The following is a 111,437-nucleotide window of genomic DNA, read 5'->3' as shown; positions in this document are numbered from 1 at the left end:
CGTCCCGCGTAGCGTCCACTGCGTCTTCGACGACGCCTTGCTCGTCGTTGATCGGCCCTGCTCCCCCAGCGATACCTTCTTGACCCGGATCTGCCTGTGGCTCCAGGTCGGGGTCCGGCGAGATTGGATCGCCCTGAACCGTCGTAACTGACTCTTCAGCGTCGGGGTCGTCCGGCGTTTCGGCCGCGCCGTCCTCGTGAGTCGTCTCGTCGGCACCGGTTGCATGGGCTGTCCCGCCTGTGCGCTGGGGTTCGCCGTTGGTTCGATCGTCCCAGGCAGTCGGCGCCGTTCTGGGTGCCGCAGCGACTGGTGGGGCCCGAGTTCCGTCCTGCCACTCGTCGAGGACTCTGAGGAGCGCGCTGGTCAGTCGCCGGGGTTGCTCGGCACCGTACTGCTCGAGATCCGTCTCTTCGATCGCGGTCCGAAGCGCCTCGTCAACCTCGTCCTCGCTCGGACTTCCGAGAACGAGTTCCGTCGAGGACTGGAGCATCGAGACGATGTCCTCTGCTCGCGCTTCGTCGACGCCGCCGTCGACGAGTTCGCTCTTCCATCCGTCTTCGACTGATTCTTTGCTACTCCGCGCGTTTTTGATTGGTTCTGTCCCGCTACCGTCGGTGTGCCTGTTGTCGTTCATTGTTGGTCGTGTGTCTGTCTCGCGGTGTGGTCAGGGGCGTCGTCGCGTGTACGAACCGAACAGTACCTGCCCGTCGGCGACCTGCACGTCGAACCCGGTTCGTTTCAGTGAGGCGTTCTGTCCGTCCTTGCCGAGAAGCTCCCGCACCGTGTCACCGCCTGTCACGACCCGTCCGTGCTCTGACCCGTCGTCGGCGGCAGCGTTGAGCTTCCACGCGCCAGCGTGGATCAGCCCCAGGTAGGACCGTATCTGTCGTGAGAGTCGCCGCTCGTCGTCGCAGCCGACGAGACCGGTGATGACGCCTGCGACGGCGAAATCGTGAACGCCGTCGGCAGTCTGCCACCCCCCGTCGGCGGCCGGTAGATCGGTGCCGAGCTCCAACGACGCTAGCAGGTCCTCGTAGCTTGTGCCGCGGAGCGAACTCAGGTTGCCGATCCCGATCTCGACGTTCGGATCCCGAAACATGCCTGCCTGCTGGGCGACAGTGGACATCGACGCCTCGGTGGGAACCACCGAGATCTTCTCTTCGGGATACCCTTCCACGCGCTCCGCGGTGTGTTCGCCGGCGTCGAGTCTACTGAGCACGCCGCCGACGTAGTCGACCATGCAGGCGGCTTTACCGCTGGGGAGACTCTGGGGTGAGCCCGCATCGAGATCCTGTTGCTGAAGCCAGTCACAGACCGCGCCGATCCGATACGTCGCGTAGTCGGAGTCCTTCTCGACTTTTGGGATCCGCTGAATCACGCCGATATCCTCGAGATACGGCAGGATGTCCGTCAGCGTCGCGTTCGACCACTCGTTGTCAGCGTCGTCGAGTTCGTTCGCTTCGAGATACTCGTTGACTGCCTCCTTCAGCCCGGTAAACGTATAGACGTCCGAATCGGCCTGCAGGACCGTTTCGAGCACCGGCCTCCGGTAGGTTGAGTGCTGGACGGCGAACACTTGGCTGATTCGAGACCAGTACGCTGCGAGCGACATCGGACCTGTCTGTGGCTGGCTCATGGGATGTGTCGGGAGAGCACGGTTCGGTTCTCGGGTGGTTCGCGTCTGTCGGGAAACGTTGCACCGCTCGACATCCGACCCCTACGCGCCAGGGGTGGCTTGCCCTGATGGTGACGCATCGATTGGGGTAATCTTTTTATATCGTTTTGGCGAGACAAGATACTCGCAGGATCGGTAGCAGCCCTCATATATCTAATGGGGAAGCCGATCGACCACATGACCAAGCCGACGTCGCGCCGGGGAGCGTCGAGGCCCCTCGTAGACTGTCGCGGACGCAGCGTCGACGTGCGGGACTTGAGCGACTCGGTCACTCCGACTGCAGTTTCGTCACGACCGCGCGTGCTTTGTACTCCTGTTCGTACAGAGCGTTCCAAGCGGCCTCGTCGAAGCCCGCCAACTGCACCGGTTCGAACTGCGTCAACTTCAGTTGGCGCTTGCACTCACTACACTGGGCGATGCCGTGGACTTTCACCACCTCGACACCGACCTCCGGGTGGTTCTCTACCAGGGAAACCTGGCCGTCCTGCGCTCGGAACTCATTCTTGGTGCCACACTCCGGACAGCGGAACTCCGTTCGAGTCAGAATGTCCCCTGAGCTGGGGTCCATCGCGTCCCGAAAATACTCGAGTGCCAGCACCAGTTGATCTATCTCGTCCTCGGTTATCCTGATCTCACCCGGCGTGTTACCCCGTTGTTCCAGCACCTTGTTCATCAGCCGGCAAACGGTCACGAACCGTTCTGCTCGATCCATACCTGGCCGAACGATGCGTTGCTCCGTTTGTACTATCCACTGTGAACAGGGGAAGATCAGCGTGAGCCACCGTTCTAGTCCCGACGTTCTGAGGCAGATTCGAGCAGGCATGGTGTCGATCACACCGACTCCTGACGGGTCCTATCGATTTGTGAGATTCACCACCCTCGGTTCATCACTCATAAAGCTAATCCAGAACACCGGTCAGGGGACTTGCCGAGTACCCCCGGCGTATCGCTGTAGATATGGCACGCAAGAGCGTCCGTGTCCGGAAGGTTCGCTACAAAGGCCACACGGTCCGGGTCAAGGTCTACCGGCGCAACGGTCGTATCGTCCGACTCAAAGTGATCAAGTCGCCCGTCAAGGTCAAGCGGAAAGTCCTGATCCGGCGGATCCGTCGCCGATAACGTAGTTGGGAGTACGATTTCGGTACGCGATGCCGGATCAGATGGCTGCTCCGAAAAGCGACCACGGACAGTGAATTACCGAATACTCCTGAGCGTTCGAGTTACGAAGTCACACGTATGATGTCAGACGACACGACCGTTCTGCTGGATGGGCAACCGCTCGAGTTGGTCGAGGAAACTGGGCACGGAGCGGTGATCTTTGGTGACGGGGAGACCGGCGTCATTTTCCTCCCGGATTCGGGGAACTGTCTCGTCAAGGAGGGCGAGATGGTCACGCAACTGAGCGAAGACCGGTTCGAGAAGGACCGTCGCGTCTTCACGGGGTTCGGCAGGCACACCGTCGAGGTGGTCTGGGACGTTGCGAGCTCCGAGTCCACTGGGGGAGACACGTCGAAGTGAGCGGAGCCAGCTGGGTCCAGCACGTCCCCATCCCGATCGGGCTGGCGCGCCCGTCTGCACACCTTCGGGGAGCGCGATCGACGTTGACGACGACATACGTGGTCGACATCCAACTGAATCTCCGTTCCGGAGGAATCGGTGGTCCCACGGTACCTCGAAACAGGCCCCTCCGGCCGCCGCAAATCACTTATAAAGACTTCGCAGATTCCCGTTCTCAGTCAGGTCCACCGTGGTACCGCTCTGACGAGGAACTACGCCATGACGAAGAAGATCACCACGATGAAGCGGCGGGCGAAGGGGTTCGTGGACGAGATCCACTGTGACGGTCGCCACTACGGGGTGGTCAACAGCTTCGACTCGTCGTGCTCGCTCGGCACGCTCCGGCCGTCTTCGAGCAGCCTGAAGTCCGACATCCGCAAGCTGTCGGCCGGGGGGCAGACGGCCCTGTACGACTCGGTGTACCACTCCATCGGCTCGCTGGCGAAGGCCCACTACGACGCCGACCGTCACGGTATCCCGATGGCCGTCCTGACGTTCACCGACGGGAAGGAGAACAACAGCACCCGCGGGGTCGGCGACGTCCGGAAGCTGATCCGGGACCTCGAGTTCTTCCCGTCGAACAACTGCTACTTCATCATCGCCGGCGTCGGCGAGGCGTCGGAAACGCAGATGCAGGAGCTGTGTCGGGACGACTACGGCCTGTACATCTCGGCGTCGGACATCGACGAGGTGTTCAGCACGTTCAAACGGCTGCTGTTGAAACTCGTCCTGAAAGACGAGCGCGCCGCGGTCAAATCGCGCAAGAACGGCAAGGTGGTGAAAGTCGAGGGGCACAAACGCTCCGTCGGCGCGTCGATCAAGGAGGTCGACTACGCGCTCAACCTCGACTGCTCCGGATCGATGGGGTGAGTTTCGCCACCCCGGGCAGTTTCCGGCCGCTCGGTAGCAATCCGGGTGGTCACTCCGGCCGCAACTCGATATCCACTGTCGACGGGATCCGTGTCAGCAGGTCCACGAGCATGACCTCCCCCGATAGGTCGAGCGATCCCTCCGCGAACAGGTCCACGAAGGTGTCCCGGTAGGCCCTGAGGTCGACCGGTTCGCTGTCGGCGATGGTGGCGATGGCCGTGACGAGGTTCGCTTCGGTCTGTGTCCCGGGACGCGCTTCGAGTGCCGTCGTGAGTTCGGGGACGCTCTCGACGAGCTGGTCGGGATTGGACTCGGCCAGGATGCAGTATATCTCCGCGACATCCTCGCGAGCCTCGGGGGCGCTGTCGAACAGTGCTGCCAGCTCCTCGTTCCCCTCGCCGAATATTTGGGGACGCCCGGGCTCACTTCCTTGAGTACCCCAAGAGGTGCTCCTGGACGTCTTCGTGGGCGCGCTCGTACAGATCCACGAGTGACTCCTCCTCGTCGTCGACGAGTTCGGCTGCGACACGATCGGGGGCTGCCTGTGCGACCCGGCCCAGCGCTTTCGCCCCGTGTGTCGTGTAGACCGTGTAGCCGAGACAGTCACTCGCCGGGGACTCGTCGAACGACTGCCGGTCTAGCGTGGCTCCGAGCCAGACCAGGTGGCCGACGAGCCCCGTCTCGTCGGTGACGAGCGCTTCGGCGTCGTGGCCGGCGAGGTGGTACAGCGCCTCCGCGGCGGGGAACATCGCCTGCCCCTTCGCCTCCGACTCCAGATCGAGTAACGAATCGATCTCTTCGACCGTCGGAAGGACCGTCGCAGGCCGGGTCCGCGAGAGCCCGCAGACGGCCCACATCGCGTGTTTGCGAACGTCTTCGTCGTCCGCGTCGAAGGCGTCAGTGAGCGCCGGAAGCAGCTCCTCGGTCCCCGCGGGCGGAGATTCGTGGACGACGTTGTCGCTCAACATCGAGTTCTTCGCGGACTGCCCCGTCAGCACCCTGGCGATTGCCGCCGCGTTCTTCTGCCGATCGGTCGACCCATCCCGGAGTGCCTGTAGCAGCTCCGTCCGCACCGCCTGATCCAACTCCTCTAGCGACGCCGAGAGTTCGCCGATGGCCTCGACGGCGTTCGACGTGGAGAGGCTCCCGCTGTACGCCAGATCGAACTCGACCAACTCGACGAACAGGCCCTCGGGCACGGCGTCAATCTCCCCGGCGACTTCGCTCAGCACGCGACAGATCGAGTCCTTGGTGTAGTCCGACGAGTCCCGGAAGGCGACGACGAGGTCGTCGACGACGCCGGCAACCGGTTCGGGATGGTCGGTCGCGACGTGCCACAGTGCGCTCGCGGCCTCCTTCCGGATGTCTGCGGTCCCCTCCCGGAGCGTCTCCCCCAGCGTCGGAACGGCGTCGACCACGGAGTCCGGCCTGTTGTCGGCGAACTGGCTCATACACTCCGCCGCACTCTCAGTGAGGCGGTCGTCGTCCGCCGCCAGCGCTTCCTCGATGCGGGGGCGGAGTTCGTAGAACGGCTCCGCGTCGCGAAGCACGGCGGACGAAGTGAACTGTATCGCCCGAACCCGTGTCTCCAGATCGTCGCTGTCGAGCGCCGCCCGGATCTCCGGGCGGAGGTCCTCGGCCACGTCCGGCCGTTCTTCGAGCACGGTCATACAGGCGCTGCGTGCGTTCGTCGAGTCGATGCTTTCGGAAGCGGTGAACGACATCTCGAGGAGGCTGTCGGCGCCGTCCGCAACGGCGTCCGGTTCCACCTCGGCGACGTTTTCGAGCGCCGTCGCGGCCATGTACCGTCCGCTCGCGTTCTCCTCGTCGACGACATCGAGGAGGGCGGGTGCGTGCTCCACGACGGCCTCGGGGTGTTGCCTGCTTATCTCGCCCAACGCGGTACAGGCGTAGTTCGAAGCGTCGTCGCCCTGATCGAGCGCCGTCTCCAGGACGTCCGTGTGAGCGACCAGCCTGTCGGGAGACTGATCCGCAACGTTGCTGAGCAGTTCGGCGACCGACCCTTTGGTCGACTGATTGGTCCAATCGGCTTCGAGCAGCCGTCGGCACTCCGGGATGACCGTCTCGAAGGTCGCCGGGTCGTGCGCCAACAGGCGTTCCAAGGTCCGCCGCGTGTAGAGTTGTGCCCGTTCGGTCGAGAGCCCGGCGACGATATCGGCCGCCGACGGGACGAGTACGTCCGGGTCCGTCGCTGCCACCGCCGCGAGCAGTTCGGACGCCTCCGAGGCCACGTCGCCGGAACCGCCGTCCAGCGACTCGATCACGTCCGGAAGTACCTCGTTGACGAGTGCGGACGCCCCGTCCCCGTCAAGCCCGGTTTCGACCACCGCAGCGAGGACGAGTAAACTGTGCTCCTGCGCCGTCGGCGCACCGTCGGGGAACGGCGACACGATCGACTCCGGCAGGTCCTCGGCAGCCCCCGGTTCCGCGTCGATGACACGTTCGATGGTGGTCGCAGCTGAGTAGGAGACCTGCTCGTGACCGATGAACCCGGCCAGCTGTTCGACCTCGTCGCGAAGCCGTTCGGGCGCGTACTCAGAGATCTCGAACACTGCTTCGACGGCCGCCTCCGCCACCTCGCTCTCCTCGGCGTCGAGCAACGGCCGCACGTCGGCAGTCGCGTCGAGCGCCGCCTCGGAGGGCGTTTCGTCGCTCAAGAACCCCACGTTGACCAGGTTCCTGACGAACTTGACGGCCTCCGTACGCACCGGGGCCGGGCTCTCTCGCAGGAGTTCTCGAACCTCGGGGAGCCCCCGTTCGGCGATCGTCTCGTGATCACTGGCGAGACACCGCACGTAGTAGCCGGCGACCGGCCGGCGATCCCCTGCCTCGGTGTCGGTGAACGTCGAGAGCAGGGAGTCGAACAGCTGAGTCCCGACCTCGTCATCGTGCGCGGCGAGGTTCGTGAACAGGTGTTGGTTGTTCCACCGCTGGGACTGGTTGTCCGCCCGGAGCCCGATTTCGACCAGCCGGCGACGATGTTCGACGAGCTCCCCCGGCACCTTGTAGCTGAGCTGCTGGAGCAGCGCCGTGAGGTTGTCCCGGATTTCGACGGATAGCTGCTCCTTGCCTGTCGTCTCTTCCACACGAGCGGGTTCTCGATGGGCTTCGCGGTAGGCCGCCGCGACGATGTCGTCGGCGATCTCGACAAACGGCGTCGGGTCGTCTTGGATGTACTCGGTGGCTGCGTCGGTCGTGAGACGCCACTCTTCGAGCTGGCCGATACTCCTCGCGGGGCCGACCCCGCCCCGGAGCGACTCCACCACCGTTTCCACGTCCGGATCGGCGTCGTTCACCATCTGTGCCGCCACCTCGGGTGTCGTGTGTCGACAGAACGTTGCTGAGTCATCATCGGTCGAGTTCCGGTATCAGCGAATCCGCGATTTCGGCGACCGGGTCAACTACCGCCCGGCTTCCGCACGTCTCCCCACCACACCGGTTTTCGGAGACGCGACAGAGCGGGCACTCGATCGTCGTGGCCGGCGCCGACAGTTCGAAGAGGCGCTCGATCAACTCCCGTCCGAGATACGCCCGCGCCCAGTACGACTCGTAGCGTTCCCCGTCCACGGTGGTCCCGCCGAGGAAGGGATTCGCTAAGTGATCGGTCGCTCCCGATCGAGTGTAGACGACGCCCCCGAACCCTCCTTGTCGGAAGGCTCGCGATATCGTCTGGTCGGTCGCCGCCGCGGCGAGGGGGACCTGATCGACATCCGGCGTCGGGAACCGTACCGGGTCAGTCGCGCCGACCGGTTCGGTCAACAGCGGCGGTTCCGGCCGCTGGGGCGACGCGGAGTCGCCGAGATCACGCCGCAATCGCTCGGCGAGTTCTCGCGACGCCTGTCCCGGAACGTCGTCGACCCGGGACAGCGAGTCCGCCGCCGAGTCGAGCCGTTCCGCGGGGTCGTACGACGCCACGGCCGTCCGGTCCGGCTCAGGGGGAGCGGTGCGTCGAGGGCCACGTCGGCGACGACCTCGGCCGGGACCCGACCGTACGTCTCTCGGAGCGCGGTGAGCCGGTCGAGCACGTCGTCCCGGGGCACCGAGAGCGTCACCGACCCGGCGAGTTCGGTTAGCTGGTCGCTGGCCGTCGCTTCGTCGACGTCCGGATGCATCGCGCCGAACACCGCGGCCATCTGGTCGAGGTAGCCGTCCTCTTCGACCATGGTCCAGACGAAGAACCGATCGACCGTCGTCGCGACCGGGTGCCACCGCTCGTGGAGCGTGCGCGCGGCCCCGACAGCCTCGTCGATTCGTCCGGCCGCGTCCGCGACGGGGGTATCGCCGGCCGCGGCCTCGAACAACGCGTTCGTCGCCCTTCGGTAGAGCGTCCGTCCCGTTCTGGCCGGGGTGAACTGCTGGCGGTAGCCGGCCATCAGCAGCGCCGGGAGTCTGAACGTCTGGAACGCCCGCATCGCCGCCTGGTCGCCGCTTGGCGGGTCGAGTCGGAGCAGGCTTCGCCATGGGTCCACCTCCCCGTACGACCGCTCGTCGCCGAACGCAGTTGATACCTGCATCACCCTGTCCGGTCTGAGTATCCGGTACGGAGTTCAGCTAATAAACGTTCGCCCGGCAGCCGGTCGCCGGGGCGGTGACCGGACCGGGACGGCCCCCTGCTACGGGTCTCAGTTCGACTCATCGGATTCGGGGGATCAGGGGTTTTGCCCACGATGTCCTCACGGATCGCCGCGACCCGCTCGGACAGTTCGTCGGCTCGCTTCTTCTGTGCTGTCGCCACCTCCTGGGCCTGTTCACGGCGCTCTTCCCGAACGCGCTCGTTGTGCCCGATGACCGTCGACGCCCGTGCGAGATGGACGTAGAGCGTCTCGATGTGGTCACGGAGTCGCTCCGGATCGTCCGGGAGCTCCTGAACTGGCGTGTAGAACGATTCGTCTTCTAAGATCGGTCCGGCTTCCCCGATCGTCTCCGGGAGATCTGGTCGCTCCGGGTCGCCCATAGTTGCTGACAGGACGGCGACCCAGTTAGTCCTGTCCCGGCGACGGCGTGTCCCGATAGACGAGACCGACTCCCGTCGGTCTCCGGACAGTACGACTTGCGCGCTCACGGAGGCCCCGGTACCCCGCCAGACCGTCGAGAAGGCTACTGGGTGGTCGACACCCACGGTACGGCCACGATGAACTGCGCGCAGGACGTCCCAACCCTCCCGTCCCGGGTGGAGCTACGGCCGGCGAAATCGATCGACCGCCGCGAGATGGAGCGCCTCTGGCGCCGGCGCGTCGGCTTCGAGATCACGAACACGCTCGACGCCGTCTTCGACGACGAGACGGCGGCTCACGGGTTCGTCGCGACCAACGTCGAAACGATCGTCGGGTTCGGGGTCGTCCTCGTGCTCACTGCCGAGGGTGCCCGCGACGCCTTCTCGGCCCCGCTGGCGGATTACCCGTTAGGCGAGGAAGTCGCAGTGTTCCACGCCGGCGTCGTCGACGAACAGTGGGAGGGGCGCGGCATCGGCTCCGCGCTGATGTGGACACGACTCGCGTTGGCCCGGGAGCAGTACGAGGTCGACGCTGCGGTCGGGAACGCGTGGCTCCGCCCTCACCGTGTCGACTCGTCAGTCCTGTTCGAGAAGTTCGGGTTCGACCGGGTCGAGACCGTGCCGAAGTTCGCACAGCGAACCGACGGTGATCGAGACTGCCCCGACTGTGACGGCGAGTGTACGTGTTCGGGCGCGCTGTATCTCTGGACGCCGACGGCGGCGTAGACCCCCGCGTATCCCCCGAGTACTTACACCCCGAAGAGTCGCCCCGCCGCGGCGAAGTCCCGGTCGAGCTCCGGGCGGAGGGGGCCTGACGATCTCCGGGATGAGTTCCGGCGCTCGTGTGTGGTTGGCGTTGAGGTCCTCCATCCGGTCCACGGCCTGCAGGAGGTCGTCGTGGTCGAGGGAGTCGCTCCCTACGTCACCGTCTGCGCCCGCCATCTAACACCACCGTACGGACACCACCACGTAGGCGTTGCTCCCGGGAGAACGGTGTAGAAAAATCCTTCGCTGATTCGCCGCTTGCGGTCAAGCGGTCCTCGTCCGACGACAACAGTGAGGTGTGCTGGAAAGCATGTTCGGAACGGCCGTTGCACAGGCGGGCGGGTTCGGCGGCAACATGGGGATGCTCATGTTCATCGGCGTGCTGATCGCCGTCGTGTGGTTCACCGCCCAGTCGTCGGGCGACAGCAACAGCGACGAGGACGACGAGGACGGGCGCCGCGTGGTCCGAGTCCGTCGGGTCCGGGTCCGCCGGCGGCGACGGAAGCGCTGAGCGGCGTCGTTGGTTTTCTACAGTACGTGTCGGAGTGAGACTGGCAGTAGCCCCGGTCGCAGCGGAAGCCTGTTTCAGCCGGTCGCGGAAGTAGACACCACCTCAGGTAGGGCAATCGAGCTGTCGGCAGTGGGTTCGACGGCGAGTACTCACTCCTCCTCGGTCTGCGTGGCGGAGCCGTCTGTGTCGCCTTCGAGCAGGTTCTCGGCCACCTCGTCGCGGTCGCCGTCGAGATCGGACGCGACGGGGTCGATGACCGACTGGAAGTTCGTTGCCAGGTCGTCGTCGTCCCGTTCGCGGTTGGCCAGCAGGAGGAGCCCCCCGACGACGTGGAGTTGGGCGGGCGTCTCTGTTCCCTCCGCGAGCGTGACGAGCCGATCCGCCGTGGAGAGTGCCCTGTCCACGTCGAACTCACCCATGCGGGTGACGAACCGATTGACCGCCGGCCGGATCGCCCTGTCGGGGTCGGAGAGGCTGTCGAGGGGGTATCCTGCTCCCCCTGAGAGATGCCGTCGTCGAGGTACTGCAGGAACTCCGCGCCGACGGCGTCAGGATCGACTGCCGCGAAACACCCGCCCAGGTCGGCCACGAACCGTTGGACGTCCTCGTCGTCCCGATTCAGCAGTTCGTCGAACACCCCGTCGCCGGCGGCGTCGACGAGCGCCGGGAACCGGGGGCGAGTGCATCGAGGGTGGTAGAGAGAATAACCCGGGCGACCACTCCCGACTCGTCGGCGGCCGCGTGGCCGTACCGCGCCCTGAACCGGTCGTCGCTCCGAACGGCCGCGGTGAACGCGTCACCGACCCGTTCCGGGACCATCTCGGGGTCGTGGTCAGCGACCTGATACAGGAACCTGACTGCGAACAGTGGAAACATCGGTCCGTCGTTCTCGAAGGGGCCGTCCAACGTGCGGACGCCGGGCTGGAGCGACCCCCAACCGACCTCCCCACTGAGTGCTGCGAACGCGCGTGCAGCGTCCCGCCTGACGGGGAAGGCCTCCGTCCGGAGGTGTGTCGCCAACTCGACGGTGTACGGTTCGAGGCGCGCGGGATCGTCGTTGGCGAGACGTGCAGCGAACCGGAGGAACCCCTCACGGAGGTTCGACTCGGTTCTGAGAAGGTACTGGTGGAGGTCGATGGATTCGGCCACGAGCGTTCGGGCGTGATCGCCCCCGCTCGCCCGCCCGAGCACGCCGTAGCCCGCCGCAGCGAGGTTCGCTTCCTGGGTTCCGTCGGCCTTCTTCGAGAGGGTGATGAGGTGTTCGGCGATTCGCTTTGCGATCTCGTCGGGAGGGTCGTAGTCGGCGGCGTCGATCGCCGCCGAGAGCAGGAGCGTGCCCGCAGCCGTCAGCCACGGGTCGCCGTCGCCACTCGTTCCGTCACGGACCAGCGATTCACCCAACTCCGTCCGGACCGGGGGTCGATCGACGTTTCCGTGTTCGTCTGTGCGACGACGCGGGCAGCCGTACACGCGGCCCGCGGGAGGTTCTCGTCGAGCGCCCCGGCGGCGGCCTGTTCGAGGAGGTCGAACAGGTGCTCGTGAGTCGCCCCCCAGACTTCCTCGGTCATCTTCCCCCGCGAGAGGATCCCGGCGGCGTGTTTGGCCTCCTTGTACCCTCCCTCTTCGAACCCCTGAATCGCCGTCTCGAGCTCGTCGTCAGTGAGTAGTTGTCCGTTGTCGACGGACGTTTTGGTCGAGATCAGTTCGAGGCCGAGCCGTGGCGTCGAATCTGGCATACCCGAACGAATGGTGTGCGTGTCCATAACCGTAATCTCCCCCCGAACCAGGGACCACGGAGGCCGGGGACGCCCGGCGACCATCTCGACAACACATCGGCGGAGGTGTCCTGCGACAGCCACCCCGACTGGAGTCGGGGTCACCCGGCACCTCAGCGACACTGTCGCCACCGACGCCGATCCCGCGTCGAGTGGCGCTCGTTGGGCACTAGAAAACTGTTTCGCTGACTGACCGTGTGCGGTCAACTCGGTAGCGATGGCGCCCCTAGGAAGAGATGCGATGGCAACGAGCGAATCCGAGTCGGCCGAGGCCGGTGCACAGTCCCCCTCGATGAACGAGCTCGCGGTGCGAGCGATCCGCCAGGGCATCGCGGAGCAGGCAAGCCGCCAGGAGAAGTTCCAGCTGTCGGTGCGGGTGCAGGACTCCACGGACGAGGCGGCCACGAAGGCGTTCCAGCAGGACCTGATCGAGTTCATCAAGCGCAAGGTCGAAGCCGGAGACGTCAGGGTCCCCGAGGTCGCGATCGCGCTCTGGGACGAGGTCAACCGCATGGAGGAGATGGTCCGGGAGGCGAGCGAGGAGTTGGACGACGACGCCGCGGACGACGAGAACGACGACCCGAGCGAGGCCAGCGACGACGACAGTCCCATCGCGGACCTGGCGGGTCAGCCCTCGACGGACGATGCCGAGGACGCCGACGCCGATGCGGACTCGGGGCTCCCCGAGGACCCGGCGTTCCACTGAACCCGTCCGGCCACCCTTTTCGAGCAGCGTGACCCATGCCGAACCAGCAGCCGTGATTATCGGCCACTAATCGGCTGCTTCGACGCCGAAGCAGGCGCCTCCGCTTCTCGGCTCGGTCACTCCCCGGGCGTCCAGCGGCGTGCAGCAACGAGGCCGAGGACCACCGGGGCAGCGAGACCGGGTGCTACTGTCGCCGGCGCCAGCAGCGCCGCACTCGTGACGATCGCGGTCCCCAACACGAGACACAGCCGTCGCCATCGCGTCGTTGCGCCTGCCGTCGACTCGGCACCGACGACGGCCGCCCCGGTCGTCACCACGACGATACTGCTCCCGAGCGCGTACGCGAGAACCCATGACTGCGGGCCGATCGCAGCCGACGGCCCGACCACCACAGTCGCCCTGAACAGCATCCCGCCGAGGGCGACTATCGTCACGCCGCTCCCGCCGAGGACCCACTGCTGCCACATCCCGGCCGGGGGGTCGGGACTGTCCCCGGCGGAAGGCGTCTGATCAGCGGCTGACTGGCGAGCAGGAGCTGCACACCGAGCACGCTCACGATCCACGCCAGCGCGACGCCGTCGGCCTGGTGGGCCGCCACGAGGAGGGCCCAGACCGGCCCGAGCGTTTCGCCGAGCGAAATCCCCGGAAGCGACACCGCGAGAACCGTCGCGCCGACAGCGACGAACAGCGCGACGGCGAGCGCGTCGACCACGCGGGCAACCCACGGCCCGAGCGGGCCGGGGAGCGACTCGAAGGTCGCCCCGACGACCGTCGGCCCGGCACCGGCACGAACACAGCCCTCGTCGTCGACACCATGCAGTTCGGCGTGACAGTCCGCACAGAGGGTGAGGAGGTTTTCGAGATCGTGGGCCCCGCCCATCCGCCGCGGCACGATGTGGTGGCACTCCAGATCTGCAGCACCGAGATGGCCGCCGACCGCGCCGCAGTGCTGACACCGGAACTCGTCACGGAGGAAGGCCGCGCGCCGCCGTGACGACCAGTCGCCCGGTAGCCCAGTCACTGTTCTGTAGCGGCGGGGATCACGCTACAGCTCCGGCCCCGAGTCGTCGTCCGACGAGGGTCCACCGAGCGTCGGTCCCGGCCCTCCGGGGGTCGAATCCGAGCCCAGGAGCTCACTGAGCCGGGAGCGGATCCCGCCGTCTCGCTCCCCACCCTCGTCCGTTGTCTCGTCGTCGAGGCCAACGCTGCTCCGTACTTCGGTGACGGCTCGCTCGGCGCGACGTTCGACGGTCGCGTCGCCGGCCCGCTTCACCGAATCCATCTGCTTGCTGAGCGTGTCCATGATCCGGTCGCGCTCGGTCGCGACTTTCCGTCGGTAGTACACACCGGCGATGCCACCCGTGACGACCGCCCCGAGAACCCCGGTGCCGGCGAGGAACAGCCAGCCCGGGCGCTGACTCGACTGTGCCCGGTCCCAGGGGTTCCCGGTCAGTGTGACTGGCTCGGAGACGCTGGCGTCGAGGCGCTGGCCGTTCCTGGTGAGTTCGACCGACGCCGTCGCGGGCGTGAGCTGCTGTTCCCCCAGCGTCGACGGGACGACCGTGAACGCGATCTGCACTCGCTCCCCGGGGCGTAGTTCGGGGATGGTGAACCGGTTCCGCCCGTCCGAGCTGATCGAGACGTCGTGGTTGCTCGGGGTGACCGTACTCGAGTAGCTGTCCGTCTGGATCAGCGTCCGTGGCCCCGACTGGAACTCGACTACCACGTCGGTCAGCTTCGACTGTTCCGGTTCGATGGTCAGGGTGACCTGCACTTCCTGTGACGGGGTCGTCCCGTCGTAGTTCGTGCTCATGGCGACGGCCTGATCGACCGGGCCAGTGGCGGTACCCGCGGCGGGAACCACCGCACCGAGCCCGACGAGCAGCAGCATCGCGAGGACGAACCGGCGTCGAATCATTCCCCGGTCACCCCGTCGGAGGCGGACGTGCTCGTGGCGTCGTCGTCGACCCGCGTCTCCATCGGGCCTGGCACCGAGGGGATCAGCTCGGGGTAGGCGTTGTGGTGTGGGAGGTCGATATCGCTGCCGAGGAGCCGCTGGAGCGTCCCCTCGTGCCAGCGCTCCTTGACGACGCGGAACTCCGAGGTGTTCTGCAGCTTCACGTTCCCGTGGAGCATGACGAACGTGAGGCCGAACGGGTCGTCGACCCAGCAGCCGTTCAGCATCTCCTCGACGTCGTTGTTGTTGGCGATGATGTCGAGGTTGCTCTGGATGTCGCCGTCCATGCTGAACACGTCGGCGTTCCCCGAGGCAGTCATCGGGATCACGATCCGGTGGAGGGATTCCCGGCTCCCGATGCCGCTGGTCTCGAAGGTGTCCTCCATCGGCTCCGAGAGCACCCCCATGGCCGTCTTGATCTGGCGCAGGATCTGATCGCGATCTAACAGCCCGTCGTCGATCAGGTCGAACAGGGTCTCGGCCGCGGTGAGGCTCTGCCGACCGATCTCCCGCCCCGGATCGAGCGTCAGCGGGATGTCGCCGATCGAGCCGGTGAACGTGTCCGTCGGGTCGACGCGGTCCCGGTGTGCGTCGCGGCGGCTCTCGAGCGTCCGGATCTGACTCTGGCGCTGGGACACCAGCTCTGATCCCGTCTCGTGGTGGCTCCGCAGGAACTCCTCCAGCGCGTCGAGCGCCGCCTGCAGCGGCGGGAGCTCACCCGTGGTGATGCGGTTCTGGAGCGTTTGGAGCTGGTCGAACTCCTCGAACAGCCGCTCGAGCTCCTCGCGGGTCTGTTCGATCTCCCGGAGGGTCTGCTTCAGCCGCTTGCGCTTGCTTCGCTGGTACCAGCTGGTGTTCGAGAGCTCGGTCTCGACGTCGGCCGCAGAGTCGGCCAGGTAGGGGTCGATCCCCTCCTCGTACTTGCGCGTCGGTTCGCTCTCGCTCAGACTGGCCAGCGAGTCGTCGAGGTCGTCCTCGTTTCGCTCCCAGAGCTCGTCGATCCGCCGCTCGAACTCGTGGTCGGTCAGCTGGGCGTTGATACGGCTGAGGATCAACTGCAGGAAGGCGTACTTCCCGATCGTCTGGTGGGGGACGAACTGTCCGGCCGCGAAGTCCTCGGTCTCCTTGTTGCCGACTTTGTCGTCGAACTCGTCGGGGTGGCGGTCGCCGTCGAGAGTTCGTCGGTGATCCGCTCCATGCTCTGTTCGATCTCCTCGAAGCTCGCCGCCGTGAGATCGAGCGCCGAGGTCGCCTTGACGAACCGGTCTCGCCGCCCGGCGACCTCGCTGCTGATCTCCTCGATGCACTCCGGGATCTGCCCCGGTTCGAAGCTGCTGGCCCGGAGTGTGCCGATCCCGTCGTTCAACGCGTCCAGCGCCTCGAGGTGTTCTTCGAGGGCCGCCTTCTCGGCCTTGACCGTTCGGATCGTGTCCTTCGACTCGACGAGCTGTTTGGCTGCGTCGACCGTCGCCGTGACGTTCGCGACGTCGATGGTGTAGAAGTCGTGTTCGAGTCGGTTGTACACGTTCCCCGGGTCGCTCCCGCTCACCGACAGCAGCGAGAGGACCGTCGAGGCGAGCTTGAAGTTCACCCGGGCGAGGTAGTTGTTCTGCAGGTCGCCGTCGTACTTCGACTTCTCGGCTGCCTGCTCGTCGATCGGCGCCATGAACAGCCCGTCCAGCGGGGGCTCGCTGATGTCGATCGCGTCGGTCGTGCTCGCGACGGGCGTCTCGATCGCGTCGGGGCGGGCGAGGCCGCCGTCGAAGGGACTACTCTCCGTGTCCTGCAGCGCGGCCAGCGCCTGGAGCGTGTTGCAGGAGTTGACGTAGTACTCGGCTGGCCCCTCGGGGTCCAGCTCCTGTCCGTCAGTCCGGAGCTCCGAGACGGTGACCAGGGCGTTGATGAAGATGTCGACGCCGTAGCGGCTCTCGATCCCGTTGGCCGCCTGGCGAATCATGGCCGCCAGCAGCGGCATCATCCCTGCCCCCGTTCCTCCGGATCCCGTGCCGACGAGCCAGATCGACGCCGAGTCGTCCTGGCTGCTCAGCGCCGAGCGGAGCTTGCTGGCGACGCTTCGCTTGACGCGGCGGTCGTGCCGTTCGAGGAGGAGGCGACCGGTACCGGGGTTTCGCGTCGCCCCCTCGATGTACAGGTCGTGGTTCCGTCCGACGAAGGGGACGGACGGGTCCTGCTTGGCCTGCTCGAACTCCTTTTTGATGCGCTCGTCCGTATCGAGCGGGATCTCCTCGAACTCGTCGGGGTGGAGCTCCGGTCGATCGAGCTGGTCTCGATGGGGACGAACTCGATCTCCTGTTCCACCTCCAGGTCCTGCATCAGCTTGTGGATCCACCAGCCGGTTTTCAGGCCGCCCGTGCCGGCCATAAACACGAAATTTGTGGGTTGGTTGCTGTGGTCAGTCATGGGTTGTGTCGCCCGGGTGACCGCCGTTCGCGGTCCGTCCGAGCTCAGTCCACAGTACCGCCGAGAACCCCATCACCGTGTTCGCGTCGCGCCTCGGCGGGGTTCGAACAGGGCGCCGTGGCTCGTTCAGCGCGGGCGTTTCGACCGTCTTCGGCGCTGCCTCAGGCAGCCCGACTCGGCACACTCCCGCGGGCTGTGACCGCGGCAGTTGGTGGTCCTGAGGCTGACCGATTCCACTCGGGGTGATGCAGCGACCCTGATGGCGGCAGTGCTGCACACCGAGTCGCTGTCACCGACGGGCCGAACGAACCCTCACAGCGACCGCCAGGGGATTGGCCGCTGCCCGGGTCGATACGGGCCCGTTCGTCGAGTCCGCCTCTGCCGTCGACGACGACGGTGGCGGGCCCACAGCAGGTAGTGTCCGTCGCGTTGGGATGCGATCTGGCTCAGAACTGTGCGACTGGGCCGGTCGCTGTGTGGTATGCCTGTGAGACCGAGAAGCGTCGTCGACCACGGATCGGGCGAGGAAACTGCCGCGGACCCCCCGTTCAGCGTCCAGTCAGTGCTAGCGACCGACGGCCGGCTCGTGGTCCGTGTCGGCGGGACGGCACTCGGCGTCGTCGAGTCGCGCGCGTGTCGAGAAATCGTCGACCGTATCGCCACGCTCCACGGCTGGGACCCCACCGGCGCCCAGACGGAGCGTTCGTTCGGCGGTGTGGGCCAGTTCACTCGGGAGTTCGTCTTCTTCGACGAGGCGTGATCGGCGGCTACCGCCCCGGCTCAGGTGATGATCACCGGCTCCGTCTTCCACCGGAACGTCAGGTGGCCGTCGTCGAACGCGGGCTCGAACGTCTCGAACCCCGCCCGGTCGCCGATGGCGTCGATCCGGGCGTCCCGCTTCGTGTGGTCGTCGTCGTCGGTCTGGTAGAGACCGATCTGGAAGATGTTCTTCCAGTCGGGGTCGCGTGCTCGACGTACTCCGTAAAGAGGCCGTGGAGGGTGTGCTTCAGCTCGCTGTCGGTGACTCCGTCCGCGAGTGCCATCTCCTCGCCGAGGAGGGTGCCCTCGATGACGAACCCCTTGCCGACCTGCCCACCGAAGTCGTCCGGCCGGAACTCGCTGAACGTCAGTTTCGGCGCGACGCAGTCGAGCTTGTCGGCCACCTGCACGTACGTGTGGGCCTCGGTCGCGAACAGGTCGACCGGCACCGGATCGACGCCGCCGTCGGCCTCCACCTCGTCCCGGCCGGCGTGGTCGAACTCGGTGCCGGGGTCGTTCACTCGGAGGTACTCGATCGCCGCCCGGACCGTGTCGGTTGTCGGCGCGTGGAACGGGTCCACCAGGTACTCGCACATCGGCTCGAACGGGACGAAGTACCAGTGCTCCGGACGGGCGACCTTCGGGATCGGGAAGCCGACGAGGAGCCGACACAGGGCGTCGAGGTCGCCGTTGTCGCTGAGGTCGGGGTTCGCGTTGTCGTCGAAGTGGGGCTTCTCGGTGGCGTTCCGGCCGATGGTCGCGGCCTGCAGCGCGCCGTCGCCGGCCATCTCGCGGACGGCCAGGAACACGTCACGCTTGCGCGTCTGTCCGAGTAGTTGCCACGCCATGTTCCGGAACTCCCGCGGCGCCTCCCGTTCGAGGTCCCACGCTGGCTCGGCCCCCTCGGTGGTCTGCTGATCCGACATACACAGAGATACTGTCGCCAACTGACTCGGCAGTTCCACGCATCTCGATTCGGCGAAAGGTTATTGTACACCGGTCGGATAGCCGCCTGCGCTCGGCCTGGTTTATGAATGAGTGATAAAGACTCCGCTGAACGAGGGCCTTCGGCGGCGTAGACTTATGCCCCTCGAATCGATAGGTGATGTCGACACGAGTAACTGGAATGCGACGAGAACAATCAACAGCGAAAACAGGTTTGCAAGCCGACGCTTCCGGTGCCGACGAGGATCCGGCGGGAGCGTTCTTTCGGCACGCCGAGCGGGCGACCCTGCTGACGGCGTTCGATCGTCCAAGCCTGGGCCCACCGCCGGAACCGACGCGGGCCCGGATCGCGCTCGACACCGTCATCGAGTTATACAGACGCGGTGAGGTGGTGACTGACCGGAGGGAACTGAAAGACGCCGTCTCGAAGCGGAAACCGGTCGAGGAGACCGGCTCACAGGACGTCTTCGAGAAGCTGTTCTCGTTCTCGGTTCTCGTTCCGGTACGGCGGGTCACCGGCGGGCGGGACGACAAACTCCTCTTACACGGCGACGTGATCGAGTGGTTCTCGGGCGTCGTCGACGGGGCGGCGGTGGCGTCTGATAGCGCCAGAGAGCGTGCCGTGATGCGGTTCGTCAACACCCAGTTCGAGCAGGATACCGACCGCACTGCCCGTGCGGTCGCTCAAGACGCCTGGCTCTACAGTCGGATGGTCGACAAGGCCGAAACCGCGGCGACGGACGCCGAACTGGCACACGAGGGGAAGTGCAAACCCGACGAGCCACCGGAACCGGACTTCCTGCTGGCCGACGCCTTCGTGCCGGAGTCCAAGTGGGGCGGGAAGTACAACCAGTACGTGCTCGAAGGACGACTGGCGGGTGACGTGACGCCACGATCGGAGCGCGTGTACGAGCGCGCCCTCGAACAGCAGATGACCACGTTGCTGACGGCGGCGCTCTATGGCACCGGCGGGTTCTGGGAACTCGAAACGGAGCCGCCGGCGGACTCGGACGCCGACGAGGAGGCGTCTCAAACAGCGCCGGAGGACCCACAGCACGGGATCAGCCTGCAAGAGTTCCGGACGTACTTGATGGGGCTTGCGGCGGAAACCGACCCGGCGACGATTCCCACGGAGTTCCCCGAGCAGGCGGCCGAGTTCGACACGGCCTACGAACCGGACCGCACGCGCAGTGCGGCCTACTACGCAATCAAGAACCAACGGGTGGAACGATGACGAACGAACGACTCGCAATGCACACAGCCGAAACCGAACCGCCACTGGTGGAGGACGTCTGGGAGGACGTGCTGGTCGAGTTCGGCATCGAACGGGATCGGGCCGAACAGATCACGCGGCTGGTGTTCTCGAACCCGGAACTGACGATGGCGCAGCGCCGGCCCGACGAAATCAGGCGGATCGTCGGGGACGAACTGGCGTCGCTCGACCTCGACTCGGAGGTGGGGAGTCGAAGCCGGAAGCTCCACACACTCCTCGTCGACGTTCTCCAGTCTGGGTTAGACGGGGTCTTACTGGGTCCAGCAGCCGCACCGGACGACGTGGCCCACGACGCGGCAGCCGCCCGTGGCGAAGCGTTCGACGCCATACGGCGTTCGTTCCGGGAGACGAACGTGACGCCGGAGCAGATCGATTTTGCCGAGTTCCCGTCTGCTGAACAGGGGCCACAGCCGGGGGAGGGAACTGTCGCCTCGACGGCGCCGTCCGGGCCGAGCGGTCCCGGGGAGGAGACGGGTTCCGACGGGTTCGCGATGAACAGGGCGTTCCCCCAGGACATCCGGGAGTCTGAACGGCCCAGTGAACCGGTCGAGCGGACCGAGACTCAGGAGATCCTCTCCTTTATCGACGACGCGCGAACCGACAGGTCGCCGATCGTCCGAGAACAGGTGATGGAGAGCCTTGCTGAGCTCGCCAAGCTCCCCGGCATCAGGGCCGACCGCCAGATCGACAAACTCGTCCAGGCGTACCACGAGGAATCCGACCCCGACGTTCGGGCAGCGATCGTCGCCGGACTGGAGACGTACGTGCGCGATACGTCCGGGGGCGACACGCGGGCGACCGACGCCGGTACGTCGACTGACCCCGACGACGGCGGAGCCACGGGGTCGGATATCGACCCCAGGGACGCCTCCACCGGGAAGTTCTCCGACGAGAGCGAATAGGCTGCGACGATAGACAGAGCACCCCTTCACTATGTCCAACCCCCTACCCGAACTCAGAGACGGCTTCAACATGTCGGTCAGCGAGCACCAGTCGTCGGTCGAACTCGAGCGCGCCAGCACGAGGGAGTTGCCGCCCGAGTTCCGCGACATCGAGAACCCGCTCGCCACGGTCGCGCCGCACGTGAGCCAGTTCGTCGTCCGAGTCAACCCAAGCAAGCCCGTTCACCTTCGCTACTTCCAGACGTTCGGGCTGGCCGAGGAGATGATGCACGGACGGCGGCACCGGTTCGGCCTCACTCGGAGCCACCACCTGCTTCGAATGCGGAGTATCCGTGCGCTGTTCGACGCGATCGACGACCCCAGCCGCATCCAGTCGGCAGCCGAGCGGATCGTCGACGCCGAACAGGCGATCGACACCCTCCACGAGCGGCGCTTCTCGTTCCTCGAAGGCGTCGACAAGTATCTCTGTCAGTCGGTGATGTCGGAAACGGGGTATCTCGACCGGCATATCGACCAGTACCTCTCGCTCGACGAGGCAGCCGACCGGGAGACGGTCGAACGGCGGTTCGAACGCCTCCGGGAGTTCCTCACCCGCCGAGCCAGGGAAGAGGACGCCGAGGTGTACGATACCCTCGCCGGCCTGGAGCGAGACTACGGTCGGCGTGTCACGGAACTCGCCGCCGACGCCGCGCTCGATACGCCGTATCTCGTCGGCCCGCACGACATCGACGGGTTCGACGCCATCCCGGCTGGCGACCTGAACCTCCGGGATCGGCTCGACGCCGCCGTTAGCGCGGTTCGAAGGATCGATCCGGGCGACGTCGACGAGGAGTCCGAGGAGGCGCTCCTGGCGGAAATCGAGGCCGAACTGTCCGGGCCGGTCCAGGGAGCCGAGGGCGTACATCCCCGCGAACTCGACCTCCCACTGCTTGATATCCCCCAGTCGATCGAGTCGACCGACCTGCTCCGCAACAAGTACGACGTCGTGCTCGAGGCGCCGACGGAGATGGGGCAGATCATCAACGCCGCCTTCCGGTTCACCGGCAACTTCGGCGGCGTCGTCTACCGCATCGAAACCGAGGACGGGATCCAGCCCAACTGGCTAGTGAACCCGCTGGTCGCGGACGAGGCCGTTCCCGACGACGCCCTCGGGGTGCCCGTCGACGCCGTCGAGACGTACAAACAGCTTTGGGAGCGGGTGTACTTCGGCAACGAACTGTTGGACACGCTCCTCGGGATGGTTGGACGGGACGCCGATCGGACCGTCGCGTGTCCGCTCTGTGGCATCTCGGCCACGGGCGGTGTCACCCCGACGGCTGTCCCTCCGCACAGATGGTCGACACTGTGCGGGAGCACAAGCTCCAGTTCGTTCAGGCGCTCGAAGACGCGCGGTAGGCCGCCCGCCACTCGAGCCGCCGATGGTGTCCGTTCAGACTGGAAGCGCTGCGGCCGGCGCTGATCGGTGACACAGAGTACCCCGACTGGAGTCGGGAAGGGGCGTCGGCGCCTCCCAGAGCGGGTGAGCCACGACGAATCGGGCTCGGTCTGTCTTCTCCGAGCGCAGCCATTCCTACTCGCGATTACGGTGATGCTGGTCAGGGGTGTACACTGGGGTAGACACGGTCGTGAGCGATCACGACCCGATCACTGTCCCCACACAGCCCGACACAGTACGGCCAACAACCCACCGTTGCCCGGACGGTTATCCGGGCAGACAGCACCAACCCACACCACAATGGCGCAGATCGTTACGGTCGACAATCAGGAGATTCCGGTCGAAGAGGACACCACCGCAGCGGACGTGAAAGAGCTCGCCGAACTCGACGAGAACGCGATCCTCACCTACCGTGGGGACGACGGGTTCGAGTCGCTCAACGACGACGACATCGTCGTCGACCACGTCGACGAGGGGGCACAGCTGACTGCCCAACCGTTGGCTGACGACAACGTCTTCGGTGGACCATGACGCTCGCGGCGGCGCTCAGCGACGTTCGGGAGTTGGAACGCAGCCTCGGCGACGAGTTCGCCGGCCGTCTCCGCTACGACTTCAGCGACGACCACGAGGTCAGGATCGACGGCTTCGCGTTCCCGGATGGGTGGCAGAACCGCAGCGGCGGGCGCTACGGCTCCATCTTGATCGAACTCCCGGAGACGTATCCGGAGCACCCGCCGCGGGTGTTCGTCTCGGACGACATGCGGTACGAGGGGTCACGGCCCGTCCAGATGGCGCCGGGACGCGTCGATGCGCCTGCCGACTGGGCGGCGTTCGACCTGTTCTCGGATCCCGATAGCTGGGACGCGAGTGCCCATTCCCTCGTCACCGTGTTCGAACGGCTCCAGGCGGTGCTCGAAAGCCCGGATGGGTTCGACGAAGTCCAGAACTAACACCCTATGACGAGAGACACGACAGCTACGACGATCGAACAGCGCCTCCGGGAGGCCGACGAACTGCCGTCGGCGACGCAGGGCGAAGCTGCCCCGGACGAGGAACCCGACACGACCAGCGACACGGACCACGACGGCGCGGCCGGTGGAACAGCGGCCACCGAGCGCCATACCGTATCGCTCAACGGTGAGCCGGTCAGTATCCGCCAAGACACCACTGTCGGTGAGTTACGGGAGTCTGAGGGGTCGGCTCCGAGGCGGTGTTCACCTACCGGTCCCCCGACGGTATCGAAGCGCTGACCGACGACGACGTGGTCGCCGACTACGTCGACGACGGCGGCGAGATCCAGACCCAGCCGATGGGCGACTCGGAGGTGTTCGGCGCGCGATGAACCCGAACCGCGTCGTCCCGGAGGTCCAGGAGCTCCACGAGATGATCAAGCAGCGACAGAACCCGATCATGTCGTACGACCTGGCCGACGAACTCGAGGTCCGGATCGAACAGCTCCGCTTCCCGGAGGGGTGGGAGAACAGCGACGGCACGCGCTTCGGTGACGTGATCTTCGACCTGAGTCGAACGTACCCCCGCAAGCAGCCGAAGGTGTACGTCTCCGGGGACATGCGGTACGAAGGGGACAGCCCGCACGTGCTGTACGCCCGTTCGGTCGCGCCCGCGGGGTTCATCAAGTACTGTATCCACACGCTTCCCGACTGGGACCCCGCCGAGCACGATCTGAAGACGATGTTCAACGTGCTCGAAGTCTCCCTGGAGAACCCCCGCGCCAAGAACCCGCTCATGGAGGCCTGACAAATGGACCAGTCAGCGACAGTCTCGGTTACGAGCGGCGAGGTGGCCGACGACGTGGAGTTGGTCCTGACTGCAGCACAGGTGGCGCAGCTACGGGACTGGACACTCCAGGACGACGGTATCGAGCGGTTCGCCTACATCTACTGCGAGCCCCAGCACGGCCGACTGCTCGCCCGCGAGATCGATCCGATCCCCGCCGAGGACTGTGCCGTGATGGAGTCGAGCGCCGTTCGCCCGGAGCTTGCTGTCGAGCGTGAGCGGCTCGGGGCGGCGATGGAGGCGGGGCTGGTACCGATCATGGTCCACAGCCACCCCTTCAGCCAGCGGCCGGGGTTCAGCGCGCTCGACGACGACATCATGGAGTCCTACCGAAAGTGGCTGGGCAAACTCTACCCGGAGACGCCGCTCGGGTTCGTCGTCGTCGGTCACCGCGGCGTCGATACCGCGGTGTACACCGATCCGACCGAGCCCCAGCGGGACCGGCTCGGGGTCGACATCGTCGGCGAGTGGACGCTCGACACGCCGCTCGAGACGCCGAGCACGGCGCCCGACGTGTCGGTCGATGCGGACCGATACGACCGGTCCATCAGGGCCCTCACCGACGACGGCCAGCAGCAAGTGGCTGACACCACCGTCGGGATCGCCGGCCTCGGGGGACTGGGGTCGATGGTGGCGCTGCAGTTGGCACGCTTCGGCGTTCAGGAGTTCGTGTTCGCGGATCCCGACGTCGTCGAACGGTCGAACCTCCCCCGCATCTACGGGGCGACGGCGGCCGACATCGGCCGCGACAAGGTCGACGTTGTCGGCGAGCAGGTCGTCCGGGCGAACCCGGACGCGGAGGTACGGGCCTACAACGACCGCGTGCAGGCCGTCCCCGAGCGCGTTCTCGCCGAGTGCGATGTCGTCATCGGCGCCGTCGACAGGCTGAGTGCGCGCCTCTACTGCAACGAGTTCGCCACTCGTCACCTCCGCTACTACATCGACGGCGGCGTCGCCATCGAGACCGACGACGACGAGCGGGTGACCGAAGAGCGGGGGCTGATCCAGCTCGTCGCCCCCGGCGTCACCGCGTGTCTGGACTGTCTGGGTCGGAACGACCCGGAACACCTCCGGGTCGAGGAGATGTCCGACGACGAGATCGAGGCCGACATCGAGCGGGGCTATATCGACGAGGACGTCCGGTCGCCGGAACCCGCGATCACCCCACTCAACGGGATGGCCGCCTCGTCGATCAGCCGGCTGTTCACCAAACTCGTCACCGGCTACAGTTCGCCGACTGACTACCTCCGGTTCGATGGGCTCGACGAGGAACTGGTGGACGTGGGGACGCACCCGTCGGACGACTGCATCACCTGCGGCGCCGACGGGATGCTCGGCGTCGGCGAGCAGGCGTTCGAGACCGACGCCCTGATCGGCGGTGACATCGACGTGTCGTCGCCCGCGAGCGAGGCGGAGGCGGTCGAAGCGACGACGATCACCGGCGACACGCTCCAGGAGGCGTCGAGTGATTCTGGAACCCCCGACGACGGGACGGCTGGCCCGGCGCCCGATCCGGCAGGCACAGCGTCGGCTGCCGGCCCGGCGGCGCAGGCCGTCGAGTCGACGGCGTGGGGTTCGACTGCCGACCCCGGCGCAGCGGGAGCACAGCAAACAGCCGACTCCTCGATGGCTTCAGCCAGCGACCGCTCACCGTCGGGGGCGAGTCGGCTCAGCCGGGCGGCGCGGGAGCGAAAGTGGCTGCTAGGCCTGGCCGTCCTGGCGTTCGTCGCGATCAGGCGGCTCAGGAGCCGATCCTGACGCCGCTCCGCTCGTCGAAAAAAGAGAACGACCGATGGCTCACTGGAACGCCGGGTCGTCCGGCAGCCCGGCGTCGCTGTCGCCGTCGTCCCGGGCCGCGTCACGGGAGTCGCCCTGCTGGGGCATCGCGGACGGCTCGCCGGCATCGCCGTCGCCGTCGCGAACGTTCCGCTCCATCAGCGCCACCTGTTCCCAGAGCGCGATCGCGGCCTCGGGAACGCCGATATCCTCCTCGGCCATCTTGGTCTTGATGAACTCGATCAGGTCCTCCTGGAACTGTTCTGCGGCGTCGGCATCCGGGTCCGAGCGGACCCGGAGGAACGTCTGGAAGTTCTCCTGGTGCTCGGCCTGTTCGGCCAGGCGCTGTGTGAGTGCCTCGATCGGGGAGTCAGCCTGTTCGTCGTCGTCGGCCGCCGTGGTGTCCGTTGCTGCCATCACACCTCCTCCTACTGGCTGGAGGCGCATCGACCCCTCCGACGAGCCACAGTCTGCGAAGTGTTTAAGTATCACTCCTCGGCCGACGACGGCCTCGCCGTGCTCGGGCCGGTGGTCGCCGCCAGGTCGATCGCGACCGAGACCCCTCGATCGGAGAGGTCGCTGTCCCGGCTCGCCTTCCCGAGCGTGGGTCGACATTCGGGGGTCGACACGAGCAGCTGTTGCAGGTCGCGCGCGTCCGCCCCGACTTCGGCGATCCCTTCGACCGCTGCGACGGCGGCGATCCGCCCCCGTTGATGATCGCGGCGTAGAGCGCCTCGCGGATGCGCTGGATGGGTGCCTCTGGCGGCGCGGACGTGGCCATCTCGGTGAGCGCCTCGGCGGCCCCGCTGACGGCGTGGCTCCGACCGTCAGTGATCCCGGTCCGGAGTACCTCGACTCCCCGTTCCCACGTCTGCCGGTCGTCAGTCGTCACACACAGCCTCGCGACCGCGTTCGCGGTGGCGTTCCCGACCGCCCCGTTGTCGTCGACCATCCCGAGTGCCAGCGTCTCGACGAGGCGTCGACGGACCGAGGTTCGGAACCCGTCGGCGTGTTCCTGCAGCAGATCGACGGTCTCGCGGCGGAACTGGAGCGACCCCGACGTGAGGACGTGGGCCACAACGACGTCCAAATCGTCGTCCGGCGAGAGAGCCATCTCGGCGTCGGGCGTCGAGGTGAACCGGAGTTCGGACAGGACGACCTGCTCGGTCCGCTCCTGATCGGAAGCCGCAGCGACGTTTATCGCTGTCAACGCGTCCTCGTGGTCCGTCGCCGCCGACGGGGGTCGACCGGGAGGTCACCCCGCCCCCACGCCATCGCGAGGTTGACGGCGGTCTCGTCGTCCTCCAGGAAACTGCCGAGAATGGCGTCCGCGCGGTCGGTCGACTGTCGGGCGAGCGCCGCCATCGCGAACAGCCGGACCACGTCGTGATCTGCCGCCGCAAGGTAGCCCAGCACGGGGACGAGTAGCTGGCTGTCACCCCCTCGTCGACGAACTCCAGGTGCGTTTGGATTACTTTCTGCTTCGCCAGCGGGCTCGCGTCGTCGTGAAGCGCGGCGTCAAACAGCGTTCGCCGTATCGCTCGCTGGGTCTCGGCGGGTTGTGCCGCGAGCCAAGCGCCGGAAACGGCGTCCACGCCCGAGGCGCTCACGTGGTGGTAGCCGTTCCACACGGCGGCCCGAATGACGTCGAGGGCCTCGGGTGCGAGGCGCTGGTCGAGTGCTTCCAGCAGTTTCGGGGCGTCTTTGAGGATCTCGACTGCGCCGTCGCGCTCTCTGCTCACGAGCGACCGGACGAGTGCGAGCACCATCGCCTGTCCCTCGGGGTCGTCGGTCCGGATACCGATCTGCCGAATCGGTTTCCGTACGCTGTGGAGTGGCTCCGGTTCCCCTGCGGTGAACTCGACACGGAGTACGTCGAGGACCCGATCCAGTAGCGATATCGAGGTGCTGGACGCTGCAACGTCGCCGAGCGCGTCCGCGGCCGCGCTTCTCGCGAGGTACTCGTCCGTCTCCAGTGCCCGTTCGAGCATCGCGATCGCATCCCGGCGAAGCGTCGTATCCGCGATACACTCGCCCACCTCCCCGATTTTGAGCGTAGCGACGAGGCTGAGGTGCAGTTTCTCGCTCTCCCTGACGATCCGGTCGAGAACCCCCAGTACCTCCCGCCTGACCGCAGTCGAGTCAGTACCGGCGCCGATCCTCTTGAGTTCGGTCAACGCTGCGAATCGGATCATCGCCTCGAGGTCGAACGTCGCATCCGAGGCGAACTCCATCAGTTCCTGCAGCCGCCCTTCGTCGTCGATGTCGACGCCCGCCTCGAATATCGGGCCCATCATCTCCGTGTTCACCACCGGCCCGGCGTCCACCGCCGTTTCGAGCAGGTACGTCGACTCGGCAGCTGCCCAGTCGTTCGCCTCCGCGGCCGTGAGAAACGCCTCACGGACCCGCTGAAGCGGTTCGTCCCCATCCTCGTCAGTCAGCATGTGCTGGTCAACGACGGCAGCCAGCCGGTCGACCGCAGTCATCGAGAGATCGTCGTACCCGTTGTCGACGGCGATCCGGCCGAGTTCACGCAGCGTGGAGATAGCGAAATACGCCCGCTGGTGTTCTACGATGGACTCGAGTGCACTCGCGGCGTGCCGCTGTATCGGTTCGTCGAACTCGGGGGCCGCGTACGTTCCCAGCACCGTCGCAACTGCGCCCCCGTCCCCGTCTGCTCGGTCGTTTTTCCGATCTCGCAGAGCACGTCGACGAGCTCCCGGTCGGGAGCGATCCCTTGCTCGACGAGCGACCCGGCCGTCTCGATCAACGTCTCACGGATCGGTTCGATCGACTCCACCCGCAGCGCGCGCAGGAGGGCCGACTGGTGACCGGTGAATCGCTGCCCGTCGGTGTCGGCGACCGCGAGGAACACCTCGGCACAGGTCGCACGGATGTCGGTCGAGTAGTCGTCGATCTGTGCGAACTCGTCGACGGCCGAGACCTGTCGGTCGATCTCCGCGAAGTAGATCTCCCAGACCGTCCGCAGATGCTCGGCGGCCGCCGCCGGCGCGTCCCGCGCCACCGCGACGGCGTGCCGACGGGACCGGAGCTGTGCCGGCGTCTCCTTCCCCTCGCGGGCAGCACCCAAAAGCGTCTCCACCGCCGAGTCGTTCTGCCGGGCCCCCATCGCTCTATCTGGGCTTCGCCGTCCGACGGGTAAACGTTGCGGGCAGGGGCGTGGTTACCCCTCGACGGTCTGCAGTTGCTCACGCCCGATCTCACAGCGGTCCGCGAGGCCGGGGGACGCCTCCACGAGCCGGCTCGCTGCCTCGAGGAGCCGTGAGTCGAGGATCGGCTGGCCCGTTTCGTACGCCGTCTCGACGAGAGCCAGACAGTCCCGTCGGTGCCGTGCCGCTTCGACACCGAAGGCTCCGACCGCCATCGCCGCCGTCTGTGCCCCGAGCCCGTCTGGATCGGTCAGTTCAGCCTCAGCCCACCGCAGGAGCCAACTGGCGGACAAGTGCCCCTCCGACACGTGGGTCGCGAGCTCCTCGGCGACACGGCGCCGAACCCAGCCGCTCGGGTCGTCGACGTGGGCGATCAGCCGGGACGTGAACGCCCACGCCGACAGCAGCCCCTGCTCGGCGAGGTCGCTGAGCGCCTCGATGGCGATTTTTCTCAGCCCCTCGTCGTCGCGCTCGGCCGCGGCCAGCGCCAGGTCGAGATATCGGTGGCTGTTCTGGTCGGCGCGCTCATCGACGGCAGCGAACGCCGGGAGCATCGAAACCTCCCGGCGAGCGAGCTCCGTCGACGGCGCGAACGCATCGCTCGTCCAGCGACTGACCAACCGCTCCAGTTGCGACTGCGAAAGCGCCTGCAGGAGCGCCTCGCCGAACTCCTCGACGGGCTGTTCGGACGCGTTCCGGAGGAACGAACGGACCGAGTCGACGGTGACTAGGTCGGTGTCCGTCAGTTCGTCCGGGGGTCCAGGGCCCGCTTGTACACGGGCAGCCCCCCGACAGCGGCGACCCGAAGCGCGGCCCGCCAGACGGTCGTCAGTTCGATCGGGTCCGTCACGGTCGCCTCGTCGTGCAAGAACTCGGTGTCGGGGCCCCAGTTCCCCGGAATGCCGGTCTGTAACGCGTTGCTGATCATCGCCGAGACGAGCTCGTCGTGGGAGCCCACGAGGCGACCGTGGTCCTCGATCTGGTCGCCGAAGGCGAGCAACAGGTGGTACGCACTCAACGCGTGACCCTTCCCCTCGTCGAGCAGGTCGAGCCCGGAATCGACCGCGGCACGAGACTGCTCCGGCGCGCTGTTTACCAGTCGGCGGAACACCACGCCGCATGCGTGTCGCTGTGCGGCGGTGGGGCTCTCGAACAGCGCCTTGATCAGGGCGTTGGCGGCCACCGACGGGGCGTGCCACTCGGCGGGCGGGGAGAGGGCGAGCAGCCGGGCGAGGATGCCGCTCGTCGCGGTGTCCGCGCTGAGCCGGTCGACGACGAAGGACCGGTCGCCCTCTAGGTCGCCGAGGTGCGCTGCGGTGAGCAGGCCACGGGCGGCGATCCGTCGAACGAGTCGGTGTGGGTCGGTCAACTGCGTCACGACGACGCCCTCGATCCGCTCCCAGTCCACCCGGCCCGCCCGAAGCAGCGTCCGCAGCGTCCGGAGCGCCGCCGCGGCTGCCGGCGGCTCACCGTCTCTCGCAGTGGTTCTCAGGGAGTCCACCACGGCCGCCGAGGGGGCGGTCGCCGTCGTCAGCAGTTCGTCCCCGAGCCGGCGGACCGTCACCGGCTCGAGAATGCGCGGTTCGAGGACGGTCGAACCGGCATCGGCCGCCGCCGTCCCGACGACGCCAGTCTGGCGCGGCGTTCCCGGGGATCGGGCCCCGGCGTCGAGTCGGTCGTGAAGGGTCGCGGCCGTCTCCCGGATTCGGCGGACCGGGTGACGCCGAAGTGCCCCGACGGCGGCCAGCGTCGCGGCGTCGACGGTGAGCCCCGCACGACCGCACTTGTCGGCCTGCTCTCGGAGGTGACACAGCACTGATTCACGGAGTGCGTCCGAACCGAATCGGAGGAACACGTGACTATACTCGGTGCGAATGGCCGAGGGGACAGTGTCGGCTGCGGTCGTCGACTCGAGATACTCCTCGACCACCGCTCGGACGCTCCCTGACGGGTGGCTCGGGAGTGACCGAACTACCTGCGTCACGATTTCCTGCCCTGTCTGGTTCGGTGGCGAACTGTGCGTCAGTATTTCGAGTGTCCGTTTCGGTTCGGCGACCGCCAGTTCCGCGGCGACGCTCGTCGGCGGCGCACCCACCGTGTCACAGATGCGCCCGAGCACGTCCGACACCGGCCCCGACTCGCCCTGCGCGATAGCCGACAGCAGTCGTCGTTTCGCGTACGCTCGTTGGTCCGGGTCGGCACTGCAGACGAGCACTGCCCCCGCGAGCCACGCGTGGCTCGAGGTTTCTCGCTCGGGGGTATCAAGTTGGTCTTCGAGGCGACGACGCCAGCGTTCGCCGGCGGGCGGGGCCGCGAGGCAGGCAGTCCCGAGGAGGCGGAACCCGACGACCCCCCGTTTCTCCGTGTCGACCGCCAGCTCGTAGAGTGCCGCCCGGCACTCCTCGGCGACGCGAGGGTGCCGAGTGAGGAGCGCCTCGATCGTGTTGATCCCGTCGGCAGTGTTCCAGTACGGCGACGAGTCGGCTTCGAGCTCCTCGATTAGCGCCCGGAGCAGGTCGGCGGCGGCTCCCAGGTCGGGGTTCTCCGCGTCGAGAAACGCCTCGACGATATCGGTCCGGAACTCCTCCGCGTCGAACGCTTCCGGATCGGTGTACGCCGAGGCGAGGGTCTCCCAAAGCGCGGCGTCGTCCCCCAGTCGCTGGCGTTCTCTACGAGCAGTCGGAACACGGGCGCAGTATCGAGTTCGTCCGGGATCTCGAACTCCGCCTCCGGTGCCCGCTCGATCAGTTCCCGTGCCATGTCGATCTCACCGATCGTCTCGGCGAGGAACTGGGCAATCCCGCCCACGTTCTCGATCGTCGTCTCGGGACTGGCGAGGCGTGCGTGAAAGCGGTCCAGAACGACAGCGATCTTGCTGGACGTGATCTCGATCACGTTCTCCTGATCGAGATGCAACACGGTGTCGATGAGCTCGTTCATGAGGTCGCCGTCACTCGTCAGCAGTCGGGCCAGCAGTGCGTCCCGAACTGCCTCGGGGTCAGGGACTGGCGCCTCCTGATCACCAGTGGCTTCGAGTAGCGCCCTGAGCCCCGCAACTGCGCGGAGAGCGGTGGTCACGTCGGCGTCGCCCAACGTCCGGAGCAGGTCGGTCGCCACCTGCTCACGATAGGCGCCGGAGGCGCCACGGGTCGACACCTGCAGCACTGAGACGAACCGTCGCCGAACCGTGCGTTCGGCGGCGGAGCGCATCGCTCTGTGGTCGTCGACGATCGACCGGAGCCATCCCGGTCGCTCCCGGCCGAGCGTTCGGACGGCGTCGAGCGCTGCGGCCCGCACCTCCGGAGCCGGGTCGACGATCGCCGACTCGAGGCGATCACGATACGGTGTGAGTCGGTTGAACGCAGCCGTTCCGAGGGGGCGGAGGCTGTCCCGGAGCAGCTTGTCCGTCTCGCTGGAGCCGATTCCGGTGTAGAGATTCCCGCCGTCGAGCTCGGCGCCGCGTTCGAGAACAGGCTCCGGCGGCCGTCCGCCGATCGCCGCGAGCGTGGTGACGGCAGCAGCACGGACGGCCGGTTCCGCGGCCGAGGTGCGGGCCGCAATCTCGTCCATCGCCGGGTCGGGGATGCGCTCCGGGACGATCCGGCCCAACTGCGCGAGTCGATAGAGCGCGTCGCGTTTGGCTGTGTCGTCACCGTCCTGGAGCGTCCAGACGGCGTCGGCGACTATGGGGCGGGTGACCGCCGGCTCCGCGGTATCGAGCCGTCTGAGTGCCCACGCACAGTCTCTGCCGGATTGAGAGTCGGCATCGATCCCGTCGACGAGCGGGCGGACTGCCCCCTGTAGCAGCCCCGGCTCGCCGGCCGCGATCGTCGCGAGAACCGTCGCCGCGGCCGCCGCCCGGTCCGACGCTCCCTCGTCGCTGATCGCGCTCACGAGGGGTTGGACGCAGTCGGCCATCGCCCGCGGGGAGTGACCCGCGATCCGGTCGAGCGTCTCGATCTCGTGGGTGGTCAGCTCGGCGTCGGCGTCGAGTCCCGACCGGAGCGACTCGATCACCGCGCGGGATTTCTCCGGCGCCCGCTCAGCGGCCGTCGTCGCCACTTCGAGCGCCCGCGTGCGGACTAGCCGCGGTCGTGCGGTCAGCGCCGGGAGAACGTCGTCGACGACCGATCCGGGGTCCCGTTCGCCGGCCCGGAGCTCCGTCGCACATCGTTCGACGCCTTCGAGATCCATGTATCGGCGAGACGACGAGCAGCCGACAAACCCTTTCCCCGAGTCCGGTCGAGACGACCGACAACGGCCCATCGACCCGGCAGCCTTCGTCCTCCCGAGTCGGATCGGCCTGCTTCGGCGTGGGTGAACGCCGACGGTAGAACCGGTATGGGTATCGTGCTGTACATCCAGATGTCGTCGCCGCGCGACGCAGATCATCATGAGTACGGAGGATTCAACGCAGACCGTCGGGGCAGCGACTACGGAGACGTTCGGGAACTTGGCGGTGCTCGAACCGACCGGGCACCCGATGGTCCCAGAGATCACACAGGAGACGTACCACCGGCGCTCGGTCGCCGGCGGTCGGACGGACGTGGAGATCGTCACTCGCGCGCTGGCGCTCGGGATGAACGTGGTGCTGAAGGGGCCACCGGGGGTCGGCAAGAGCTACTTGGCGAAGTATCTCTGTGCGCAGACGAACCGCCCGCTGTACCGTATCACCCTCTCGGAGACGACGTACAAGGAGGACCTGCTCGGCCACCTCCATCTGTTGAGCTCCGACGACGGCGGCACTCGGACGGAGTGGATCGACGGGCCGCTGACGCGGGCGGTCCGGGAGGGGGCGTCCTGCTGCTCGACGAGATCAACGCCGCCGACGCGAACACGGTCGCTGCGCTCAACGCCGTCATGGAGCAGCGACAGACCCGCTCGCTGACGATCCCGCAGACGGGCGAGACGATCGAGCCCCACCCGGAGTTCCGGGTCGTTGCGACCGCAAACCCCGGCTACCAGGGGACCTACGAGCTGAACGACGCGTTCGAAGACCGGTTCCGCCACATCAAACTGACGTATCTCCCGGCCGAGGTGGAGACCGACCTGATCCTCGACCGGACGGGGCTCGACGACGCCCGCAGGCAGGAGGTCGAGGACCTCGTGGCGCTCGCGGGGCGACTGCGCGAAGCGTACGTCGACGGCGAGCTCTCGACGCCCGTGACCACGCGCGAGCTCGTCAGGATCGCTCAGTTCATCCAGGACGACTTCATGGACCTGAAAGCGGCTGCCAAGAGCGAACTGGTGGCCCGCGTCTCCGAGTACGACGAGACGCTGGTCGAGACCTACATCGCGAAACGCCTCTAACAGTGCAAGTCACACCCGAAACCTCGGACGTGGAGCTCGCCTCGCTTTCGACGGCCGAACGGGCCTCCGAGAGCCGGCGGGACACGCTCGAACGGCTGGCCGGGCTCTGTACGCCCAGAGCGGTGTCCGTGTCTGTCAGCTTCGTGGAGGACGGTGCCTGCTGTGTGGTCGACGACCGCCCGGGCGAAGCGTACGAGATCCGGATCCCGACGCGGGCGTACGACCAGCCAGGAACGGACCTCCCGCCGGCAGTCTGGAACAAGCGGGTGCAGGTCGGGCTGCTGTTCCACGAACTCGGCCACGTGCTCTATTCGGATTTCGCACGGTTTCACGAGCTGCTCGACGACGTTCGCCCCGAGTGGACGCCGGTTTTTCGGACGATCTACAACGCCGCCGAGGACGCCGTCGTCGAGACCCAGATTGCCAACGAGTTCAACGTCACCAACGACCTGGTGCTGTTGAACAGGACGTTCCGCAAACTGGCCGAGGACCGCCACCGCCGGTTCGCGGCGCTGTTCGAACTCGGCCCTGCCACGGGGGCGGGCGCCGATCCTCCCGTCCGTGGAGAGTACACCGTCCTCGAAGGGCTGAAAGTCGGCATCCTCGACCGCGGGTTCACCCGTGGCGACCGGTTTGCGGAGCTCGTCGATCCGGCAGACCCGACCAGGCAGGTCAGAGACGGCCGGGAGGACGTTCTACGGGAGCTTGAACCCGCGTTGGATGAGTACGTCGCCACGATGCTGGCCGAACCGGACGGTGTCGAGCGCGTCGATATCGCTGCTCGCTTCTTCGAGCACGTCCGGGACCGACTCGACCCACTTCCGGCGATCCAACACCGGCCCGTTGACCAGATGGTCGTCCGTCCACAGGACGCCGACACCGACACGTTCGGTGCGTCCAGACGAGCGACCGCCCTCCCCGACAGTGAACAGGCGCGGGAGTACGTCCGTGACGGGCGTGAGCGAGCAGCCCACGCCGGTGCCGACGGGGCGTCGACGGCCAGCACAACCGGCGGCGATGCGGACACGGACGAGGACCGATCACGGTTGCCCCCGGGAGCCGTTGCACAGCGGGAGCTCCGGCAGCGAGCTCGGCAGGCCGGAAACGTCGCCCGCCGTCGCAGTGATCAGTCCACGGCCACGCTGGAAGCGGCTGCGAAGTCGCTGCGCCAGTTCGTCCGCGACGAGTCGACCGGAGTCGAGCGCATCGGGATCGGGGAGAAGTCCGACGCGGGCGATGCCCACGAGCGGTGGGCGAACGCGCAACGGCGGGCGAGACAGCTGGCGGCCGACCTCGACGCCAAACTCCGACGGCGTCGGCGGACTCGGTTCGAAGGCGGTCGCCGGACCGGTCGCGTGGACAGTTCCAGAGTCACCAATGCCGTCCGGGGGACAATCGTGTGTTTCAGCGGCGAACAGGCGGTGACGAACGGGACTACACCTGCCTGATCGTGCTGGACCGATCGGGGTCCATGGACGGAGCCCGCCTCGAGGCGGCAGAGCAGGCGGTCGGCCAGCTGCTCTCGGCGTTCAGCGAGGCCGACGTCGATACGGGCCTGCTGTCGCTGTACGAGAGCCTCCCGTATCTGGAAGTGCCGGTCGGGGTGATCCGGGGAATCACGTCCGCCGGTTCATGCGCCGAGATGCTTGTGGTACCACCCCGTTGTCGGAGACGCTCGCGGCCGCGAAATCGCTGCTCGACACCGGGAGAGGCGCTGTGCCGCTGGTGTTCGTCGTCACGGACGGCGAACCCGACTCGACCGACGCCTACAGGGACGAACTGGCCGCCTGCTCGTTCCCGGTGTACGGCGTGTACGTGGATCCGGATGCGGACGGCGATCCGGAGTACTTCGACGCGCTGGTGACCACGGACGCCACGTCGGTCGATCGGGATCTACGTGCCCTCGTTCGATCGCTCTTCCGACCGGGGTAGGTCACTCCCCGAGGACAGCCGTCCAGATCCTGCCAATGGGTCATCGAGTCGGCCCGTCACCCACCCCCGGGATGTCCGCAATTTTCCGGAGGAAGATGCGTATCACACCGTCCGGTAAGAGTTCGGTCCGCGTGTCTGGAGCCGATTACACATCGTCTGCGGAGGATAGCAGCCCGGGTGCTGTCCAATGATCCGCAGACATGATGTGAAGCGCCCAGGTGACAAGCCTTGGCGGCGGGTGCCCGTTTATCAATCTCCTCAATAATGAGGCAACGCGCCTACCGGAGTTCGCCGAAAACAACCTGGCAAATGAGGGGTGCGACGCCGTTCGCCGAAAACTCCAGTCCAGAGGTAACCTGCATCGCCTGCGGCGAGAAATTCGACGAGGACGATACCTACGAATACGACAAGTACGGGGATCAGTGGTGCCGCCAGGGGAAAGAGTTCGAACGCGTTTGTAAGCCCTGTTACCGGGAAAACTGCCGCCGGACCCGTGACGGACTCGAAAAAGCGCTCATCGCAGCCGACGCCGGTCGAACTGACCGTGAAACGTTCCTCCAACAGTTCTGTGAGCTGATGGCTGAGGGATCAGAGCGAGAGCAGAAGGAACGATGACGCCTCGGTAATACGTTGAAGAAGAGCATAGCCCCGAGGAAGCGAGAACGCGTCTCACGACGATCAGTCCGCTCCGCAGTTGGGAGCACAGTCCCGACGATACGCAGTTGCTCCAGCGGCTCGACGAGTACCCGGTCGCTGCATGGCTAACCCGAATACCCCGCGCCGCCGGGGACGGTTGAAGCAGTCGCTCAAAGGATGGTTTGTGCTTACAGAAGATACTCCACAGCACCTCCTGAATCGACGCGTATGGACCGTCGCCGATATCTCGCCGTTTCGAGCGCCCTCCTCGCCGGTGCCCTCGCGGGTTGTACAGCCCCCGCGGCCTCGCAAGCCGACGTCAGCGCGAGCGCACCGTCCACACCTGCCCTCCAGCCGGACGTCGACAGCGACACGCTCGACGAGTTGGTTACTGGAACGAACACGTTCGCGTTGGACCTGTTCGACGAGCTCCGCACGGCTGCTGAATCGGAGAACCTGCTGGTCTCGCCCATCAGTGCCACAATCGCGCTGGCGATGACGTACGCCGGTTCCAGCGGGACCACTCGCGAACAAATGCGGGCGTCCCTCGGCTACACAGTTGCCGACCACCAGCTCCATGCGGCGTTCAACGAACTCCAGCGAACGCTGTCTGGCCGCGACGACGATCTCGACGGGGAGGACCTCCCGTCAGACTACGACGAGGGCGACGATCCCGTTCCCTTCCAGCTCTCGCTCGTCAACGCCATCTGGGGCCAAGCGGGGTTTCCGTTCCGGGACGAGTACCGAACCACGCTGGAGAACCACTACGGCGGCGGCCTCAATCAGGTCGATTTCGTCGAGAATCCGGACGGTGTCCGCGAAGCCATCAACGCCTGGATCGCCGACCAGACCGATGACCGGATCGAAGCGTTGCTTCCGGCGGATTCGATCACGTCCGAGACCGTGCTCGTCCTGACGAACGCCATCTCCTTCATGGCGAACTGGCGCCACCCGTTCGACGAAGACCAAACTGAGCCGGCCGAGTTTACCGCGCTCGATGGCTCGACGAGCACAGTCCAGATGATGTCCCAGGACGTCCAGGTCCCGGCGGCGACCGTCGACGGAGCCCAAGCCGTCGAACTACCGTACGTCGGCGGGACGACGGGAATGCTCATCGTCGTCCCGCCCGCTGGCGAGTTCGCGGCCTACGAACGATCGTTCGACGGCGAGCAGCTCGGCCGGATCGTCGACGCGCTCGAACCGCAGCGTGGCTACGTCAACCTCCCACGGTTCGAGTTCGACTCGTCGTGCAAGCTGGAGCAAGCCCTGGAGGCGCTGGGCATGACCGACGCGTTCGACCCGGACGCGGCGGACTTCTCGCGGATGGCCGATCTTTCCGAGACCGGGGGCAACCTCTTCGTCGACCAAGTGTACCACGACACGTCCATCAGCGTCGACGAGCAGGGCACCGAAGCAGCAGTGGCGACGGGATCAGTGGTGAATCTCGTGTCGCTCCCGCCGACGGTACTCAACGCGAATCGGCCATTCCTCTTCGTGATCCGAGACCGGCCAACCGGGACCGTGCTTTTCACGGGACATGTTGTCGACGCCGGCGCTGCACAGGAGTAGGCGGTTCAGCCGCGGCCCCAAGACGTGCTGCAACGCCGCTGGAGACAGTGAACCGCCTCGGGGGGAAGCCCCGAGGCAGTCGCCTTGCACCACCTGTACACCCCGCTCCCGAACTCGATGTCGGATTCCTCGCTGCCGATCCCTGTCTCCAGTATCGTGTCCCCGCCGTGATCGAGTTCATAGCCGAATAGTCGGCGGTTTCTCGTTCGTTTCTCGAAGCGGACGGGCCCGATGCTCCGCCCGCGCGTATTCGCGCACGCGCGGGAAGAACTCATAAGTCTCCATCCCTTACTTGAGGCAATCAATGGCTCGTGCCCGCGGCGCCGCCCTCGTGATAGCCGTCCTCCTCGTGCTCGCCGGGATGCCCGGACTGACCGCCGGGACGATCCCTGATAACCGTGTGACGATCACCGATGCGACCGTCTCGCCGGGGACGCCCACGGCGGGCGCCCCGACGACCATCGCCGCGACGGTCCAGCTCTCGGCCGGCAGCACCTCCGCAGCGACACTCGAACGCGTCGAGATCGTCGGCGGTGACGGCGAGAGCCTCGGCACGGCGACGGATCTCGGCTCGCTCTCGCCCGGTGAGACGCTCTCGGTCCCCGTGACAGTCCGCTTCCCCGATCCGGGCGCGCGGAACCTCACCGTTCTCGCGACCGTCTCCGACGCCGACGACGAGCGCACGACCGTCCGCCGACCGCTGTCAGTCGTCGTCGAGTCCGGCGCGCCACAGGTCGAGACCGACCTCGACGGGCTCGTCGCCGGCGTCGACTCCCCTGCCAGCGTGACAGTCGCGAACCCCGCCACCGCCGCCCTCCGGAACATCTCCGTCACCGTCGCCGGCGTCGACGGCGACCGGACCCGGCGGACGATCCCCACCCTCGCCGCCGGGGGAGCGAGACGCTGAACTTCAGCCTCCGGGCCGACACCGATGGCGAGCGTGACCTCGCGGTCGAAGTCACCTACACTACCGCCGTCGGGACGCAGGTGACGGAGCGTTGGGAGCGCTCCGTCGACGTCGCGACACTGTCCGACGACGTGGGCGTCCGCGTCGAGCGGGCAAGCGCCGATGGGGGGACGGCGGCTGACGGCGGTGGCGCCGGCGGGATCGCCGGCCTCGCGGGCGCGCTCGGCGGCGGCAACACGCTCCAGTCCGACAGCGAGAGCGACGACGGGCAGCAGGCGGGTGCGGTGAGCGTGACGGTGACGAACTTCGGCAACGCGCCGATCGAGAACGCGGTGCTCGTCCCCCGACTCCCCAACGGGAGCGGGGTGGCGGAACTGGGCCGGATCGCCGTCGCCGACGCTATCGCCCCCGGTGATGCCGAGAGCGTGACAGTCGATCTCTCGGGTATCGGGGCCGCGTCAGTCGAGTTCGCAGTCAGGTACGAACTCGACGCCGAGGAGCGCGAGGTGACCCGACAGTACGGGCTCGACCGAGAGACGGGGGCGGTGTCGCTCACGGGGTTGAACGTCAGCCTCGACGGCGACCGACTGCGGCTGTCGGGCAACCTCGGCAACGTCGGCGACGGCGAAGTGAGCGGTGTCGTCCTCGGGGTCGCCGAGAGCGAGTACGCCGCGCCGGCGTATCCAAGCCGGGACCAGTTCCTCGGCACTGTCGGCCCCAGCGAGTTCGCGCCGTTCGAACTGACCGCACGGGTCGACGCCGCGAACGCGACGAGCGTCCCCGTCGAGGTCACCTACACGACTGCCGGGGAGCGCCGGTCGACGACCGTTGAGGTGGTCCTGCCGCAGGACACCGGCCGAACCGGAGGCGGTTTCCTCGGCGGGCTCGGCGGGACCGTCGTCGGTGTCACCCTCGGGGTGGTGGTCACCATCCCGCTGATCGTCTTCAGCGCCAATCGGTACCGATGAGCGGCGACCACGAGGCCGCAGACGGAACGGCCCACGCCACGGCACCCGACGACGATCCACCTCCGCTTCGGCTCGACGGCGTCACCAAACAGTACGAGGGGGCGGCGGCACCGTCACCGCACTCGCCGACGTGAGTTTCACTGTCGAACGCGGCGAGGTCACGGCGGTCATGGGCCCCTCGGGTTCGGGGAAGTCGACGATGCTGAACATGCTCGGGCTGCTCGACGACCCGACAACTGGCAGCGTCGAGCTGCTCGGAGAGCCGGTAGCCGACCTCTCGGCGGCCGAGCGGACCGACGTGCGCCGCGAACGCGTTGGTTTCGTCTTCCAGGACTTCCACCTGATCCCGACGCTGTCGGCTGTCGAGAACGTCCGGCTGCCGACGCGCTTTCTCGACGCCGACTACACCGACCGCGCGGCCGACCTGCTCACGCGGGTCGGGCTCGGCGATCGGCTACGACACACGCCCGACGAGCTCTCGGGCGGGCAGAAACAGCGCGTCGCGATCGCCCGCTCACTGATCAACAAGCCCGACGTGTTGCTCGCCGACGAGCCGACCGGGAACCTCGACCGGGACACCGGCGAGGCCGTACTGGACGAGATCAACACTATCGCCGACGGCGGCGTCGGCGTGGTCGCCGTCACCCACGACGAACTCGTCGGGGAGTACGCCGACCGCACCGTCGAACTGATCGACGGGGTGCTCCATGACTGAGACAGACCAATCGGGGGACGATCCCGGGGTCCGCGTCCCGGAGACCGAGCCCGCGGCGGCTGACCCCACCCTGGGGAATCGGCTGGCCCGGCGGTTCCCGGCCGCATCGCTCGCGCTCCGGAACCTCTCCCGACAGCGACTGCGAGCTGGACTGGCAACGCTCGGCATCGTCATCGGGGTGTTCGCAGTCGTCACGCTGGGGATGCTGGGGACCGCGCTCCAGACCGCCGCGCTGGCCGAACTCGGCGGGCTCGGCAATCAGGTGATCGTTAGCCCCGCCGACGGCGGCGACGGGCTCGGTGCCCGCGAGCTGGGGGCGATTCGGCAGGCGGCCGCCGGCGGCGGGACGGTCGTCCCGCTGAAGTCCGGCGGGGCGAGCGTCTCCGGGCCGGACGGGCAGTCCTTCGCCCAACTCTACGGGACGACCCAGCCCGCCGCCCTGTTCGGGGTCGACGGCGTTCCCGAGTACCACCGGCAGGGCGCCGTCGTCGGCGACGAACTCGCGGAGGGGCTGGGCGCACAGGTCGGCTCGACCGTCGAGATCGAGGGGAACCGCTACCGGGTCGTCGCCATCATCGACTCCGGGGGACGTTCTCGCCGATCCGACCCGGCTCGGCGGTCGTGCTCCCGCCCGGGGAGTTCGTCGCCGACAGCTACTCGCAGGTCGTGGTGCAGGCCAACTCTGCCGACGACGCGCGGGCGATCGCCGACGGCGTCCGCGAGCGGCTGAACACCCGGGAGGAGCGGGTATCGGTGCTCTCGCTGACGAGCGTGCTCTCCCGGATCACGGAGTTCTTCGCACTGCTCAACGGGTTCCTGCTCGCGGTGGCGGGTATCTCGCTGGTCGTCGCCGGCGTCTCTATCTTCAACGTCATGCTGATGACGGTCTCCGAGCGCCGCGGCGAGATCGGGGTGCTCCGAGCGGTTGGGATCCACCGCAACGAGGTGTTGCGGACGCTGCTCGTGGAGGCGACGCTGCTCGGCGTCGGCGGCGGCGCGCTGGGGAGCGTCCTCGGTGCGGCCGTCGTCGTCGGGATCGCGCTGAACACCCGGCTCCCCTGTCGGCGGTGTTCGTACCGACCAACGGACTCGTCGCCCTCGGCGCGTTCGGCTTCGGGGTGCTGATCGCGCTCGTCGGTGGACTCTACCCCGCCTACCGCGCGGCGTGGGAGCCGCCGGTGGAGTCGCTCAGGGGGTGAGCGCGCAGTTCCTGGGTCATCCGGAACCGCTCGGCACGACTCTTGCATGGTAACGCGAACCGTGCCCAACCGACGGACGCTATGGTATCCGTCGAAATCGAGTGGTCTGGGATCGCAGGACCGTCAGTTCAGTACAGCCGCCAGAGCAGCGATCTGATCTTGTAGCTGAGTGACCCGTTTTGGTAGCCTCGCCAGCCGCTCATGCCGCCGGCGAGAGTGGTCGCCTCGTACCCCTCGTCGACGAGAATGCGGGTCGCCCGCTTCGCAACGACGCCCATCTTACAGACGGTCACGATCTCCCGGTCGCTTGGGAGTTCATCGAGTCGCTGTCGGAGCGCATCCTCCTCGCCAGCGCGCAGGTCGTCGTACACCGGAAGGTTGTGACTTCCGTCGATATGCTGGGCTTGGTAGGCTTCACGCGGGCGAATATCCAGGACGAATGGCTGCTCTTCCTCTGGCACCGTGTCGAGGTCGTCCGGGCGGATTTTGCTCATCGCTACGGCTTGTGCATGGCGTCGGTAAAGCATGCCGACCGTCGGTCACCTCCCTCAACAACCGACGGTAGTCGATGTGGGAGTGCTGGCGAACGAGGTCGCGGTAGAGTTCGCCGACGCGAGTATCGCGGAGTTGGATACACGCATTGTCGTGACGCGCTTGCTCCGCTTCTACACCAGTCTAGTACAGTGCGCGATTCCGTGAGTGGATCGTGCTCACTCGCAGAAAGCACCCGCCACGAGCAGTGGAAAGACGAGTGTCGCTTCTGCCTCGACCTGTGTGTAATTCGTCTGCTCGTCGTCTTTGATCTTCCCCCACGATACTGCCTCGTCTGGCGGCGCTCCAGAGAGCGACCCATCTCCCTCCATGCCAGTCGAGATGTAGACGACGTAATCCGCCCCACCCCGGAACAGGTTTGTCATGATCGCATGATGTTTCGGGACTCCCCCACCGACTGCGATCAGGCCTGTGGTGTCAGCGAGCATTCCATCCTCGATAAGCGAGTCATAATCGTCGAGGATCTCGATGCCAACCTCCGAGTCGTATCCCTGTCTGTAGTAGTAGAGGAAGTTCCCGATCTCGGCGTCTGTCAGCGCCGGACAGTACACGGGGACGTCGTTGTCCGCTGCTTGCTTTAGCACCGAATTCGGGTCGTCGAGCGTTTGCCCCAGCTCACTGGCAAACGCCGTCGGCGTTCGAACCTTCTCCTCGGCGAAGAAGTCATCAAAGAAATCGTACAGGTACTCCTCCAACCAGACGTATCGATCGGAGGGGACGAATAGGTTTCCGAGGCGGTTGATCCCCCGTTCCCGGAGGGCGGCTTCGTCCGCATCCCACTCCCCCATTTTGAACGGCTTTGCCGTCTTGATAACATCCTCCGCTAGCGACCCTGAGGTCGTAATAAGCACGTCGACGTACCCCTCCCGGACCAGATACGCGACGACCTCACGCAGCCCCGATGAGATGATATTCGACGTACACGTGAGATAGATCGTGGCGTCGTCGTCTTGCATTTGTTCGGCGATCTCGACCGCCTCTGCGAGTTGGGTTGCCTGAAAGCCAGTCGTCGCATAGGCGCCCAGCATCTCCTGAAAATCGAATTCGCCGCTGAAGTCATACCCCTCCACGTCCGGCGTATCCAGTTCTTCGTCACTTCCGGGAACAACGTGCTCGTGTGAGTCTCCGTCCATACCGGTGATTCGCGGGGCGTCTGTTTGAACCGTTCGAGACTGATTGATGAGGACTGCTCGAGTCCGGGAGACGAATGGCGAACCTTTGGTACCGTGCACATCCGACAACCTGAATTTCGTGCACGAATTTGGCGTATCCGAGGGATCTGACCGCCAGTAGTTGAGGCTGGCCGTCTCAATGCATATACTGTCGCAGAACCGTCTTCGGTGCGCATAGCCCGTATCGTCAGCTCCATCCCGACAGCATTATATGAGGAACTGTTCAATTATGCATCTATGAGTTCACAAACGGAGCGACTCGAGCGCCTCATCACCGAGGAAAGTGGTGGGTGCTGTGACGTCGATATCGATGGCCGACTCGATTCGTTGCGATCGTATCAGTCGGACACGCCTACTCATCCCGAATCCGATCTTACCGCCCTCAAGACGTTGGGGAACGACACGCGATACACCATCGTTCGGTTACTCGAGGCCGCAGATCAGGAGTTGTGTGTCTGCGAAATCAATCCGATCGTCGACGTGAGTGACAGTGCGGTCAGTCACGCCCTTTCGGACCTCTACGATGCCGGGCTCGTCACGCGACGAAAGGACGGGACGTGGCGGTACTACGGGACGACCGACCGGGCCGAGGCGCTTCTGACGGCTCTCGACGAGACGCGGGGGCCGACCGATGACCGACAGGCAGGGTCGTGTCACGGTGTGCGTTCAGAATGCGGGGCGATCGCAGGTGGCGACTACAGTCGCCGAACGCGGGCGGAAGCGTCGAGAGCTTGACGATGTCGACGAGATCGAACAGGAGGTGACCACGAATGTCTGAGCCAAGCGACCCTTCGACGGAGTCGGGGCTTGACGCCCGGACCCAACGGAAGGTTGTCCGGGAACGGTACGCTCGCATTGCTACCGAGGGGAGCGATGCCGAGAGTAGCTGCTGTTCGAGCGATAGTTCCTGTGGCAGTCCTGACGAAGAATCGACCTCCAGCGACGAGACGGCCCGGCAACTCGGGTACTCCGATGGCGACCTTGAGAGCGTCGACGGGAACGCAAACTTGGGGTTAGGATGTGGGAACCCGCAGGCGATCGCGTCGCTGAATAGCGGTGAATCGGTACTCGATCTCGGGTCGGGTGCGGGTTTCGACTGCTTCCTCGCGGCCCAAGAGGTCGGTGCGTCGGGCCGCGTGATCGGCGTCGACATGACGCCCGAGATGGTCGAGAAGGCGCGTGCGAACGCCAGTCAAAACGACGCCGAGCACGTCGAGTTCCGCCTCGGCGAAATCGAACACCTCCCGGTTTCTGACGACAGCATCGACGTGATCATCTCGAACTGCGTCGTGAACCTCTCGCCGAACAAGCCCCAGGTGTTCGACGAGGCGTTTCGTGTTCTCCGACCGGGCGGGCGACTCGCAATTTCGGACGTCGTTCTGACAGCAGCGGTGCCAGACGAAGTTCGAGCTGACCCGGACTCGGTGGCATCCTGTGTCGCTGGCGCTTCGACCATCGATCGGCTCGAATCAATGCTCACCGAGACGGGGTTCGAATCGGTGAGTATCTCGCCGAAAGACGATAGTGACGAGTTCATCCGCGACTGGGATGACGACTACGACGTGAGCGAGTTCCTCGTCTCTGCGAGTATTACCGCTCGAAAGCCGGCGGTCGACGACACCTAACGGCTCTACCCCCAACCGCTGTGCCCACAGCACTCGGACCCAACGCTAACCCGATGCTATTTTCCAGACGCCGATTGTACCCTGATGATCACCGGGCAGAACGTCACCTGAGAGGTCCTCACGTACCTCGTCACAGTCGGGGTCGCTGACGAAGGCCACGAACTCCGGTGCCTCAGCCACTCTTGCCAACATCAGGATTCAGGGACTGATCAGATGGTCCCGGGACCAGCCAGGCCGGCACGACTCGCGTGAGGACAACCATCCCGGTCAGCTCGACGGGTGTCTGGGTGACGACGAACGCCTCGATGAACGGTCTAGCGTCGACGAACGTGGCCACCTGCTCGGCGTCCCCATCGGTGATTCTGGGCCGCGTTCCCAAACCAGGGCGCTTGCTTCCGACGACTGTAGGACCATCCGCGAGCGCGAGGTTCCACGGATCTGCAACGGAACAGCCGACAAGGCTGCGTTCGAGCTACGATACAACGAGGCCCAACCAACCCGTAGTTCACATACGTTAATGACATACCGGCCTGTACACGTACTGGACAATGGTTGACCCGCCGTTCGAGTACAGCGAGTTCGACGAAGGGCGGCACGTAAACTACTGGACGCTAAACCCGGCGCTCCAAGACGAGGCACGACGACTCTATCCGGAAGACGAGTTCGAGTGGGCGGCAGCGAACCTGGCAGCGTTCGGGGGTCTCGTCGGGGAGCCCATCGCCGACAACGCCGACCGAATCGACACGCACAGCCCCGAACTCCGGACTCACGATAAACACGGGCAGTTGTTGAACGAGGTCCAGTACCACCCGGACCAGCACGAAAACGAGCGCCTCATCTACGAACACGGCATCGTCGCGGACGCATTCACCGCGCCGCCGGGGCGAGACGATCCGGTCGGCTTGCTACACACGCTCACCGAGCAACTGCTGTTGTCGTATGCCGACACGGGCCTGGTCTGTGCCCAATCGATGACGGCGGGGGCTGCACTCGTCCTCAGAAATCACGACCACGCTGGCACGTACAGCCAGTACCTCGACGCGCTCACCACCCGCGACTACGACAGCGCCATCGAAGGCGCGATGTTCATGACCGAGGAGCAGGGTGGCAGCGACGTCGGTGCGACCGAAACCGTCGCCGAACCAGCGGCCCAATCACCCCCGGGACCGAAGGCGATGCCGCGGGTTCAGCAGTTCGGACGGCACAGGACGGCGGGGACCTCGAACAGCGAACGTACGAACTCACCGGCGAGAAATGGTTCTGTTCGAACATCGACGCCCAGGCGACGCTCACGCTCGCTCGGCGACCTGACGCCCCCGACGGAACGAACGGCTTGTCGCTATTTCTCGTTCCACACGAGCTCCCCTCCGGCGGGCTGAACGACCAGCGGTACCGCCGCCTCAAGGACAAACTCGGCACGAAAAGCGTCCCGACCGGCGAAGTCGAACTCGACGGAACGACCGGCTATCTGGTCGGCGAACCCGAGCGCGGGTTCAAGTACATGACGACGATGCTCAACTGGGAGCGCGTCACGAACGCCGTCGGCGCCGTCGGCATCATCGGCCGGCTCCTCCTCGAAAGCAAAATCCAGGCGGCCACCCGCGAAGCGTTCGGCCAGCCGATTCAGGAGTTCCCACTGATGCAGCGCGACCTCGTCGAGATGGCTGTCGACCACGAAGCGACGCTTGCGTTTGCGATGGAATCGGCACGGTGTCTCGATCGGTACGAACGCGACCACGACGACGAGAACGCGTTCAGGCTGATGCGGCTGTTCGCGCCGGTGTCGAAGCACGTCACGACCCGTACAGCCGTCGAAACGGCGTCGTACGCCATGGAGATCCAGGGCGGCAACGGCTACGTCGACGACTTCGTGACGAACCGGCTCTACCGAGACGTACAAGCACTCCCCATCTGGGAGGGCACAGCGAACATCCTCGCCCTCGATGTCCTCCGCGCGATGGAGTCGGAAGCGGCACACGAGGCGCTCATCCCCTACGTTACCGGGCGCCTTGACGGAGTCACCCACCCATTCCTCGATCCGCTACGAGAGACGGTTGCGTCGGAGTTCGAGGAACTCCAGGCTGCCCTTCTCGAGTTAGCCGTCGCTGAGGATGACACGGCGCAGTACGCGGCCAAAGACGTCGCCGAATACATCTACGACGTGGTGACCGCGGCGCTCCTCCTGGAGCGCGCACAGGACCACCTCGACGATGGAGACGCACGAAAAGCCGTTGTTGCGAACCTCTTCGTCGACCGCACGCTCACCCCACAGTCCTCGAGCCGCATCCAAACGGACACGACTCCAGCGATGGAGTTCTTCGACGCCATCGTTCGCTACGACAGCCTCGACGAAACCGCAGTTCCCGACACTCCATTCAGCACGTAACTAGGCACACCATTCCCGCAGTTATCGAACGTGTGTCCTGGCCCACAACATGTTACGCTCCGCTCCGCTGTTCTGCGACCGGGGAAGGTAACGGCGACCCATTGAGGCCGATTAACCAACAAACCGCGCCCGTTCCGGAGCTACTGTTGGTTAAGGGAGAGCTGTCTCTGCACTCATCAGCTGGGTGCCGGCGCGAATCCGCTCACTCGACAACGGTGGAGTAGGTTTGAACCAGTGGTGGGCCGAGCATGTCGGGAGATTAATACAGCTATTTCGAGTAACACCCCGTATGTCCGAGTCGCCGTCCATCGATCCAGCAACGATAGACTGGCTAACTATCGACGAGGACGAAGAGATCGTTTGGTCCGGGAAACCGCACGAGAGTAGCTTGATTCCGGCGCTTGTCGTCGGGCTGCCGCTGTCGCTTCTCCTCGTCGGGCTGTTCATCATTGCCGGGGCGTATTTCCAGCGGGAGAATACGCAGTACGTCGTGACGACGGACGGGCTATACAAGAAAACGGGCGTTCTCTCACGTGACGTCCAGCGCATCGATTTCGGAAAAGTGCAGAACACGTCGTACAGCCAGGGGTTCTTCGGCGCTCGGTTCGGGTACGGGAACGTCGATGTGTCGACGGCTGGCGGGTCGGGTGTCGAAATGCAGTTCCGGTCAGTCCCCGAGCCCCGGGAGGTTCAGGAGCTCATCAACAAACGGGTGAAGAGCAGCCGTGGTGACCGGACGTCGGAGTCCGCCGAAACGAAGCGTGACGTGCTCGACGATATCCTCGTCGAACTCCGCGAGATTCGCGGGACGCTCGAAGCACAACAGGAGACGGCAGGGGCGGCGTCGACGAAGTCGTCCACCATTGGGGATGCGACAAACGACCACTCGACTGGCGAGGACGACGCGGCCCGAGCTGAGTTCGAGGGGAGCGATCAGCGGGCAGAGAACTCGAGCGTTGAGGACGAGTCAGGTGAGCCACGGTAGCCAGTCATGACCGAGTCAATCGACCCAGCGATCCCGATCGACAGCGCTGAATCCGTCGAGTGGGCCGGCCGCCCACGAATCACGACGATCTTACCAGCAGTCGTCGTGGGTGGGCTCCTCCTCATCGCCGGCATCGCCGTCAGTGTCGTCGGGGAGTCCCCGCTGTTCCTGGCCGTCGTGCCGTTCGGCGTGGCGATCCCGCTGTGGCGGTACTTCGCGCTGCAAGGCGTACAGTATCTGATAACGGACGAGGCACTGTACGAGAAACGCGGCGTGTTGACCCGCTCCGTGACGCAGGCAAACCTTGAAACGGTCCAGAACAGCTCCTTCGAACAGGACATCACCGGGTCAGTCTTCGGGTACGGGTCAGTTACGTTCGAGATCGCCGGCGGGGACGATCTCTCGTTCCGAGCGATCGAGGACCCTCGTTCGATTCGGGCCCTCGTCGATCGAGCAGCGTCGAACAACGACGGGCTCAGTGGGGGCGATACGGTGGAACCCGACATCCCGGGCGATCTGACCCAGTGGCAGCAAATCCGCGACGAAGTTCGAGCAGTCCGGCGTTCGCTCAACGGATAGTCGGCCGCGAACGGCAGCGGGGTGTTGATGGCCCTTCTCCGCAACCTGATCAGTACAGATTCGATATGGTGTATGGTAACACTCCCTACTCAGATTTTTACTGTCGTCTCGACTACTACTGATCGAGGTGACGATGACGTGCGAACACGACACTCCATGAGCGTGCTTCTCCCCGGGCAGGGGACCCAGTTGCCCGACCGCGGTCCGGTCGGTGCCTGTGGGTTCCGAGCCCGATTCACGCGCGTCGTCGTCCCCCCGTCGAGTGGGCGATCTAACGCGGCTCGTCCCCGACGGCCCCGTCCCGACCCTGGCTCGCTTGAGCTTGGATGCCCGGGTAGTTCCGGGACGGCGACGTGGCATCGCCCTGCTGACGCACGATGCACCCCTCCACAGACGATGTACCCACCAACGCAGAAGATCGACCGCCGACCGTATCGCAACCCGCCCACTCTCGGAGTGGCGCTGCTGATGGCCGCTCTGCCGCTGGCAGTGCTGTTCGTGGTGGCATTCCCTGCGGTCGCGACCGGCTTCTTTGCCGGCGCGGCTATCAGGACGGCACTGCCCCCGTAACCGACAGACGGTTGAAGCAGCACTCGATTCCCTCATTTCGGATGCCGCGATGGGACGTGAACTCCGACAGGTCTAATTTTCAGCAGAATGCGGTAAAGCCGTGGAGATACACGAACCGGAGAGCGCTGCGCAGGTTCGGGCCGGGCGGGAACTGACGGTTCGGGCCTGGGCGGAGGGCTACGGGGATATCCTCTCGACGGAAGCGCTATCGACCATCGAAGAGGTGATGCTCGACCAGGACTTCGAGCAGGAACTCGCGGAGTTCACCGGGACGGGGATCGATAACCGGGCGTTCGTCGCGGTCGCCGACGACGAGCCGGCGGACTCGCCGGCAGTCGTCGGGTGGGTGACCCTGCTGTGGGATGCCGAGTGGACCAACGAGTTCGTTGGCGAGGACGAGGCCGAGCTTCGCGCCTGTTACGTCGACCCCGACCACCAAGGGACCGGCGTCGGCGCCGCCCTGGTCGAGACTGCCCTATCACACGTTCCGGAAGGGTGCGAGCGTCTCGTCCTGGAGACCTTCGAAGCCTACGACGGGGGCCGTGAGTTTTACGAGGCCAAAGGCTTCGAACAGCGCGGGACGGGCGAGATCGTCGTCGTCGGAGAGCAGAACCCGTCAGTCATCTACGAACGGGACTGCTGAGTACGATGCCGTACTCCGCGGTCCGGAGCTACAACGGGACGTTCACCCTAACAGCGCGTTTTCGGCGCGTGCTGTATCGCCCCCTAGGCGGGCGGTCCAGCCTATTTAGACGGGTATCTGTCAGTCGTACCACTCGATCCAGCGGCCGTGTTGTTCATACCGACCAAGCTGAACGGTGTCCCCATCGGGGAACCGTGTGAGTTCGAGCCCGAAGGTGCCGGACGTATCAGTCTCGCCATCGCCAGACAGCCACCACACTGGGCGGGTTTCGCCGATGGTCGCGAGCGCTCGGTGGAGGGTGCTCCGCTGCGCTTCTGAGAGCTGGTAGAGGAGTGCCGTATGATACACCACAAGTGCCCCATCGGCAGGCATCGAGCCCGCGTGATTAACGAGTGTCTCAACTGCGTCGTCAGCGACGACCTGTGGCGGGTTGGCCCGGGCTTGTTTGAGGGCCGCATCAAGTAGGGAGAGCCGCTCAGGATGCTCCGGCCAGACTAACGCTCGAAGCCACGCAGCGTCACTTGGGTCCGTCGGGTCAAGCGGGTTGAGATCGATACCTAGACGCGCGTTAACGGCTGGTGGGCTCTGTTGAAGCGGCGGCGACCCCGCTCGGACAGCGCTTTGTACGGTCACTGCTGAGTCCGTCGCCCCGATCCGGTCGGAGTCGTATGTGTACCCATAGCGGTCCCAGTTCAGGTTTAGCCCTGCACTCGCGCCGAGTTCGAGCAACACTAGCGGCGTCGACGTTCGTTGGTCGATGTAGCAGAGTGCCGGGTAGAGCCCCGCACAGCGGCCGACGGCGTTCGACTGCGTACGTCGGTTTCGTAACAACGGGATCAAGTCGTCAGTGTGTGTCACACAGAAGTCGTGGAAATGTGGATACGCCCCAGCCGGATCTTCCGGTGACTCGGTGAGAGTCGGATAGAACTGTGCGAGTGTGTGATCGGCACCATCCAGCAGTAGATAGTGGACCGCACTCAACGTGACGTGGGGTGCCCATCTATCTCTCGGCACTTCCTCTGCGAGTTCGAGCAACGTCGGATCCTCGGCAATACCCCGACAGAGGGTCTCGTACAGCGGGGAGCTATCCCCGGCCCAGTCTGCTAGCGTTCGAAACGCTTCGGGGAGATCCATGCCCACGGTAACTCAGGCACATCGGAAAACTTTGAGCCCTATCGAACCCCCGGAACCGCCCTCTCCTTCTCACACGTTGGCGTGCGGCGGGACACTGAACAACCATCCCGCGCTCGACCACCTCGGTAAATCGGGGCATGACGTGGAACAGCTGGATCCCCCAACCGGTTCCCACCATTCGTCTCGATTCATTTCCGTCTCCCGGTGGGGGAGACCGACTGAGCGAACTGAGGCTACCGGCCTTCCTCGAGGCGTTCCCAGGTCTCGTCAGGCAGCCCAGCGGCACGGACACGGTTCCGAACCGCGTCGATGTCGTAGTCGACCCGGCGGAGGTCGGCCGTCTGGTCGTCGATATCGACAATCGCGTAGGCGGCGCCTGGCTCGCCATCCCGGGGCTGCCCAACGCTGCCGGGATTGACGACGAGTGTGCCGTCGACGGTTTCGGCGCCCTGGACATGCGTGTGTCCCATCGCCAAGAGATCGGTATCGACGGGTGCCCCGACCGTGGAGAACTCGTCGGGGTAGACGTAGCGGTCCGTGTGAGCGGGATCGGGGTGGCTGTGGGCGACGGTGATCGAATGATCCGGGAGCTTTCGGCGCTCCGGGAGCTCGGTCAGCCACGTCCGTTCGTCGTCGCCCAGTTGGTCGTACGTATGTTGCAGGCCGGGACCGGCGGTTGGGTGGCCACTGTAGCGGTCGGGCGTGTTGGCTTCCCTGTCGTGGTTGCCGGCGACGCAGTGATCGGCGTGCGCTCGTACGAGCGAGACACAGGCCTTCGGATCTGGGCCGTAGCCAACAATATCGCCGACGCAGATCACCGAATCGACTTGTTCCGAAGGCAGATCAGAAAGCACTGCCTGGAGCGCGGGTTCGTTCGCGTGAATATCCGAGAGGAGTGCAACACGCATCGATATCTACGCCTTGGTGGGTGGGTACCATGAACCCGACGGCGTCGATGGGTCCCTCAAGTGGACTACGCAGCTCCAGACCCCCGCTTTCAGCGGCGTGAGAGCGGTCACACGCTGCATCGCGAGATCCGGCCAACCCGTTCGTCAGACCATCCCGATAGTCACCATCGCCTCGCCCACTACCCCTGTCGAAGGGGCGTTCCTGGCGACGATCCGCAAAGGGGCCGTCGACGGCACTCAGGGGGCAGTAGCACTCCGTAGCGGGCTGGGTCGGACTCGTCCGATAGCTCCGCTCGAAGCCGATTCCCCCTCGAACACTGCTGAGTCCGTCCCACCCCTACTTGACAACGTCAACGTCCGTAAACTCGAACCGTGCCCCGCCGCCATCGGCGTCCCTGACCCGGACATCCCACCCGTGCGCACTGGCGATCTCGTGGACGATATTTAATCCGAAACCCGTGCCATCCTGCGTCGTTGAATAGCCGGCTTCGAACACGTTCGCCCGGTCGGGTTCAGGGATCCCCGGCCCATCATCCGCCACATAGAACCCGTCCACTAAATCCCCGATCGTTACGGTCACATCGCTGCCACCGTGTTCGACGGCGTTTCGAATGAGGTTCTCCAGTAACTGCTTCACCCGTCCGGGATCTGCCCGAATCGTTTGCTCGGATTCCACGACGAGGTCGCCCGCCGCTGTATCGACGTTCCCCAACACCTGCTCGCTGTCTCACCTAACGCGACCGTCTCGAGAGTGTCGACCGTCTTTCCCTCTCGGGCTAACGTCAACAGGTCTGCGATCAACGAAAGGCTTCGGTCGATTGCCTTGTTCGCTGCCGAAAGATGCTCAGACTCTGTTTCGTCCCGTGCGAGTTCGATCCGTCCCTGCGCCACGTTAAGCGGGTTCCGAAGGTCATGCGAGGCGACTTGCGCGAACTTTTCGAGTTGTTCGGTCTGTCGTTCCAGTTGCCTCTCGCGCGACAGTCGCTCGATCGCGTTCTCGGTGTGAGTGATCAACAGTTCAGCTAACTGGCGGTCGGATTCCTCGAACGCGCCACTCTCCCCGGAGACGGCCTGAAAGTTACCGTAGTCCCCGATCGGAACGCTAAGCAAGGAGCCGTAGGGGCCTTGCGGCTTGGCGTCGGGATGCCCAGGCAAGTCATTAATCAGGAACGTTCGCCCCGTTCGATAGGTTTTGCCGCCAATTCCCTCATCGACGGACATCTCCGTTACCCCTCCCGGCGTGATCCCGGACGAGGTAGCCGTCGGATCGAGTACCCCGTCATCTTCGATGCTGATGATGCTCAAGTCGAACTCGAGAATATCTTCACTGGCCTGGATCGTCCGTGAATAGACGTCGTCGACAGTGTCCACCGTCGTCAGCTCGTTGACGAACTCGTGAAGCGCAGTCAGTTGATGTTCGTACTCTTTCCGAGGGGAGATGTCCCTACCAATGCCGGCGATCCCGATCACGTCCCCGTCCGAATCAGTGACTTGTGAGCCGGTGAACTCGTACGGGATCCGGTCGCCGTCGGCGGTGAGCAGCTCCGATTCGATGACTCCCTCGCCTGTCCGCATCGTTTCCTCCAGTGCCTGTTCAATGCGTGATAGCTCATCCGCAGGCAGAAAATCAACAACGTTCATCTCGGCGAGCTCGGCGTCGGAATAGCCCGTGACCGCAACCGCTCGCGTGTTCCAATGGCGGAGGTCACCATTCGGGTCGAGCACGTAGAAGATGTCGTCTAGCACATCGACGGCGTGCTCGAGGAACTCCGCTTCCTCCTCTAGCGCGTGGTCTAGATCATCAAGGTTGTCAGCATTGGTCACACGGTTTCACTATATATCGCTACTTCTACATGGAGTTAATATCGTCGGTGAGGAGGACAGGATACGGTCGTCTTCACCCGTAGTCGCATCGCTAACTGCCAGGCAGCCAATATTGGTTGGCAGCGGGAACCCACTAACGGAAAATACGTTTCGAACGATCGCCCCGCCTCGATCAGGAACACGCCGTCGACGACATCCCCGCTAGACCCCCAGATGACGGCGATCCCGGCCGTCGCGACGACAGCGAGTAGCAGCTGGAGCGGGCCGCCGACTCGCAGGAAGTCGGTGAACTCGTAGCCACCCGGACCGTACACCATCAAGTTCGTCTGGTAGCCCACCGGCGTCATGAACGACGTCGACGACGCGAACATCACCGCGAGCAGGAACGCGAACTCGTTGGCGCCGAGCCGTGCGGCCGCGTCGACGGCGACCGGGATCATCAGCACCGCCGTCGCGACCGACGTGATGACGCTCGCCAGAAGGCTGGCAACGAGGTACAGGACGAACAGCACGCCGAGCAGCGGGAGGACGCGCTCGGTCGCGACGAGCAGTTCCGAGATCACCGCCGCGCCGCCTGTCGACTCCAGCGCGATCCCGAGCGGGATCACGCCCGCCAGCAGGAAGATGACGTTCCAAGAGACGGCGTCGTAGGCATCCGCGGTCGTCAGACAGCCCGTGACCACCATCGCGACGACGCCGGCGAGCGCCGCGATCACGATCGGGAGGAGGTCCAGCGCGGCGGCACCGACGACGCCGCCCAGGATCCCGACAGCCAGCGGCGTCTGCGGCGAGAGCGGGGCGAGCTCGTCGATATCCGTACTCATCAGGTGGTCGAGCGCCCGCTCGTCGGCGATGACGAGATCGCCCGTGTCGGTGAAGTACCGGATCGACGCGGGGGTCGTCCGCACGAGCAGGAGATCGCCCGCCTGCAGCGTGCGGTCGGCGAGCTCCGTCCGGAACAGGTCGCCCCCGCGGCGCACGGCGAGCACGCTCGTCTCGTGGTAGTCGTGGAGCCCGGTCTCGCTGACGGTCTCGCCCACGAACGGCGAGTCGTCCGGGACGACCGCTTTCGCGAGCGTGCCGTCGGTGGCCGCCGACTCGAACGTCTCCCCAGTCACCGCCTCGCGGGCGCGGTGGGCGAGCCCGGCCGCCTCGCGGAACCGGTTGACCGCCTGGACGGAGCCGTGGACGACCAGCACGTCACCCGCTTCGAGCACGCGGTCGGAGTGTGGCCCCGCGTAGGCGGAGCCGTCGCGGCGGGCCTGCAGGATCCTGACCTCCGGATGGGCGGCGTCGAACGCCTCGACGCTCATGCCGACGGCGGCGGATTCCGGTCGGACGGCCATGAACGTGAGGTAGTTGTCGAGATCGAACTCCGTGACCGGGTCGCTGTCCACGGCCACCCGTGCGGGCGTGAGTCGCCTGCCGACCGTCAGCAGGTACGCCAGGCCGACCCCGAGCAGGACGACGCCGAGGCTCGTGAACTCGAACATCCCGATGCCGTCGCGGCCGTCGATGAGCAGCCGCGCGAAGTCGCCGGCCAGAATGTTCGTCGACGTTCCCACGAGCGTGAGCGTGCCGCCGAGGATGGCGGCGTAAGAGAGCGGCAGGAGGAGTTTCGACGGGCTGATCTGCGCGTTCTCGGCGAGATCAGTGACCATCGGGATGAAGACGGCCACGACGGGCGTGTTGTTGACAAAGCCGGCGATAGGCCCGGTCGTGCAGACGGTGGCGACGAGCGCGCGGAACTCCCGGCCGGCAGTGAACCCCGCGAGGTAGACGCCCAGCCGCTGGACGATCCCGGTGTTCTGGACGCCCGCGCTGAGCATGTACATCGCCATGATGGTCACCGTCGCCGGGTTGGCGAACCCCGAGATCGCGGCGCGGGTGCCCACACCGGTCCACGGTTCGAGGATGACGAGCGCGGCAACCACGCTGATCGCGGTAACGTCGTTCGGTACCACCTCGGTGACGAACGCCACCAACACGGCGAGAATGAGGAGGAAAACGACGGTCACCCCCGACAGTTCGACCGGCATGGCTGGCACGACTCGGGACGGTCCCTTCACTGTTGCCCTCCACCGGGGCCGTCGAGGCCGGCGGGCGCGAGCCATCTGCCAGCCGGTTGCGTGTCTCTCTCGCGTCGATAGTCGGTATCCGGATGCGCAGAACCGCCGGCAGTCTCCCTCCCCCTCCGGTGCTCTCTCAGCGGCTGCGACCCAGAGGGTAGTATTTTCGCGGCTCCCTCCGTACGGACAGTATGGATACGGGTTTTCGTTCACAAGCAGACGCGGAGGTGTCGGTCGCCGACGAGCCGATCGCCATCCAGACGACGGGTTTGACGAAACGCTACGGCGAGGACGTGCTGGCCGTCGACGGGGTCGACCTAACGGTGTACGAGGGGAGATATTCGGCTTCCTCGGCCCCAACGGCGCCGGCAAGTCCACCACGATCGACGTGATCATGGACTACGTCCGGCCGACGGCCGGGACTGCGACGGTGCTCGGGTTCGACGCTCAGCAGGAGACGCGGGCGATCCACGAACGGGTCGGCATCCTCCCGGACGGGTACGGGCTCTACGACCGGCTCTCCGGCCGAAAACATCTCGAGTACGCGATCTCGCTGAAACGAGCGAGCGACGACGTCGACGACCTCCTCGATCGAGTCGGCCTCGACAAGACGGCTGCCGAGCGGGTCGTCGGTGGCTACTCGAAGGGGATGATGCAACGGTTGGCGCTCGCGATCGCGCTCGTCGGCGATCCGGAGCTGCTCATCCTCGACGAACCGTCGTCGGGACTCGACCCCAACGGCGTTCGCCTCGTCCGGGAGATCGCTCGTGATCACGCCGACCGGGGGAAGACGGTGTTCTTCTCAAGCCACATCCTCAGCCAGGTCGAGTCGGTCTGTGATCGCGTCGGCATCCTCAACCGTGGCCAGCTCGTCGCCGTCGACTCGATCGACGGGCTCCGCGACGCGCTCGGCACGGGATCGACGGTGACCCTCACGGTCGATGCCGTGCCGGACTCGCTGACGCTTGCGGAGATCAACGGCGTCTCCGAGGTGGCCGTCGACGACCGAACCATCCGTGTCCGGGTCGACGAGGCGACGGCGAAAGTCGACGTGATCGACCAAGTACGGAGCGACGGGGCGGCGGTACTCGACGTGACGATCGAGGAGTCGTCGTTGGAGGATCTGTTCAGCGCCTACACCGGCGACGCGCCCCGCCAGGGCGACGCCCCGGAGGGCGAGCGATGACGCCCGAGCCGATCTGGCTGACGATCGCCCGCAAGGAGTTCGCCGACGCGCTCCGGTCCCGAATGATGTGGGGGATCGTGGCCATCATCGCGGTGATGACGTCGCTGTCCGCGGGCATCTCCCTCCTCGTTCCTGGCGCCGACGGCGGTCCCGAGATGGCGATCGGCGGCGCCTCGCAGTTCGCGGGGATTCTCGTCCCGATCATGGCGCTGATCGCCGCCTATCTCGCGATCGCCGGTGAACGGGAGTCGGGTAGCCTGAAGGTGATTCTCGGGCTCCCGCCGTCACGGGGCGAACTGCTGTTCGGGAAGTTTCTCGGCCGGAGCGGCGTGGTGGCGATCGGACTCACGCTCGGGTTCGTCGTCTCCGGCGTCGCCACGGCAGCGCTGTACGGCGGTCTCCCCGTGAGCGCGTTCGCCGGGACGACGGCGTTGACGGTGCTGCTCGGCGTCGCGTTCGTCGGCATCGCGATCGGGATCTCCGCCGTCACGTCGACGCGCTCGCGAGCGATGACGCTGGCGATCACCGCCTACCTCGGCCTGACGCTGCTGTGGGATCTGGCGCCCAACGCCGTTCACTTGTTGGTCACCGGCGAGATGCCCGGCCAGGAAGTCCCGGCGTGGTTCCTGCTCCTCCAGGGGTTCAGCCCGACCGGCGCGTACAACGCGCTCGTCCAGCGGCAGTTGCTCGGAGCCGGCACTGCCGTGGAAGCACGACTCGGCGGCCCGGCGCCGGCGTACCTCGACCCGGCGGTGTTCCTCGGCATCTTGGTCGCGTGGGCCGTCGTGCCGCTCGCCGTCGGGTATCTACGGTTCCGTCGTGCGGACCTGAGCTAGGGTTTCGGGGCCCTGTGGCTATATACGGTTTGTCAGCATAGAACAACTATGTCGTCACAACCCTTCATCGACCAGGAATCGGGCGAGTTGGACCTCGGTCAGATCCGCGCGGAGCTGTTCCCGCTCGCCGCGCTCATCGTGCTGTTCGGGGCGGCGGCAGTGCTCGTGTTTTTGCTCGGGCTGCTGGCCGGTGGCAGCACGGTGTTCGCGGGGCTGTTCACGATCCTCTCGCAGTTCGTTCTCGCTCTCGGCACCGGGATCGTGTTGATCTACGTCATCGCGCGTGGCATCCAGCTCGCCGACGAATAGCGCTCCGGGCCCATCGCGTTTCAGTCCACATCCCTCACCCGGCCACCAGGGCGATCGCGACCGCCTCACGGTAGCACGCGATCGCCAACAGGAGGTAGCCGCCGACCAGCAGCGCCCACTCCCCGCGCGTCAGCGACCAGTCCCTGGGAGAGCGGACGCGTTCGAACTCCTCTTTCCACCGCGGCCCGGACTTCTGGTGCCAGACCATCACGCCCCGCGTCGCGACGACGATCGCCACCATCGCCGTGATCTCCATTGGGCCGCTGCGCTCGACGAGAACGGCCAGGGACGGCACGATACGCTCGCCCGTCCCGATGGCGAGCGAGCCGGTCCCCCAGACTGCGCCGTAGCGGGGCGCCTGGACGACTTGGACGACGTAGCCGAGCGGCGTGTGCACCGACCGGAACGTGTTCGCGGCGACGGCGACCAGGGAGATCGCTACGTTCCACCCGAACAGAGTCAGGAACTCCCGTGAAACTGAGCCCGCGTACGCCCGCGAGGCGGTGGGGTTCCCACCACGGAGAATGCCCTGCGGGAGGAACAGGTAGCTGAGAACCCACGCCGTCGTGAACACGCCAGCGACGACGAGCCAGAGGGCGACGAACCGGACGAACACGTCGTCGTGATTGATGTACCGCCCGAGCCGCGTCGCGAGCCGCCCGACCGGGCCAGTCGCGTGTTCCGGAGCCATACTGCCACCAGTTGTACGCTGTTGACAAATACGTGGCTACGACCCTCCCGGGATGGTGACGGGTTCGAACCGCTGGAGGCCGAAGTAGCTGTTCAGGACGGCACCGAACCCGACCACGGCGAGGGCGACCTGGGCGATCCCGCCGAGATACGGGACGGCGCCCAGGAGTTCGAGGAGGAGCAGAAAGGCGCCGATGCCGGCGACCGTCGCGACGCCGTCGCGCTCGATCGGGAGCCGCGTCCCGATGAGGTAGCCGAAGGCGGCCTGCCCGTAGAGGATGACCAGGAACTCGGCGATCAGGCCGACGATAGCCAGCGGGAGCAGGATCAGGGTGAACGCCATGTACACGAAGAGGACGAGCAGACTCGTCGCCCCGAGGCTGCCGACGGCGCCACTGACGAGCGCGTGGTCGCTGATGGCCGCGCCGACGTTGGCGACGACGCGTGGGTGTCGCTCGACCAGCCACCAGCCGAAGGCGGCGAGTCCGAGAAACTGGAGGAGGAACCCGCCGACGCGCTGGGTTGGCGAACTCGACGGCGTGGGAGGTTCGAACTGCGACACTCGCCCGACCGATGCCTCGGGGCTGACGGTCGCCGACCCCGAGTACGACTGGACGGTTCCGGTGACGGTCGCGCCATCGCTGACCGAAAGGTTGCCGTTGAGCAGAGTCACGTCGCCGTCGACCGTGCCGTCGACGGCCGCAGTGCCGCCGATCACGTACACGTCACCGTCGAGGGTCGCGTCGTCCGGGACGGTAGTAGTCCCGCCGGCGACGACGTGGACGTCCGCGCGCGTGTCGACCTCGTGGTCGCCCTCGAACGTCACCGACATCGCCCCCACGTCACCGCCGCCGATCGAGACCAGCAGGAGGACGACGACGAGCAACGGGATCGCTTCTGTCGGTGTCATGCGCCCACCTCCCCACCCGCCCGGGCGAGATCGACCATCCGCCTCGCGTACAACCCGACCGCGAGCCCGAACAGGAGCAGCAAGGAGAGCGCTTGCACCACGTTCAGGTGTGAGAGGAGGGTGAGTTCGGCGGCCTGGAAGTACAGCGCGAGCGCCGTGCTGGAGAACGTGGCGAGCCACCCGGCGACGCCGATCCCGATCGCGGCGTGGGTACCGATCGTCTCGGGCGTCGAGAGATCGGGCCAGAGCGCGAAGTTCAGCGTCGTGTAGAAGCTGACGGCGATCGCGTACAGGGCGGGGTTCAGCGGCGAGGTCCCGTCGCCGGCGATCGAGGGGAACACCGCGGCGAACCGCAGGTCGGAGGTGTACATCACGTGCGTGAGGGCGAACAGCGCGAACGTCCAGAGGAAGATGCGCGAGAGCGAGTAGTTGGCGTAGATGACGCCGGCCAGCACCGCCCCGACGACGTGGGCGACGGCGATGAACAGGCGCGTCGAGAGCTGGGGCGACTGCCAGGAGCTCAACAGGAGCGAGGGCGTGTCGATGATCCGGAGGAAGCCGAGACTGTCGATGAAGAACACGCCGAACATCAGGACGACCGGAACGACAAACGATAGCTGCCGCGCTCGAACCGGCTCGTCGTCACAGAACCGCCCAGTGCCGAACGAGTCGGACTGCGACGCCAGGGCGTCGAGGATCGCGTCGAGGCGGTCGAAGCTGGTAAACGAGAGGACGGCCAGCACGACGATCCCCGGCGCCATCGCGACGACCATCAGCCGACTGAACACGTCGATCGACCACGAGAGCGGGATCGCGTTCGCGATAAAGTACGCGATCGCGGTGATCCCGGCGGCGACGTAGCCGCGGTCCGGGACGGGCACGAGATCGATCGCGAGCGCGAACGAGACCGGAAAGCCGACGCCGAGGCCGATCGACGCAACGACGATCCAGACACCGAACGCCGGAACAGTGCGGATCATCGGCGCGACGAACGTGAGCACGAACTGGACGCAGACGACGCCGAACAGGAGCTGCAGTTTCGTGCGGAACTGGTTGCTCCATCCCCGTCGATCCATCGTCACGCCAGTCAACACGGCGACGACGAGCGTTACCAGCGCGAGCGTCGCCATCCACATCGAGACCGCGGTCTCGGACAGCCCGACGAGGCGGGTGCCGAGATCGATCAGCCCCAGTTGGACGAACGTTATGTTGTAGTAGTAGCCGGCGACCATCAGCGCGACGAACAGCCCGTAGCCGGCCACTGTCGGCCATCGACGCCGCCGGAGATGCGTGAGAAGCTCCATTCGGTGGGTCTTGCTCCGTGGTCTCGTCGCACATGTATTAAACACGGTGCCGGATTCCGCGATGTCGAGGCGCTCGCGCGCTCCTGTCGTCGGTGGACCAGCGCAGAAAGCCGCCTACGTCGGCGCGTCGGCGTCGCCGTGCGCTCGCGCCGGGCCGAAGCGCCCCGGGATCGCGCGGACGAATCGCGTGACGAGGGCGAGCCCAGTGGCACTCAGCACCGCGAAGATGACGATTTGCGGGAGGGGACCGGCTGGCCGTCCCGGAGCAGGAACACGATCATGGCGAGCACGGCGAGCCCGAGCGTCGTCCCCTTGACGAGGAGGACGCCGGTGAACACGTAGCCCCACACGCGCTGCTTCCAGAGCAGCGCTGCCGAGAGGGCAAAGGCCGGAACGACGACGGCCAGATCCATCGACTGGATCACGGGGACCGGCAGCGTCGTTTCGGCGATGCTCGGGGGTCTGGTGCCGGCGAGGCTGGCGGGGCCGACCTCACCGAGCCACAGGAGCGCGACGAGCCCGGCGACGAGGAGTTGGAACGCGACGTAGCCACGAACCGGGTGGTCGTCGAGTGCGGCCTGTAGCGCCGACGGATCGACGCGGGTGACGCCGCCGATCAGCGTGAACAGCGACAGCCCGAACAGCGCGACGTACACCAGATACAGCTCGTTGAACGCGGTGAGAAACGCGTAGGACGCGTACGTGTAGAGAACGTAGCCCGTGACCCCCAGCCAGACGACGTAGCCACGAAGTGAGCCCGAGTACGCCGCGTAGAGGCTGCCGGCGAGGGCGGGCACGGCGACGACGAGCGTCAGGAGGTCCTGGCCGTACAGTTGGGGAAGGAGCACCGGCGCGTCCCGGTAGAACCCCGGGACGAACAGCCCGACGACGGTCGCGACGACGGCGAGAACGAGCGTGAGCGTCGACGCCACCACGTACGGGCGACTGAGCCATCCGGGTGACTGTGTCGTGGTCATCTTCCGGCTGGCTCCGCCTCGTCCGGCGGCACGCCCAGTCGCCCTTCGACGAACGACGCGACATCCGCCGCGAACGCGTCGACGGCGTTCCAGTCGGTGAACTCGACATCACTCGATGTCGACGTTTCCTCCTCAAGCAGATCTTTCGCGATCCGCTTCATCATGAGGCGTTTGAGAAAGCCGTACTCGGAGAACCGGAGCGCGCCGCCGAACTGTGCGATCCGGTCCGGATGCCATCCGGTATCCGAGATGAACGTCTCGACGTAGCCGGCAGCCGCTTCGCGGTTCTCCTCCGTCGCCGACGACAGCGACACCTGGAAGAACGCGGTCGGCATCTCAGCGAGCGCCTCGTGGTGCTCGCTGACGAACTCGCGAAGGTCGTCCTGGTGTTTGCCGACGTGGATCGACCCGCCCACCACGGCGGCGTCGTACTCCCCTAGCGAGAACGCGTCCGGGGGTCACGGACGTTCACGGTCGTCGGCTCGTGGCCCCGCGCATCCAGCGTGGCGGCGATCTGCTCGGCGATCTTCGCCGTTTGCCCCTCACCAGTCCCGTAGAGTATCAGAATGGCGCTCATCTGTGTGTACCTCAGCCGAAATATCGTGCGGAAGTACATTAACAGTAGCTGTCCCCTTGCTCACCCGAGTCACGCCGTCGAGGCTGGGTGGGCTACTCCGCGGCCGCCGATTCCGGCTCCGCCGGAACTCCAGCATGTTGGGGCGTCGGTGGCTCACGGGCGGCGAGCCGTTTGGGCCCGTAAACGGCGACCAGAACCAGCGCGATCAGCACGAGCGGGAGCGCCCCCGTAATCTCGGCGAGGAGGTTCAGCCACGGGTCGGGGACACCGTTCGGGACGAGCGCATCCTGGTCGGCGGGGTGGAAGATCCCCATCGCGTTGACGCCGGCGTGGAACACCGCGACCGCGAGTACGCTCCCGCCGGTGCTGTTGTACATCCACGTCCAGAGGATGGAGCCAGCGAAGATCGAGACCAGCCAGAGGAGCTGTTGTGAGAGCGGCCAGCCGCCGTGCGTCGTCGTCGCGTTCAAAAACAGTGGGAGATGCCACGCGGCCCAGGTGACGCCGACGATCGCGCTCGACGCGAGCGCGCTGTAGGAGTCTTGGAGAATGGGCAGCATGAACCCGCGCCACCCGAGATCTTCTTGCCCGCCACCCCAGACGGTACCCCACGCCATCGCGAACAGGTAGATGAACGGCGACTCGAACTCGGTGAGATCGATCGGGCCGCCAGCGAGGACGAACAGCGCCACGCCGAGTGAGAGGATGACGAGCGGGAGCCCGAGCGCCAGCGCCCACCATTTCGCGCCGATACGCCACTTGAACATCTGGCCGACCCAGGTGCGGAGGCTTCCCCGGACGCCCAGATGACGACGGCGGCGCCGATCGGCGGGCCGAACCCGCCCAACCCGATCAGGATCGAGTGCGTCCACGACGCTTCCATGCCTGAATACGCGAGCGCCCCCTGAATCGTCCAGGTGAAGACGTACGCGATCGCAACGAAGCTCAGGAGGCGGTGGCGATCGATCCACGAGCGAACTGTGTTACTCATGACGTTTGCTCTCATGGAGCGCCTACTTAAGCCTCCGTGCCGCCGAGCTGGACACTACACTCTTCGGAGTTCGGGCCGAACTGTCGAGGGACCCCGTTCTAACCCCCTCCACGGCACAGATTCACGGCCCCGCCGGCCGTTCAGTTTTGCCTCGACGACACTCGGGGGACGGGCAGACCCATGAATCAGGTCCTCGTCCCCTGCGGTTCGCCCAATAGAGCCGCCTGAATCCGCGTAAAACTATTACCCCCCGCGTTAGTCATGGGTGCGTAATGCGCTGGAACCCATGACGTTCGCAACCGACACGATCCGGGTCCTCCACGTCGACGACGACCCGGATCTCGGGGAACTCGTTGCGCTGTCGCTCGAGCGTGAGGACGACCGGCTCTCGGTGGCGACGGCGACCAGTCCCGACGACGCCATCGACGTCTTGGGCGCACAGGACATCGACTGTGTGGTCTCCGATTACGACATGCCCGAGACGGACGGGATCGAGTTCCTCGAAACGGTCCGTGCGGATTTCCCAGATCTCCCGTTCATCCTCTACACCGGCAAGGGCTCCGAGGAGGTCGCGAGCGAGGCGATATCCGCGGGGGTAACCGACTACTTGCAGAAGGAAGGCGGTACGAGCCAGTACGCGGTGCTGGCGAACCGGATCACGAACGCCGTCGAACAGTACCGATCGACGCGTGCGCTCGAAGCCAGTCAGAAACGCCTCTCGCTGTTTTTCGAGCAGTCACCGCTCGGCGTCGTCGAGTGGACCGAAGAGTTCGAGTTCGCCCGGCTCAACGAGGCAGCCGAAGAGATCCTCGGCTACGACGAGTCCGAACTCCTCGGGGAGCCGGTGGAAAAGATCGTCAGTGACTCGGACCAGGAGACGGTTGAGACCGTCGTCGACGCGTTGTTGGAGGGGACGGCGGGTACCACAGCATCAACGAGAACGTCCGAAAGGACGGCGAACGGATCATCTGTGAGTGGCACAATCGCATCGTGACTGACGACAGCGACAACGTGGTCGCGATCTTCTCACAGTTTCAGGACATCACCGAGCGCCGAACACAGCGGAAAGAGCTCGAACGCCATCGCGAAGTCATCGAGTCGGCGAGCAACACGATCATCACCATCGACGAGTCGAACGTCGTCCAGTCGGTGAATCCGGCCGTGGAAGAGACGTTCGGCTACTCGCCGGCGGAACTGACCGGCGAGCCGCTGACGAAGCTCATGAGCGACGCCGTCGCCGAACGCCACCGGTCGGGGTTCGAGGAGTATCTCCGGAGCGGCGAGAAAACGCTCGATTGGGGGTACACGGAGTTCGAAGCCCAACATCGGGACGGCTCGCCGATCCCGGTGGGCGTCACGTTCGGCGAAGTCGCCTACGAGGAGGAGCGCTGGTTCGTCGGCATCCTTCGTGACATCAGCGGGGAGCGCGCCCAAAAGCAGGAACTCGAGTGGACGAACGCCGTCTTCTCGACGTTGTTGGATACGCTTCCGGTGGGAATCATCGCCGAAAGCGAGGACCGTGAGGTGTTGGCAGTGAACGACCGGATGTTAGAGCTGTTCGACTTCCCCGGTTCCCCGGCGGAGACTGTCGGATCCGACTGTGAAGAGATCGCCGAGGCCGTCAGCGAGCAGTTCGAGGACCCCGAGGCGTTCGTCGACCGGATTAACGAGATCGTCACGGCGGACATCGCCGTCCACGAGGAAACACTCGATCTCGCCAACGGGCGAACGTTCGTCAGAACTCACGAGCCGATCGAACTCCCCGACGGGAAGGGGCATCTCTGGACGTATCGAGACATCACCGAGCAGCGGGCGTACGAGTCCCGGCTCGCGGCGCTCAGCGAGATGGCTCAGGAGCTAATTCAGGCGGAATCTCGGCAGGAGATCGCCGAGATCGGCGTCGAGGCCGCCCGGGACGTGTTGGGTCTCGAGGCGAACGCGATCCACCTCGTCGACGACGATCGATCGGCGCTGGTCCCCGTCGCCGGGACGGATTCACTGTTCGACCTCATCGGTGAGCCACCGACGTTCACCGCGGACGACAGCATCGCGTGGCGCGTCTTCGAGGACAACGACGCCCTCGCCGTCGATGACACCCACGACGATCCGGATATCTACAACCCGGACAGCCCACTTCGCAGCGAACTGCATCTCCCGCTGGGGAGTACGGGATCGCCGTCGCCGCCTCCCCGACCCCCAACACGTTCGACAAGGAAGACCTCGTACTGGGCCAGATCCTGGCCGGCAGCCTCGTGAGCGCGTTCGAGCAGATCGAGGAGATGGAGCAGCGCCGGGCTCGAGAACGCGAACTGACGGTGCAGAACCAACGGCTCGAAGAGTTCGCCAGCATCGTCTCGCACGACTTGCGGAACCCGTTAAACGTCGCCGAGGGACGGGTCGAACTAGCCCAGGAGACCGGCGAGTTGGAGCATCTCGACGCGGTCGAACGGGCACACGAACGGATGAACGCCCTGATCGACGACCTGCTCACGCTCGCCCGCCAGGGGAGGTCGTGAGCGACATCAGCCCCGTTTCCCTCGACACCATCGCCGACGACTGTTGGGAGACCGTGGCGACGGCCGATGCAACACTCGAAGTAGAGAGCAGTCGGGCGATTCTGGCGGATCGAACCCGCCTCCACCAGCTGTTTGAGAACTTGATTCGCAACGCCGTCGAACACGCCGGGGACGACGTGTCGGTATCGGTCGGCGAGCTAGCTGACGGCTTCTACGTCGAAGACGACGGCCCCGGGATCCCCGCCGACGCCCGCGAGGACGTGTTCGAGGTGGGCTACTCGACGAGCGATCGCGGCACCGGCTTCGGGCTGCGAATCGTCCAACAGATCGTCAACGCCCACGACTGGGAGATCACGGTTCGCGAGGGGGCGGCAGGCGGCGCTCGCTTCGAGATCACCGACGTGTCGTTCGCGGACGAGTGACGAGGTCCTCGAACTGCCGGCTGGCAGTTCCTACGCCAGGGACGCCCGGAGCCGGTCGACGCCGACGCGGAGCAGGTAGCCCGCGCCGAACGCGACGCTCCCGACGAGCATCGACGCCAGCGCGAACACACCGAGACTCACGGGGTCGAACAGAAAGGCGAGCTTCCCCGGGAGCAAGTGACTTGACAGGCTCAACAGGCCCCACTCGGCGTGAAACCCCAGATAGGGAGCGAGCGTGGAGAGCCACGCGGGGAGCAGCGCCCCCCGACCGTAGCCGATCAGGCCGGCGGCGGCGACGCCGACGAGCGTCGCGTCGAACGGCAGGACGACGATGCCGCCCGCGACGCTGAACAGGTCGATCGCGTACGCGACGAACGTCCCGAGAAAGAGGACGACGGCGCCGAGGATGTCGAGGTTCCGCTGGGACCGATCGCCGAGGAGGAGCGCACGCTGAGTCGGGGACATACAGGCTGGTCGGCGGCCGGGACCAAGTCGGTTTCGCGGCTGGTCGCTGACAGCCTCGGGCTGACTCAGTTCGCGCCGCGACCGAGCCCGAAAGAAGGTGACACCGGCGGCCGGCCTCTCAGAGACCGTACTGGTCGCGGACGAGGTCGGCCATCCCGCGGTCCTCCAGGATCTCCATCGGCACGAGCATGTCGAGCTGGACGACGCCCGGCAGGCGACCGATCTGGACGCCGCCGGTGAACGTACAGCGGGCGCGGATCTCGCCCTCGCTCATCTCCAGCAGCGTCGACGCCCGGTCGAACGCGTTCTGGGTGGCGTCGTTGACCGTCGCGCCCGAGCCGACCACCTGGATCGGCCCCATGTCCGTCTCCACGTCGACGCCGTGGTCGGCGCCGAGGTCGCGGCCGGCGTCGCGCTCGTCGTCGCTGTAGGGCTGGCTGATGAACGGCAGGTCTTCCTCGTTGGGCAGCAGGATCGGCCCGTCGAGGTCGAGGTCCTCGATCACCTCCACGTCCATCGTGACGGTGCCGCTCACGTCGGTCGTGTGCAGCGAGAGCTCGCCGTCGCCCTGGTTGGCATGGAGGTCGCCGACGTAGATGCCCGCGCCGTCGATATCGACCGGGCAGATCAGCGTCGCGCCCGCCCGGACTTCGGGGATGTCCATGTGGCCGTCGGTCCGCTTCTCGAGGTCCTCCTCGGTGTTGACGCCGTAGTCGTGCTCGGCGCCGATGAGGTTCTGCCCGAAGTCGCCGGCGTTGTGGGAGTCGGGCATCGTGACCGACGGGGTCGTGCCGACGTTGCCGATGAACGGCCGGAGCCGCCCGAGCGTCCCGGGCATCCCGTCGGGCTCGTACAGCAGGATCGGGTGCTGGCGGGAGTTCTCGGGGATGTCCATCACCTCCTCGGCGTTCGTCGCGAGTTCGTGGGCGCCGTCCTTGTCGAGGGTGATCCCGACCGCGTTCTCGTGGTCGAACGCGACCGTGTAGCCGTACTCGAAGCCGAACGAGGAGGCGTTCGCGCCACACTCCGCACACCGGATGGCGTCCTCGCCGGTCCCCTCGACGACCGAGTCGGGCCACGTCGTCCCGCACTCCGGGCAGCGGTGGTCGACGAACGGGTCGTCCTGGAACGCGCCCTCGCGTTCGGCCATCGAGCCCGTGCTCGTCGCCATGCTCGTCACCTCCACGTCGCGGATGTGGATGGCGACGGCGTCGCCGACCTCGGCGCCCTCGACGCGGATCGGCCGGGTCACCTCGTGGCCGCCGCGGAACGAGGGCGTGATCATCGGGCCCCAGCAGCCCGGCGGGGTGTACGTGGTGACCGTGCCGCCGTCGGCGACGGTGCCGGCCCACTCCTGGTCCGGCCCGACGAGCCCGAGCGTGTACTGATCGACGTACAGCTCCTGGTCCACTTCTTGTTGAGACATACCACACTAACGTTGGGTGCGGCTCAGCATAAGTTCGCCGCCCGTGACAGCTGTGAGCGGCGTGCGAGCCCGGATCTGGAGCCGCCCGGCGAGAATGTCGTAGTATTGATTGCTTCGCGCCTCCAAGAACGAGCATGCAGGCCGGTACTACGCGGGAGCCGACCCCCGACGAGCGGTTCCCCGCGTACGGGCCGCTCGAGGCTGCGCTCGGGTACGTGCTGTTCTACGTGCTCGTCGATCGCGTAACGCCCGCGGTCGTCGAGGTGTTCTCGGGGACGGTGCTCGACTTCTCGCCGTCGTTCGTCGGCTTCACGCTGGCGGCGCTGCTGTGGATCGTCCTCGTCGTGACCGTCGTCGACGAGCTCCGCCGCCAACTCGCGGCGCGAGGGATCGTGGCCGGCCAGCCACGGGTGCGCGGCTGGTCACGTGTGACCCCCGCCCCGCTGCGGACGCTGGGCTACCTCGTGGCGCTGGCCGTCGGTGCCGGCGTCGCGGCGCTGACGTTCGAGCGTGCGGTCGCGGTGATTCAGTCGCTGATCCCCGCCGTCGCCACTGTCGACCCCGGCGGGATCGACCTGATCGGCGTGGTCGTGATGGTGGTCTTCTTCGTCGCCTACAGCACGGCGACCCACGCGCTCGACCGGCTCGTGATCGGCGCGGTTCGGTCGCTGGCCGCGCTGTGACCGGCCGCGAGGTGCCCCCGGGACCTACTCCTCGTCGGAGTCGTCGCCGTCCGAGCGCCGCCGCACGTCGATCTGGTAGTGTTGGAGGATATCCCGTCCGAGCAACAGCGGGTAGTCCATGTGGCCGCGATCCTCCAGCGACGCCGCGACGGTGTGGCGGTCCCCGCCGACGCCGACGACGATATCGACGACCGGTCGGGACTTCCCGGATTTGACGCTCCCGGAGCGGATCTTCGTCATTGACTTGATCGGGCCGGCGCCGATCTCCGCGGCGAGGCGCGTGTCGATGCTCGTCCGCGAGGCGCCCGTGTCGGACTTGGCGACGACGCGCTCGGTCCCGCTGGTGCCGGAGACGAGCACGTCTTCGGTGTACCCGATCGTCGTCACGTCCTTCACCTGCCGTTCCGGCTCGGTGGCCACAGTCGAGGGTTGGGAGTCATCGAGCACGGCTGCGAGTTCGGTGACCTGGTCGTCGTCGACCTCGCCACCCGCGGTCTCGATCGCGAGTTTCGCGATGGCGGGCGCCGGGCTCACGCCGGTCGCCTCGAACAGCCCCTTGAACCCCGCGGTCGGGTTGACTTCGAGCAGGTGCCAGCCCTCCTCCCCCTCGACGAGGTCGACGCCCGCGTAGTCCAGTCCAACCTTGTCGGCTGCCACCAGCGCCATCTCCCGGGCCGCCGTGGGGAGGTCGTCGACGCCCTCGACGGAGCCGCCGAGCGCGACGTTGGTCCGCCAGTCGTTCTCCGGCGCGTACCGGCGCATCGTCCCCACCACCTCGCCGTCGACGACGTAGACGCGGAGGTCGCGGTGCCGGTCGCTGTCGCGCTCGACGAGCTCCTGGAGGAACGCGTACCGGTCGCCGACGCGGGGGTTGACCTGTTCGTCGGCGCTGATCTTCCACGTGCCGCCGCCGTGGGTGCCGATGGCGGTCTTGTAGACGACCTCGTCGCCGTACTTCGGCTTCTCACCGTTCAGTCGGTCGGGATCAAGTGCGAGCGTCGCGTCGGGCAGTCGGACCGCCGAGTCGACGAGCGAGGTGGCGGTCGCGAACTTGTGAAACGCCGTGAGCACGTTCCGCGGTCTGTTCAGCATCGGCCGGAGGTTGCTCAGCGACAGCGCGAGCCCGAGCAGTTCCGCGGGCTGTTCGGTGTTCGAGAGCAGGAGTCGGTTGGCGATCACGTCGACGTTGGGGTCGAGCGTCGCGGTGCCGTCCTCGATGTCGACACAGAGGTTGTCCTCGCGCAGCCAGACGCCCGTGTGGCCGAGCGCCTCCACCGCGTTCAGGATCGCCTTCGTCTCTTTGCTGTTGTGGAGGCTGAGTACGCCGACTGAGACAGAATCGTCCATTACGCGAAACATCGAACGACGGCGACTAAACGATGCCGGTGGCCGGCGTGCTGGCGTCGAGAAGCCGGTCACCCCAGTTTTAAGCGCCGGCCGCCAAGCAGGCAGCTATGACCGAGGGGACGTTCACGTACAACGGTGGCCGGGTGGATCCAGGGGAACGCGCGGACATCCGGTACAGCATCAGTGAGACGTATCTCGGCGATCCGGTGCGCATCCCGGTCTCGATCATCAACGGCGAGCACGCGGGCCCGACGGTGTTTCTCTCGGCGGCCTCCCACGGCGACGAGCTCAACGGTATCGAGGTCGTGCGCGAGGTCGCCCACGAGTGGTCGCACACGAACCTCCACGGCACGCTCGTCTGCATGCCCGTCATGAACGTCCCCGGGTTCGTCACCCAGCAGCGATACCTGCCCGTCTACGACCGCGACCTCAACCGATCGTTCCCCGGCAACGCCGGCTCGACGAGCGCAAAGCGCATGGCCGACGAGATCTTTCGGAACTTCATCGAGCCTTGCGACCTCGGTCTGGACTTCCACACGTCGACCCGCGGCCGCACGAACATGCTCCACGTCCGGGCGGACATGGCCGACGACGACGTGCCCCGGCTCGCCCGCGCGTACGGGTCGAACGTGATCATCGACAGCGACGGCGCCTCGGGCACGCTTCGCTCCGAGGCGACCGACATCGGCGTCCCCACGATCACGATCGAGATGGGCGAGGCCCACCGGTTCCAACGGGAACTCATCGACGACGCGCTGGACGGCGTCGCGAGCGTGCTCGCGGAGTACGGCGTGTACCCTTCCGACCCAGTGAGCTGGCCGGGCTGGCGGACGATCGTCACCAGCGACCAGAAGACTTGGATCCGGGCCGACGCCGGTGGCCTCGTCGACATGCACTACGACAGCGGCGAGTTGGTCCACGAGGGTGAGGTGGTCTGCAGCATCTCGAACCCGTTCAAAACCTCCGTCGTGGAGGTCGAAGCGCCGTTTACCGGACTGCTCGTCGGCAAGCTCGAGAACCCCGTGGTGTATCCGGGGAACCCGCTGATCCACCTGGTCGAACTCGACGCGCCGACACGGCGCGCCTACGAGCGCGAACAGGCCGGGACGATGCCGGAAGGGCCGACGTAGGCGGTCCCTGCGCCGGGCCGACGCGTGCCCGCGGACTCCGGGCCGTCGCCGGCTCACCGAGTCGAGTCCCGTTCTGGGACCCCACCATGTCCGCAGTTCACCCCACCGTGTCCGGAGTTCTACCGCGCCGCACACCACTGTGTCCGCAGTAAACAGTACCTCTCGCACCCCAGACGTTCAAAAATACGGGTTTCGGGAGGCTCGATAACGCCGGAACCCAGCCGGTAGCCGCCGGCTCAGTTCGACGCGCCCATCTCGACGCTCTCCCAGCCGGCGCGAACGTCGTCCGGTGCGACCTGCATCTGGTGGGCGTCGTCAGCGTGCTGTTGGACGAACTCGATCAGTTCGTCGTCGTTCTCGGAGCGAACCATGAACCCACACTCGCTGCATTCAAACTGGTTTGGCATGTGCAGTCCCTCCTTCGGCCTGGAGTGACCTTGTTAGCAGGCCAACTCTCGCGGAAAACACGATCCTACTCGACCGATGGGTAGGCCGAGACAGGATATCCACACCGTGGCCACAGGCTGGTGGGTCGTCGACGACAGGGTCCTGAACCACCGTTGATCGGGCGACAGTCTCCCTATAACAAATGGACCAACTGCGAATTGTCCGGTATCGCGCACTGATGGCGCAGGAATCTTCGGACCAATGACTACGATCACGATCGGACTGGACGGCGCGAACTGGGAGTTGATCGGCGACTGGCTCGAGGAGGGCCGGCTGCCGAACCTACAACGACTGATCGACGACGGGATCGGCGGCGGCTCCGAGAGCTGTCTGCCGCCGATCACCGTCCCCAACTGGAAGTGTTACGCGACGGGGAAGAACCCCGGCAAGCTCGACGTGTTCCGCTTCGACCGCATCGACACGGCCAATCAGGAACACGTGTTCCATGACGCGACGGACTTCCGGAGCGCGGAACTGTGGGACTACCTCAACGACGAGGGCCACACCGCCGGCGTCGTGAACAAACCCTCGACGTACCCCCCGAAATCCATCGACGGGTTCGTCGTCGCCGGCGGCCCGGACGCCTCGGAGACCACCTACCGCTCGCTCGACACCGGGTTCGCGACGCCACCCGAGGTCGAGCAGTTCCTTCGGGAGGAGTTGGACTACCGCGTCCATCCGAGTCCCATGATCTCGCCGACAGAGAAGGGTGCGGCAGAGGTCGAGGCGGTGCTCGACCTGATCGAGCTGCGCTTCGAGGCCGCCGAGCGGCTGCTCGACCGCGAGGACCCGGAGTTCCTCCACCTCACCGTGTTCTACAGCATGGCGCTCCAGCACTACTTCTGGGACGGCGAGCCGGTCCGGCGGGCGTGGGAGCGTATCGACGAGAACCTCGGACGGTTTCTCGACGCGGGCCACGACGTGCTCGTGATGTCCGACCACGGGACCTGGCCCGTCGACACCGTGTTCTACGTCAACGCCTGGCTGGCCCAGGAGGGGTATCTCGCGACCGAGCGCGGCGTCGACGAACTGCTCGGCCGGGTAGGGTTCACGAAGGAGCGAGCGCTCTCGCTCGCCAAGTCGCTGGGGATGACCGAGACGCTGGCGAACGTGGTGCCCGAGCGCGTCCAGCGGCTGGTCCCGTGGGAAGAGGGCGTCAAAGCCGACCGCGTGCTGTCGGTGATCGACTGGGACGCGACCACCGCCGTCGCCAGCAACCAGGGGCCGATCTACCTCACGCTCGACCCCGGCGACCCGGCGTACGAGGCGACTCGGGACGAACTGATCCGGAAGCTGGAGGCGCTCACCCACCCACAGACGGGCCAGCAGCTCGTCAAGGCGGTGTACCGCGGCGAGGCGTACTACGACGGCCCCTACGCCCATCACGCGCCGGATCTCCTGCTCGATCAGGGGCAGAACGTCCACGTCAGCGACGCGGTCGGCCCGGCAGAGCCCATCGCCGACGAGGGAGTCTGGGCCGGCGGCAACATGCCCGAGGGGATCTTCCTGTTCAGCGGCCCGCGGTTCCGTTCCGCGGGGCTCGGCGAACAGGCGTCGATCACCGACTTGCTGCCCACACTGTTGCACACGATGGGGGCCGCCGTCCCCGACGACGTCGACGGCGAGGTGCTCGACGTGTTCGCCCCGGGCTCCGAGCCCGCCGAACGGGCTGTCGAGTACCGGGCGCCGATCTCTGGCGATCGCACCGGCGCGGGAGACGACGACGAGGCCGTCGAACAGCGACTGGCCGATCTGGGTTACTTGGAGTAATGCGCCTGCTCGTCGACGTGACCCACCCGGCGCACGTCCACCTGTTCCGTAACGCGATCGCGACCCTCCGGAGACGGGGACACGAGGTCCGAGTCGTCGCCCGAGAGAAAGACGTGACCCTCGACCTGCTGTCGGCGTACGGCATCGAGCACACCTCGCTCTCACGCGCTCGGCCGGGCGCCGCTGGCGCGCTCCGTGAGTGGACGGGGCGGGGGCTCCGGCTCGCCCGGCTCGCCCGCGCCTTCGACCCCGACGTGGTGCTGAGCCGTCTCAACCCCACCGCCGCCTACGTCGCGACGGCCCTCGGCGTCCCGAACGTGGTGTTTCACGACACCGAGGTCGCGGGACTGCTCGACCGCGTCACGCTCCCGGCCGCGGCCGTCGTCGCCACGCCCGCGGCGTTCGACCGGGAGCTCCCGACGGAACACCTCCGCTACCGCGGGTTCCACGAACTCGCCTACCTCCATCCGGCGCGGTTCGAACCCGACGCCGACAGGCTCCGCGAACACGGCGTCGACCCCCACGAGCCCTACGCCGTCGTCCGGCTCGTGGCGATGGACGCCCACCACGACCGCGGGAGCGAGGGGTTCGCCCCCGAGACGGTCCGCCGGCTCGTCGACGGCCTCGCCGACCACGGCGAGGTGTACGTCTCCAGCGAGTCGCCGCTCCCCGAGGGGCTCGCGGGCCACGCCCCGCCGGTGCCCGTCGACGCGATGCACGACCTGCTCGCGTTCGCGGACTGCTACGTCGGCGACTCCTCGACGATGGCGACGGAGGCCGCTGTGCTCGCGACGCCATCGGTCCGGTACAACCCGCTCGACGAGGAGATGGGGAACTTCGAGCAGTTGGGCGAGGCGGGACTGGTCCGCTCCCACTACGACCCCGAAATCGCCGCCGATTCCGCGATCGAACTGGCAGCCGACCCCGAGGCGGGCCGGCGCTGGCGGCGCCGGCAGCGCCGTCTGCTCGCGGAGGTCGTCGACCCGACCGCGTTCGCGGTCGCGCTGGTCGAGGAGGTCGGCGAATGAGCGAGAATCCCCGGACGCCGGCGAGTACCCAGGCCTGGAGGGCGAGGAGCGACCGATCCCCGACGGCCACGAGTTCGTCCTGTTGCTCACCCACGACGTGGACCGACCGTACAAAACGTACCAGGCGCCGTACTACGCGCTCCGCGATACCGAGAACTGGCTCCACCACCTCACGTCGATGCTGCCGAGTCGGGAGCCGTACTGGCAGTTCGAGACCGTCATGCGCCTCGAGGAGTCGCTGGGCGTCCGCTCGGCGTTCTACTTCCTCTCGGAGCAGCGCCTCTGGGAGCGCCCGGCTCGGGAGTGGCTCAGCCCCCGTGCCTGGCGGCTCTACGCCGGCCGCTACTCGCTGTCGGATGCGGCGATCCGGGAGGTCGTCAACGACCTCGACGACGGCGGCTGGGAAGTCGGCCTCCACGGCTCGTACAACTCCCCGGACGACCGCGACCGGCTCGAGCGCGAACTCACGGCCATCGAGGACGTGCTGGACGACGACGTGGTCGGCGGCCGCCAGCACTACCTCCACCTTTCGGTTCCGGAAACCTGGCGCCACTACCGCGCGCTTGGGCTGCGCTACGACGCCAGCCTCGGCTCCAGCATGGTGGCGGGGTTCACCCACGGCTACGGGCTCAAACGGCCGTTCGACGACGAGTTCGTCGTGTTCCCGCTGACGGTGATGGAGAACGCCCTCCCCGATCCAGGCGAGCAGTTCGACGAGGCGTTGGCCACCTGTGAGAACCTGCTTGAGGAGGCCGAGCAGAACGGCGCGGTGATGTCGGTGCTCTGGCACCCCGAGTGTTCAGCGTCGACGACTTCCCGGGGTACGGCCGGCTCTACCGCCGGCTCGTCGAAACGGCGCTCGAACTGGGCGCGTGGGTCGGCTCGCCAGCAGAGTTCTACGAGGCGGCTGAGTTGGACCGGCCCGCGCGGGTGAACTCGGAGTGACGCCGGTTGGAAGTCGATGCCGCCGCAGTTCTGAGTGGCCCCAAGGAAGTACCGGCGCGTGCTCGCCGGGAGTACGGCGGTGCTTACTTAAGTAGCAGTCGAGGGAACCACCAGGGCAGATGGTTCTCCCACGGCGGGAACGAGTGTTGGTGCTCGACGGCGGCAGCCAGTCCTCACTCAGCGTTCTCTCCTCGCTCGGGAGCCGCGGCGTCCCCTCGACGTGGGGGCGCTCGAACGCGGCTCGCTGGGTGCCCACTCCCGCTACGTCGACGCGGAGGTGGTGTACCCCGATCCTGCATCGCAGCCCGCGGCGTTCGTCGACGCCGTTGAAACGGCGGCCGAGGCGAAGGAGTACTTCGCCGTGATCCCGACCCGGGACGATACCACGACGGCGATCGCCCGACACAAGGACCACCTCGACGCGACGGGGACGCTCGCCGGCGTCGAGGACTGGTCGCGGTTTCGCCGCGTCGCCGACAAGGCCCGGACGGTGGCCCTCGCGGCCGACCTCTCGGTGCCGGTGCCCGAAACTTGGACACCCGAGTCCCCGGACGCGGTGGCGGCGATCGCCGACGAAATCAGCTACCCAGTGCTTGTCAAGCCCCGGAGCAAACACGTCGCGGACGACCAGGGACGGCTGTACACCCACGAGATCAGCGACCGGGACTACGCCCACTCGCCCGCGGACCTGCGCTCGACGTACGAGCGCCTCGCCACCGCCGACCCGGGGATGCGCGCCACCCCGCCGCTCGTTCAGGCGGTCGTCGACGGCGACACGGCGACGACCGTCGGCGTCGCCGACGACGGCGAGCTGGTGGCGACGTTTCAGGAGCTTCGGCTCCGGACGACGCCACACTCCGGCGGGAGCTCGACGCTCATCCGGGGCATCCACGACGACCAGATGCGCGCCTACGCCGACGAGCTCGTCGCCGAACTGGGCTGGACGGGGCCGATCCAGGTCGAGTTCATGCGCAGCCAGGAGGACTGCTACCTCATCGAGATCAACGGCCGCTACTGGGGTCGCTCCCGCTGGCGACGGCCGCGGGCGTCGACCTCCCGTGGCTCCACCTCGGCGTGCTGGCGGGCGAGCGGCCGACAGTCGACGGCGGCGCCAACCGGCGCGTCGTCCAGCAGCGACTGCTGTACGGCGACCTGAAGTGGCTCGCCGAGCGCCTCGCCGACGGCCACCCCGAGGCGCTGGGTGAGTTCCTCACCACCCTGGCCACGACCGACAAGCCGTTCGTCCGGCCGGACGATCCCGCGACGACCGTCGCCGCGCTCAGGGAGATCACGAGTGTCGGTGCCGACGCGCTCGCGGACGCGATCCGCGACCGCCTGAACCGGTGACCGCCGCCGTGGCCAGGGTAAGGAGGGGGTAACAATCGGTCCGGCACCGCTGTGGCCAGCCAATGGAGATCCGACAGCTCTCGGTCGCGGAGTGGGGGACGCACTCCCAGCGGACGGGTTCGAAGTGTTTCACACCCCGGCGGCACTGGACGTACTCGACGACCACGTCGCCGGCGAACTGCGGCTCTACGGCGGGTTCAAAGGCGATCGCCCGGTCGGGCTGCTGCCGGTCGTCGTCAGGGAGTCGGCGGTCGGCCGGGCGATCCTCTCGCCGCCGCCGGGGTTCTCGATCCCCCGGCTCGGGCCGCTAATCATGCCCGCCAGCCCCAAGCGCCGGAAACGGGAGCAGGTCAACGCCACGTTCGCGGAGGCGGTGCTCGACGACGTGGGCGTCGATCGGTCGCTCACGGTGCTCCGGCTGGTCTGCCCGACGAGCTACCCGGACCCGCGGCCGTACGTCTGGTCGGATCTCTCGCTCGATACGCGCTTTACCTACCACCTCACGGTCGACGGCGACACCGACGCGCTGCTCGCCTCGTTCAGCAAGAGCCTCCGGCGAGAGATTCGGGACGCGAAGGAGCTGGACGTGACTGTCGAGCGCGGGGGCACCGACCCAGTCCAGCAGATCTACGACCGAACCCAGGAGCGCTACGCGGAGCAGGACCGCGGGTTCCCGCTCGACCGTGCGTACGTCACCGATCTCACTGACGCGCTCGCCGCCGAGGGTCGCTGTCGAACGTACGTCGTCCGCGGCCCGGACGACGAGTTCCTCTCGGGAGTGGTCGTTCTCTACAGCAACGACGCCGCGTACTTCTGGCTGGGCGGCACCCGAACCGTCCACGAGGGAACGGGCGTCAACGGCCTGCTCCACTGGCGGATCATCGAGGACATCGCCGCCGACGAACCGCCGGCCAGCGTCGACACCTACGACCTCATGGGCGCCAACACCGAGCGGCTCTGCCAGTACAAAAGCAAGTTCGGCGCGTCGCTGACGCCGTACTACGCCGTCGAGTCCGGCGGCCCGGGGATGACCGCCGCGAAAACGGCCTATCGGCTGGTGAGCCGATGAGCGACCTGCGCGTGCTCAACCTCGTCCCGAGCGAGGCCTCCCGGTTCTTCCAGCAGCAGATCGACACGCTGGACTCGCTGGGTGTCGAGAGCACGACGCTCTCGGTGCCGGGCCGGCGTGAGTACGACGACGGCGAGACTTCCGGGCGCTCGGTGCTCGACTACGCGCGGCTCTACCCGCACGCACTCGCCGCGTCGTTCGGCGACTACGACCTGATCCACGCCAACTACGGCCTGACGGCGCCGCATGCGATCTGTCAGCCCAACCTCCCGGTCGTGCTCTCGCTGTGGGGGACGGATCTGTTCGGGAAGTACGGCCGAGTCAGTCGGTTCTGTGCCCGCTGGGCCGACGAGGTGGTGGTCATGTCGCCGGAGATGGCGTCGGCGCTGGGCCGGGAGAGCCACGTCATCCCCACGGGATCGATCTAGAGCGCTTTCGGCCCGAGCCGGCCGCCACCGCCCGCGAACGGGTGGGCTGGGACGCCGAGAGCCGCCACGTCCTGTTCCCCTACCCACGGGAGCGAGAGGTGAAGAACTACCCGCGGGCCGAGCGCGTCGTCGACGCCGCCCGAGAGTACCTCGACACCCCGGTCACGCTCCACTCGGTCACGGGCGTCCCGCACGCGGAGATGCCGACGTACCTCAACGCCGCCGACGCGCTGCTGTTGACGTCCAACCACGAGGGCTCACCCAACGCCGTGAAGGAGGCGCTCGCCTGCAACCTCCCGGTGGTCGCGACCGACGTGGGCGACGTTCGCACCCGGCTCGACGGGCTCGCCCAGGCACACGTCGGACGGTCCGACGCCGAACTGGTCGACGGCCTCGTGGCCGTGCTGCGATCCGACGAGCGACCGCGGGGTCGCGAGCGAGTGCGGGAGATCAGCCGTCAGCACACTGGCGAGCAGCTGTTAGCGCTGTATCGTGAGGTCGTCGACGGCTGAGTTGCGGGAGCGCCCCGGCCGCGTCAGGAAGGGCCTATTCGCCGCAGGAGTCACAACTCGCCCGCCAGCCGATCACGGACGCCGCGATCCCCACTCCGAGAGCGGTGACGAGGATCCGAATCAGCCCGCCACCGAGGGCGGCGGTCGTCCCGCCCGCGACAGTCGTGCCGACTGCGCCAGTCGCCGCCGGCGTCGCGAAGAGACAGCAGAGACTCACCGCGCCGCCGAGCCCGATCAGCGACCGGCGGCTCGTCGACGCCGACGAACCGTCGGCGTCGGGTGATTCGTCCGTCATCGGTTTGCCCCCTCGAGCGCTGGCTCGCACGCGTCACACGAGCGCCGTGATCGCACGGTGAGCAGCCCGGCGAACAGCACAACGCTCACGACACCCAGCAGCGGCCGGAGCGGGTCGAAGTACGTCATCAGCGCGGAGCTACTGAACAGCGCGAGCAGAAAGGCGTTGCAGATCGGGCAGCCGAACGCCAGAAACCCCAGGGCGGCGCTGGCTGTCACCGTCTTCCCGTCGCTGCCCTGCTCACCGGTTCGCTGCAGCGTGTACACGCCCAGGAACCCCGCGGTGAGGCTCAGAAAGAGGTAGTCGAGCGGCGTTCGCGGGACCATCCGCACGTAGAGTGGGTTCGGAACCAGGCCGGTCACGGCCCCGAAGAGGACGAACGTCCCCACGCTGACGGCGGCTGCTTCGAGGTAGCGCCTCGACGATGGCATCTCTGGGCGGCAGTTTGGGCCCCGTGAATAAAGCTCCCCGGACGGGCGGGAGAGCGAGGGAACGGTGACTGGCCAGCAGATAGTCGACTCCTTTTACTGGCACGTCCGGAGGCCGCTGAGACCGCCGTCGCCGGCGGCGCTGGGGTGTACGCGCCGCATAACTATCTCCCGGTCGGGCAGAGCGATACGAACAGGTCGACTATGTCACAACCGCGCGCCCGGCGCTCAAAACTCGGACTCCTGGTGGGGTACAGCTCGCTGGTGGTGGCGATCGGCACCGCCCGACTCGCCCCGGCGGCGGGCTACGAACTTTCGCTGTACGACGCGACGCCGACAGTCACGTGGCTCGGACTGGTGATCGCCCTCGTCGCCGGCGCCGTCGTCGCGCTCACCCGGGACCGTTCGCGGTATCTCCACGCCACCGGGCTGGCACTGATCGGCGCGGTCGCCCTCGCCGTGTACGCGATGCCGATCCTCCGAGGGTACGCTTTCTACGGCGCTGGCGATTCACTGAGCCACGTGGGCTGGGCTCGCGAGATCGCCGGCGCCACGCTCGATCCGGCGTCGCTGCTCTACCCCGGGATCCACGGGCTCACGGTAATCGCCGCCAGCGTCGGCGACGTACCCCTCGCGCTGGGGAACATGTACGTCGTGCTCGTCGCCGTCCCGCTCGTCTACCTCCTGTTCGTGCCCGCGACGGTGAGCCTCCTCGTCGACCGGCCCACGGCCCCCGCGGTCGGGCTCCTGGCGGCGGCGACGTTCGCGCCGCTCAACAACATCGCCGTCCACCCCAACGCCCACCCGGCGAGTCAGACGATACTGCTGTTCGCGTTCGTGCTCTACCTCGCCTTCGCGTACATCGCCGGGGTGTTCGGCAGCCGGTCGTACTTCGGCACCAAACGGTCGGTCGGTGGGGGGATACTGCTCGCACTCGCCGGCTCGGCGCTGGTGTTCCTCCACCCACAGCAGGCGCTGAACGCCGCCGCGTTCCTGGGTGGGATGACTGTGCTCCAGTGGGTGACCCGTTGGCGGCGACCCGCACACCCGATCGCGTCCACGCGATCGCTGCTCCCGCACACCGTGGTGGTGCTCGCCGTGTTCTTCCTCTGGGCGCCGCGGTTCGAGCGCGTCCGCGGCGCGGTCGTGGTGACGTTCGAGGGGCTCTTGCGGGGCAGCGCCTCGGGCGCGTCAGTCGTCAGCGCCAAGTCTACGTCGCTGACCAGCGTCGGCGGCAGCCTGCTCGAGGTGTTCCTCAAACTGTTCGGTGCCGCGACGGTGCTCTCGCTTTTGGCCGCGGCCGTGTTCCTGCTCGCCGTCCGGCGGCATCGTCGACGCCCGTTGGTGCTCCTGCTCGCGGCGGGGCTGGTCCCCGTGACCGGCGTGTTCCTCGGCGTGTTCGCGGCCAGCATGGGCGACATGTACTTCCGCTATCACGGGTTCCTGATGGTGCCAGTGACCGTCGCCGGCGCGGTCGGGCTGGTGATGATCTGGGACCGGCTGGCCCGGATCGGCGGCGAGCGAGCGGGCGTCGCCGTCGCGCTAGCGGCGCTGCTGGTGCTCGCGCCGGCCGGGCTCGTCGCGGTCCACGCCTCGCCCTACGTCTACCAGCCGACCCAGCACGTCACTGCCGCCCAGATCGACGGCCACGGCGGCGCCTTCGAACACCGTGCCCCCGAGGTGGAGTTCGCCGGGATCCGTGGGGGCCCGGCCCGGTACGTCGACTACCACTACGGCACCGAGCAGGCCCGCGAGGAACTCGCGTTCCCGGGGTACACGGACGGAATCCCGCCGTCGGTGTTCGGCACCGCGAACTACACTTCGGCGTTCGGCGAGCCGCGGTACGTCGTGACGACCGACGCGAACCATCGACAGGAGGTCGACCTCTACGAGGGGTTCCGCTACGGTGAGCGCGGGTTCGAAGCGCTGAAACGCACGCCAGGCGTCGACCGCGTCCGCGCGAACGACGGGTTCCGGCTCTACTACGTCGACGGAGGTGGGGAGTCGTAGATGGCGCTGGTCGACCGGATCGCCCGCGGGGTGAAAGCGAGCTTCGGCGCCAACATGCTCAACCTCGCGTCGAAGGCGGTGCTGGTGTTGATCCTGACGCGAGTGCTGTTCACCCCCGCCGAGTTCGGGCGGCTCAACTTCGTCCTCTCGGCGCTGAGTGTCGTCACCGTGCTCGCGACGTTGGGGCTGCCGCGGTCGGCCGCCCGGTACGTGACGGAGTTCACCGAGACAGCCCCCGGGCAGGTTCCCTACGTCATCCGTCGGTCGGCGCTGTTCCTGACGGCGATGGTCGTGATCGTCGCCACCGGGACGGTGGTGCTGGGACCGGTCGTCCTCCGCGCGATCGACTCGCCAGCTGTGGGCGGCCTGCTCGCGATCGGCGGGCTCTACGTCGCCAGCCGCGCCTCCCAGAGCTACCTCACCACCATCTTCCAGGGGCTGAACCGCGTCGACTGGAGCGCGACACTGACTGCGATCTCCAGCCTCGCACGCCTGCCGCTCGTGGTCGGCCTGGTCGTGCTGGGGTTCGGCGTCGCCGGCGCCGTCGCCGGCTACGTACTGGCGTTCGCGCTCGCATCGCTGGTCGGCGGCTACGTCGTCTACACGCGGTTCTACCGCGGCCTCGAGCCGGCGGCAGCGGCGTCTGACCGACTCACGCGACGATTGCTGGAGTACAGCGTCCCCTGACGGCGACGCGGGGGGCGAACGTGCTCGACAAGAAAGTCGACACGCTGCTGCTGGGCGTTCTCGTCGACATGACCGCGGTGGGCTACTACACCGTCGCCAAGCAGGTGTCCGACTTCGTCGCCGCACCGGCGTCGTCGTTCGGCTACACCATCTCGCCGGCGCTGGCCGAGCAGTCCTCGAAGGACAAGGCGGAACGCGCGGCCACGCTGTACCAGCGGTCGCTGCAGTACGTCCTGCTGGGCTACGTGCCCGCGATCGTGGGGCTGATCCTCGTCGCCGAGCCGGTGATCCGCTACGTGTTCGGCCCCGACTACCTCGGGAGCGTGGTCGTCCTGCAGGTGTTCTGTGGCTTCATGCTCGTCAACGCGATCAACAAGGTGACGAGCGACGGCCTCGACTACCTCGGCCGGGCGCGGTCGCGAGCGATCATCAAGTCCGCGACGGCGATCGGGAACTTCCTGCTGAACCTCCTGTTGATCCCCCGGATGGGCGCGGTCGGCGCGGCGGTGGCGACGGTGATCACCTACACCGTCTACACCGGCTCGAACGTCCACTTCATCGCCCAGGAGCTCCCGATCGATCTCCGGGAAGTGGCGAGCCGACTCGGCATCGTCGCGCTGATCACTGCCGGGATGGCGGCGGTCGTGGTGGGGGCGCTCCCCTACGTCAGCGACCTCCCGTCGCTGTTGGGCGTCGTCGCCCTCGGCGGCGGCGTTTGGGCGCTGCTGTCGGTGCTCGGCGGCGTGGTCAGCGTGAAGCAGGTGCACCGGCTGTTGACGTGAGCGCCCCACCGTCGCGGTACGCGCCTACTAACAAACCCCGCGTCCGGTGAGGGCGCCGGTATGTTCCGCGACCAGTCAGACTCGATCACGATCCCCGAGCCGATCCGGGGGAGCACGGTGCTCGTCACGGGCGGCGCCGGCTTCGTCGGCAGTCACCTCGCCCACGCGCTCGCCGACGCCTGTACCGTACGCGTCGTCGACGACCTCTCGGGAGGGGATCGTACCCGCGTCCCTCGGGGAGCCACGTTCCTCGAAGGCGACCTCTGCGACACAGCGGTGCTGGCGCCGGCCGTCGAGGGCGTCGACTACGTGTTCCACCAGGCCGGGCTGGTGAGCGTCCCCGAGTCGGTCGAGCGACCGCTGGAGAGCCACGAGCGCAACGTCGACGCGACGCTCGCAGTGCTCGAGGCGGCGCGTGAGCAGGATGCTCGGGTCGTGGCTGCCTCCAGCGCCGCGGTGTACGGCCCGCCATCGTCGGTCCCGATCGGCGAAGACGATTCGACCGACCCCACCTCCCCGTACGGCGTCGACAAGCTGGCGGCCGACCACTACACGCGACTCTACCACGGCCGCTACGGGGTGGAGACGGTCGCGCTGCGCTACTTCAACGTCTACGGGCCGGGACAGGACTCGGGCGTCGTCAGCGCGTTTCTCGACCAGCTCCGGGCGGGCGAGCCCATCATCGTCGAGGGCGACGGCGAGCAGACGCGTGACTTCGTCCACGTCGACGACGTAGTCCGGGCGAATCTCGCCGCGGCGACGACCGACGGCGTCGGTCGCGCGTACAACGTCGGCACCGGGGAGGCCACGCGCATCGACGAGCTCGCGGCGACGATCAGCGAGCTCGCGGGGGGCGATGTTCCGATCGAACACACGGCCCCCGACCCGAGGATCTCGAGGACAGCTGTGCGGACATCTCTCGGGCAAAAACAGCGCTTTCGTTCGACCCGACAGTCGCACTGGAAGACGGGCTCGCGGACTTGCTGGCAGTGAGTGTGGCGCGGCAGTGAGAAACTGAGCAACGTGGCTGCTGGCTCGCCTCACCGACTACTCTTCACGAGATTGACCAGCGTTCGGGCGAGCCCGCCAAGCGTGAACTCCTCCGGGGCGATCCCGAGCTGTTGCAGTAGCCCGAACTGATCGATGTTCTCCCAGGTTTCCAGCGCTTGCCCGTCTTCGTCGTAGCGCGTCACGAACGTTCCGGTCACAGTCACTGTGCGTTCGGTCGGGGCGACCCCGACGAACTCACCGGTGTGCGTTCCGGTCATCTGCCAGTGGCCGGCGACGGTGTCTCCCTCGACGATGACCGGTCCGAAGCTGAACTGGGCGTCCGGGAACCCGCTGATGAGCTCCCGCTGCATCTCCTTGTACTCGCTGTTGTCGAGCTCCTTCCCGTCGAAGTGGCCGACCCAGTCCGACGCGTGGTACTCGTCGATGAACGAGACGTTGTGGTTGCCGTGCACCTCCTCGGCCCACTGCTGGGGAAACTGGCGCCGGGCGTCGATCGTGTCTTGGTCGTCTGTCATAGATGGTCTCGTATCGCGGTGTGATCAGTCACGGAACGGCACGCGCCGCCCGCCGTGTGGGTCGATCCGCCGCCGAGCAGTGCTCACTCCCCGTCGGCTTCGAGCCGCTGGCCCATCGGCTGGCTCTGCGAATCGGCCGCCGACTGGCGGATCTCCTCCATCAGGTAGCTGGTCCAGCGCGATTCGGCCATCGGGACCGGCATCGCGCTGGGGTCGCCAGCCTCGAGCGCCCGGGACTCGGCGTCGTTCTGGTAGTAGTGGGCGTTCAGCAACCGCACCGTGTCCCAGTCGTCGCTGGCTCGGGCGCGGCGCGCGACCGAGCGGGCGTTGGCGACCGTGCCCGTGAGCCGGTCGAACGCCTCGTCGACGTTGTTGAGCGCCCGTGTCGCCGCCGACCGCTTGTAGTCGCGATCGTGTTCGATCACCGTCTGGGAGAGCAGATCGACCGTCAGCGAGCAGTCCTCGGCGTGGATCAGGATCTGCCGAACCGGCCGGGTGCCGCCGAGGATCTTGGTCGTACAGAGCACGTCGTCGTCGGTGACGTACTGGAGTTGGGCGCCGTCGTACGTGAACGGGTGGTCGTACTCGTCGTGCAGCGCGGTCGTGGCGGTAACGGCGTCCTCGCTACGGGGGTAGCCGCCGGTTCTGAGCGTGAGGTAGACGGGGTGGGGGATTCCCTCCTCGAACTCGCCGCCTGCCAGTTCGAGGTTCCAGGGGCCGCGGTTGGGGTCGTCCGGCCGGCTCGAACCGGTGTAGATCACGTCGACGCCGCGGACCTCGCCCAACTCGCCGCTGCGTCGCTTCGCCATCGCCGTCCGGACCGCCGGGTCGAAGTTGTGGTTGTGTTTCTCGGAGACGGTGACGCCGTGGTCGGTCGCGTACGCCGCGAGCTCCTGGAACTCCGCGTACGTTTCGGTGATCGGCTTCTCGATCTGGACGGGGACCCCGGCGTCGATCGCGAGCTTGGCGATCGGGAGGTGGGTCTGGACCGGCGTACAGATGTGGAGCCAGTCGAGGTCGAGTTCGGCGAGCATCGCCTCGGCGTCGAAGAAGGGGGCGATCCCGTACTCCGCAGCGAGCGCTCGGGCCCGCTCCTCGTCGGTGTCACAGATGGCGACGAGATCGGTTCGCGGGTTCAGGCTGAGACCGTCGAGGTGGACGCCGGAGACGGTACCGCCGCCGACGACCGCGGTTCGGAGTGTCATCACCGACAGGTCGCCACCGTAGGGGATTGTTATGGGGCGGTACCGAACGCCGCATCACCGGCGCTCAGTCCTCCGCGCCCGGCGCCACCCGCTTCGATCTGGCGCCCCGGTCGGTGCGGCGATCCCGCCACCAGACGACGACGGCGAGTCCGAGCACGAGCGCGTCGACGGTGAGGTAGGCAAGCCCCCTCGGAGAGGCCAGCACGTCGATGAAGTCGACGACGAGATCTGCGAGATACGGGACGCCGGCGCCGGAGCCACTGGTACCGGCGGGCACCAGCGGCCACAGGAGGAAGCCGAGCCGAAGCTCGCCGTCGACGAGCAGCGGGTACGCCACGTCACCCGCGAGGTGGCTCAGGTACGCGATGCTGAACGCGACCGCGGCTCGACGACGGTGATACGCGATCCCGATGCCGAGCAGGAGGATCAGCACGGGCGCGGCGATGAGGAGGGAGTGGGCGAGCGACCGGCCCGAGGGCAGCAAGCCAAGCCCCCACGAGAGTGGCTTGTCGATTAGGTCCGGGAGCACGGCAGCGACGACGGCGAGGGCGCCGACGCGACGGCTCGGCGGTCGCCCCCACAGCAGGCGGCTCGCTCCCGAGACGAGAAGATAGCCGACTGCGGCGTGATCCCACGGCCACACAGCTCAGCCCCCACTCGGAACCGGAGCGGGCAGCGGGAGCGACGACGCGCTGTCACCGACATCGACCCAGCGGTAGAGGTGGTAGTCGGCGGTCTCCGGCGACGCCGACTCGGGGGCTGGGCCGACGTAGACGTAGACGCTCAGCCGGAGTTCGTCACCGAGCAGGGTGGGCGTGAACGCGAGCGACTGGGTCGTCGTGGCGTTGCCCGGGACCGACAGCGTCGTACGCGAGAGCTCCGCCCGCTCGACGAGGGTGGGGAGTGCCGTCGTCTCCCCGCCGCCTCGTGGGTCACTGAACCGCTCCAACACGACGACGGCGGTGTAGGACTGGTTCGTCCCGGCTTGGTTCTCGACCTCGAGGGTCAGCGTCGACTCCTCGCCGCTGACGTACGACCCGACCCCCCGGCCGACTGCCCCCCGTCCTCGCTCACCAGCGCGACCTCCGAGTACATCTCCCCGTGGTCGGGGGCAGCCAGCCCCACCGCGAGCGTAGCCATCCCCACAACGACGGCGATCGCGAGCGCGACGTTGAGGAGGGCGCCGGCGCCGTTCATCGCCGAGCGGGCGTCGCGAACGACCGGCCCGATCGGGAGCCGGAGTCGCTGGTCCGGCGGCGTCCGCAGGCGACGGGCGGCCGCACCGACTGACGCGATCAGGGTCGAACCGACCACGACCCCGATCAGCGTTGCGGGGTCGTAGCCGACCGGAGCCAGTGCCACGCCAGCGAGCACGAGGAGAATCACCGAGGTGGCGACGCCGAGTGCGCTGCGGTGCCGCCATCGCGGCTGCCGATCGCCCGTCGACGGGCTCCGCATCGTCCGCGGCAGGAGTAGCGAGACGACGGCGTAGCCCGGGCAGAACCCGAGCAGTCCCGCCGCGAGCAGCACGCGCAGCGGGCCGTCGACGCCCAGCAGGATCGCGCCGCCAGCGACGACCGCGTAGCCAGTGACGGCGAACAGATCGCCCAACTCGGCAGTGATCCGGCCGATCCCGGTATCGCCACTGGCGCTCATCGCCCACCTCGATGCAGGGAGTGGTGGGTTGGCCGCCGATCGAAGGCGGTCGTTCGCCCCCGGGATCGCCAACCGCCACCGGCGTTCCCCTTGACCCCGCCCTGCGGCTGCGGATGCCTGCGTCGCATATCCGGCACGACCGGGTACCGACACTTTGTTAGGCACCGCTTCACCCGCTCGGGGGAGAGCAGCCGCAGGAGGGACCTGCGTAGGGGCGTATTTCGTGCGGATCAGGCCGTCGAGCGCAAAACCGAGAGAACCGGCTTGTCGAGGCGTCTCCGGGGTGGAAAGCTGTTTCTTACATTATGCTCGTCCCGCCTGGGTTGGGCCGTACATGCACCAACCAACGTTCGAGTCGACGGCGCGGGCGGCGCTCACACTCCTGGTGGCCGGCCTCGTCGTAACGGCTGGGCTACCGGGGGTTGCCGCCGGCGTGGCGGCGAGCGCCGATTCCACACCGATCCAGGACTGCCGGACGATCGACGAAGCTGGCGAGTACGTGCTTGCGGGGGACCTGACCGCGAGCGACGACTGTCTCGACGTGACCGCCGACGGCGTGACGATCGACGGCGCTGGCTACAGCATCGCCGGCAACGGCTCCGGGACGGCGATCAGCGCGGCCGGCGTCGACGAGTTGACTGTCAGCAACGTGACGGTGACCAACTGGTCGACCGGCGTCTCGCTACGGGACGTTACGGACGCTCGAGTCGCCGAGACCGTCGTCGATTCCGCCTCGCTCGGTGTTGCGATCGACGACGGCGCCAAGGACGTGACGCTGGCGGACAGCGAGATCCGGAACGGCAGTCTCGGCGTCCGCATCCACGACGACGTGAGCGATGTCGCTATCGCCGACACCGAGTTCACGGCCCTCACCGGGATGGGCGTCGATCTCCGCGGTGCCGACAGCCGCGTAGTGAACAGCACGTTCGACGCGACCGGCGGCGCCGCCGTCCGCGTGACCGGGGACGAGGTACTGATCGCGAACAACAGCGTTCAGGACACCGTGGGCGGGGTCGACGTGGCCGACGCCGCGGCCGTGACAGTTCGGGCGAACACGTTCGACGACGTGCAGGGCAGCAGCATCCACGTCGGCGGCATCGGCGACGTCGAGGTCCCACGGAACCGGCCGGCACCCAACTTCCGCGGCGGGGGCGTCGTCCTCCACCCGATGCTGCCGAGCGGCATGGCCGAGCTGTCCTACGGCGGCCTCTCGGACGCAGTCGACGATACCGGGACGACGACGCGGCGGTACGTGGACGTGACACTGCTCTCGCCGACGCCGCCGGAGCCGGTTCGGATCGTCGACAACGTGGTTCGCGACAGCAGGGGAAACGGGATCGTGGCCGTCAACACGACGGCGGTGGTCGTGGCGGAGAACCACGTAGTTCGAAGCCGTGACGGTGTGCGGATCGTCGGCGGGAGCGATGCGGAGCTCACGAACAACACCGCAGTTTCGAACCGCGACGACGGGATCACGATCGCGGCTTCAGCCGATGCGACCCTGGTGAACAACACGGTGGTGAAAAACGCCGACGACGGGGTGTACGTCACGGGCGACGGCGTCGTCGTGATGGGCACCCTCGCACGCAACAACAACGACGATGGCGTCGACGTTCACAACGGGACGCTGGCGTCGATCCGGGACAACCGGCTGCTCAAGAACAGTGACGACGGGCTCTACCTTCGGTTCGTCCTGAACGGCACCGTCGAGCTGAACTCGATCCACGGAAACGTCGACGACGGCGTCGACCTGCGTGGGGTGACCGGAACGGTGGTCAGCAACAACAGCATCTGCTGGAACGATCACCACGAGTTCGTGGCACGCAACGGCACCAACAAGACGACAGTCGCGAACAACAGCTGCTGAACCGCGGCTGTTTTTCTGACGGCCAGCGAGTTTGGCTACCGACTAGCGTCGGCGACGGCGCAGCGCCGCCGCGACGGCCATGAGTGCGGCGAGCGCGCTCAGCGCACCGAGCCCGGGGCCTTCGGTCGTCGTCGACGGTGGCTGGGTCGTCGCAGTGTCGCCGACAACTGTGACCTGCACCGTCTCGTTCCCCACCGTCGCGTCGTAGCTACCGGCGGTCACCACCGAGCGGTTGAACGTGACGCTGGTGGTGTCGCCGACTGCCAGCGAGACGTTCCTCGTCGCGACCGTCTCACCGAACAGCTGCAGCGACACCGTTCGCTCGCCGGGTGCATCACCCGTGTTCGTGACGTTCGCGACAATGGTGAACTGCTCGCCGGGTTGGACCTCGCGTTCGTCGACAGTTAGGGACGCAACGGAGATGTTCGGCTCCCGTGGCCGGACCTCGACCTGCCACGTCTTGCCCTGGTCGACCTCCACGGCCTTCGTCCCCGGCGAGGTGAACTGGTGGCTGAACGACACCGTCCGGTTCTCGCCCGGGGCAAGCGGGATCTGCCGGCTCTCGAGGATCTCGCCCTCGACTTCGAACTCCACGGTTTTCGTGCCCGAGGCGTTGCCGTGGTTCGCCACGCTGGCCTCGACGACCAGCGTCTCACCGACGAGTAGCTCCTGAGTTCCGAGGGTGACGTTCGCTGGCCCGATATCGGGTTCGGGATCGGGTTCGGGTTCGGCGGTCGGCTGCTCGGTACCCGACTGGCCGCCGCTGGTGCCACCGCTCTGTCCCCCGGTGGTTCCGCCGCTATCGTCGCCACCGTCGGTTCCGCTGTCGTTGCTGTCGTCCTCAGATCCACCGTCGTTGCTTCCCCATCGTTGCTACCGCCGTCGTTGCCACCGCCGTCGTTGCTGCCGCCGTCGTTGCTGCCACCGTCGGCGGCCGCGACGCTGACAGTCGTCGTCGCGTTCGCGGTCACGCCGCCCTCGGTCGTGATCGTCAGCGTCACCTCGTACTCGCCAGCCGCGGTGTAGACGTGGTCGACAGTGGCGCCGGTCGCGTTAGCGCCGTCGCCGAACGTCCAGTCGTAGCTCACGATCGGCGTCGCCGCCGTGGCGTTGCTGGCGGTGAAGACGACCGGCTCGCCGGCGGTCGGGTTGGACGTGTCGACGCCGACTTCCGCCGTTGCGGCGGCCGGATCACCCACGGCGATCGTCGCGCTGCTCGTCGCCGTCTGTCCGTCCTCGGCGACGACGGTTACGCCAACCGACACGCGTCCTGCCGCAGTGAACGTGTGCTCGATGGTGGGGGCTTCGGTCTCGGCGTCGATCGTCCCGTCGCCGTCGAAATCCCAGCGATATCCCTCGACCTCGACCGCATCGCCCTCGCCGCCATCACCGTCTGCACTGTCTGAGGATACGCTCACGTTCAGCGTCACCGGTTCGTCGGCGAGCACTTCCCTCGGCGAGTCGAGGGTGACGTTCGGCGACCAGTCGGCCGCCTGAATCGCGATCGACGCCGACAAGGAGTCCGTCTCGTTATCGTCGTCGACGACCGTCACCGCGGGCTGGAACTCGTCGGACTCGTTGTACGCGTGCTCGATGGTCGCCACTTGGGTCTCGGCGTCGATTTCCCCGTCGCCGTCGAAGTCCCAGCGGTAGGCCGTGATCGTCCCGTCGTCGGTGGAGTTGCCCGCGTCCAAGGACACCGACTGGCCGACCGTGGCTTCCCCCGGCACCGACAGGGCTGCCGACGGCGGGGTGGCCTCAGGCTGGACCTGCACCGATGCCGACGCGGTCGCGGTCTGGTTCGCCGTGTCGACGACGGTGACAGTTACCGTGACGCTGCCCGACGATTGGTACGCGTGCTCGACGACCGGCGTGGCGGTGGTGGCGTCGATCGTGCCGTCGCCGTCGAAGTCCCAGCGGTACATCTCGATCCCCTGGTCGTCAGTCGATTCGCTCGCGTCGAACGTCGCCGGCGCACCGACAGTGACGTTGGCCGGCCCGTCGAGACTGGCGTTGGGGGGGTTGTCTGGCAGGACATCGAGCGTCACCGACGCCGTATCGTTCAGTCCCGCGCTGTCGACGACGGTGACGCTCGCTTCGATCCCGGCAGTAGCGGTTTCGAAAGTGTGGTCGACGACTGGTTCGCTGGTGGTAGCGTCGATCGTGCCGTCGCCGTCGAAGTCCCAGCGGTACGTCTCGATCCCCTGGTCGTCAGTCGATTCGCTCGCATCGAACGTCGCCGGCGCGCCGACAGTGACGTTGGCCGGCCCGTCGAGACTGGCGTTCGGCGGGTCGTTCGGGAGGATATCGAACGTCGCGGACGCGGTGTCGTTCAGTCCCGCGCTGTCGACGACGGTGACGCTGGCCTCGACGCCGGAACTGGTGTTCACGAAGGTGTGCTCGACGGTCGGCGTGGCGGTGGTCGCGTCGACCGTGCCGTCGCCGTCGAAGTCCCAGCGGTAGCTCTCGATTCCCCGATCGTCAGTCGAGCCACTGGCGTCGAAGGTGACCGGCTGATCGACTCGAACCGTCGCGGGGGCGTCCAGCGCGGCCGTAGGCGGCTGGTTGGGGGCTGGATCTCAATCGACGCCGTCGCAGTATCGGTTTCGTTGTCGTCGTCGACGACGCTTACCGTCGGCTCGACGGTGCCGGTGTCGTTGTACGTGTACTCGAGAACCGGGTCGGTGGTGGTCCCGTCGAGTGTGCCGTCGCCGTCGGCGTCCCACTCGTAGCCGACGATCTCCCCTCGTCGGTCGCGTTGCTGGCGTCGAGTGTGACGGACTCGTTCACCGTCGCCGACGCCGGCGCGTCGAGGCTCGCGTTCGGCGGCGTCGCGGGCACGGTGACGTTCACCTGGAGGTCGGCCGTATCGCCGTTCCCGTACGTGTCGAACGCCGTGACCGCGACTGTGCGGTTGCCGCGCTCCTCGAAGGCGTGGTCCGTGGTCGGGCCGGCGGTCACCTCGTCGATCTCGCCGTCGGCGTCGAAGTCCCACTCGTAACCGCCGATCGTGCCGTCGTCGGTCGTTCCGCTGGCGTCGAGCGTGATCGCCTCGCCGGTGTCGGCGGTGGTCGGACCGGTCAGCTCGGCGGTCGGCGGCGTCGCCTCACAGCCGCCGCCGTGGATGAACAGCCGGCGGCCACGGTCGAGAAGCGTCGTCGAGCCGTCGGCGTCGATCAGGCGCCACGCGTCGAGACGGTAGGCGTCGCTGCCGGAGTAGCCCCAGTCGCCCCAGTAGGTGGCATCCTCGTTGAACGCGGGCGTGATGACGATCGGCCCAGACGCGTTGCCGATCCCGCGGTAGACGCCCCCGTCTGTGCGGTTCAGCCCCACATCCAGTCGATCGACGCGGTGGTGTCGCCGAGATCCCAGTCGTCGTCGCGCCCACTGTACTCGTCGTCCTCGACGACCCACGCGCCGTCGGCGGGCAGCCCCTCGAACGCCATCGTGAGCGTGCTTCCGCCGTCCTCATCGCCGAGTTCGCCGTGGACGAGAACGATGCTGGCGCCCTCGCTCCCCTCGTAGAACAGCAGCGTGCTCGTCGAGCTCTCCTGGTACTCGGTGGTGCCGAAGGAACTGAACGTCGAGGAGTTCGGCTCCGTGTTGGGGTTGCGGTAGTCGTAGAACGCCTCGGCGGGCTGACTCTCGTTCGTCACTGGCTGGATTTCGGTACAACTTGTGCCCTGTGCCACCGCGTAGGTGTCGTTCTCGACGGGTGCCGCCGAGACGACCACGGCGCCCCAGACCGGTGCGAGCACGACGAGGGCAATCGCCACGAGGACGCGTCTCTTGCTCATTAAGAACGGACTGGACGGTTCGGCGCTTTGTTATGAATCGGCTTCAGCGGCGTCGACACTGACGGTTCGGGTCGCCGTCAAGGAGATGGCGCCGCTTGCCGCCTCGTGACTGCCAGTCCGGCCCGGTTCGGCGCCGCCGACGCGACAGGCGACGGGTAACAATCGGTGGGGTCGTCGTAGCCACGGCCAACTCGCCGGCGCTCCGGCGACCGATTATGTACAGAGGACACACGACGGCCGTGGTTATTCCGGCGTACAACGAGGAGGGGTTCGTCGGCGACACCATCGCGTCGGTGCCCGCGTTCGTCGATCGGATCTACGCCGTCGACGACGGGTCGACCGACGGGACATGGGCGGAGATCCAGGCGACTGCCGACGCGAGCGACGGCGACGCCGACGCCCGGGTGATCCCGATCCAGCACGAACAGAACCGCGGCGTGGGCGGGGCGATCAAAACCGGCTACGAACGGGCTCGCGATGACCGGATCGAGCTTACGGCGGTGATGGGCGGCGACGGCCAGATGGAGCCGGGCATGCTCGACGAACTGTTCGATCCGATCGTCGACGGCGACGCCGACTACACCAAGGGCAACCGGTTTCTCGACCGAACCGGGCGCGGCTCGATGCCGAGTCACCGGTTCGTCGGCAACGCCGTCCTGGGGGCGCTCACGAAGATCGCCAGCGGCTACTGGAGCTGTGGCGACCCGCAGAACGGCTACACCGCCATCTCGTTGCACGCGCTCGAGACCGCCGCCGTCGACGAGATGTACGAGTTCTACGGCTACTGCAACGACCTACTGGTGAAACTCAACGCCGCCCGCCTCCGGGTGGTGGATGTGCCAAGTCCCATCATCTACGGCGACGAGGAGAGCCACATCCGCTACCGCACGTACGTGCCCCGCGTGTCGCTCATGCTGCTGCGGAACTTCCTCTGGCGGCTGAAAACCAACTACCTCGCCTACGACTTCCACCCGCTGGTCGGCGCCTACGCGGCCGGCGGCGTCGCCTCGATGGCGTCGATCGCCGCCTTGGTCTGGGCGATGCCGGGCGTCGGGACGACCGCGACGCCCGCGATCCGCGGCGCCCTTGCGCTGGGGTTCGGCCTCTTCGCGATGGTCGCGTTCACCTGGGCGATGGCGATGGACCGGGCGGCGAACGACCACCTCGACGCCGTGATCACGCCCGCCGAACGCCGTCGAGAGCGGGAGCCCACACCGCTGCAGGCGCCGTCCGCGGGTGATACGGGTGAACACACCACGATCGATCCGCGGCGCTCGCAGGCCGGCGCTGACCCGGCCACACAGGGAGAGCCGTCGCGGTCGGAGGAGCACACTGGGCCGAACACCGCCTCGGACTGAGTGACGAGTCGCGATCCGCGTCGCCGCCGCGACTCCCGGTTCGCCGCGATACAGTATTCGGGTGCTAACAAACAGCACAGCCACGACTGTATGGGCCATGTTCGGAACCAGCGGCATCCGCGGGGAGTTCGGCGAGGACGTGACGGCCGGGACCGCACTGGCGGTCGGGCGCGCGGTCGCCTCGGAAGGAAACGAGCACGTCGTCGTGGGACGCGACCCGCGCGAGACGGGGCCGTTGCTGGTCGACGCGCTCTCGGCAGGACTGCGGGAGTGCGGCGCGGACGTCGCCAGACTGGGCGAGCTCCCGTCGCCGACGATCGCGCGAGCCGTCGACTGGTACGACGCCGATATGGGCGTCGCCGTCACCGCCTCGCACAACCCGCCCAGCGACAACGGGCTGAAGCTCTGGCGCCCCGACGGCTCGTCGGTCGTGGGCGACGAACAGACCGCCATCGCCGACCGCATCCGGCACGGCGAGTACAGCTTCGCGTCGTGGGACGAAACCGGCTCCCGGCACCGGTTCGGCGGCGCTCGGGGGCGCCACCTCGACGCCATCGCCGACGCAGTGGCGATCGACCCTCCGTTGACCGTGGTCGTCGACGTGGGCAACGGCACCGGCGAACTCACCGCGGCCGCGCTGCGCCGGCTCGGCTGTGCGGTGACGACGCTGAACGGCGTCCCGGACGGCTCGTTCCCCGCTCGCAAGAGCGAACCGACGGCCGAGAGCTGTGCTACCCTGCGGCAGCTGGTGGCAGCCAGCGACGCCGACATGGGTGTCGCGCACGACGGCGACGCCGACCGGATGCTCGCCGTCACCGAGTCGGGCACGTTCGTCCCCGGCGACGTGCTGTTGGCGCTGTTCGCTCGCCGGGCGGCGTCGGGCGGCGACCGGGTGGCGGTCCCCATCGACGCCAGCATGGCGATCCGTGACGAACTCGCGGCCGTCGGCGCCGACGTGACGTACACCCAGGTGGGTGACGGCTACGTCGCGCGCCGGGCCGCCGAACCGGACGTAGTGTTCGGCGGCGAGCCGAGCGGCGCGTGGATCTGGCCCGACGAGACCCTGGCACCGGACGGCCCGCTGGCGGCCGCGAAGCTCGCAGCGATGGTCGCGACCGACGGCTCCCTCGACGCGCTCGTCGCGGACGTTCACACGGTGCCGATCAGCCGGCGGACCGTCGAAACCGATCGGAACGAAGCCATCGTCGAACAGATCATCGAGGCGATGCCCGACGGCGACGACCGGATCACGACCGTCGACGGCGCGCGGGTCGACGTGGACGAGGGCTGGTTCCTCGTTCGGGCGAGCGGGACCGAACCGCTGGTCCGGATCACCGCCGAGGCCCGCGACCGCGATCGGATGGAGACGCTGCTTCAGACGGCCGAGAAGCTGGTCACCGAGGCGATCGACACCGGGAGCATCGAGCGACAGCCCACGAGCTAACCGCTCGTGGCTGTCGTCGGGGAGGCCGCTAAAAGGGGAGAGGACCGCTCAGAGATCGCCAGCCACGACCGCCGCCGTGCCGACGAGAAGGAGCAGGACGAACACGCTCGCGAGCAGGTATGCACCGGCCAGTTGGGCGGCGAAGAAGGCGGCAGTGGTCGCGACGAAGCCGACGCCGTGTTTCCGTTCGAACGGCGCCTCGTCGTCGTCGCCGTGCTCGCCGTTGGCCACGTCGAGGTAATCGTACAGCGGGTCGATCTTCGATCCGGCCGTGATACGCCCGCGGGACTGGTTGAAGTCGATCACCTCGACGTCGTCCATCTTCGGCAGATGGCACTGGTAAAGCCCGATATACACCCGCTTCCGCTGCTGGGCGTTCAGCTGTCGGACCGTCGTCTCGTTCTCGATGGCGGCGATGTGTTCCGCGAGTTCGCCGATCGTGACTGGGTCCTCCCGATCACGCAGGAACTCGAGGACTAACTGTCGCCGCCGGTTGCGGAGGATCTCGAAGATCACGTCGAGCGAGAGCGGCTCGGCGTCAACCTCCTCCACCCCCTGCTGTTCGCCCGAACCTACCGACTCCGCGTCGGCCACGTCGTCGATGCCCGGTGCCGTCTCCGCGGTCGTGGTGCCCGCGACGGCCTCACCCTTATTGTCAGCGACCATTACTGTCGTCCTTGGTACAGAGTAACATTATTCTTTCGCTGTACCGACCGACCTGAGCAGCTCCTTTGGGGATCATAGATGGGGTTCCGGAGTCGCTCGCAGTGTGACGCCACGAGCTGTCCGTTTGATTCCCTTCTGACGTGCACAGTTAGTTATCCATCGCATACCCGGCCGAAACCACAGCATACTCACTCGTGTTGGGGTGGTCCGCCGGTCCCGGCGACCGGCGCCGAGCCCGTCGACAGCGACGTACCCGGAAAGTGCCGCATAATGTCGAATGAGAGCCTGCAAGCGCCGAATAACAATTCATAGACGGTGTATCTTCCGCACGTTGCCTGCGAGACGGGCCACGCCAACGATGACCCGACACAGATCGAACCTACCGACCGCTCGGAACCGTGCGCCCATCCACCCCTCGACCGCGTCAGGATCGCATCGTGGGCCGCCCCGACGCGCTGGCGTCGACGGAGGGAACCCATGTGTGGCATAACCGCCTGCGCCGCGCCGGCGGAGAACGACGTGCTCGACACGCTGGTCGACGGGCTGCGGAACCTGGAGTACCGCGGCTACGACTCCAGCGGCGTCGCCGTGCGGAACGGGGAGCACGTCACCGTCGTCAAACGCGAAGGCGAGATCGACGCGCTCGCCGACGCACTGCAGGGCGTCCGCCCCTCTGGCGCCGTCGGCATCGGCCACACCCGGTGGAGCACCCACGGCGCCCCGACGGACGCGAACGCGCATCCGCACACGGACTGCAGTGGCGAGGTCTCGGTCGTCCACAACGGCATCGTCGAGAACTACACGGCGCTGCGCGGCGAGCTGATCGAGCGTGGTCACACGTTCACCAGCGAGACCGACACCGAGGTCGTCCCGCACCTCGTCGAAATGTACCGCGAGCAGGGACTGTCGACCGAAGACGCGTTCCGGCGGGCGATCGGCCGGCTCGACGGCCGGTTCGCCGTCGCGATGGTCGTCGAGGGCGAGGACGACGTGTTCGCCGCCCGTGACGGCTCCCCGCTGGTGGTCGGCGTCGGCGAGGACCGGCGATTCCTCGCCAGCGACGTGCCGTCGTTCCTCGAACACACGGACCGCGTCGCCTTCCTCGAAGACGGCGACGTGGTTCGACTCGCGGCTGATCACCACGAGGTCACCGACCTGGACGGAAACCCGGTCGATCGCCCCGTCCAGACCGTCGATTGGCAGCCCGAGGACGCACAGCGCGGTGGGTTCGACCACTACATGCTGAAGGAGATCAACGAGCAGCCGGCGGCGCTCGATCGCGCCATCAAGGGTCGTATCACCGACGACAAGGACGTTCATCTCGAGGAGTTCCCGCCGGGGACGTTCGAGGACGTGGGCGTCGTCCACCTGCTCGCCTGCGGAACGTCCTACCACGCGGCGCTGTACGCCCAGCAGATACTGGCTGATCGCGGCATCCCGGCACAGGTGTTCAGCGCGGGCGAGTACACGACGACGCCAGCGCCAGTCACCGACGACACGCTCGTCGTCGCCGTCACCCAGAGCGGGGAGACCGCCGACACGCTCTCCTCGATCCGGATCGCCGCCGATCGCGGCGCGCGCACGCTGGCGGTGACGAACGTCATCGGCTCGACGGCCGCGCGGGTCTGTGACGACGCGCTGTTCATCCGCGCCGGCCCGGAGATCGGCGTGGCTGCGACGAAGACGTTCTCCTCACAAGTGGCGGTGCTGGCGCTTCTCGCGGAGCGAATAGCCGAAGACGTGACGGGGGCGGTCGATCCCGACCGGGAGGCGCTGCTCGCGGCGCTGACGGAGCTGCCCGGGCACGTCGAGCAGACCCTGAACCAGTCGTCGGCGGAGGCGCTGGCGACGCAGTTCATCAACCGCGACGAGCAGTTCTTCATCGGCCGGGGCGTCGGCTACCCGGTCGCGCTGGAGAGCGCGCTGAAGTTCAAGGAGATCACCTACGAGCACGCGGAGGGGTTCGCCGCCGGCGAACTCAAACACGGGCCGCTCGCGCTCGTGACCTCCGATACGACAGTGTTCGCCGTGTTCACCGGCCGCCACGACGAGAAAACCCTGAAGAACGTCGAGGAGGTCCGGAGCCGTGGCGCCCCAGTGGTCGCCATCGCCGCCGGGACCGATCACGAGATCGCGGAAGCGGCCGACGAGTTCCTGTCGATACCGGAGACCCATCCCGTCGCGGCCGGACTGCTCGCGAACGTCCAGCTGCAGCTCGTCTCCTACCGGGTTGCGGACCTGCTCGGCCGGTCGATCGACAAACCGCGCAACCTCGCGAAGAGCGTCACAGTCGAGTGACGACGCCGGCCGAATCCCGAACCCACACCCGCCCCACACAATGTCCACGAAGGAATCGAACGAGCTGACGCAGGACACGGTTTACGACCTGTTGAGTAACAAGCGTCGGCGATTCGTGATCTCGAAACTCCGCCGCGCCGAGGGGCCAGTCTCGGTGAACGATCTCTCGGAATCCGTGGCTGCGTGGGAGAACGGGGTCGAGGTCGACGAACTGACCGACAAACAGATCAAACGCGTCTACGTCTCGCTGTACCAGATCCACATCCCCAAGCTCGACGAGGCGGGGCTCGTGGATTACGACAAAGACAGCGGACAGGTCAGGCTCAGGTCGACAGTGTCGGAGCTGGACAGCTACCTGCCGGAACAGGCCGACGACACCCCGAACGGGATCCCCTGGGAGGCGATCTACGCCGGGATCGCCGCCGTCGCACTCGGCATGTACGCCGGGGTGTTCCTGTTTCCCGACGCCTTCGCGTGGCTCTCGGTGACCGCGTTGAACGTCACCCTGTTCGCCACGCTCGTCGTCGTGGCCGGCGCACATTACCTGACGGAGCAATGGCAATGATCGGCCGCCACCGACGCAACCGACCGACACGGGCCAGACGCCGAAACGCGGAGGCCCACCGATGACGCCCGACTGGGACGTCGTCGGCCACGTTATCAGTTCCCGACACCGGACACTAGTGCTCGGCCGGCTCGCCGAGAGTCCGGCGACGCCGACCCAGATCTCCGCGGACGTGGATATCGCCTCGACACACGTCTCCCGCGCGCTGAACTCGCTGCGGGAGCAGGGGCTCGTCGAACTGCTCGTTCCGGAGGACCGACGCAAGGGGCGGGTGTACGGCATTACCACCGAGGGATCGGAGACGTGGGAGCTGATCCAGTCGAAGGGGCTGGCCAAGGAGTGAGGGCGCGAGGGGCGACGAGACGTTCATCCCGGACCACTACTTCGAGTCGCAAGGCGATCCGCCCAGCCTCCGGTGACGGCGTCGACCGCGACGGTGTTCGGTCGGGCCCGCCCAGAATACCCACGGCTGGCGTCCGGTACCCGGACTATAACCAAATGGCTCCTCAGGGTACGGTCGGCCATGGGCAAGAAGCTACTCGGGCTCGTTCTGGTCCTGACCGCGGCCGTCGTTGCACTGCTCGTCGAACGTCTCACCCGTCCCGACCTCGTCGACGACGTGGGCGCCTAAATCTCACCCGTGGGTCGTCATCAGTTTGCCGTACAGTTCGTTCTCCCAGCGGCGGCGTAACTGGAGTGCCTCCTTGCCGTCGTCGGTGAGCTCGTAGAAGTTGCTCCGGCGGTTTCTCGCCCCCTTCTCGACGAGCCCCGCCTCCACGAGCGCGTCCAGGTTCGGGTAGAGCCGACCGTGAGTGATCTCCCGCCCCGTGCTCCGTTCGAGTTCCTCGCGGACGATCTGCCCGGTTGGGTGATCGGAGCCGGCGATCACGTAGAGGAGATCTCGCTGGAAGCCGGTGAGCTCGTGGACGCTGACAACCATACTCACAGCCTGCGGACCCGCCGGTATTGTTATGATTGTACAACAGGCGGAGGTACAGGAACCGCTGGTGGGGGCGTCGACGACACCACAGCCAACAACGATGGCACGCCAGCGATGCGACCGCCGGTTCGTCAGTCAGCCGAGAATAGCAGTGTGCTACCGGATTGTGTTGCGCCTACTCGTCTTTGTCACCCGTTCTCACGAGTCGTCCCCCGATCCCGTCCGCGGCGTCGTCGGGTGATTCGTCCTCGTCCGGACAGAGCAGATCGGGACTGCGTTCGAACTTGTTGCGTTTGATGAACTCGTTGATACGGTTCATGTCGGCCTCACTGATCCCCGTCATGGCTCGTATCCAAGACAGGAGAGACCATAGTAATGCGACTCATAGTAACAAGTAATACGATCGTAATTTGTTAATTGTCATCACATTACTTCGACGTGCGTGCTACTGGTTTGGTATGGTCACCCGGCGCCTTCGGCCGCTCATTTTCGGCGGTGACACGTCAATAGAGACAACAGAAAAACGGTGAACGTATGGTAAGTGTCGCAACGCTTTTCTTCGGGTCTGCCAAAAACCGGACGATGACGAGTCAGAGGAGCGTGGTTGGAAGGGGATCGAGCGAGGTTGGGGCGGACGGCGACGTGACGACCCGAATCGTTACAGCCGTCGCCGAACGGGAAGGGGTCGAACCGACCGCCCTGGACACTCGCCTGTACGAAGCGATCGATCCGGACGCGCTAACGAGGCTTATCGAGAACGCGCCGGACACCGGGTTGACCGTCGGGTTCGACTACGCCGGCTATCGCGTGACGGTCGTCGCCGACGGGACGACCCACGTCGAAGTCGCGGAGAAGCCGTAGGCCGCTAGCGGTCGCGGGTGACGGACTCACTGACAGTCGTCCGACTGTCGGGAGCGAGCGTCACTCCCGCGTTGATGCTGGTGTCGATGCCGGTTTTCGTCCCGTGGCCGACGACGGCGCCGAACTTTCGTCGGCCTGTCGTGCGTCGCTCGTCCGCAACCGTCAGGTCGACCGGCGCGCCGTCGTGGCGGAGGTTCGCGACGACTGTCCCGGCACCGAAGTTCACCCCCGCCCGAGGATGCTGTCCCCGACGTAGGAGAGGTGGGCGACGTTGGTCCCCCGCCTGAGTACGCTGTTTTTGATCTCCACCGCGTGGCCGACGTGTACGTCCGGCCCGAGCAGCGTCGCCCCGCGGACGTACGCGTTCGGCCCGACGGTCGCGCCCGACTGGACCACGGCGGGACCCTCGATCGTCACGCCGTCTCGCACGGTCGCGCCCGCCTCGACGACGACGGCACCCTCGATCGTGGCGCCCCGCGCCACGTCGCCGTCGATGCGTCGGTCGACCTCGCCCAGCTTCCACTCGTTGGCGGCCAGCAGCTCCCAGGGCCGTCCCACGTCGATCCAGCGGTCGAACGCCACGGCTTCGACGTGGTCGGTCCCACAGAGCTCGGCGAGCAGGTCGGTGAGTTCGAACTCCCCGCGCTCGCTCTCGGACACCTCCTCGAGCGCGTCCAGCGCGTGAGCCGGGAAGCCGTACGCGCCGGCGTTGACGAGATTACTGGTGGGCGTGTCGGGCTTCTCGGTCACCCCCACCACCCGCCCGGCGACGCCGCCGTCGCCGGAGATCGCCCGTCCCTCGCTCACACCGCCGTCCTCACCATCAGCCAGCGACAGAACGCCGTACTGTTCGGGCTCGTCAACGACCGCAGCACCGACGGCTGGGACGTGGTCGTACACGCTGGCGAGAGACGCCGCATCGTACAGCGCGTCGCCGTTGAGGACGACGAACGGCGCGTCCGTGAGTCGCGAGCGGGCCCGCAACACGGCGTCGGCGGTCCCGCGCTGGGTCGGCTGCCTACAGTACTCGATCGGAATTTCGTCGTGGCTGTCGCCCAGCGCGTCGCGCACCTGCTCGGCGCCGTAGCCGACGACCACGAGGAACCGTGAGGCGCCGGCCGCCACCGCGGCGTCGAGGGTGTGGCTCACCAGCGGCCGGCCGGCGACCGGCAGGCACGGTTTCGGTGTCTCGTCGGTCAGGACGCCCATGCGGCTCCCTTCGCCGGCAGCGAGTACGACAGTCTGCATGGGCCGTTCCGGTCGGGCCGGCCGCAAAGTAACGCGCCGGCTAAAGGTGACACGCCGAGCGTACGTATTTCCCCTCTGCGACCGAATAGCCGGCATGACCGTTCGGTCTCGGCTCCGTGACCTCCCGCAGGATCGGCCAGTGCTCTCGCTCGTGACGTCGGTGCTCCTGGTCGAGATCGTCGGGGCCTCCGGCGCCGTGTTCACGGCCCAGGGGCTCGCGAGCTGGTACGAGACGCTCCAGCAGCCGGCGCTGGCGCCGCCGAACTGGGTGTTCGCCCCGGTCTGGACGACGCTGTTCGCCCTGATGGGTGGCGCCGTCTGGCTGGTGTGGCGTCGCGCCGACAGCGCACCGCGAGCGGCTCGGCTCGCAATCGGCGTGTTCGTCGCGCAGTTCGTGTTCAATCTCGCGTGGTCCGCGGCCTTCTTCGGCGCCCAAAACGTGGCGCTGGGGCTCGCAGTGATCGCCCTGCTCTGGGCGCTGATCGTGGCGACGATCCTCGCCTTCGCCCGCGTCGACCGACGCGCGGCGGCGCTTCTGGTGCCGTATCTCCTCTGGGTCAGCTTCGCGGCCTATCTCAACTACGAGTTCTGGGTGTTGAACTGATCCGACGCCGGCGAAAAACCGCGACGGCGCTGCGCGGGTCCCAGTAGCGTGCTCAGTCCTCACCCACACAGAGTTCCTCGCGGAGCGCCGCCGCGGCCTCGGGCAGGTCTCCTGGATCACGGGCCACTCCGTGTCGACGAACTCGGCCACCCGATCGGTGACGACGTCTTCGACGGCGTCGCGGTCGTCGTCGTCCAGCCGGTGGGCGTGGCGGAGGTACTGTCGCTCACGTGGCGTGAGCAGCCCGTTGTCGGTGCTGTCGAGCCGCTCGGCGCCGTAGGATCGTCGTGAGGGGACGGTCGACGAGAGCCGCGCTGCCAGCTCCGACGGCGGCTCACCGGCTGGCTCGGCGCCGGCACGGGCGTCGGTGCGATACTCCGTGTCGGGCACGTCGTCGGTGTTGACGCTGCTGTCGACGTCTGAATCGTCTCGGGACATCACACCGCCAGTACGCCCAAGCCGGTATAAACCCGCCCGACCGTTCACGCCGAAGGCCGGCGTTACGCGGCCGGAAAGGGCTGTTTATCCACGGTACGGCCCGCCCGTCAGCGGCCGCGGCCCTCGCGGCCCGGTTAGCGCGTCTCCAGCATGTCGAGACTGGAGTTAATGGAGCGTTCGAGCACCATCTCCGCCTCGTTGGTGTGCGGCGAGTCGAAGTTGGTTAGTTCGTCTCGCGCACGCTCGGCAGTCTCGACGTAGGCGTCGACGATCGCGGGGAGGTTCATCGAGTCGCGGGCGATGAACTCCGCCGTGACCGAGCCGAGGGTGGACGCCTCGTTGCAGAGGCGGCTACACTGGGCCATCTGGGCGCCTTCCTCCATACACTGGTCGGAGCACCAGGCCGCCACCTGACTCACGTCGATACAGTCGTCGAGGCAGTTCCGGGCCTCCTCGGAGAGGTGATCGACAAACTCCTCGGGGTAGATCTCCGAGGGCTGGCTCGCCAACTGCGCTGGCGCACCCTGGAACGTGCCGGCCTGGCCGGCGTGCTGCCCGCCGGCGGCCTGCGTCGGGGAGGCGCCAGCGGCACCCGCCTGCGCGGGGACGCCGATGGCCAGCGGCGGCTGGGCCGCGTACCCGCCCGCGGGCTGTTGGATCGCCTGCTGTCCGCCCTGCTGTGGCGGCTGTTGGGTGACCGCCTGTGGCGGCTGTGGGGCGACCTGCTGTCCGCCCTGCTGTGGCGGCTGTTGGGCGGCCTGCTGCTGGCCGATCGGCTGTTGCTGCTGCGCTGGGAGCTGTTGCGCCGCCGTCCCAACACCGAACTGCTGGCCGGCCGGAAGCTGTCCGGCCTGGGGCTGCACGGTCGGCTGCTGCCGACTCTGTTGTTGCGCCGGGGGCTGCTGGGATGCCTGGACGGGTTCCTGCGGCGCGATCTGTCCTTCGGTGGGCTGCGTCACCGAGCCCGGGTTGGACTCCACCTGCTGGGCCCGTTCGCGCCGCTGGGTCCGCTCTCGCCCGCGTCGTGTCTCCCGCCCTTTGCGCTCTCGTCGTGTCTTCCGGTCCCGCTGTCGGGTAGGTCGTTCAGTCATGGTGTCACGTCCGGTCGCCCGGACAGGAGCAACAGTCTCGCCGGGTGGAGAAAAACCGGCTCGATAGTTTATCCGAATTCAGCCGTATATGTGGTTCTAACCCGCATAGAGGCGGTATTAGCCCGTTCGCCGAGCTAGCGAAATACTGGCCTACGAACGCGGGCGTCGAACGTGACAGACCTTCACTCACACGGACATGTTCAGCCTACGGCCGATGTGACTCCGCCTACTGGAGGGTCGACTGTGGCCGCATCCTCGATGTCAGACGCTACGAACCTAGTAACGGGGACAGGCAGGCTGGTCCTAAACGGGTTGGCAGTCGAAGCCTCGGGACTATCCCTCGGTCACGAGAGGGAGCCCCCGTGTTCGACTGTGTCCACGTCGCCGAGCAGCTCGCCGCGGCCGACGATCCACGGCTCGATCAGCGGTATCTTCGGTGTCTGCCGGGTGCCGACGGGGGCCACACGGTGCTGCTCGTCGGCGTCGTCCACGATCACCCCGCGAGCGTCGCCCGCGTGATCCGGGTACTCGGTCTGTTCGAGCCCGCCACGCTGGCGGTCGAACTGCCGCCGCTGGCGATGCCGCTGTTCCGGCAGTACGCCGCCGATGGCCAGCAGCCGCCGCGGCTCGGCGGGGAGATGAGCGCCGCCATCCAGGCGGCCGACAGCCGAACCGTCGGGATCGACGCCCCGACGCTGCCGTACCTCAGCCAGCTCGCCCGCCGCCTCTTCCGGGAGCGCCCGTCGCTCGGCCTCCTGGGGCGAGTCGGCCGGGATCTCGGGTCGGCGCTCGCCCACGCACTCGCGATCCGGTTCGCCAGCGTCGTCGCCGACTACACCTCGCTCCGCCTCCGGGTGTACGACCCCATCGTCCACGACTGCTCGCTCGTCGACAGCGCGTCCGTGCAGGCCGACCACGAACGGGCGTACCTCGACCGCCGGGCCGCGCTGTTCCGGGCGATTCGGGCGCCAGCAGCCACACGCCTGATCGACGAGGCCCGCGAGGCGGCGATGAGCGAACTACTCGATCGCGCCCGCACCGAGGGGAGCGTCGTCGCGGTGGTGGGCATGGAACACCTCGACGCCATGGAGACGGCGCTCCAGCGCCGGGCTGGCGATATCGAGTGAGGGGCCGACGTGGGCCTTCGATGACGAACCCCCGTGCCTACGGCAGGAGGGGCCGAACAGATGTGGTATGGTTCCACGGAGCACAGCCGAGTTCACGGCCGAGGACGAGGGAAAACACGTGCTGGCCCCCGACGGTGAGATGGTCGGCGAAGTCGTGCGAACCGAGGACGGCACAGCGTTCGTCCGCGCGTGTCCGGAGCTACTCGCTGGCTACGGCTCGCGGCTCACGGGGTGCTGGGACCCGTCTGGGGTGTTCGCACTCGACGAGTCGGCGGTGACCAGCGACGCGGAGGGGCACATCCAGATCAAACCCGCCGAGCGTCCCGAACCCGATACGCTCCAGCGCACGCGATGACGTCGCGCGACCCAGTCGGTCCGCGGGGCGTTAGATGCGACCACGTGCGCCGAAGGGAGCGCCAAACTAATGCGGCCGCTCCCGACGAACCGGCCATGAGTCTCTGTGCGAGCGTCTCGCTGCCGCCAGCGGAGTTTCGGTTGGCGACGGTCCTCGGCGCACAGCCGGGGGTTCGCGTGGAGGCCGAACGTGTCGTCCCGCTTGACTCGCAGGTGATGCCGTACCTCTGGATCACCGGGCTCGACGCCGAGGACGGGATCGAGCGACTCCGGGCCGATCCGGACGTGGTAGCCGCCGAGCTGCTGGCCGCGTCCGACGACGGCCTGCTCGTCAGCGTCGACTGGGCGGCCGACCACCCGCTGCTGGCGGCGCTTGCCAACGGCGACGCCAGCCTCTTACGCGGCGTCGGCACTGCTGATGGCTGGCGGCTCTCGCTTCGCTTTCCGAACCGGGATCGCCTGGCCGACTGCTACCGGGAGTGCTCGGCCGCCGGCGTCTCCCTCACGGTCGAACAGATCCACACGGCTGCGTGGTCGGTCGAGGGGAGTCACGGGAACGTCCTCACCGACGTGCAGCGGGAGACGCTGCTGGCGGCGCTGGACGGGGGGTACTTCGCGGTCCCGCGGACCACGACGCTGCAGGACCTCGCTCGGGAGTTCGACGTCTCCGACACCGCGATCTCCCAGCGGATCCGCCGCGGCGTCGCCCGTCTCCTTAGCGCCGAACTGGCCGAAGACGACCGCCGGAACCCGCCGCCAGTGTCGCCGGAGTGACGGCGGGCCGCGACGCGCTCGCGCCTCAGACGGCGTCGGCGCGCTCGCTGATCGCGTCGAACACCTGCGGGACGAACGTCTCGGCCAGCGGGGAGAGCTCGTAGACGCGGGCGTCGCCGTCGCGGAACTTCCCGACGAGGCCGGCGTCTTCGAGTCGATTGAGGTGGTGATAGAGATCGTTCTGGCGCCGGTCGAGCGCGTCCGCGAGCTCGCCGCTCTCGATCCGCTCGGCCTGAGCGATGAGGTACAGCAGCGTGAACCGGGTCGGCTCACCCATCGACGCGAGCCGCGCCGCCTCGCGGTCGAGGTCGAGCGTCCCGCCGAGAAGCTCCCTCTCGACCCGTTCGTACCCGGGTGCGCGCGTCTCGTCGGTCGACTCCCGCGTTCGTTCGCTCATACGTGCGGCTTGTGCGTCGAGACGGATATACTTAATCGTCGTTAAGTCGGTGGGGAGCACCACCGCTTTGTGGCCGCCGGCTGATCGGTCGCTAACGAATGGGTGATCTCGAAACGTACCGCGGGCGGCCGGTCAGGGAGATCGTCGCCGACTCCGTCCCCTGGGCCGACGAGTCGGACGCGTTCGTCTTCCTGATGGGGCCGTACCGGCTGCTTGACCCCGCCTACGTCCTGCCCGGCGAGGAGTACCCGCTCCCCGACGACCCGCTCGCGCCGTCGGCCGACGACGTGCCGGCCGACGCGATCCGGTCGACGCTCCGGGCGATTGCCCGGTCGGTCTCCGAGGCGACGCCGGCGACGGTGTTCATCGCCAGCGACGTGGATATCCCGACGAAGCGGGGGCAGCGACCGCCGGCGTCGACGGCCCGGGGATGGCCGTGATCGACCAGTCCGTCGCGTTCGCGAAGGCGAGCGCCGGCAACGCGTTCGTGTTCACCGACGCCGGGCTCACGACGGGCGCCGGCGCCGAGGCAGGCGCCGTCCCCGAGTACTTCCGGCTCCGCGATCCCGAAGCGCGACGGCGAGACCCGCGGACGTTCTGTGTCTTCTCCGAGGCCGAGTGGCAAACGCCCGCCCAAGAGACGTACGAGCCGGCGTTCAGCAGCGCCTCGATCGACGAGATGGACGACGCCTACAGCCTCCGGTTTCGGTACTTCGTCGACCGTGCGGAGCTCGAAGCGAAGCTCGTCGACTTCGTCGAGTCGTACGTCGTCCCGTTGCAGTAGCAGCGTTGCTCCCGCGTCCCCGACGCCCCGCCACGGCGGTACGGTTAAGCCGTTGTTGGCCGACCGATGGGACAGTGAGCGATCGCAACGACGAACCCGTGGCGGACGAGGAGCCGTCGCCCGCCGACGCGCCGTCGACGCCGGCCGACGGCGACTCCCAAGAGTCGACAGCGGACCCCGGGACACGGAGGCCGACAGCGGACGATGATCCACAGAAGCCGACGAACGGCGAGCCCTCCTCCGTGGCGGCCGCCGCCGGGATCGACGACGACGTGCTCGACACCCCGCGCGAACTGGCGTCGATCGTCCGCGTCCAGTGGATCCTCCGTTCGACGGTCGGTGCGGTCGTGTTCGGCGCGATCGTGGCCGGCGCCACGCTCGCCCTCGGCGCCGGGACTGACGTGGTTCCCGCCGGGCGCTCGACCGCCGTGACTGCGGGGGTCGGCGCGTTCCTCGTCGCCGCGCTCTACGGCGTTCTGAAGGCCGTGCTGCTGTATCGATCGTGGGAGTACGTCGTCCGGGCGGACTCGCTGTCCCTGCGCCGCGGCGTGTTCACCCACGTCCGGACCGTGGTCCCGTACGTCCGCGTCCAGCACATCGACACGACGCGCAGCCCGCTCGAGCGCCTGCTCGGGCTGTCGACGCTCGTGGTGTACACTGCCGGCTCGCGAGGCGCGGACGTAACCATCCCGGGACTGACCCCGAGCGGGCGTCGACGCTGCAGACCCGCCTCGAACGGCTCGCCATCGAGTCCGAGGAGGCCGACGCCGTATGACCGACGGGGGTGATCGATCGGGAGACGAGCGCCTCATCGGCCGCGCGTTCCGCCTGCATCCCCTGTCGATCCCGTACCGCGTCCTCGAACAGGGGCTCGGCCTCGCATTCGTGCTGCTGGTCGTCGGCGCGCCGGCGTTCGGGATGGTCGCAAACAACCTCGGAACGAGCCTGACGGCCGTTCTCGGCGCCGTACTCGTCGTCGGAATTGTGGGCTACGGGGTCGCCTACTACCGGCGCTTCGAGTACGAACTCACGGCCGACACGTTCGACATCCGGTCGGGCGTGTTCGCGAGACGGGATCGGGAGATCCCGCTCCGCCGGATCCAGAACGTCGACATCAGCCAGAACGTCGTCCAGCGCGCGCTCGGCATCGCGGAAGTCCGCCTCGAGACCGCCGGCGGGAGCACCAGCGAAGCCCACCTGAAGTTCGTCAGCGTCACACGGGCGAACCGCCTCCAGCGCGAGATCAGCCGGCTGAGCCGCGACGACGACGCCCAATCCCAGGAGCCCGAATCGTTCGAGACGCTGTTCGAGATCAGCGACCGCGAACTGGGGCTGCTCGCGGTCGTCTCGACCGACCTGCGGATCATCCCGGCGCTGTTTCTCGGCGCGTCGCTGTTTGCCCCGTCGGCGGCGGCGATGTTCGACGCCGAGATGCTACTCTATGGCTACCAGTCGGTCGTCGGGGCGGTGCTCGGCCCGCTGGTAACACTCGCCGGGATCGTCCTGGTCGGCCTACTCTACGGCGTGCTCAACGCGACGCTGTACTACGGGTTCACGCTGCGTGGCGCCGCCGACGAGCTCCGGTACGAGCGCGGGCTGCTCCAGAAGTACAGCGGGACGATCCCCCTGTCGAAGATCCAGTCGCTCACCGTCGAGGAGAACGTCCTCGCCCGGGCGATCGGCTACGCCTCCCTGGAGATCGAGACCGCCGGCCAGAGCGGCGGTGGGGAGGGAAACCAGGGGAGCTCCCAGTCGGCGATCCCGCTCGCGACACGGGACCGCGTGCTCGAACTCACCAACTCGATCGAGCCAGTCGGCGACGTGGACTTCGAGCGGCCGCCGAAACGGGCACGGCAGCGCTACGGGGTGCGCTACGCCGCCGTCGTCGCGATCCTCACCGGGGTGCTGTGGCTCGCCGACGCCGTCGTC

Annotated in this window: 114 protein-coding genes and 18 pseudogenes (2 of these 132 running past the window's edge); 71 read left to right on the top strand and 61 right to left on the bottom strand. The window is 67.0% G+C overall.

Annotation, left to right across the window (positions count from 1 at the left end; genetic code table 11):
* The 3 genes from SY89_RS15365 to SY89_RS15355 form a co-directional block, all read right to left on the bottom strand.
* Positions 1-634 carry the 5' portion of a hypothetical protein gene (locus tag SY89_RS15365; protein ID WP_054585016.1) on the bottom strand. Its footprint begins 389 nt before the window's first position, so the window shows 634 of its 1,023 coding nt (coding positions 1-634); the start codon lies at positions 632-634; the stop codon falls past the left edge of the window.
* 30 nt (positions 635-664) lie between these two features.
* Positions 665-1,612, bottom strand: coding sequence for a hypothetical protein (locus SY89_RS15360; protein WP_144427298.1), 948 nt, complete (start codon positions 1,610-1,612; stop codon positions 665-667).
* Between the two features lie 331 nt (positions 1,613-1,943).
* Positions 1,944-2,348, bottom strand: a complete 405-nt coding sequence (locus SY89_RS15355; RefSeq protein WP_144427254.1) for a hypothetical protein — start codon at positions 2,346-2,348, stop codon at positions 1,944-1,946.
* Positions 2,349-2,632: 284 nt separating this feature from the next.
* Between SY89_RS15355 and SY89_RS17510 the strand changes: the two genes are divergently transcribed.
* The 3 genes from SY89_RS17510 to SY89_RS15345 all read left to right on the top strand — a co-directional run bounded on the left by SY89_RS17510 (position 2,633) and on the right by SY89_RS15345 (position 4,102).
* Complete coding sequence (locus SY89_RS17510; protein WP_189319196.1) at positions 2,633-2,794, top strand: hypothetical protein; 162 nt, start codon at positions 2,633-2,635, stop codon at positions 2,792-2,794.
* Between the two features lie 117 nt (positions 2,795-2,911).
* Positions 2,912-3,193: a hypothetical protein gene (locus SY89_RS15350; protein WP_054584742.1), complete on the top strand. Its 282-nt coding sequence runs from the start codon at positions 2,912-2,914 to the stop codon at positions 3,191-3,193.
* Positions 3,194-3,451: 258 nt separating this feature from the next.
* Positions 3,452-4,102 (top strand): vWA domain-containing protein, encoded by a 651-nt coding sequence (locus SY89_RS15345; RefSeq protein WP_054585014.1) that lies wholly within the window; start codon positions 3,452-3,454, stop codon positions 4,100-4,102.
* Between the two features lie 49 nt (positions 4,103-4,151).
* Here the strand turns inward: SY89_RS15345 and SY89_RS15340 are convergent, their stop codons facing one another.
* Genes SY89_RS15340 through SY89_RS15320 form a run of 5 tightly spaced genes read right to left on the bottom strand, consistent with a single transcriptional unit; the run spans position 4,152 to position 9,077 of the window.
* The gene (locus SY89_RS15340) at positions 4,152-4,631 is read right to left on the bottom strand and encodes a hypothetical protein (RefSeq protein WP_054585013.1); all 480 of its coding nucleotides are present in this window, start codon (positions 4,629-4,631) and stop codon (positions 4,152-4,154) included.
* The gene (locus SY89_RS15335) at positions 4,525-7,434 is read right to left on the bottom strand and encodes a hypothetical protein (protein ID WP_144427297.1); all 2,910 of its coding nucleotides are present in this window, start codon (positions 7,432-7,434) and stop codon (positions 4,525-4,527) included. Before SY89_RS15335 ends, SY89_RS15340 begins: the two co-directional genes overlap by 107 nt.
* A gap of 37 nt (positions 7,435-7,471) precedes the next feature.
* A complete protein-coding gene (locus SY89_RS15330; protein ID WP_054585011.1) occupies positions 7,472-7,882 on the bottom strand; it encodes a hypothetical protein in 411 nt (136 codons plus the stop codon).
* Positions 7,879-8,637, bottom strand: a complete 759-nt coding sequence (locus SY89_RS15325) for a hypothetical protein (RefSeq protein ID WP_054584737.1) — start codon at positions 8,635-8,637, stop codon at positions 7,879-7,881. The genes SY89_RS15330 and SY89_RS15325 overlap by 4 nt, the downstream gene beginning before the upstream one ends.
* Positions 8,637-9,077, bottom strand: coding sequence for a hypothetical protein (locus SY89_RS15320; protein ID WP_054584736.1), 441 nt, complete (start codon positions 9,075-9,077; stop codon positions 8,637-8,639). Before SY89_RS15320 ends, SY89_RS15325 begins: the two co-directional genes overlap by 1 nt.
* 255 nt (positions 9,078-9,332) lie before the next feature.
* Here SY89_RS15320 and SY89_RS15315 point away from each other — a divergent pair, with 255 nt between their 5' ends.
* On the top strand, positions 9,333-9,842 hold the full coding sequence (locus tag SY89_RS15315; protein ID WP_189319218.1) for a GNAT family N-acetyltransferase: 510 nt from the start codon (positions 9,333-9,335) through the stop codon (positions 9,840-9,842).
* 337 nt (positions 9,843-10,179) lie between these two features.
* A complete protein-coding gene (locus SY89_RS15310) occupies positions 10,180-10,392 on the top strand; it encodes a hypothetical protein (RefSeq protein WP_144427296.1) in 213 nt (70 codons plus the stop codon).
* Between the two features lie 149 nt (positions 10,393-10,541).
* Here SY89_RS15310 and SY89_RS15305 read toward each other — a convergent pair whose 3' ends face one another.
* The 3 genes from SY89_RS15305 to SY89_RS15295 form a co-directional block, all read right to left on the bottom strand.
* Complete coding sequence (locus tag SY89_RS15305) at positions 10,542-10,811, bottom strand: hypothetical protein (protein WP_054585008.1); 270 nt, start codon at positions 10,809-10,811, stop codon at positions 10,542-10,544.
* 199 nt (positions 10,812-11,010) lie between these two features.
* Positions 11,011-11,793 (bottom strand): hypothetical protein, encoded by a 783-nt coding sequence (locus tag SY89_RS15300; RefSeq protein WP_054585007.1) that lies wholly within the window; start codon positions 11,791-11,793, stop codon positions 11,011-11,013.
* Positions 11,739-12,128: a hypothetical protein gene (locus SY89_RS15295; protein ID WP_054585006.1), complete on the bottom strand. Its 390-nt coding sequence runs from the start codon at positions 12,126-12,128 to the stop codon at positions 11,739-11,741. Before SY89_RS15295 ends, SY89_RS15300 begins: the two co-directional genes overlap by 55 nt.
* Before the next feature lie 280 nt (positions 12,129-12,408).
* Here SY89_RS15295 and SY89_RS15290 point away from each other — a divergent pair, with 280 nt between their 5' ends.
* On the top strand, positions 12,409-12,873 hold the full coding sequence (locus SY89_RS15290; protein ID WP_054585005.1) for a hypothetical protein: 465 nt from the start codon (positions 12,409-12,411) through the stop codon (positions 12,871-12,873).
* 116 nt (positions 12,874-12,989) lie between these two features.
* Here the strand turns inward: SY89_RS15290 and SY89_RS15285 are convergent, their stop codons facing one another.
* The 5 genes from SY89_RS15285 to SY89_RS15265 are packed head-to-tail and all read right to left on the bottom strand — an operon-like array spanning position 12,990 to position 17,180.
* Positions 12,990-13,307, bottom strand: a complete 318-nt coding sequence (locus tag SY89_RS15285; protein ID WP_144427295.1) for a hypothetical protein — start codon at positions 13,305-13,307, stop codon at positions 12,990-12,992.
* On the bottom strand, positions 13,304-13,894 hold the full coding sequence (locus SY89_RS15280; RefSeq protein WP_080506781.1) for an HNH endonuclease: 591 nt from the start codon (positions 13,892-13,894) through the stop codon (positions 13,304-13,306). The genes SY89_RS15285 and SY89_RS15280 overlap by 4 nt, the downstream gene beginning before the upstream one ends.
* 24 nt (positions 13,895-13,918) lie before the next feature.
* Complete coding sequence (locus tag SY89_RS15275) at positions 13,919-14,791, bottom strand: COG1361 family protein (RefSeq protein ID WP_054585002.1); 873 nt, start codon at positions 14,789-14,791, stop codon at positions 13,919-13,921.
* Positions 14,788-15,885 (bottom strand): hypothetical protein, encoded by a 1,098-nt coding sequence (locus tag SY89_RS15270; RefSeq protein ID WP_054585001.1) that lies wholly within the window; start codon positions 15,883-15,885, stop codon positions 14,788-14,790. Before SY89_RS15270 ends, SY89_RS15275 begins: the two co-directional genes overlap by 4 nt.
* Positions 15,882-17,180, bottom strand: coding sequence for a tubulin-like doman-containing protein (locus SY89_RS15265; protein ID WP_054585000.1), 1,299 nt, complete (start codon positions 17,178-17,180; stop codon positions 15,882-15,884). Before SY89_RS15265 ends, SY89_RS15270 begins: the two co-directional genes overlap by 4 nt.
* A gap of 552 nt (positions 17,181-17,732) precedes the next feature.
* Between SY89_RS15265 and SY89_RS15260 the strand changes: the two genes are divergently transcribed.
* Positions 17,733-18,011, top strand: a complete 279-nt coding sequence (locus tag SY89_RS15260) for a hypothetical protein (protein WP_144427293.1) — start codon at positions 17,733-17,735, stop codon at positions 18,009-18,011.
* A gap of 58 nt (positions 18,012-18,069) precedes the next feature.
* On the opposite strand, the gene SY89_RS15255 is transcribed toward SY89_RS15260, so the two are convergent.
* On the bottom strand, positions 18,070-18,936 hold the full coding sequence (locus SY89_RS15255; protein WP_054584998.1) for a hypothetical protein: 867 nt from the start codon (positions 18,934-18,936) through the stop codon (positions 18,070-18,072).
* Positions 18,937-19,346: 410 nt separating this feature from the next.
* Between SY89_RS15255 and SY89_RS15250 the strand changes: the two genes are divergently transcribed.
* From SY89_RS15250 to SY89_RS15220, 8 genes are all read left to right on the top strand, one after another.
* Positions 19,347-20,189, top strand: a complete 843-nt coding sequence (locus SY89_RS15250) for a hypothetical protein (RefSeq protein ID WP_144427292.1) — start codon at positions 19,347-19,349, stop codon at positions 20,187-20,189.
* A gap of 17 nt (positions 20,190-20,206) precedes the next feature.
* On the top strand, positions 20,207-21,130 hold the full coding sequence (locus SY89_RS15245; protein WP_144427291.1) for a HEAT repeat domain-containing protein: 924 nt from the start codon (positions 20,207-20,209) through the stop codon (positions 21,128-21,130).
* A 31-nt stretch (positions 21,131-21,161) separates the two neighbouring features.
* Positions 21,162-22,589 carry a hypothetical protein gene (locus SY89_RS15240; RefSeq protein ID WP_144427290.1) on the top strand — a complete coding sequence of 476 codons (1,428 nt, stop codon included), beginning with the start codon at positions 21,162-21,164 and terminating at the stop codon, positions 22,587-22,589.
* Between the two features lie 276 nt (positions 22,590-22,865).
* A complete protein-coding gene (locus SY89_RS15235; RefSeq protein WP_054584994.1) occupies positions 22,866-23,096 on the top strand; it encodes a hypothetical protein in 231 nt (76 codons plus the stop codon).
* The gene (locus SY89_RS15230; RefSeq protein WP_054584993.1) at positions 23,093-23,515 is read left to right on the top strand and encodes a ubiquitin-conjugating enzyme E2 variant; all 423 of its coding nucleotides are present in this window, start codon (positions 23,093-23,095) and stop codon (positions 23,513-23,515) included. The genes SY89_RS15235 and SY89_RS15230 overlap by 4 nt, the downstream gene beginning before the upstream one ends.
* 260 nt (positions 23,516-23,775) lie before the next feature.
* Positions 23,776-23,907, top strand: a complete 132-nt coding sequence (locus SY89_RS19185; protein WP_275575428.1) for a hypothetical protein — start codon at positions 23,776-23,778, stop codon at positions 23,905-23,907.
* Positions 23,904-24,323, top strand: coding sequence for a hypothetical protein (locus tag SY89_RS15225; RefSeq protein WP_054584992.1), 420 nt, complete (start codon positions 23,904-23,906; stop codon positions 24,321-24,323). Before SY89_RS19185 ends, SY89_RS15225 begins: the two co-directional genes overlap by 4 nt.
* A 3-nt stretch (positions 24,324-24,326) precedes the next feature.
* Positions 24,327-26,120 carry a HesA/MoeB/ThiF family protein gene (locus SY89_RS15220; protein WP_054584991.1) on the top strand — a complete coding sequence of 598 codons (1,794 nt, stop codon included), beginning with the start codon at positions 24,327-24,329 and terminating at the stop codon, positions 26,118-26,120.
* Positions 26,121-26,159: 39 nt separating this feature from the next.
* Here SY89_RS15220 and SY89_RS15215 read toward each other — a convergent pair whose 3' ends face one another.
* The 3 genes from SY89_RS15215 to SY89_RS16865 all read right to left on the bottom strand — a co-directional run bounded on the left by SY89_RS15215 (position 26,160) and on the right by SY89_RS16865 (position 27,554).
* A complete protein-coding gene (locus SY89_RS15215; RefSeq protein WP_054584990.1) occupies positions 26,160-26,555 on the bottom strand; it encodes a hypothetical protein in 396 nt (131 codons plus the stop codon).
* A 64-nt stretch (positions 26,556-26,619) separates the two neighbouring features.
* A complete protein-coding gene (locus SY89_RS16870; protein ID WP_144427288.1) occupies positions 26,620-27,348 on the bottom strand; it encodes a hypothetical protein in 729 nt (242 codons plus the stop codon).
* On the bottom strand, positions 27,345-27,554 hold the full coding sequence (locus tag SY89_RS16865; protein WP_144427287.1) for a hypothetical protein: 210 nt from the start codon (positions 27,552-27,554) through the stop codon (positions 27,345-27,347). The genes SY89_RS16870 and SY89_RS16865 overlap by 4 nt, the downstream gene beginning before the upstream one ends.
* A gap of 89 nt (positions 27,555-27,643) precedes the next feature.
* Between SY89_RS16865 and SY89_RS16860 the strand changes: the two genes are divergently transcribed.
* The gene (locus SY89_RS16860) at positions 27,644-28,033 is read left to right on the top strand and encodes a hypothetical protein (protein WP_144427286.1); all 390 of its coding nucleotides are present in this window, start codon (positions 27,644-27,646) and stop codon (positions 28,031-28,033) included.
* A gap of 674 nt (positions 28,034-28,707) precedes the next feature.
* On the opposite strand, the gene SY89_RS15205 is transcribed toward SY89_RS16860, so the two are convergent.
* The 3 genes from SY89_RS15205 to SY89_RS15195 all read right to left on the bottom strand — a co-directional run bounded on the left by SY89_RS15205 (position 28,708) and on the right by SY89_RS15195 (position 31,523).
* Positions 28,708-29,268, bottom strand: coding sequence for a hypothetical protein (locus SY89_RS15205; protein ID WP_054584988.1), 561 nt, complete (start codon positions 29,266-29,268; stop codon positions 28,708-28,710).
* Positions 29,269-29,322: 54 nt separating this feature from the next.
* On the bottom strand, positions 29,323-29,862 hold the full coding sequence (locus SY89_RS15200) for a hypothetical protein (protein ID WP_144427285.1): 540 nt from the start codon (positions 29,860-29,862) through the stop codon (positions 29,323-29,325).
* Between the two features lie 188 nt (positions 29,863-30,050).
* Positions 30,051-31,523, bottom strand: a complete 1,473-nt coding sequence (locus SY89_RS15195) for a hypothetical protein (RefSeq protein ID WP_054584986.1) — start codon at positions 31,521-31,523, stop codon at positions 30,051-30,053.
* 51 nt (positions 31,524-31,574) lie between these two features.
* Here SY89_RS15195 and SY89_RS15190 point away from each other — a divergent pair, with 51 nt between their 5' ends.
* The gene (locus SY89_RS15190; protein ID WP_054584985.1) at positions 31,575-31,811 is read left to right on the top strand and encodes a hypothetical protein; all 237 of its coding nucleotides are present in this window, start codon (positions 31,575-31,577) and stop codon (positions 31,809-31,811) included.
* Here the strand turns inward: SY89_RS15190 and SY89_RS15185 are convergent.
* Positions 31,808-33,502: a hypothetical protein gene (locus SY89_RS15185; RefSeq protein WP_054584984.1), complete on the bottom strand. Its 1,695-nt coding sequence runs from the start codon at positions 33,500-33,502 to the stop codon at positions 31,808-31,810. The genes SY89_RS15190 and SY89_RS15185 overlap by 4 nt on opposite strands.
* A gap of 199 nt (positions 33,503-33,701) precedes the next feature.
* Between SY89_RS15185 and SY89_RS19385 the strand changes: the two are divergent.
* The 11 genes and pseudogenes from SY89_RS19385 to SY89_RS19375 form a co-directional block, all read left to right on the top strand.
* A pseudogene (locus tag SY89_RS19385) lies at positions 33,702-34,252 on the top strand (AAA family ATPase); the annotation flags it as partial.
* A gap of 93 nt (positions 34,253-34,345) precedes the next feature.
* Complete coding sequence (locus SY89_RS19765; RefSeq protein WP_394325757.1) at positions 34,346-34,618, top strand: CbbQ/NirQ/NorQ domain-containing protein; 273 nt, start codon at positions 34,346-34,348, stop codon at positions 34,616-34,618.
* Positions 34,619-34,620: 2 nt separating this feature from the next.
* On the top strand, positions 34,621-36,066 hold the full coding sequence (locus SY89_RS15170) for a hypothetical protein (RefSeq protein ID WP_054584981.1): 1,446 nt from the start codon (positions 34,621-34,623) through the stop codon (positions 36,064-36,066).
* A gap of 184 nt (positions 36,067-36,250) precedes the next feature.
* A complete protein-coding gene (locus SY89_RS15165) occupies positions 36,251-36,550 on the top strand; it encodes a hypothetical protein (RefSeq protein WP_144427284.1) in 300 nt (99 codons plus the stop codon).
* A gap of 309 nt (positions 36,551-36,859) precedes the next feature.
* The gene (locus tag SY89_RS15160) at positions 36,860-37,165 is read left to right on the top strand and encodes a DUF7562 family protein (RefSeq protein WP_054584979.1); all 306 of its coding nucleotides are present in this window, start codon (positions 36,860-36,862) and stop codon (positions 37,163-37,165) included.
* 249 nt (positions 37,166-37,414) lie between these two features.
* Positions 37,415-38,755: a serpin family protein gene (locus SY89_RS15155; protein ID WP_054584978.1), complete on the top strand. Its 1,341-nt coding sequence runs from the start codon at positions 37,415-37,417 to the stop codon at positions 38,753-38,755.
* A gap of 304 nt (positions 38,756-39,059) precedes the next feature.
* Positions 39,060-39,662 (top strand): COG1361 family protein, encoded by a 603-nt coding sequence (locus tag SY89_RS15145; RefSeq protein WP_054584976.1) that lies wholly within the window; start codon positions 39,060-39,062, stop codon positions 39,660-39,662.
* Between the two features lie 80 nt (positions 39,663-39,742).
* Positions 39,743-40,630: a COG1361 family protein gene (locus SY89_RS15140; protein WP_054584975.1), complete on the top strand. Its 888-nt coding sequence runs from the start codon at positions 39,743-39,745 to the stop codon at positions 40,628-40,630.
* A pseudogene (locus SY89_RS15135) lies at positions 40,627-41,345 on the top strand (ABC transporter ATP-binding protein). The gene SY89_RS15140 and the pseudogene SY89_RS15135 overlap by 4 nt, the downstream one beginning before the upstream one ends.
* Entirely contained in the window at positions 41,338-42,075 is a 738-nt protein-coding gene (locus SY89_RS19380; protein ID WP_321163921.1) for an ABC transporter permease, read from the top strand. Before SY89_RS15135 ends, SY89_RS19380 begins: the two are co-directional and overlap by 8 nt.
* Positions 42,015-42,470 carry an ABC transporter permease gene (locus SY89_RS19375; RefSeq protein WP_321163920.1) on the top strand — a complete coding sequence of 152 codons (456 nt, stop codon included), beginning with the start codon at positions 42,015-42,017 and terminating at the stop codon, positions 42,468-42,470. The genes SY89_RS19380 and SY89_RS19375 overlap by 61 nt, the downstream gene beginning before the upstream one ends.
* A gap of 202 nt (positions 42,471-42,672) precedes the next feature.
* On the opposite strand, the gene SY89_RS15125 is transcribed toward SY89_RS19375, so the two are convergent.
* Positions 42,673-43,038 (bottom strand): rhodanese-like domain-containing protein, encoded by a 366-nt coding sequence (locus SY89_RS15125; RefSeq protein ID WP_054584974.1) that lies wholly within the window; start codon positions 43,036-43,038, stop codon positions 42,673-42,675.
* A gap of 216 nt (positions 43,039-43,254) precedes the next feature.
* Positions 43,255-44,229: a deoxyhypusine synthase gene (locus SY89_RS15120; RefSeq protein WP_054584973.1), complete on the bottom strand. Its 975-nt coding sequence runs from the start codon at positions 44,227-44,229 to the stop codon at positions 43,255-43,257.
* A gap of 276 nt (positions 44,230-44,505) precedes the next feature.
* Here SY89_RS15120 and SY89_RS15115 point away from each other — a divergent pair.
* The 3 genes and pseudogenes from SY89_RS15115 to arsM all read left to right on the top strand — a co-directional run.
* A pseudogene (locus SY89_RS15115) lies at positions 44,506-44,889 on the top strand (ArsR/SmtB family transcription factor); the annotation flags it as partial.
* A gap of 10 nt (positions 44,890-44,899) precedes the next feature.
* A pseudogene (locus tag SY89_RS19760) lies at positions 44,900-45,019 on the top strand (low molecular weight phosphatase family protein); the annotation flags it as partial.
* Between the two features lie 19 nt (positions 45,020-45,038).
* Positions 45,039-45,893, top strand: a complete 855-nt coding sequence (gene arsM / locus SY89_RS15110; protein WP_054584972.1) for an arsenite methyltransferase — start codon at positions 45,039-45,041, stop codon at positions 45,891-45,893.
* Positions 45,894-46,065: 172 nt separating this feature from the next.
* On the opposite strand, the pseudogene SY89_RS16855 reads toward arsM, so the two are convergent.
* A pseudogene (locus SY89_RS16855) lies at positions 46,066-46,194 on the bottom strand (arsenic resistance protein); the annotation flags it as partial.
* Positions 46,195-46,441: 247 nt separating this feature from the next.
* On the opposite strand from SY89_RS16855, the pseudogene SY89_RS18860 reads away from it, so the two are divergent.
* The 5 genes and pseudogenes from SY89_RS18860 to SY89_RS15090 all read left to right on the top strand — a co-directional run.
* Positions 46,442-46,900 (top strand): annotated as a pseudogene (locus SY89_RS18860) (acyl-CoA dehydrogenase family protein); the annotation flags it as partial.
* Entirely contained in the window at positions 46,852-48,279 is a 1,428-nt protein-coding gene (locus tag SY89_RS15105; RefSeq protein ID WP_321163925.1) for an acyl-CoA dehydrogenase family protein, read from the top strand. The pseudogene SY89_RS18860 and the gene SY89_RS15105, both read left to right, overlap by 49 nt.
* 289 nt (positions 48,280-48,568) lie before the next feature.
* Positions 48,569-49,264, top strand: a complete 696-nt coding sequence (locus SY89_RS15100; protein WP_054584971.1) for a PH domain-containing protein — start codon at positions 48,569-48,571, stop codon at positions 49,262-49,264.
* Positions 49,265-49,270: 6 nt separating this feature from the next.
* Entirely contained in the window at positions 49,271-49,843 is a 573-nt protein-coding gene (locus SY89_RS15095; protein WP_054584970.1) for a PH domain-containing protein, read from the top strand.
* 670 nt (positions 49,844-50,513) lie between these two features.
* On the top strand, positions 50,514-51,056 hold the full coding sequence (locus tag SY89_RS15090) for a GNAT family N-acetyltransferase (protein WP_054584969.1): 543 nt from the start codon (positions 50,514-50,516) through the stop codon (positions 51,054-51,056).
* Between the two features lie 120 nt (positions 51,057-51,176).
* Here SY89_RS15090 and SY89_RS16280 read toward each other — a convergent pair whose 3' ends face one another.
* The 5 genes from SY89_RS16280 to SY89_RS15065 all read right to left on the bottom strand — a co-directional run bounded on the left by SY89_RS16280 (position 51,177) and on the right by SY89_RS15065 (position 56,961).
* Complete coding sequence (locus SY89_RS16280) at positions 51,177-52,190, bottom strand: DUF2332 domain-containing protein (protein ID WP_080506778.1); 1,014 nt, start codon at positions 52,188-52,190, stop codon at positions 51,177-51,179.
* Between the two features lie 233 nt (positions 52,191-52,423).
* Positions 52,424-53,098, bottom strand: a complete 675-nt coding sequence (locus tag SY89_RS15080) for a metallophosphoesterase family protein (protein ID WP_054584967.1) — start codon at positions 53,096-53,098, stop codon at positions 52,424-52,426.
* A gap of 337 nt (positions 53,099-53,435) precedes the next feature.
* Positions 53,436-53,735 (bottom strand): sensor histidine kinase, encoded by a 300-nt coding sequence (locus SY89_RS18855; RefSeq protein ID WP_054584966.1) that lies wholly within the window; start codon positions 53,733-53,735, stop codon positions 53,436-53,438.
* The gene (locus SY89_RS18850; protein WP_054584965.1) at positions 53,732-54,922 is read right to left on the bottom strand and encodes a PAS domain-containing protein; all 1,191 of its coding nucleotides are present in this window, start codon (positions 54,920-54,922) and stop codon (positions 53,732-53,734) included. Before SY89_RS18850 ends, SY89_RS18855 begins: the two co-directional genes overlap by 4 nt.
* Positions 54,923-54,957: 35 nt before the next feature.
* Entirely contained in the window at positions 54,958-56,961 is a 2,004-nt protein-coding gene (locus tag SY89_RS15065) for an SLC13 family permease (RefSeq protein WP_080506777.1), read from the bottom strand.
* A 221-nt stretch (positions 56,962-57,182) separates the two neighbouring features.
* Between SY89_RS15065 and SY89_RS15060 the strand changes: the two are divergent.
* The 3 genes and pseudogenes from SY89_RS15060 to SY89_RS15050 all read left to right on the top strand — a co-directional run bounded on the left by SY89_RS15060 (position 57,183) and on the right by SY89_RS15050 (position 59,322).
* A pseudogene (locus tag SY89_RS15060) lies at positions 57,183-58,177 on the top strand (ABC transporter ATP-binding protein).
* A complete protein-coding gene (locus SY89_RS15055) occupies positions 58,174-59,013 on the top strand; it encodes an ABC transporter permease subunit (RefSeq protein ID WP_054584964.1) in 840 nt (279 codons plus the stop codon). The pseudogene SY89_RS15060 and the gene SY89_RS15055 overlap by 4 nt, the downstream one beginning before the upstream one ends.
* A 48-nt stretch (positions 59,014-59,061) precedes the next feature.
* Positions 59,062-59,322, top strand: coding sequence for a hypothetical protein (locus tag SY89_RS15050; protein ID WP_054584963.1), 261 nt, complete (start codon positions 59,062-59,064; stop codon positions 59,320-59,322).
* Positions 59,323-59,356: 34 nt separating this feature from the next.
* Here SY89_RS15050 and SY89_RS15045 read toward each other — a convergent pair whose 3' ends face one another.
* The 6 genes and pseudogenes from SY89_RS15045 to SY89_RS15020 form a co-directional block, all read right to left on the bottom strand.
* Positions 59,357-60,013: a hypothetical protein gene (locus tag SY89_RS15045; protein ID WP_054584962.1), complete on the bottom strand. Its 657-nt coding sequence runs from the start codon at positions 60,011-60,013 to the stop codon at positions 59,357-59,359.
* A 36-nt stretch (positions 60,014-60,049) separates the two neighbouring features.
* Positions 60,050-60,922, bottom strand: coding sequence for a bactofilin family protein (locus SY89_RS15040; RefSeq protein WP_054584961.1), 873 nt, complete (start codon positions 60,920-60,922; stop codon positions 60,050-60,052).
* Positions 60,919-62,226: an MFS transporter gene (locus SY89_RS15035; protein WP_054584960.1), complete on the bottom strand. Its 1,308-nt coding sequence runs from the start codon at positions 62,224-62,226 to the stop codon at positions 60,919-60,921. The genes SY89_RS15040 and SY89_RS15035 overlap by 4 nt, the downstream gene beginning before the upstream one ends.
* 114 nt (positions 62,227-62,340) lie before the next feature.
* Positions 62,341-63,203: pseudogene (locus tag SY89_RS15030) on the bottom strand (hypothetical protein).
* A pseudogene (locus SY89_RS15025) lies at positions 63,200-63,780 on the bottom strand (flavodoxin domain-containing protein). Before SY89_RS15025 ends, SY89_RS15030 begins: the two co-directional pseudogenes overlap by 4 nt.
* 92 nt (positions 63,781-63,872) lie before the next feature.
* Positions 63,873-64,547 (bottom strand): CPBP family intramembrane glutamic endopeptidase, encoded by a 675-nt coding sequence (locus SY89_RS15020; RefSeq protein ID WP_054584959.1) that lies wholly within the window; start codon positions 64,545-64,547, stop codon positions 63,873-63,875.
* A 510-nt stretch (positions 64,548-65,057) separates the two neighbouring features.
* On the opposite strand from SY89_RS15020, the pseudogene SY89_RS19755 reads away from it, so the two are divergent.
* The 4 genes and pseudogenes from SY89_RS19755 to SY89_RS18840 form a co-directional block, all read left to right on the top strand.
* Positions 65,058-66,580 (top strand): annotated as a pseudogene (locus SY89_RS19755) (PAS domain-containing protein); the annotation flags it as partial.
* A gap of 36 nt (positions 66,581-66,616) precedes the next feature.
* Positions 66,617-67,027, top strand: a complete 411-nt coding sequence (locus tag SY89_RS19750; RefSeq protein WP_394325756.1) for a GAF domain-containing protein — start codon at positions 66,617-66,619, stop codon at positions 67,025-67,027.
* Positions 67,024-67,287 (top strand): sensor histidine kinase, encoded by a 264-nt coding sequence (locus SY89_RS18845; protein WP_054584956.1) that lies wholly within the window; start codon positions 67,024-67,026, stop codon positions 67,285-67,287. Before SY89_RS19750 ends, SY89_RS18845 begins: the two co-directional genes overlap by 4 nt.
* A complete protein-coding gene (locus SY89_RS18840) occupies positions 67,284-67,709 on the top strand; it encodes a sensor histidine kinase (RefSeq protein WP_054584955.1) in 426 nt (141 codons plus the stop codon). The genes SY89_RS18845 and SY89_RS18840 overlap by 4 nt, the downstream gene beginning before the upstream one ends.
* 30 nt (positions 67,710-67,739) lie before the next feature.
* Here SY89_RS18840 and SY89_RS14995 read toward each other — a convergent pair whose 3' ends face one another.
* Both SY89_RS14995 and SY89_RS14990 read right to left on the bottom strand, forming a co-directional pair.
* Positions 67,740-68,174, bottom strand: coding sequence for a hypothetical protein (locus tag SY89_RS14995; protein ID WP_054584954.1), 435 nt, complete (start codon positions 68,172-68,174; stop codon positions 67,740-67,742).
* 118 nt (positions 68,175-68,292) lie between these two features.
* Complete coding sequence (locus tag SY89_RS14990; protein WP_054584953.1) at positions 68,293-69,600, bottom strand: acetamidase/formamidase family protein; 1,308 nt, start codon at positions 69,598-69,600, stop codon at positions 68,293-68,295.
* Between the two features lie 134 nt (positions 69,601-69,734).
* On the opposite strand from SY89_RS14990, the gene SY89_RS14985 reads away from it, so the two are divergent.
* Positions 69,735-70,283, top strand: coding sequence for a hypothetical protein (locus SY89_RS14985; protein WP_054584952.1), 549 nt, complete (start codon positions 69,735-69,737; stop codon positions 70,281-70,283).
* A 24-nt stretch (positions 70,284-70,307) separates the two neighbouring features.
* Here SY89_RS14985 and SY89_RS14980 read toward each other — a convergent pair whose 3' ends face one another.
* Positions 70,308-71,630 (bottom strand): putative ATP-dependent zinc protease, encoded by a 1,323-nt coding sequence (locus tag SY89_RS14980; RefSeq protein WP_054584951.1) that lies wholly within the window; start codon positions 71,628-71,630, stop codon positions 70,308-70,310.
* Between the two features lie 107 nt (positions 71,631-71,737).
* Between SY89_RS14980 and SY89_RS14975 the strand changes: the two genes are divergently transcribed.
* Positions 71,738-72,760 carry a succinylglutamate desuccinylase/aspartoacylase family protein gene (locus SY89_RS14975; protein WP_054584950.1) on the top strand — a complete coding sequence of 341 codons (1,023 nt, stop codon included), beginning with the start codon at positions 71,738-71,740 and terminating at the stop codon, positions 72,758-72,760.
* Positions 72,761-72,996: 236 nt separating this feature from the next.
* Here SY89_RS14975 and SY89_RS16260 read toward each other — a convergent pair whose 3' ends face one another.
* Positions 72,997-73,167 carry a DUF1059 domain-containing protein gene (locus tag SY89_RS16260; protein ID WP_080506776.1) on the bottom strand — a complete coding sequence of 57 codons (171 nt, stop codon included), beginning with the start codon at positions 73,165-73,167 and terminating at the stop codon, positions 72,997-72,999.
* Between the two features lie 241 nt (positions 73,168-73,408).
* Between SY89_RS16260 and SY89_RS14970 the strand changes: the two genes are divergently transcribed.
* The 7 genes and pseudogenes from SY89_RS14970 (at position 73,409) to SY89_RS19745 (ending at position 80,306) form a co-directional block, all read left to right on the top strand.
* Positions 73,409-74,977, top strand: a complete 1,569-nt coding sequence (locus SY89_RS14970; protein WP_054584949.1) for an alkaline phosphatase family protein — start codon at positions 73,409-73,411, stop codon at positions 74,975-74,977.
* Complete coding sequence (locus SY89_RS14965; RefSeq protein ID WP_054584948.1) at positions 74,977-76,005, top strand: DUF354 domain-containing protein; 1,029 nt, start codon at positions 74,977-74,979, stop codon at positions 76,003-76,005. Before SY89_RS14970 ends, SY89_RS14965 begins: the two co-directional genes overlap by 1 nt.
* A gap of 82 nt (positions 76,006-76,087) precedes the next feature.
* The gene (locus tag SY89_RS14960; protein WP_239685701.1) at positions 76,088-76,939 is read left to right on the top strand and encodes a polysaccharide deacetylase family protein; all 852 of its coding nucleotides are present in this window, start codon (positions 76,088-76,090) and stop codon (positions 76,937-76,939) included.
* Positions 76,940-77,170: 231 nt separating this feature from the next.
* Complete coding sequence (locus tag SY89_RS14955; protein WP_054584947.1) at positions 77,171-78,106, top strand: carboxylate--amine ligase; 936 nt, start codon at positions 77,171-77,173, stop codon at positions 78,104-78,106.
* A complete protein-coding gene (locus tag SY89_RS16850) occupies positions 78,025-78,297 on the top strand; it encodes a hypothetical protein (RefSeq protein WP_054584946.1) in 273 nt (90 codons plus the stop codon). Before SY89_RS14955 ends, SY89_RS16850 begins: the two co-directional genes overlap by 82 nt.
* A 91-nt stretch (positions 78,298-78,388) precedes the next feature.
* Positions 78,389-79,366 carry a lipid II:glycine glycyltransferase FemX gene (locus SY89_RS14945; protein ID WP_239685700.1) on the top strand — a complete coding sequence of 326 codons (978 nt, stop codon included), beginning with the start codon at positions 78,389-78,391 and terminating at the stop codon, positions 79,364-79,366.
* Positions 79,367-79,371: 5 nt separating this feature from the next.
* A pseudogene (locus tag SY89_RS19745) lies at positions 79,372-80,306 on the top strand (glycosyltransferase).
* 34 nt (positions 80,307-80,340) lie between these two features.
* Here the strand turns inward: SY89_RS19745 and SY89_RS14935 are convergent.
* Positions 80,341-80,601, bottom strand: a complete 261-nt coding sequence (locus SY89_RS14935; protein ID WP_054584945.1) for a hypothetical protein — start codon at positions 80,599-80,601, stop codon at positions 80,341-80,343.
* The gene (locus tag SY89_RS14930; protein ID WP_054584944.1) at positions 80,598-81,032 is read right to left on the bottom strand and encodes a hypothetical protein; all 435 of its coding nucleotides are present in this window, start codon (positions 81,030-81,032) and stop codon (positions 80,598-80,600) included. Before SY89_RS14930 ends, SY89_RS14935 begins: the two co-directional genes overlap by 4 nt.
* Before the next feature lie 201 nt (positions 81,033-81,233).
* Between SY89_RS14930 and SY89_RS14925 the strand changes: the two genes are divergently transcribed.
* The 4 genes and pseudogenes from SY89_RS14925 to SY89_RS14910 all read left to right on the top strand — a co-directional run bounded on the left by SY89_RS14925 (position 81,234) and on the right by SY89_RS14910 (position 85,518).
* Entirely contained in the window at positions 81,234-83,039 is a 1,806-nt protein-coding gene (locus SY89_RS14925; RefSeq protein ID WP_054584943.1) for a DUF389 domain-containing protein, read from the top strand.
* Positions 83,040-83,726: a lipopolysaccharide biosynthesis protein gene (locus SY89_RS14920; RefSeq protein WP_054584942.1), complete on the top strand. Its 687-nt coding sequence runs from the start codon at positions 83,040-83,042 to the stop codon at positions 83,724-83,726.
* Positions 83,727-83,746: 20 nt separating this feature from the next.
* Entirely contained in the window at positions 83,747-84,508 is a 762-nt protein-coding gene (locus SY89_RS14915) for an oligosaccharide flippase family protein (RefSeq protein WP_054584941.1), read from the top strand.
* Positions 84,509-84,568: 60 nt separating this feature from the next.
* Positions 84,569-85,518: pseudogene (locus SY89_RS14910) on the top strand (NAD-dependent epimerase/dehydratase family protein).
* A gap of 30 nt (positions 85,519-85,548) precedes the next feature.
* Here SY89_RS14910 and SY89_RS14905 read toward each other — a convergent pair.
* The 5 genes from SY89_RS14905 to SY89_RS19170 form a co-directional block, all read right to left on the bottom strand.
* Positions 85,549-86,034, bottom strand: a complete 486-nt coding sequence (locus SY89_RS14905) for an ester cyclase (protein WP_054584940.1) — start codon at positions 86,032-86,034, stop codon at positions 85,549-85,551.
* A gap of 83 nt (positions 86,035-86,117) precedes the next feature.
* Positions 86,118-87,239, bottom strand: a complete 1,122-nt coding sequence (locus SY89_RS14900) for a Gfo/Idh/MocA family protein (RefSeq protein WP_054584939.1) — start codon at positions 87,237-87,239, stop codon at positions 86,118-86,120.
* Between the two features lie 64 nt (positions 87,240-87,303).
* On the bottom strand, positions 87,304-87,882 hold the full coding sequence (locus tag SY89_RS14895; protein ID WP_080506775.1) for a metal-dependent hydrolase: 579 nt from the start codon (positions 87,880-87,882) through the stop codon (positions 87,304-87,306).
* 3 nt (positions 87,883-87,885) lie between these two features.
* Positions 87,886-88,248, bottom strand: coding sequence for a DUF1616 domain-containing protein (locus SY89_RS19175; protein ID WP_080506791.1), 363 nt, complete (start codon positions 88,246-88,248; stop codon positions 87,886-87,888).
* A complete protein-coding gene (locus SY89_RS19170; protein ID WP_054584936.1) occupies positions 88,245-88,895 on the bottom strand; it encodes a DUF1616 domain-containing protein in 651 nt (216 codons plus the stop codon). The genes SY89_RS19175 and SY89_RS19170 overlap by 4 nt, the downstream gene beginning before the upstream one ends.
* A gap of 334 nt (positions 88,896-89,229) precedes the next feature.
* Between SY89_RS19170 and SY89_RS14880 the strand changes: the two genes are divergently transcribed.
* Positions 89,230-90,762 (top strand): right-handed parallel beta-helix repeat-containing protein, encoded by a 1,533-nt coding sequence (locus SY89_RS14880; RefSeq protein ID WP_054584935.1) that lies wholly within the window; start codon positions 89,230-89,232, stop codon positions 90,760-90,762.
* Between the two features lie 42 nt (positions 90,763-90,804).
* Here the strand turns inward: SY89_RS14880 and SY89_RS14875 are convergent, their stop codons facing one another.
* The 6 genes and pseudogenes from SY89_RS14875 to SY89_RS14860 form a co-directional block, all read right to left on the bottom strand.
* A complete protein-coding gene (locus SY89_RS14875; protein WP_054584934.1) occupies positions 90,805-91,242 on the bottom strand; it encodes a CARDB domain-containing protein in 438 nt (145 codons plus the stop codon).
* Between the two features lie 51 nt (positions 91,243-91,293).
* Positions 91,294-91,410 (bottom strand): annotated as a pseudogene (locus SY89_RS19740) (hypothetical protein); the annotation flags it as partial.
* 305 nt (positions 91,411-91,715) lie between these two features.
* Positions 91,716-93,317, bottom strand: a pseudogene (locus SY89_RS19160) (PKD domain-containing protein); the annotation flags it as partial.
* A gap of 86 nt (positions 93,318-93,403) precedes the next feature.
* Positions 93,404-93,502, bottom strand: a pseudogene (locus SY89_RS19735) (hypothetical protein); the annotation flags it as partial.
* Between the two features lie 116 nt (positions 93,503-93,618).
* Positions 93,619-94,095 (bottom strand): annotated as a pseudogene (locus SY89_RS14865) (PKD domain-containing protein); the annotation flags it as partial.
* A complete protein-coding gene (locus tag SY89_RS14860) occupies positions 94,086-94,559 on the bottom strand; it encodes a hypothetical protein (protein WP_054584931.1) in 474 nt (157 codons plus the stop codon). The gene SY89_RS14860 and the pseudogene SY89_RS14865, both read right to left, overlap by 10 nt.
* Before the next feature lie 215 nt (positions 94,560-94,774).
* Between SY89_RS14860 and SY89_RS14855 the strand changes: the two genes are divergently transcribed.
* Together SY89_RS14855 and glmM are read left to right on the top strand one after the other, a co-directional pair.
* Positions 94,775-95,917: a glycosyltransferase family 2 protein gene (locus SY89_RS14855; protein ID WP_080506772.1), complete on the top strand. Its 1,143-nt coding sequence runs from the start codon at positions 94,775-94,777 to the stop codon at positions 95,915-95,917.
* A 97-nt stretch (positions 95,918-96,014) separates the two neighbouring features.
* A complete protein-coding gene (glmM, locus tag SY89_RS14850; RefSeq protein ID WP_054584930.1) occupies positions 96,015-97,361 on the top strand; it encodes a phosphoglucosamine mutase in 1,347 nt (448 codons plus the stop codon).
* 48 nt (positions 97,362-97,409) lie between these two features.
* Here glmM and SY89_RS17850 read toward each other — a convergent pair whose 3' ends face one another.
* The gene (locus tag SY89_RS17850) at positions 97,410-98,027 is read right to left on the bottom strand and encodes a DUF7344 domain-containing protein (RefSeq protein ID WP_054584929.1); all 618 of its coding nucleotides are present in this window, start codon (positions 98,025-98,027) and stop codon (positions 97,410-97,412) included.
* A gap of 477 nt (positions 98,028-98,504) precedes the next feature.
* On the opposite strand from SY89_RS17850, the gene glmS reads away from it, so the two are divergent.
* The 3 genes from glmS (at position 98,505) to SY89_RS14830 (ending at position 101,233) form a co-directional block, all read left to right on the top strand.
* Positions 98,505-100,325, top strand: coding sequence for a glutamine--fructose-6-phosphate transaminase (isomerizing) (gene glmS / locus SY89_RS14840; protein WP_054584928.1), 1,821 nt, complete (start codon positions 98,505-98,507; stop codon positions 100,323-100,325).
* A gap of 40 nt (positions 100,326-100,365) precedes the next feature.
* Complete coding sequence (locus SY89_RS14835; RefSeq protein ID WP_054584927.1) at positions 100,366-100,890, top strand: DUF7344 domain-containing protein; 525 nt, start codon at positions 100,366-100,368, stop codon at positions 100,888-100,890.
* Positions 100,891-100,951: 61 nt separating this feature from the next.
* The gene (locus tag SY89_RS14830) at positions 100,952-101,233 is read left to right on the top strand and encodes a winged helix-turn-helix domain-containing protein (protein ID WP_054584926.1); all 282 of its coding nucleotides are present in this window, start codon (positions 100,952-100,954) and stop codon (positions 101,231-101,233) included.
* Between the two features lie 291 nt (positions 101,234-101,524).
* Here SY89_RS14830 and SY89_RS14825 read toward each other — a convergent pair whose 3' ends face one another.
* Positions 101,525-101,830 (bottom strand): PadR family transcriptional regulator, encoded by a 306-nt coding sequence (locus tag SY89_RS14825; RefSeq protein ID WP_054584925.1) that lies wholly within the window; start codon positions 101,828-101,830, stop codon positions 101,525-101,527.
* A 175-nt stretch (positions 101,831-102,005) separates the two neighbouring features.
* A complete protein-coding gene (locus SY89_RS17495; RefSeq protein WP_189319215.1) occupies positions 102,006-102,173 on the bottom strand; it encodes a hypothetical protein in 168 nt (55 codons plus the stop codon).
* 239 nt (positions 102,174-102,412) lie between these two features.
* Between SY89_RS17495 and SY89_RS14820 the strand changes: the two genes are divergently transcribed.
* Positions 102,413-102,691, top strand: a complete 279-nt coding sequence (locus SY89_RS14820) for a HalOD1 output domain-containing protein (protein WP_080506771.1) — start codon at positions 102,413-102,415, stop codon at positions 102,689-102,691.
* Positions 102,692-102,695: 4 nt separating this feature from the next.
* Here the strand turns inward: SY89_RS14820 and glmU are convergent.
* A pseudogene (gene glmU, locus SY89_RS14815) lies at positions 102,696-103,939 on the bottom strand (bifunctional sugar-1-phosphate nucleotidylyltransferase/acetyltransferase).
* Positions 103,940-104,033: 94 nt separating this feature from the next.
* On the opposite strand from glmU, the gene SY89_RS14810 reads away from it, so the two are divergent.
* Positions 104,034-104,543, top strand: a complete 510-nt coding sequence (locus SY89_RS14810; RefSeq protein ID WP_054584924.1) for a TspO/MBR family protein — start codon at positions 104,034-104,036, stop codon at positions 104,541-104,543.
* Between the two features lie 572 nt (positions 104,544-105,115).
* Here SY89_RS14810 and SY89_RS14805 read toward each other — a convergent pair.
* Positions 105,116-105,844, bottom strand: coding sequence for a hypothetical protein (locus SY89_RS14805; RefSeq protein WP_144427280.1), 729 nt, complete (start codon positions 105,842-105,844; stop codon positions 105,116-105,118).
* Between the two features lie 590 nt (positions 105,845-106,434).
* Here SY89_RS14805 and SY89_RS14800 point away from each other — a divergent pair.
* From SY89_RS14800 to SY89_RS14790, 3 genes are all read left to right on the top strand, one after another.
* Entirely contained in the window at positions 106,435-107,199 is a 765-nt protein-coding gene (locus SY89_RS14800; protein WP_144427279.1) for a TraB/GumN family protein, read from the top strand.
* Between the two features lie 67 nt (positions 107,200-107,266).
* Complete coding sequence (locus SY89_RS14795) at positions 107,267-107,554, top strand: hypothetical protein (protein WP_054584921.1); 288 nt, start codon at positions 107,267-107,269, stop codon at positions 107,552-107,554.
* 95 nt (positions 107,555-107,649) lie between these two features.
* The gene (locus tag SY89_RS14790; RefSeq protein WP_054584920.1) at positions 107,650-108,327 is read left to right on the top strand and encodes a helix-turn-helix domain-containing protein; all 678 of its coding nucleotides are present in this window, start codon (positions 107,650-107,652) and stop codon (positions 108,325-108,327) included.
* Positions 108,328-108,352: 25 nt separating this feature from the next.
* Here SY89_RS14790 and SY89_RS14785 read toward each other — a convergent pair whose 3' ends face one another.
* Positions 108,353-108,724, bottom strand: coding sequence for an ArsR/SmtB family transcription factor (locus tag SY89_RS14785; RefSeq protein WP_054584919.1), 372 nt, complete (start codon positions 108,722-108,724; stop codon positions 108,353-108,355).
* 98 nt (positions 108,725-108,822) lie between these two features.
* Here SY89_RS14785 and SY89_RS17845 point away from each other — a divergent pair, with 98 nt between their 5' ends.
* The 4 genes and pseudogenes from SY89_RS17845 to SY89_RS14770 all read left to right on the top strand — a co-directional run.
* Entirely contained in the window at positions 108,823-109,164 is a 342-nt protein-coding gene (locus SY89_RS17845) for a hypothetical protein (RefSeq protein ID WP_204374479.1), read from the top strand.
* Complete coding sequence (locus SY89_RS17840) at positions 109,155-109,508, top strand: DUF7509 family protein (protein WP_204374478.1); 354 nt, start codon at positions 109,155-109,157, stop codon at positions 109,506-109,508. The genes SY89_RS17845 and SY89_RS17840 overlap by 10 nt, the downstream gene beginning before the upstream one ends.
* A gap of 293 nt (positions 109,509-109,801) precedes the next feature.
* Positions 109,802-110,283, top strand: a pseudogene (locus SY89_RS14775) (PH domain-containing protein).
* On the top strand, positions 110,280-111,437 hold the 5' portion of the coding sequence (locus SY89_RS14770) for a PH domain-containing protein (protein ID WP_189319214.1). The gene runs 66 nt beyond the window's last position; the window shows 1,158 of its 1,224 coding nt (coding positions 1-1,158); it begins with the start codon at positions 110,280-110,282; its stop codon lies off the right edge, out of view. The pseudogene SY89_RS14775 and the gene SY89_RS14770 overlap by 4 nt, the downstream one beginning before the upstream one ends.

This window comes from Halolamina pelagica (assembly GCF_001307315.1).
Lineage (GTDB): Archaea > Halobacteriota > Halobacteria > Halobacteriales > Haloferacaceae > Halolamina > Halolamina pelagica_B.
The sequence above is the reverse complement of the archived record's forward strand: the minus strand, read 5'-3'. Positions and strand labels throughout refer to the sequence as shown.

What these genes read in the sequence shown, in the direction of transcription:
- SY89_RS15360 (WP_144427298.1), bottom strand. Translation starts at nt 1,612, where the DNA reads ATGTCGCTCGCAGCGTACTGGTCTCGAATCAGCCAAGTGTTCGCCGTC.
- SY89_RS15355 (WP_144427254.1), bottom strand. Translation starts at nt 2,348, where the DNA reads ATGAACAAGGTGCTGGAACAACGGGGTAACACGCCGGGTGAGATCAGG.
- SY89_RS17510 (WP_189319196.1), top strand. Translation starts at nt 2,633, where the DNA reads ATGGCACGCAAGAGCGTCCGTGTCCGGAAGGTTCGCTACAAAGGCCAC.
- SY89_RS15350 (WP_054584742.1), top strand. Translation starts at nt 2,912, where the DNA reads ATGATGTCAGACGACACGACCGTTCTGCTGGATGGGCAACCGCTCGAG.
- SY89_RS15345 (WP_054585014.1), top strand. Translation starts at nt 3,452, where the DNA reads ATGACGAAGAAGATCACCACGATGAAGCGGCGGGCGAAGGGGTTCGTG.
- SY89_RS15325 (WP_054584737.1), bottom strand. Translation starts at nt 8,637, where the DNA reads ATGCAGGTATCAACTGCGTTCGGCGACGAGCGGTCGTACGGGGAGGTG.
- SY89_RS15320 (WP_054584736.1), bottom strand. Translation starts at nt 9,077, where the DNA reads ATGGGCGACCCGGAGCGACCAGATCTCCCGGAGACGATCGGGGAAGCC.
- SY89_RS15315 (WP_189319218.1), top strand. Translation starts at nt 9,333, where the DNA reads ATGGAGCGCCTCTGGCGCCGGCGCGTCGGCTTCGAGATCACGAACACG.
- SY89_RS15305 (WP_054585008.1), bottom strand. Translation starts at nt 10,811, where the DNA reads ATGGGTGAGTTCGACGTGGACAGGGCACTCTCCACGGCGGATCGGCTC.
- SY89_RS15295 (WP_054585006.1), bottom strand. Translation starts at nt 12,128, where the DNA reads ATGCCAGATTCGACGCCACGGCTCGGCCTCGAACTGATCTCGACCAAA.
- SY89_RS15290 (WP_054585005.1), top strand. Translation starts at nt 12,409, where the DNA reads ATGGCAACGAGCGAATCCGAGTCGGCCGAGGCCGGTGCACAGTCCCCC.
- SY89_RS15275 (WP_054585002.1), bottom strand. Translation starts at nt 14,791, where the DNA reads ATGATTCGACGCCGGTTCGTCCTCGCGATGCTGCTGCTCGTCGGGCTC.
- SY89_RS15260 (WP_144427293.1), top strand. Translation starts at nt 17,733, where the DNA reads ATGCCTGTGAGACCGAGAAGCGTCGTCGACCACGGATCGGGCGAGGAA.
- SY89_RS15255 (WP_054584998.1), bottom strand. Translation starts at nt 18,936, where the DNA reads ATGTCGGATCAGCAGACCACCGAGGGGGCCGAGCCAGCGTGGGACCTC.
- SY89_RS15245 (WP_144427291.1), top strand. Translation starts at nt 20,207, where the DNA reads ATGCACACAGCCGAAACCGAACCGCCACTGGTGGAGGACGTCTGGGAG.
- SY89_RS15240 (WP_144427290.1), top strand. Translation starts at nt 21,162, where the DNA reads ATGTCCAACCCCCTACCCGAACTCAGAGACGGCTTCAACATGTCGGTC.
- SY89_RS15235 (WP_054584994.1), top strand. Translation starts at nt 22,866, where the DNA reads ATGGCGCAGATCGTTACGGTCGACAATCAGGAGATTCCGGTCGAAGAG.
- SY89_RS15230 (WP_054584993.1), top strand. Translation starts at nt 23,093, where the DNA reads ATGACGCTCGCGGCGGCGCTCAGCGACGTTCGGGAGTTGGAACGCAGC.
- SY89_RS15225 (WP_054584992.1), top strand. Translation starts at nt 23,904, where the DNA reads ATGAACCCGAACCGCGTCGTCCCGGAGGTCCAGGAGCTCCACGAGATG.
- SY89_RS15220 (WP_054584991.1), top strand. Translation starts at nt 24,327, where the DNA reads ATGGACCAGTCAGCGACAGTCTCGGTTACGAGCGGCGAGGTGGCCGAC.
- SY89_RS15215 (WP_054584990.1), bottom strand. Translation starts at nt 26,555, where the DNA reads ATGGCAGCAACGGACACCACGGCGGCCGACGACGACGAACAGGCTGAC.
- SY89_RS15205 (WP_054584988.1), bottom strand. Translation starts at nt 29,268, where the DNA reads ATGGGGGCCCGGCAGAACGACTCGGCGGTGGAGACGCTTTTGGGTGCT.
- SY89_RS15200 (WP_144427285.1), bottom strand. Translation starts at nt 29,862, where the DNA reads ATGCTCCCGGCGTTCGCTGCCGTCGATGAGCGCGCCGACCAGAACAGC.
- SY89_RS15185 (WP_054584984.1), bottom strand. Translation starts at nt 33,502, where the DNA reads ATGGATCTCGAAGGCGTCGAACGATGTGCGACGGAGCTCCGGGCCGGC.
- SY89_RS15165 (WP_144427284.1), top strand. Translation starts at nt 36,251, where the DNA reads ATGCGCCGAGATGCTTGTGGTACCACCCCGTTGTCGGAGACGCTCGCG.
- SY89_RS15160 (WP_054584979.1), top strand. Translation starts at nt 36,860, where the DNA reads ATGAGGGGTGCGACGCCGTTCGCCGAAAACTCCAGTCCAGAGGTAACC.
- SY89_RS15155 (WP_054584978.1), top strand. Translation starts at nt 37,415, where the DNA reads ATGGACCGTCGCCGATATCTCGCCGTTTCGAGCGCCCTCCTCGCCGGT.
- SY89_RS15145 (WP_054584976.1), top strand. Translation starts at nt 39,060, where the DNA reads ATGGCTCGTGCCCGCGGCGCCGCCCTCGTGATAGCCGTCCTCCTCGTG.
- SY89_RS19380 (WP_321163921.1), top strand. Translation starts at nt 41,338, where the DNA reads ATGACTGAGACAGACCAATCGGGGGACGATCCCGGGGTCCGCGTCCCG.
- SY89_RS15125 (WP_054584974.1), bottom strand. Translation starts at nt 43,038, where the DNA reads ATGAGCAAAATCCGCCCGGACGACCTCGACACGGTGCCAGAGGAAGAG.
- SY89_RS15120 (WP_054584973.1), bottom strand. Translation starts at nt 44,229, where the DNA reads ATGGACGGAGACTCACACGAGCACGTTGTTCCCGGAAGTGACGAAGAA.
- arsM (WP_054584972.1), top strand. Translation starts at nt 45,039, where the DNA reads ATGTCTGAGCCAAGCGACCCTTCGACGGAGTCGGGGCTTGACGCCCGG.
- SY89_RS15100 (WP_054584971.1), top strand. Translation starts at nt 48,569, where the DNA reads ATGTCCGAGTCGCCGTCCATCGATCCAGCAACGATAGACTGGCTAACT.
- SY89_RS15095 (WP_054584970.1), top strand. Translation starts at nt 49,271, where the DNA reads ATGACCGAGTCAATCGACCCAGCGATCCCGATCGACAGCGCTGAATCC.
- SY89_RS16280 (WP_080506778.1), bottom strand. Translation starts at nt 52,190, where the DNA reads ATGGATCTCCCCGAAGCGTTTCGAACGCTAGCAGACTGGGCCGGGGAT.
- SY89_RS15080 (WP_054584967.1), bottom strand. Translation starts at nt 53,098, where the DNA reads ATGCGTGTTGCACTCCTCTCGGATATTCACGCGAACGAACCCGCGCTC.
- SY89_RS15065 (WP_080506777.1), bottom strand. Translation starts at nt 56,961, where the DNA reads ATGCCGGTCGAACTGTCGGGGGTGACCGTCGTTTTCCTCCTCATTCTC.
- SY89_RS15055 (WP_054584964.1), top strand. Translation starts at nt 58,174, where the DNA reads ATGACGCCCGAGCCGATCTGGCTGACGATCGCCCGCAAGGAGTTCGCC.
- SY89_RS15050 (WP_054584963.1), top strand. Translation starts at nt 59,062, where the DNA reads ATGTCGTCACAACCCTTCATCGACCAGGAATCGGGCGAGTTGGACCTC.
- SY89_RS15045 (WP_054584962.1), bottom strand. Translation starts at nt 60,013, where the DNA reads ATGGCTCCGGAACACGCGACTGGCCCGGTCGGGCGGCTCGCGACGCGG.
- SY89_RS15040 (WP_054584961.1), bottom strand. Translation starts at nt 60,922, where the DNA reads ATGACACCGACAGAAGCGATCCCGTTGCTCGTCGTCGTCCTCCTGCTG.
- SY89_RS15035 (WP_054584960.1), bottom strand. Translation starts at nt 62,226, where the DNA reads ATGGAGCTTCTCACGCATCTCCGGCGGCGTCGATGGCCGACAGTGGCC.
- SY89_RS15020 (WP_054584959.1), bottom strand. Translation starts at nt 64,547, where the DNA reads ATGTTCAAGTGGCGTATCGGCGCGAAATGGTGGGCGCTGGCGCTCGGG.
- SY89_RS19750 (WP_394325756.1), top strand. Translation starts at nt 66,617, where the DNA reads ATGGCTCAGGAGCTAATTCAGGCGGAATCTCGGCAGGAGATCGCCGAG.
- SY89_RS14995 (WP_054584954.1), bottom strand. Translation starts at nt 68,174, where the DNA reads ATGTCCCCGACTCAGCGTGCGCTCCTCCTCGGCGATCGGTCCCAGCGG.
- SY89_RS14990 (WP_054584953.1), bottom strand. Translation starts at nt 69,600, where the DNA reads ATGTCTCAACAAGAAGTGGACCAGGAGCTGTACGTCGATCAGTACACG.
- SY89_RS14985 (WP_054584952.1), top strand. Translation starts at nt 69,735, where the DNA reads ATGCAGGCCGGTACTACGCGGGAGCCGACCCCCGACGAGCGGTTCCCC.
- SY89_RS14980 (WP_054584951.1), bottom strand. Translation starts at nt 71,630, where the DNA reads ATGGACGATTCTGTCTCAGTCGGCGTACTCAGCCTCCACAACAGCAAA.
- SY89_RS14975 (WP_054584950.1), top strand. Translation starts at nt 71,738, where the DNA reads ATGACCGAGGGGACGTTCACGTACAACGGTGGCCGGGTGGATCCAGGG.
- SY89_RS16260 (WP_080506776.1), bottom strand. Translation starts at nt 73,167, where the DNA reads ATGCCAAACCAGTTTGAATGCAGCGAGTGTGGGTTCATGGTTCGCTCC.
- SY89_RS14970 (WP_054584949.1), top strand. Translation starts at nt 73,409, where the DNA reads ATGACTACGATCACGATCGGACTGGACGGCGCGAACTGGGAGTTGATC.
- SY89_RS14965 (WP_054584948.1), top strand. Translation starts at nt 74,977, where the DNA reads ATGCGCCTGCTCGTCGACGTGACCCACCCGGCGCACGTCCACCTGTTC.
- SY89_RS14935 (WP_054584945.1), bottom strand. Translation starts at nt 80,601, where the DNA reads ATGACGGACGAATCACCCGACGCCGACGGTTCGTCGGCGTCGACGAGC.
- SY89_RS14930 (WP_054584944.1), bottom strand. Translation starts at nt 81,032, where the DNA reads ATGCCATCGTCGAGGCGCTACCTCGAAGCAGCCGCCGTCAGCGTGGGG.
- SY89_RS14925 (WP_054584943.1), top strand. Translation starts at nt 81,234, where the DNA reads ATGTCACAACCGCGCGCCCGGCGCTCAAAACTCGGACTCCTGGTGGGG.
- SY89_RS14920 (WP_054584942.1), top strand. Translation starts at nt 83,040, where the DNA reads ATGGCGCTGGTCGACCGGATCGCCCGCGGGGTGAAAGCGAGCTTCGGC.
- SY89_RS14905 (WP_054584940.1), bottom strand. Translation starts at nt 86,034, where the DNA reads ATGACAGACGACCAAGACACGATCGACGCCCGGCGCCAGTTTCCCCAG.
- SY89_RS14900 (WP_054584939.1), bottom strand. Translation starts at nt 87,239, where the DNA reads ATGACACTCCGAACCGCGGTCGTCGGCGGCGGTACCGTCTCCGGCGTC.
- SY89_RS19170 (WP_054584936.1), bottom strand. Translation starts at nt 88,895, where the DNA reads ATGAGCGCCAGTGGCGATACCGGGATCGGCCGGATCACTGCCGAGTTG.
- SY89_RS14880 (WP_054584935.1), top strand. Translation starts at nt 89,230, where the DNA reads ATGCACCAACCAACGTTCGAGTCGACGGCGCGGGCGGCGCTCACACTC.
- SY89_RS14860 (WP_054584931.1), bottom strand. Translation starts at nt 94,559, where the DNA reads ATGAGCAAGAGACGCGTCCTCGTGGCGATTGCCCTCGTCGTGCTCGCA.
- SY89_RS14855 (WP_080506772.1), top strand. Translation starts at nt 94,775, where the DNA reads ATGTACAGAGGACACACGACGGCCGTGGTTATTCCGGCGTACAACGAG.
- glmM (WP_054584930.1), top strand. Translation starts at nt 96,015, where the DNA reads ATGTTCGGAACCAGCGGCATCCGCGGGGAGTTCGGCGAGGACGTGACG.
- SY89_RS17850 (WP_054584929.1), bottom strand. Translation starts at nt 98,027, where the DNA reads ATGGTCGCTGACAATAAGGGTGAGGCCGTCGCGGGCACCACGACCGCG.
- glmS (WP_054584928.1), top strand. Translation starts at nt 98,505, where the DNA reads ATGTGTGGCATAACCGCCTGCGCCGCGCCGGCGGAGAACGACGTGCTC.
- SY89_RS14835 (WP_054584927.1), top strand. Translation starts at nt 100,366, where the DNA reads ATGTCCACGAAGGAATCGAACGAGCTGACGCAGGACACGGTTTACGAC.
- SY89_RS14830 (WP_054584926.1), top strand. Translation starts at nt 100,952, where the DNA reads ATGACGCCCGACTGGGACGTCGTCGGCCACGTTATCAGTTCCCGACAC.
- SY89_RS14825 (WP_054584925.1), bottom strand. Translation starts at nt 101,830, where the DNA reads ATGGTTGTCAGCGTCCACGAGCTCACCGGCTTCCAGCGAGATCTCCTC.
- SY89_RS17495 (WP_189319215.1), bottom strand. Translation starts at nt 102,173, where the DNA reads ATGACGGGGATCAGTGAGGCCGACATGAACCGTATCAACGAGTTCATC.
- SY89_RS14820 (WP_080506771.1), top strand. Translation starts at nt 102,413, where the DNA reads ATGACGAGTCAGAGGAGCGTGGTTGGAAGGGGATCGAGCGAGGTTGGG.
- SY89_RS14810 (WP_054584924.1), top strand. Translation starts at nt 104,034, where the DNA reads ATGACCGTTCGGTCTCGGCTCCGTGACCTCCCGCAGGATCGGCCAGTG.
- SY89_RS14795 (WP_054584921.1), top strand. Translation starts at nt 107,267, where the DNA reads ATGGTTCCACGGAGCACAGCCGAGTTCACGGCCGAGGACGAGGGAAAA.
- SY89_RS14790 (WP_054584920.1), top strand. Translation starts at nt 107,650, where the DNA reads ATGAGTCTCTGTGCGAGCGTCTCGCTGCCGCCAGCGGAGTTTCGGTTG.
- SY89_RS14785 (WP_054584919.1), bottom strand. Translation starts at nt 108,724, where the DNA reads ATGAGCGAACGAACGCGGGAGTCGACCGACGAGACGCGCGCACCCGGG.
- SY89_RS17845 (WP_204374479.1), top strand. Translation starts at nt 108,823, where the DNA reads ATGGGTGATCTCGAAACGTACCGCGGGCGGCCGGTCAGGGAGATCGTC.
- SY89_RS17840 (WP_204374478.1), top strand. Translation starts at nt 109,155, where the DNA reads ATGGCCGTGATCGACCAGTCCGTCGCGTTCGCGAAGGCGAGCGCCGGC.